This is a genomic window from Glaciecola sp. HA4-3, from assembly GCF_055693685.1.
In genome coordinates, this window is the sequence record NZ_CM146340.1 from 2,452,501 (window position 1) to 2,567,843 (window position 115,343).

At 39.8% G+C, this 115,343-nt stretch carries 101 protein-coding genes and 12 pseudogenes (2 of these 113 only partly in view); 54 read left to right on the forward strand and 59 right to left on the reverse strand.

The window, feature by feature from the left end; translation table 11 throughout:
• Positions 1-164 carry the 3' portion of an RNA recognition motif domain-containing protein gene (locus ACZ1G6_RS11700; RefSeq protein WP_472616453.1) on the forward strand. It extends 358 nt beyond the left edge of the window, so the window shows 164 of its 522 coding nt (coding positions 359-522); the start codon falls outside the window, past its left edge; it ends in the stop codon at positions 162-164.
• Positions 165-220: 56 nt separating this feature from the next.
• On the opposite strand, the gene ACZ1G6_RS11705 is transcribed toward ACZ1G6_RS11700, so the two are convergent.
• Positions 221-1,246 carry a DUF5610 domain-containing protein gene (locus tag ACZ1G6_RS11705; protein ID WP_472616454.1) on the reverse strand — a complete coding sequence of 342 codons (1,026 nt, stop codon included), beginning with the start codon at positions 1,244-1,246 and terminating at the stop codon, positions 221-223.
• A gap of 249 nt (positions 1,247-1,495) precedes the next feature.
• Between ACZ1G6_RS11705 and trmA the strand changes: the two genes are divergently transcribed.
• Complete coding sequence (trmA, locus tag ACZ1G6_RS11710) at positions 1,496-2,587, forward strand: tRNA (uridine(54)-C5)-methyltransferase TrmA (RefSeq protein WP_472616455.1); 1,092 nt, start codon at positions 1,496-1,498, stop codon at positions 2,585-2,587.
• 3 nt (positions 2,588-2,590) lie between these two features.
• On the opposite strand, the gene fabR is transcribed toward trmA, so the two are convergent.
• Positions 2,591-3,211: an HTH-type transcriptional repressor FabR gene (fabR, locus tag ACZ1G6_RS11715; protein WP_472616456.1), complete on the reverse strand. Its 621-nt coding sequence runs from the start codon at positions 3,209-3,211 to the stop codon at positions 2,591-2,593.
• A gap of 134 nt (positions 3,212-3,345) precedes the next feature.
• Here fabR and ACZ1G6_RS11720 point away from each other — a divergent pair, with 134 nt between their 5' ends.
• The 16 genes and pseudogenes from ACZ1G6_RS11720 to ACZ1G6_RS11795 all read left to right on the forward strand — a co-directional run bounded on the left by ACZ1G6_RS11720 (position 3,346) and on the right by ACZ1G6_RS11795 (position 20,694).
• A complete protein-coding gene (locus tag ACZ1G6_RS11720) occupies positions 3,346-4,485 on the forward strand; it encodes an acyl-CoA desaturase (protein ID WP_472616457.1) in 1,140 nt (379 codons plus the stop codon).
• Positions 4,486-4,577: 92 nt separating this feature from the next.
• Complete coding sequence (gene sthA, locus ACZ1G6_RS11725; protein ID WP_472618980.1) at positions 4,578-5,993, forward strand: Si-specific NAD(P)(+) transhydrogenase; 1,416 nt, start codon at positions 4,578-4,580, stop codon at positions 5,991-5,993.
• Between the two features lie 117 nt (positions 5,994-6,110).
• Positions 6,111-7,132, forward strand: a pseudogene (dusA, locus tag ACZ1G6_RS11730) (tRNA dihydrouridine(20/20a) synthase DusA).
• A gap of 211 nt (positions 7,133-7,343) precedes the next feature.
• Positions 7,344-7,655, forward strand: a complete 312-nt coding sequence (locus tag ACZ1G6_RS11735; RefSeq protein WP_472616458.1) for a hypothetical protein — start codon at positions 7,344-7,346, stop codon at positions 7,653-7,655.
• A 230-nt stretch (positions 7,656-7,885) separates the two neighbouring features.
• Positions 7,886-8,086, forward strand: a complete 201-nt coding sequence (locus tag ACZ1G6_RS11740; RefSeq protein WP_472616459.1) for a PspC domain-containing protein — start codon at positions 7,886-7,888, stop codon at positions 8,084-8,086.
• Between the two features lie 231 nt (positions 8,087-8,317).
• Positions 8,318-9,310, forward strand: coding sequence for a DUF2333 family protein (locus ACZ1G6_RS11745; RefSeq protein ID WP_472616460.1), 993 nt, complete (start codon positions 8,318-8,320; stop codon positions 9,308-9,310).
• Between the two features lie 2 nt (positions 9,311-9,312).
• Positions 9,313-10,080 carry a TIGR04219 family outer membrane beta-barrel protein gene (locus ACZ1G6_RS11750; protein WP_472616461.1) on the forward strand — a complete coding sequence of 256 codons (768 nt, stop codon included), beginning with the start codon at positions 9,313-9,315 and terminating at the stop codon, positions 10,078-10,080.
• Between the two features lie 102 nt (positions 10,081-10,182).
• Positions 10,183-11,986 (forward strand): annotated as a pseudogene (locus tag ACZ1G6_RS11755) (assimilatory sulfite reductase (NADPH) flavoprotein subunit).
• A pseudogene (cysI, locus tag ACZ1G6_RS11760) lies at positions 11,986-13,696 on the forward strand (assimilatory sulfite reductase (NADPH) hemoprotein subunit). The pseudogenes ACZ1G6_RS11755 and cysI overlap by 1 nt, the downstream one beginning before the upstream one ends.
• Positions 13,689-14,456 carry a phosphoadenylyl-sulfate reductase gene (locus ACZ1G6_RS11765; protein WP_472616462.1) on the forward strand — a complete coding sequence of 256 codons (768 nt, stop codon included), beginning with the start codon at positions 13,689-13,691 and terminating at the stop codon, positions 14,454-14,456. The pseudogene cysI and the gene ACZ1G6_RS11765 overlap by 8 nt, the downstream one beginning before the upstream one ends.
• Positions 14,457-14,597: 141 nt before the next feature.
• Positions 14,598-14,927: a pyridine nucleotide transhydrogenase gene (locus ACZ1G6_RS11770; protein WP_472616463.1), complete on the forward strand. Its 330-nt coding sequence runs from the start codon at positions 14,598-14,600 to the stop codon at positions 14,925-14,927.
• Positions 14,928-15,398: 471 nt separating this feature from the next.
• Complete coding sequence (locus tag ACZ1G6_RS11775) at positions 15,399-17,522, forward strand: sensor domain-containing diguanylate cyclase (protein ID WP_472616464.1); 2,124 nt, start codon at positions 15,399-15,401, stop codon at positions 17,520-17,522.
• Between the two features lie 96 nt (positions 17,523-17,618).
• A pseudogene (locus ACZ1G6_RS11780) lies at positions 17,619-18,529 on the forward strand (acyltransferase).
• Positions 18,530-18,532: 3 nt separating this feature from the next.
• Positions 18,533-19,438: an acyltransferase gene (locus ACZ1G6_RS11785; RefSeq protein ID WP_472616465.1), complete on the forward strand. Its 906-nt coding sequence runs from the start codon at positions 18,533-18,535 to the stop codon at positions 19,436-19,438.
• Positions 19,428-19,688, forward strand: a complete 261-nt coding sequence (locus tag ACZ1G6_RS11790; RefSeq protein ID WP_472616466.1) for a hypothetical protein — start codon at positions 19,428-19,430, stop codon at positions 19,686-19,688. Before ACZ1G6_RS11785 ends, ACZ1G6_RS11790 begins: the two co-directional genes overlap by 11 nt.
• A gap of 91 nt (positions 19,689-19,779) precedes the next feature.
• Positions 19,780-20,694, forward strand: coding sequence for a mechanosensitive ion channel family protein (locus ACZ1G6_RS11795; protein WP_472616467.1), 915 nt, complete (start codon positions 19,780-19,782; stop codon positions 20,692-20,694).
• A gap of 51 nt (positions 20,695-20,745) precedes the next feature.
• Here the strand turns inward: ACZ1G6_RS11795 and ACZ1G6_RS11800 are convergent, their stop codons facing one another.
• The gene (locus tag ACZ1G6_RS11800; protein ID WP_472616468.1) at positions 20,746-20,967 is read right to left on the reverse strand and encodes a hypothetical protein; all 222 of its coding nucleotides are present in this window, start codon (positions 20,965-20,967) and stop codon (positions 20,746-20,748) included.
• A gap of 157 nt (positions 20,968-21,124) precedes the next feature.
• Here ACZ1G6_RS11800 and ACZ1G6_RS11805 point away from each other — a divergent pair, with 157 nt between their 5' ends.
• Positions 21,125-22,078: a DUF2884 family protein gene (locus tag ACZ1G6_RS11805; protein ID WP_472616469.1), complete on the forward strand. Its 954-nt coding sequence runs from the start codon at positions 21,125-21,127 to the stop codon at positions 22,076-22,078.
• Positions 22,079-22,146: 68 nt separating this feature from the next.
• On the forward strand, positions 22,147-22,824 hold the full coding sequence (locus ACZ1G6_RS11810; protein WP_472616470.1) for a Rossmann-fold NAD(P)-binding domain-containing protein: 678 nt from the start codon (positions 22,147-22,149) through the stop codon (positions 22,822-22,824).
• Positions 22,825-23,048: 224 nt separating this feature from the next.
• Here ACZ1G6_RS11810 and ACZ1G6_RS11815 read toward each other — a convergent pair whose 3' ends face one another.
• From ACZ1G6_RS11815 to ACZ1G6_RS11825, 3 genes are all read right to left on the reverse strand, one after another.
• On the reverse strand, positions 23,049-24,470 hold the full coding sequence (locus ACZ1G6_RS11815; RefSeq protein WP_472616471.1) for a sodium-dependent transporter: 1,422 nt from the start codon (positions 24,468-24,470) through the stop codon (positions 23,049-23,051).
• Positions 24,471-24,738: 268 nt separating this feature from the next.
• Entirely contained in the window at positions 24,739-25,308 is a 570-nt protein-coding gene (locus tag ACZ1G6_RS11820; protein ID WP_472616472.1) for an SDR family NAD(P)-dependent oxidoreductase, read from the reverse strand.
• Positions 25,308-25,697 (reverse strand): thiol-disulfide oxidoreductase DCC family protein, encoded by a 390-nt coding sequence (locus ACZ1G6_RS11825; RefSeq protein WP_472616473.1) that lies wholly within the window; start codon positions 25,695-25,697, stop codon positions 25,308-25,310. The genes ACZ1G6_RS11820 and ACZ1G6_RS11825 overlap by 1 nt, the downstream gene beginning before the upstream one ends.
• A 158-nt stretch (positions 25,698-25,855) precedes the next feature.
• Here ACZ1G6_RS11825 and msrA point away from each other — a divergent pair, with 158 nt between their 5' ends.
• Positions 25,856-26,395 (forward strand): peptide-methionine (S)-S-oxide reductase MsrA, encoded by a 540-nt coding sequence (msrA, locus tag ACZ1G6_RS11830; protein ID WP_472616474.1) that lies wholly within the window; start codon positions 25,856-25,858, stop codon positions 26,393-26,395.
• Between the two features lie 3 nt (positions 26,396-26,398).
• Here the strand turns inward: msrA and ACZ1G6_RS11835 are convergent, their stop codons facing one another.
• Positions 26,399-27,547 (reverse strand): hypothetical protein, encoded by a 1,149-nt coding sequence (locus ACZ1G6_RS11835; RefSeq protein ID WP_472616475.1) that lies wholly within the window; start codon positions 27,545-27,547, stop codon positions 26,399-26,401.
• A gap of 215 nt (positions 27,548-27,762) precedes the next feature.
• Between ACZ1G6_RS11835 and ACZ1G6_RS11840 the strand changes: the two genes are divergently transcribed.
• The 3 genes from ACZ1G6_RS11840 to ACZ1G6_RS11850 all read left to right on the forward strand — a co-directional run bounded on the left by ACZ1G6_RS11840 (position 27,763) and on the right by ACZ1G6_RS11850 (position 30,805).
• Entirely contained in the window at positions 27,763-29,763 is a 2,001-nt protein-coding gene (locus ACZ1G6_RS11840; protein WP_472616476.1) for a metallophosphoesterase family protein, read from the forward strand.
• A complete protein-coding gene (fldB, locus tag ACZ1G6_RS11845) occupies positions 29,747-30,298 on the forward strand; it encodes a flavodoxin FldB (RefSeq protein ID WP_472616477.1) in 552 nt (183 codons plus the stop codon). The genes ACZ1G6_RS11840 and fldB overlap by 17 nt, the downstream gene beginning before the upstream one ends.
• 102 nt (positions 30,299-30,400) lie before the next feature.
• Positions 30,401-30,805, forward strand: a complete 405-nt coding sequence (locus ACZ1G6_RS11850; protein ID WP_472616478.1) for an ExbD/TolR family protein — start codon at positions 30,401-30,403, stop codon at positions 30,803-30,805.
• 72 nt (positions 30,806-30,877) lie between these two features.
• On the opposite strand, the gene ACZ1G6_RS11855 is transcribed toward ACZ1G6_RS11850, so the two are convergent.
• From ACZ1G6_RS11855 to ACZ1G6_RS11865, 3 genes are all read right to left on the reverse strand, one after another.
• On the reverse strand, positions 30,878-31,390 hold the full coding sequence (locus ACZ1G6_RS11855) for a YgjV family protein (RefSeq protein ID WP_472616479.1): 513 nt from the start codon (positions 31,388-31,390) through the stop codon (positions 30,878-30,880).
• Positions 31,391-31,495: 105 nt separating this feature from the next.
• A complete protein-coding gene (locus ACZ1G6_RS11860) occupies positions 31,496-31,861 on the reverse strand; it encodes a hypothetical protein (protein ID WP_472616480.1) in 366 nt (121 codons plus the stop codon).
• A 121-nt stretch (positions 31,862-31,982) separates the two neighbouring features.
• A complete protein-coding gene (locus ACZ1G6_RS11865; RefSeq protein ID WP_472616481.1) occupies positions 31,983-32,618 on the reverse strand; it encodes an NAD(P)H-binding protein in 636 nt (211 codons plus the stop codon).
• Positions 32,619-32,676: 58 nt separating this feature from the next.
• On the opposite strand from ACZ1G6_RS11865, the gene ACZ1G6_RS11870 reads away from it, so the two are divergent.
• The 3 genes and pseudogenes from ACZ1G6_RS11870 (at position 32,677) to ACZ1G6_RS11880 (ending at position 37,648) form a co-directional block, all read left to right on the forward strand.
• The gene (locus ACZ1G6_RS11870) at positions 32,677-34,884 is read left to right on the forward strand and encodes a S9 family peptidase (RefSeq protein WP_472616482.1); all 2,208 of its coding nucleotides are present in this window, start codon (positions 32,677-32,679) and stop codon (positions 34,882-34,884) included.
• 1 nt (position 34,885) lies between these two features.
• Positions 34,886-35,878, forward strand: coding sequence for a serine/threonine dehydratase (locus ACZ1G6_RS11875; RefSeq protein ID WP_472616483.1), 993 nt, complete (start codon positions 34,886-34,888; stop codon positions 35,876-35,878).
• Positions 35,879-35,916: 38 nt separating this feature from the next.
• Positions 35,917-37,648: pseudogene (locus tag ACZ1G6_RS11880) on the forward strand (amidohydrolase).
• Between the two features lie 39 nt (positions 37,649-37,687).
• On the opposite strand, the gene ACZ1G6_RS11885 reads toward ACZ1G6_RS11880, so the two are convergent.
• Together ACZ1G6_RS11885 and ACZ1G6_RS11890 are read right to left on the reverse strand one after the other, a co-directional pair.
• Entirely contained in the window at positions 37,688-37,930 is a 243-nt protein-coding gene (locus tag ACZ1G6_RS11885) for a DUF1653 domain-containing protein (RefSeq protein WP_472616484.1), read from the reverse strand.
• A gap of 1 nt (position 37,931) precedes the next feature.
• Entirely contained in the window at positions 37,932-39,506 is a 1,575-nt protein-coding gene (locus ACZ1G6_RS11890; protein ID WP_472616485.1) for a M17 family metallopeptidase, read from the reverse strand.
• Positions 39,507-39,652: 146 nt separating this feature from the next.
• Here ACZ1G6_RS11890 and ACZ1G6_RS11895 point away from each other — a divergent pair, with 146 nt between their 5' ends.
• From ACZ1G6_RS11895 to ACZ1G6_RS11905, 3 genes are all read left to right on the forward strand, one after another.
• Positions 39,653-39,934: a hypothetical protein gene (locus tag ACZ1G6_RS11895; protein ID WP_472616486.1), complete on the forward strand. Its 282-nt coding sequence runs from the start codon at positions 39,653-39,655 to the stop codon at positions 39,932-39,934.
• Positions 39,935-39,951: 17 nt separating this feature from the next.
• Positions 39,952-40,182 carry a hypothetical protein gene (locus ACZ1G6_RS11900; RefSeq protein ID WP_472616487.1) on the forward strand — a complete coding sequence of 77 codons (231 nt, stop codon included), beginning with the start codon at positions 39,952-39,954 and terminating at the stop codon, positions 40,180-40,182.
• Positions 40,183-40,337: 155 nt separating this feature from the next.
• Entirely contained in the window at positions 40,338-40,835 is a 498-nt protein-coding gene (locus tag ACZ1G6_RS11905; protein WP_472616488.1) for a DUF3718 domain-containing protein, read from the forward strand.
• Between the two features lie 60 nt (positions 40,836-40,895).
• Here ACZ1G6_RS11905 and dinB read toward each other — a convergent pair whose 3' ends face one another.
• Positions 40,896-41,729, reverse strand: a complete 834-nt coding sequence (gene dinB / locus ACZ1G6_RS11910) for a DNA polymerase IV (RefSeq protein ID WP_472616489.1) — start codon at positions 41,727-41,729, stop codon at positions 40,896-40,898.
• A 4-nt stretch (positions 41,730-41,733) separates the two neighbouring features.
• Positions 41,734-41,958, reverse strand: a complete 225-nt coding sequence (locus ACZ1G6_RS11915; protein ID WP_472616490.1) for a Y-family DNA polymerase — start codon at positions 41,956-41,958, stop codon at positions 41,734-41,736.
• A 128-nt stretch (positions 41,959-42,086) separates the two neighbouring features.
• Here ACZ1G6_RS11915 and ACZ1G6_RS11920 point away from each other — a divergent pair, with 128 nt between their 5' ends.
• A complete protein-coding gene (locus tag ACZ1G6_RS11920; protein WP_472616491.1) occupies positions 42,087-42,845 on the forward strand; it encodes a substrate-binding periplasmic protein in 759 nt (252 codons plus the stop codon).
• Positions 42,846-42,849: 4 nt separating this feature from the next.
• Here ACZ1G6_RS11920 and nqrM read toward each other — a convergent pair.
• From nqrM to ACZ1G6_RS12000, 16 genes and pseudogenes are all read right to left on the reverse strand, one after another.
• Positions 42,850-43,082: pseudogene (gene nqrM / locus ACZ1G6_RS11925) on the reverse strand ((Na+)-NQR maturation NqrM).
• Positions 43,083-43,105: 23 nt separating this feature from the next.
• Positions 43,106-44,128 carry an FAD:protein FMN transferase gene (locus tag ACZ1G6_RS11930; RefSeq protein ID WP_472616492.1) on the reverse strand — a complete coding sequence of 341 codons (1,023 nt, stop codon included), beginning with the start codon at positions 44,126-44,128 and terminating at the stop codon, positions 43,106-43,108.
• 75 nt (positions 44,129-44,203) lie between these two features.
• Positions 44,204-45,436 (reverse strand): NADH:ubiquinone reductase (Na(+)-transporting) subunit F, encoded by a 1,233-nt coding sequence (nqrF, locus tag ACZ1G6_RS11935; RefSeq protein ID WP_472616493.1) that lies wholly within the window; start codon positions 45,434-45,436, stop codon positions 44,204-44,206.
• Positions 45,437-45,454: 18 nt separating this feature from the next.
• A pseudogene (gene nqrE / locus ACZ1G6_RS11940) lies at positions 45,455-46,062 on the reverse strand (NADH:ubiquinone reductase (Na(+)-transporting) subunit E).
• Between the two features lie 5 nt (positions 46,063-46,067).
• Positions 46,068-46,700, reverse strand: coding sequence for an NADH:ubiquinone reductase (Na(+)-transporting) subunit D (locus ACZ1G6_RS11945; protein ID WP_472616494.1), 633 nt, complete (start codon positions 46,698-46,700; stop codon positions 46,068-46,070).
• A gap of 9 nt (positions 46,701-46,709) precedes the next feature.
• On the reverse strand, positions 46,710-47,474 hold the full coding sequence (locus ACZ1G6_RS11950; RefSeq protein ID WP_472616495.1) for a Na(+)-translocating NADH-quinone reductase subunit C: 765 nt from the start codon (positions 47,472-47,474) through the stop codon (positions 46,710-46,712).
• The gene (locus tag ACZ1G6_RS11955) at positions 47,464-48,723 is read right to left on the reverse strand and encodes an NADH:ubiquinone reductase (Na(+)-transporting) subunit B (RefSeq protein ID WP_472616496.1); all 1,260 of its coding nucleotides are present in this window, start codon (positions 48,721-48,723) and stop codon (positions 47,464-47,466) included. Before ACZ1G6_RS11955 ends, ACZ1G6_RS11950 begins: the two co-directional genes overlap by 11 nt.
• 3 nt (positions 48,724-48,726) lie before the next feature.
• A pseudogene (locus tag ACZ1G6_RS11960) lies at positions 48,727-50,068 on the reverse strand (Na(+)-translocating NADH-quinone reductase subunit A).
• A gap of 399 nt (positions 50,069-50,467) precedes the next feature.
• The gene (gene fabV, locus ACZ1G6_RS11965; RefSeq protein WP_472616497.1) at positions 50,468-51,646 is read right to left on the reverse strand and encodes an enoyl-ACP reductase FabV; all 1,179 of its coding nucleotides are present in this window, start codon (positions 51,644-51,646) and stop codon (positions 50,468-50,470) included.
• A gap of 75 nt (positions 51,647-51,721) precedes the next feature.
• A pseudogene (locus ACZ1G6_RS11970) lies at positions 51,722-52,820 on the reverse strand (TRAP transporter substrate-binding protein).
• A gap of 40 nt (positions 52,821-52,860) precedes the next feature.
• Positions 52,861-54,234: a TRAP transporter large permease gene (locus ACZ1G6_RS11975; protein ID WP_472616498.1), complete on the reverse strand. Its 1,374-nt coding sequence runs from the start codon at positions 54,232-54,234 to the stop codon at positions 52,861-52,863.
• Positions 54,234-54,749: a TRAP transporter small permease subunit gene (locus ACZ1G6_RS11980; RefSeq protein ID WP_472616499.1), complete on the reverse strand. Its 516-nt coding sequence runs from the start codon at positions 54,747-54,749 to the stop codon at positions 54,234-54,236. The genes ACZ1G6_RS11975 and ACZ1G6_RS11980 overlap by 1 nt, the downstream gene beginning before the upstream one ends.
• A gap of 119 nt (positions 54,750-54,868) precedes the next feature.
• On the reverse strand, positions 54,869-55,165 hold the full coding sequence (locus tag ACZ1G6_RS11985) for a SemiSWEET transporter (RefSeq protein WP_472616500.1): 297 nt from the start codon (positions 55,163-55,165) through the stop codon (positions 54,869-54,871).
• Between the two features lie 95 nt (positions 55,166-55,260).
• Complete coding sequence (locus ACZ1G6_RS11990) at positions 55,261-55,881, reverse strand: FKBP-type peptidyl-prolyl cis-trans isomerase (protein WP_472616501.1); 621 nt, start codon at positions 55,879-55,881, stop codon at positions 55,261-55,263.
• 99 nt (positions 55,882-55,980) lie between these two features.
• On the reverse strand, positions 55,981-56,952 hold the full coding sequence (locus ACZ1G6_RS11995; protein ID WP_472616502.1) for an FHA domain-containing protein: 972 nt from the start codon (positions 56,950-56,952) through the stop codon (positions 55,981-55,983).
• Positions 56,943-58,220 carry a S1 family peptidase gene (locus ACZ1G6_RS12000; RefSeq protein WP_472616503.1) on the reverse strand — a complete coding sequence of 426 codons (1,278 nt, stop codon included), beginning with the start codon at positions 58,218-58,220 and terminating at the stop codon, positions 56,943-56,945. Before ACZ1G6_RS12000 ends, ACZ1G6_RS11995 begins: the two co-directional genes overlap by 10 nt.
• 353 nt (positions 58,221-58,573) lie before the next feature.
• Between ACZ1G6_RS12000 and ppc the strand changes: the two genes are divergently transcribed.
• Together ppc and ACZ1G6_RS12010 are read left to right on the forward strand one after the other, a co-directional pair.
• Positions 58,574-61,192 carry a phosphoenolpyruvate carboxylase gene (gene ppc, locus ACZ1G6_RS12005; RefSeq protein WP_472616504.1) on the forward strand — a complete coding sequence of 873 codons (2,619 nt, stop codon included), beginning with the start codon at positions 58,574-58,576 and terminating at the stop codon, positions 61,190-61,192.
• Between the two features lie 95 nt (positions 61,193-61,287).
• Positions 61,288-61,722, forward strand: coding sequence for a TrmH family RNA methyltransferase (locus ACZ1G6_RS12010; protein WP_472616505.1), 435 nt, complete (start codon positions 61,288-61,290; stop codon positions 61,720-61,722).
• Between the two features lie 43 nt (positions 61,723-61,765).
• Here the strand turns inward: ACZ1G6_RS12010 and mdh are convergent, their stop codons facing one another.
• The gene (gene mdh / locus ACZ1G6_RS12015; protein ID WP_472616506.1) at positions 61,766-62,704 is read right to left on the reverse strand and encodes a malate dehydrogenase; all 939 of its coding nucleotides are present in this window, start codon (positions 62,702-62,704) and stop codon (positions 61,766-61,768) included.
• A gap of 199 nt (positions 62,705-62,903) precedes the next feature.
• Here mdh and argR point away from each other — a divergent pair, with 199 nt between their 5' ends.
• Positions 62,904-63,368 carry a transcriptional regulator ArgR gene (gene argR / locus ACZ1G6_RS12020; RefSeq protein ID WP_472616507.1) on the forward strand — a complete coding sequence of 155 codons (465 nt, stop codon included), beginning with the start codon at positions 62,904-62,906 and terminating at the stop codon, positions 63,366-63,368.
• Positions 63,369-63,370: 2 nt separating this feature from the next.
• Here argR and ACZ1G6_RS12025 read toward each other — a convergent pair whose 3' ends face one another.
• On the reverse strand, positions 63,371-63,895 hold the full coding sequence (locus ACZ1G6_RS12025) for an SAM-dependent methyltransferase (RefSeq protein WP_472616508.1): 525 nt from the start codon (positions 63,893-63,895) through the stop codon (positions 63,371-63,373).
• Complete coding sequence (locus tag ACZ1G6_RS12030) at positions 63,882-64,214, reverse strand: SAM-dependent methyltransferase (protein ID WP_472616509.1); 333 nt, start codon at positions 64,212-64,214, stop codon at positions 63,882-63,884. The genes ACZ1G6_RS12025 and ACZ1G6_RS12030 overlap by 14 nt, the downstream gene beginning before the upstream one ends.
• 127 nt (positions 64,215-64,341) lie before the next feature.
• Here ACZ1G6_RS12030 and ACZ1G6_RS12035 point away from each other — a divergent pair, with 127 nt between their 5' ends.
• The 4 genes from ACZ1G6_RS12035 to ACZ1G6_RS12050 are packed head-to-tail and all read left to right on the forward strand — an operon-like array spanning position 64,342 to position 67,834.
• Positions 64,342-66,252 carry a penicillin-binding protein activator gene (locus ACZ1G6_RS12035; RefSeq protein WP_472616510.1) on the forward strand — a complete coding sequence of 637 codons (1,911 nt, stop codon included), beginning with the start codon at positions 64,342-64,344 and terminating at the stop codon, positions 66,250-66,252.
• A gap of 23 nt (positions 66,253-66,275) precedes the next feature.
• On the forward strand, positions 66,276-66,641 hold the full coding sequence (locus ACZ1G6_RS12040; protein WP_472616511.1) for a YraN family protein: 366 nt from the start codon (positions 66,276-66,278) through the stop codon (positions 66,639-66,641).
• 24 nt (positions 66,642-66,665) lie between these two features.
• Positions 66,666-67,259 (forward strand): phosphoheptose isomerase, encoded by a 594-nt coding sequence (locus ACZ1G6_RS12045; RefSeq protein ID WP_472616512.1) that lies wholly within the window; start codon positions 66,666-66,668, stop codon positions 67,257-67,259.
• A gap of 2 nt (positions 67,260-67,261) precedes the next feature.
• On the forward strand, positions 67,262-67,834 hold the full coding sequence (locus ACZ1G6_RS12050) for a BON domain-containing protein (protein ID WP_472616513.1): 573 nt from the start codon (positions 67,262-67,264) through the stop codon (positions 67,832-67,834).
• On the opposite strand, the gene ACZ1G6_RS12055 is transcribed toward ACZ1G6_RS12050, so the two are convergent.
• The 7 genes from ACZ1G6_RS12055 to rplM form a co-directional block, all read right to left on the reverse strand.
• The gene (locus tag ACZ1G6_RS12055; protein ID WP_472618981.1) at positions 67,827-68,273 is read right to left on the reverse strand and encodes a ClpXP protease specificity-enhancing factor; all 447 of its coding nucleotides are present in this window, start codon (positions 68,271-68,273) and stop codon (positions 67,827-67,829) included. The genes ACZ1G6_RS12050 and ACZ1G6_RS12055 overlap by 8 nt on opposite strands.
• A 68-nt stretch (positions 68,274-68,341) precedes the next feature.
• Entirely contained in the window at positions 68,342-68,947 is a 606-nt protein-coding gene (gene sspA, locus ACZ1G6_RS12060; RefSeq protein WP_472616514.1) for a stringent starvation protein SspA, read from the reverse strand.
• Positions 68,948-69,063: 116 nt separating this feature from the next.
• A complete protein-coding gene (locus ACZ1G6_RS12065) occupies positions 69,064-69,795 on the reverse strand; it encodes a cytochrome c1 (protein WP_472616515.1) in 732 nt (243 codons plus the stop codon).
• A complete protein-coding gene (locus ACZ1G6_RS12070; protein WP_472616516.1) occupies positions 69,792-71,057 on the reverse strand; it encodes a cytochrome b in 1,266 nt (421 codons plus the stop codon). Before ACZ1G6_RS12070 ends, ACZ1G6_RS12065 begins: the two co-directional genes overlap by 4 nt.
• On the reverse strand, positions 71,057-71,683 hold the full coding sequence (petA, locus tag ACZ1G6_RS12075; protein ID WP_472616517.1) for a ubiquinol-cytochrome c reductase iron-sulfur subunit: 627 nt from the start codon (positions 71,681-71,683) through the stop codon (positions 71,057-71,059). Before petA ends, ACZ1G6_RS12070 begins: the two co-directional genes overlap by 1 nt.
• 325 nt (positions 71,684-72,008) lie before the next feature.
• Positions 72,009-72,401 carry a 30S ribosomal protein S9 gene (rpsI, locus tag ACZ1G6_RS12080; RefSeq protein ID WP_472616518.1) on the reverse strand — a complete coding sequence of 131 codons (393 nt, stop codon included), beginning with the start codon at positions 72,399-72,401 and terminating at the stop codon, positions 72,009-72,011.
• A 10-nt stretch (positions 72,402-72,411) separates the two neighbouring features.
• On the reverse strand, positions 72,412-72,840 hold the full coding sequence (gene rplM, locus ACZ1G6_RS12085) for a 50S ribosomal protein L13 (RefSeq protein ID WP_472616519.1): 429 nt from the start codon (positions 72,838-72,840) through the stop codon (positions 72,412-72,414).
• A gap of 287 nt (positions 72,841-73,127) precedes the next feature.
• Between rplM and ACZ1G6_RS12090 the strand changes: the two genes are divergently transcribed.
• Complete coding sequence (locus tag ACZ1G6_RS12090; RefSeq protein ID WP_472616520.1) at positions 73,128-74,390, forward strand: YjgN family protein; 1,263 nt, start codon at positions 73,128-73,130, stop codon at positions 74,388-74,390.
• 5 nt (positions 74,391-74,395) lie between these two features.
• The gene (locus ACZ1G6_RS12095; RefSeq protein WP_472616521.1) at positions 74,396-75,520 is read left to right on the forward strand and encodes a M48 family metallopeptidase; all 1,125 of its coding nucleotides are present in this window, start codon (positions 74,396-74,398) and stop codon (positions 75,518-75,520) included.
• Between the two features lie 29 nt (positions 75,521-75,549).
• Here the strand turns inward: ACZ1G6_RS12095 and ACZ1G6_RS12100 are convergent, their stop codons facing one another.
• The 7 genes and pseudogenes from ACZ1G6_RS12100 to pdxJ all read right to left on the reverse strand — a co-directional run bounded on the left by ACZ1G6_RS12100 (position 75,550) and on the right by pdxJ (position 83,581).
• Positions 75,550-76,023 carry a LabA-like NYN domain-containing protein gene (locus ACZ1G6_RS12100; protein ID WP_472618982.1) on the reverse strand — a complete coding sequence of 158 codons (474 nt, stop codon included), beginning with the start codon at positions 76,021-76,023 and terminating at the stop codon, positions 75,550-75,552.
• An 18-nt stretch (positions 76,024-76,041) separates the two neighbouring features.
• Positions 76,042-77,394, reverse strand: coding sequence for a DEAD/DEAH box helicase (locus ACZ1G6_RS12105; protein WP_472616522.1), 1,353 nt, complete (start codon positions 77,392-77,394; stop codon positions 76,042-76,044).
• Positions 77,395-77,468: 74 nt separating this feature from the next.
• Positions 77,469-78,836, reverse strand: a complete 1,368-nt coding sequence (locus tag ACZ1G6_RS12110; protein WP_472616523.1) for an MFS transporter — start codon at positions 78,834-78,836, stop codon at positions 77,469-77,471.
• 8 nt (positions 78,837-78,844) lie between these two features.
• A pseudogene (relA, locus tag ACZ1G6_RS12115) lies at positions 78,845-80,997 on the reverse strand (GTP diphosphokinase).
• Positions 80,998-81,012: 15 nt separating this feature from the next.
• A complete protein-coding gene (rlmD, locus tag ACZ1G6_RS12120) occupies positions 81,013-82,407 on the reverse strand; it encodes a 23S rRNA (uracil(1939)-C(5))-methyltransferase RlmD (protein WP_472616524.1) in 1,395 nt (464 codons plus the stop codon).
• A gap of 1 nt (position 82,408) precedes the next feature.
• Entirely contained in the window at positions 82,409-82,783 is a 375-nt protein-coding gene (gene acpS / locus ACZ1G6_RS12125; RefSeq protein ID WP_472616525.1) for a holo-ACP synthase, read from the reverse strand.
• 18 nt (positions 82,784-82,801) lie between these two features.
• Positions 82,802-83,581, reverse strand: coding sequence for a pyridoxine 5'-phosphate synthase (gene pdxJ / locus ACZ1G6_RS12130; protein ID WP_472616526.1), 780 nt, complete (start codon positions 83,579-83,581; stop codon positions 82,802-82,804).
• 3 nt (positions 83,582-83,584) lie between these two features.
• Between pdxJ and ACZ1G6_RS12135 the strand changes: the two genes are divergently transcribed.
• Complete coding sequence (locus ACZ1G6_RS12135) at positions 83,585-83,725, forward strand: hypothetical protein (RefSeq protein WP_472616527.1); 141 nt, start codon at positions 83,585-83,587, stop codon at positions 83,723-83,725.
• Here the strand turns inward: ACZ1G6_RS12135 and recO are convergent.
• The 5 genes from recO to pdsR are packed head-to-tail and all read right to left on the reverse strand — an operon-like array spanning position 83,708 to position 90,802.
• Entirely contained in the window at positions 83,708-84,457 is a 750-nt protein-coding gene (gene recO / locus ACZ1G6_RS12140) for a DNA repair protein RecO (RefSeq protein WP_472616528.1), read from the reverse strand. The two genes, ACZ1G6_RS12135 and recO, sit on opposite strands and share 18 nt — an antisense overlap.
• A gap of 50 nt (positions 84,458-84,507) precedes the next feature.
• Positions 84,508-86,244: a single-stranded-DNA-specific exonuclease RecJ gene (recJ, locus tag ACZ1G6_RS12145; RefSeq protein WP_472616529.1), complete on the reverse strand. Its 1,737-nt coding sequence runs from the start codon at positions 86,242-86,244 to the stop codon at positions 84,508-84,510.
• Positions 86,237-87,856: an FMN-binding glutamate synthase family protein gene (locus ACZ1G6_RS12150; protein WP_472616530.1), complete on the reverse strand. Its 1,620-nt coding sequence runs from the start codon at positions 87,854-87,856 to the stop codon at positions 86,237-86,239. The genes recJ and ACZ1G6_RS12150 overlap by 8 nt, the downstream gene beginning before the upstream one ends.
• Before the next feature lie 52 nt (positions 87,857-87,908).
• The gene (gene pdsS, locus ACZ1G6_RS12155; RefSeq protein WP_472616531.1) at positions 87,909-90,110 is read right to left on the reverse strand and encodes a proteobacterial dedicated sortase system histidine kinase; all 2,202 of its coding nucleotides are present in this window, start codon (positions 90,108-90,110) and stop codon (positions 87,909-87,911) included.
• Positions 90,107-90,802, reverse strand: coding sequence for a proteobacterial dedicated sortase system response regulator (gene pdsR / locus ACZ1G6_RS12160; protein ID WP_472616532.1), 696 nt, complete (start codon positions 90,800-90,802; stop codon positions 90,107-90,109). The genes pdsS and pdsR overlap by 4 nt, the downstream gene beginning before the upstream one ends.
• Positions 90,803-91,043: 241 nt before the next feature.
• Between pdsR and pdsO the strand changes: the two genes are divergently transcribed.
• The 4 genes from pdsO (at position 91,044) to ACZ1G6_RS12180 (ending at position 94,733) form a co-directional block, all read left to right on the forward strand.
• Positions 91,044-91,823, forward strand: coding sequence for a sortase-associated OmpA-like protein PdsO (pdsO, locus tag ACZ1G6_RS12165; protein WP_472616533.1), 780 nt, complete (start codon positions 91,044-91,046; stop codon positions 91,821-91,823).
• 65 nt (positions 91,824-91,888) lie between these two features.
• A complete protein-coding gene (locus ACZ1G6_RS12170) occupies positions 91,889-93,871 on the forward strand; it encodes a marine proteobacterial sortase target protein (RefSeq protein ID WP_472616534.1) in 1,983 nt (660 codons plus the stop codon).
• Between the two features lie 294 nt (positions 93,872-94,165).
• A complete protein-coding gene (locus tag ACZ1G6_RS12175; protein ID WP_472616535.1) occupies positions 94,166-94,477 on the forward strand; it encodes a sortase family protein in 312 nt (103 codons plus the stop codon).
• On the forward strand, positions 94,461-94,733 hold the full coding sequence (locus ACZ1G6_RS12180; RefSeq protein ID WP_472616536.1) for a class D sortase: 273 nt from the start codon (positions 94,461-94,463) through the stop codon (positions 94,731-94,733). The genes ACZ1G6_RS12175 and ACZ1G6_RS12180 overlap by 17 nt, the downstream gene beginning before the upstream one ends.
• A gap of 70 nt (positions 94,734-94,803) precedes the next feature.
• Here ACZ1G6_RS12180 and dsbC read toward each other — a convergent pair whose 3' ends face one another.
• Both dsbC and xerD read right to left on the reverse strand, forming a co-directional pair.
• On the reverse strand, positions 94,804-95,532 hold the full coding sequence (dsbC, locus tag ACZ1G6_RS12185) for a bifunctional protein-disulfide isomerase/oxidoreductase DsbC (RefSeq protein WP_472616537.1): 729 nt from the start codon (positions 95,530-95,532) through the stop codon (positions 94,804-94,806).
• A gap of 160 nt (positions 95,533-95,692) precedes the next feature.
• Entirely contained in the window at positions 95,693-96,601 is a 909-nt protein-coding gene (gene xerD / locus ACZ1G6_RS12190; protein ID WP_472616538.1) for a site-specific tyrosine recombinase XerD, read from the reverse strand.
• A 294-nt stretch (positions 96,602-96,895) separates the two neighbouring features.
• Here xerD and ACZ1G6_RS12195 point away from each other — a divergent pair, with 294 nt between their 5' ends.
• Positions 96,896-98,803, forward strand: coding sequence for a two-component regulator propeller domain-containing protein (locus ACZ1G6_RS12195; RefSeq protein WP_472616539.1), 1,908 nt, complete (start codon positions 96,896-96,898; stop codon positions 98,801-98,803).
• Positions 98,804-98,830: 27 nt separating this feature from the next.
• The gene (locus tag ACZ1G6_RS12200) at positions 98,831-99,778 is read left to right on the forward strand and encodes a diguanylate cyclase (RefSeq protein WP_472616540.1); all 948 of its coding nucleotides are present in this window, start codon (positions 98,831-98,833) and stop codon (positions 99,776-99,778) included.
• Here ACZ1G6_RS12200 and djlA read toward each other — a convergent pair.
• Positions 99,775-100,641, reverse strand: a complete 867-nt coding sequence (gene djlA, locus ACZ1G6_RS12205; RefSeq protein WP_472616541.1) for a co-chaperone DjlA — start codon at positions 100,639-100,641, stop codon at positions 99,775-99,777. The genes ACZ1G6_RS12200 and djlA overlap by 4 nt on opposite strands.
• Before the next feature lie 301 nt (positions 100,642-100,942).
• Between djlA and ACZ1G6_RS12210 the strand changes: the two genes are divergently transcribed.
• The 7 genes from ACZ1G6_RS12210 to ACZ1G6_RS12240 all read left to right on the forward strand — a co-directional run bounded on the left by ACZ1G6_RS12210 (position 100,943) and on the right by ACZ1G6_RS12240 (position 109,552).
• The gene (locus ACZ1G6_RS12210) at positions 100,943-103,111 is read left to right on the forward strand and encodes an LPS-assembly protein LptD (RefSeq protein WP_472616542.1); all 2,169 of its coding nucleotides are present in this window, start codon (positions 100,943-100,945) and stop codon (positions 103,109-103,111) included.
• Positions 103,112-103,129: 18 nt separating this feature from the next.
• Positions 103,130-104,425: a peptidylprolyl isomerase SurA gene (surA, locus tag ACZ1G6_RS12215; RefSeq protein WP_472616543.1), complete on the forward strand. Its 1,296-nt coding sequence runs from the start codon at positions 103,130-103,132 to the stop codon at positions 104,423-104,425.
• A gap of 108 nt (positions 104,426-104,533) precedes the next feature.
• Positions 104,534-105,451, forward strand: a complete 918-nt coding sequence (gene pdxA / locus ACZ1G6_RS12220; RefSeq protein ID WP_472618983.1) for a 4-hydroxythreonine-4-phosphate dehydrogenase PdxA — start codon at positions 104,534-104,536, stop codon at positions 105,449-105,451.
• 9 nt (positions 105,452-105,460) lie between these two features.
• On the forward strand, positions 105,461-106,282 hold the full coding sequence (rsmA, locus tag ACZ1G6_RS12225) for a 16S rRNA (adenine(1518)-N(6)/adenine(1519)-N(6))-dimethyltransferase RsmA (RefSeq protein ID WP_472616544.1): 822 nt from the start codon (positions 105,461-105,463) through the stop codon (positions 106,280-106,282).
• Positions 106,260-106,637, forward strand: coding sequence for a Co2+/Mg2+ efflux protein ApaG (gene apaG / locus ACZ1G6_RS12230; RefSeq protein ID WP_472616545.1), 378 nt, complete (start codon positions 106,260-106,262; stop codon positions 106,635-106,637). The genes rsmA and apaG overlap by 23 nt, the downstream gene beginning before the upstream one ends.
• A gap of 2 nt (positions 106,638-106,639) precedes the next feature.
• Complete coding sequence (locus tag ACZ1G6_RS12235) at positions 106,640-107,455, forward strand: symmetrical bis(5'-nucleosyl)-tetraphosphatase (RefSeq protein WP_472616546.1); 816 nt, start codon at positions 106,640-106,642, stop codon at positions 107,453-107,455.
• 72 nt (positions 107,456-107,527) lie between these two features.
• Positions 107,528-109,552, forward strand: coding sequence for a methyl-accepting chemotaxis protein (locus ACZ1G6_RS12240; protein WP_472616547.1), 2,025 nt, complete (start codon positions 107,528-107,530; stop codon positions 109,550-109,552).
• A gap of 61 nt (positions 109,553-109,613) precedes the next feature.
• Here the strand turns inward: ACZ1G6_RS12240 and lysC are convergent.
• From lysC to ACZ1G6_RS12260, 4 genes and pseudogenes are all read right to left on the reverse strand, one after another.
• Positions 109,614-110,965, reverse strand: a pseudogene (gene lysC / locus ACZ1G6_RS12245) (lysine-sensitive aspartokinase 3).
• Between the two features lie 36 nt (positions 110,966-111,001).
• A complete protein-coding gene (locus ACZ1G6_RS12250; protein ID WP_472616548.1) occupies positions 111,002-111,514 on the reverse strand; it encodes a DUF192 domain-containing protein in 513 nt (170 codons plus the stop codon).
• Positions 111,515-111,623: 109 nt separating this feature from the next.
• Positions 111,624-114,238: pseudogene (gene acnB / locus ACZ1G6_RS12255) on the reverse strand (bifunctional aconitate hydratase 2/2-methylisocitrate dehydratase).
• A gap of 216 nt (positions 114,239-114,454) precedes the next feature.
• Positions 114,455-115,343: the 3' portion of a PQQ-dependent sugar dehydrogenase gene (locus ACZ1G6_RS12260; RefSeq protein ID WP_472616549.1), read on the reverse strand. It continues 287 nt past the right edge of the window; only the last 889 of its 1,176 coding nucleotides appear in the window; the start codon falls outside the window, past its right edge; its stop codon occupies positions 114,455-114,457.

Sequence of the window (115,343 nt, forward strand, 5' to 3'; positions counted from 1 at the left end):
ATTCAGTACGCTTAGTAAAAGATAAAAAAACTGGTCGTCGTAAAGGCTTTGGATTTGTTGAAGTCGAATCAGGGACAGAAAATTTGTTTATTGAAAAACTAAATGATACTGAATTTATGGAAAGAAATATCATTGTAAGAACTGCTAACGATAAGCAGCACTAAGCGCACTTTTATCACAATATATAAAGATAAAGCCCTAATAGGGCTTTATCTTTATATTAGCCAAATTTTCGATTGAAGGAATGAAACTTATTTATAGCTTGTAGCAAGTCAGGCACTTGAACATCCTTCATTTGATTGACTAAGCCGTTTATAATTTTATTAAATTCTTGCTCATTACTAACAATGTTTTTACTTGTTTCTAAAATGTCTAAATATTTTGACACATAAGCGGCCACCGCTTCAGGCACATCACCTGTAACCTCAGATCCTACACTTGTGTTTTTATCTCCCATATTCTGTACTTCATGATACGTTTTGAGGTCGCTAGATAATGTTTGCGGATTCTCACGGACTGCGGCATCAACATAATCGGAATCCAAAATACCCTTCATATTCGCTTGCGCATATTTATCTTGTATCTTTCCTCGATAAAATTCGTTGGCAAGCGCATCAACACTATTTACAAGACTAGTCAGTTTGACACTCCCCGCTGTATCACCTTTTAATTCAAAGCTTATTCCAGACGAATTTGTTGTATATGTGCTGCCATTTCCGTTGTAAGAAAACGAAGCATTGGAAAAAGTGATTTGTTGAACACTTCCGTCGTTCATTACGATATCTTTTTGATTTTTACTTAGGCCAGAACTTACTGCTTCGTTAGTTGAGGACCTTGATTTAATATTACTTACATCAATGTTATCCAATCCTTCAAGGATAGAATCTTTTGTTTTATTAATTTTAGCAAAAAGTTGTTCTGGCGCGATCCCTACAAGATCTAACTTTGATTGATCTACTCCAACAATCACACCTTCTCTAGCTTCACTTTTAAAAAATTGTAATTGTTCAAGTGACGCCCCATTATTTGAAAAGTTTTGGAGTGCTTGGTCAACGAAACTTATCACATTTTGAGTAACCTTGTTGGTATCAAAACTAAGGACTTCGTTCACAGTGTCGGGTGCCAGCTCATCACGACGATTTAATACGACATCGTCGAGCATTTGGCTATTCGACGTCAATAAGTTATCCATAATCGAAGTGCTTACTACCTTTTCGGCGATCGCGGCTCTTTTGATTTCTGACACGCGCTCCCCTTCGCCAGAACGATCTATCTCGTTTTGCTTGGCACGTATTTGACTATCAAATTTTACAGTATCATACGCTGGTGACCTAGTTTCCCATAGGCGCACTCACCGTATTTGGCAATATATTCATAAAAGATACCTCACTATCCTCAACTTCCATATCGACCAACGCACCGAAAAACTTTAATTTCGTTTTAGTAATTGTTGGAATGTAGGTAGAATCGCAAAAAATAATTTTCGAGTTGGACAATGCAAAACTATTCACAACTATCTTATGATGAACAATTGAATCTAAAGAGAGATACACTGCAAGAGCTTCTATCAAAATATAGTAATTCAGACATCGATATTTTTAAGAGTCCTGAAAATCACTACCGAATGCGTGCCGAGTTTAGAGTTTGGCATGACGGTACAGATACTTTTCACATAATGTTTAACCAAGCCACCAAAGAAAAATATAGGGTCGATGAATTCCCTGCGGCTTCAAAGATAATTAATAAAGCGATGGCAGGGATCATTGAAATGATAAAAAATGATCAGACGCTAAGAACAAAGCTATTTCAAATCGATTACATATCATCAACCACAAATGAATTGGTGATAAGTATGCTGTATCACAAAAAGTTAGATGATAATTGGATGATATCGGCAGCAAGGTTAAAAGAGGCGCTGTCTGATTTAGGTAAAATCAACATCATTGGACGAGCAAAAAAACAAAAAGTGGTCCTTGGCGATGACTTTGTCACTGAGAAACTGGCTGTAAATGATTTACACTTTACATTCAAACAAATTGAAAATAGCTTCACGCAGCCAAACGCCATTGTTAATCAAAAAATGATTGAGTGGGTAATTGCGCATACTAAGGATGAAAATACAGATCTGCTTGAACTTTATTGTGGTGCTGGAAACTTTTCAATTCCACTAAGTGTTCATTTTAGAAAAGTATTAGCCACAGAGATATCGAAAACCTCTGTCAATGCAGCCCAAGACAATATTGCAAAAAACCTCAGAACTAATTTAGCCATTGCGCGGCTATCTAGCGAAGAATTTGTTGAAGCTTATTCAGGAGCACGAGAGTTTAATCGACTTCAAGGAATAGATTTATCGTCCTACTCATTTTCGACTGTGCTTGTCGACCCCCCCAGAGCGGGATTAGATAATAACACTATTGCACTAATCAAAAGTTTTGACACGATTGTTTATATTTCGTGTAACCCTGAAACCTTAGCACGTGATCTTAAGGACATATGCGGCTCACATCACATCGTAAAGTCTGCACTATTTGATCAATTCCCTTTTACTCATCATATTGAAACAGGTGTTATCTTAGTAAAAAAATAAGACTTATTGGTTGATAGAAATATCATGATTTTCTGCATATTTCAAAGTGCCTAATTGAATAAAACGGAGTTGTTTTTTTACTCGCTCGGCTATTTGGTTCACTTCCAGAGGGTCTGCATCTAGCGCCTCGGCTCCAGCACTAAATACCAATTTGACCATTGCTTCGCTTTGAAGGTTTGCCAAATCAGTTGGGAGTCCAATTTTCTCCTCAATATATTCAGTTAACTCTTCAGTAAAATGTTGAATCTCCCTCATTACCGCTGAACGAAAAGCCGCCGATGTGCCCGTATGCTCTCGAAGTAATAATCTAAATACATTGGCATTGGACAGGATAAATTCTAAAAACGTATCAACAGAGATCGTAATAACACTGCCTCCTGAAGAAATTCTTTGTCTTGCCTGCCTCATTAGTTGTCTTAGCGCCAAGCCTGATTCATCCACCAATGTAAGGCCTAATTCATTTAAATCTGAGAAATGTCGATAGAATGATGTAGGGGCAATATTTGCCTCGCGAGCAACTTCTCGCAAACTAATTGTAGTGAAACTTTTATTATCGTTTAATAGACAAAAAGCCGCTTCTATGATGCGTTGCCTCGTTTCTAATTTTTGTTGCTGACGATTCATGATAATTTTATGAATAAAAAGTATTACTGTAGGTTTACAACTTTACCATAATTTCTGCAATAAAATGTTGCACATTATTTGTCGTAAAGTTAAATTAGCGCACAGATGTACGCTGAAATTTTTGAGACAATATTTTGAACAAACCACCGCTTATCGCGTTAAACGTATCCGTTTTCACCATTACCAGTATAATTGCGTTAATTGGGACACCTCTTTGGATTTATTTTTTTGGTATCGATTGGACCGAAATTTTCGTCGCAATTGCCCTGTTTTTCATTACAGGCATGTCAATAACAGCAGGTTACCACCGGCTGTGGTCTCACAAGGCATATTCTGCACATCCTTTTGTAAAAGTGCTAATGGCTATATTTGGCGCAATGACAGTTCAAAATTCGATATTGCATTGGGCGAGCGATCATAGAGTCCATCACCGGCATGTTGATCAAAACGACGTAGACCCTTACTCTGCAAATAGAGGATTTTGGTTTTCTCATATTGGTTGGATGTTAAGGGAGTATCAAGCGCAGCGCTATGACGATTATTCAAATTGCAAAGACCTGCAAAAGGATTCAGTAGTGATGTGGCAACATAATCACTACTTGGCCATCGTCCTTATCGCAAACTTTGGTCTTGTTGGTCTATTAGGTTGGCTGAACGGCGATATTATTGGGATGATTTTGATTGCTGGCGTTACTCGTTTAGTTGCTGTGCATCATGTCACATTTTTTATAAATTCGCTTGCACATATATGGGGCTCTCGTCCTTACACAGATACCAATTCAGCCCGCGACAATGGCATAATTGCTCTATTTACGTTTGGCGAGGGATATCACAATTATCACCATATATTTGAAGCTGACTATCGAAATGGGATTAAGTGGTATCAATATGATCCTACAAAATGGCTAATAAAAAGTCTTTCTTGGCTCAAACTAACAAAAAATTTAAGAACGACACCTGATGAGCGAATTGAAAAAGCACGCTTACAAATGGAACTTAAATACGCACAAAACAAACTTATCGATTTACCAAATGCCGATGAAGTTATGGATAAAGTCCAAACTGAGTACGATATTTTAATGACAAAAATGTCGGAGTATTATAAAACTAAAAAAGCGTTAGTTGCGCTTAAGAGACAGTCAATTCAAGCAAGCTACGAGAAACTTGAGTTGGATTTTAAATACAAAGAATTAAAACATTCCTTAGCCTTACAAAAAGAAAAGTGGCAATCACTTTACTCTTACTATCTTGAGCCGATACAGGTAAAGGCATAATACTAAAAGGGTGCATAGAGCATCCTTTTTTTGCTTATTATATGCGTTAACAAAACATGGCTGAACAAAAAATCAACCCATCAGGAGAAATTATGCCTAACCGAACTAAATCAGGAAAATTTGATTACGATGCTATTATCATCGGAACTGGTCCAGCGGGCGAAGGCGTAGCGATGCAGCTAGCAAAGGCAGGAAAAAAGGTAGGGGTGGTGGAACGCTATACTTCCGTTGGCGGAGGATGTACTCATTGGGGAACGATTCCTTCAAAAGCACTAAGACATTCTGTTAGTCGATTAGTGGAATATAATAGCAACCCATTGTTTAACGAGACTAACTCTTCAAAAAGCCTGCGTTTTCCAGATATCATGAAACATGCTGCAGGTGTAGTTCGGAAACAAAGCCGACTCAGAGCATCATTTTATGACCGCAATGATGTTGACGTATTTATTGGCCAAGCTAGCTTTATAGACAAACACACATTGAATGTTCAAAAAAATGATGGCTCTATTGATGAAATAAGTGCAAAACAGATTGTACTTGCAGTAGGTTCTAGTCCCTATACACCCAAAGATATTGACTTCAATCACCCCCGCATTTTTAATAGCGACACTATTTTATCAATGGATTTTCAGCCTAAGAATATAATTGTTTATGGCGCCGGCGTTATCGGTAGTGAGTATGCTTCTATTTTTAGAGGACTAGGCACCAAAGTCGACCTAGTAAACATGCGTGACCGCTTATTATCGTTTTTGGATACGGAAATTTCTGATGCGCTTAGTTATCACCTTTGGAATAATGGTGTGCTAATTAGGCATAATGAAGAATATGAATCTGTCGAAGGCCATGATAGCCATGTGGTACTTAATCTAAAGTCAGGCAAACGAATGAAAGCAGACTGCTTGCTTTTTGCCAACGGGCGCACTGGTAATACCGAACATTTAAATACCAATAACACGGAGTTAACGCCAGATGGGCGAGGGCTATTAAAGGTCAATCAAAATTATCAGACTGATGTTGACAATATTTATGCGGTAGGCGATGTCGTAGGATATCCTAGTCTTGCTTCTGCAGCCTATAACCAAGGTAGGTTCGCAGCAGAGGCAATGTTAAAAGGTGAATGCCATAAAGCTTTAGTAGAAGATATTCCAACCGGTATTTATACGATTCCGGAAATAAGCTCAGTAGGAAAAACCGAACAAGAATTGACACAAGCCAAGATTCCATACGAGGTAGGCCGTGCTCAATTTAAGCACCTTGCACGCGCTCAAATCGCTGATACAAATGTCGGCAGTTTGAAACTTTTGTTTCATAGAGATACCAAACAATTATTGGGTATTCATTGTTTTGGGGAAAGAGCCTCTGAAATTGTCCATATTGGGCAAGCAATAATGCAACAAGAAGGCGAAGCTAACACCATTGAATATTTTGTAAATACCACCTTTAACTACCCAACAATGGCCGAGGCATACAGAGTTGCAGCCCTAAATGGCTTAAACAGGGTTTTTTAGATAATGCAGTATGTATTTATACATTTGAAGCAATCTGAAATCCCCTTTATACTTGCGACCCCTTAACGTCATCTCAACTTAAGCAAAGCTTTAGTGTAAACGAAATGTGTAATTAAAATGATAGATCACCGCTTCTCAGTCGCACCAATGCTTGATTGGACCGACCGTCATTGCCGCTTTTTTTGAGACAGCTGAGTCAAGAAGCCGTTCTATATACTGAAATGGTTACCACTGGTGCCATTATTTACGGCAAAGGCGACTATTTGGGGTTCAACGAACAAGAACATCCACTAGTCCTGCAACTTGGCGGCAGCATAGCGGGTGACATGGCCAAATGCGCCAATATTGCGCAAGAAAGGGGTTATGATGAAATTAACATTAACGTTGGCTGCCCGTCTGATCGGGTAAAAAATGGCAGCTTTGGAGCTTGCTTGATGGCAAGTCCTGAAATCGTTGCAGACTCCGTTCGTCAAATGAAACAAGAAGTTGATATCCCAGTGACAGTGAAGTGTCGAATTGGTATTGATGACATGGATGACGAACAAGGCCTAAGTGATTTTGTCTCATGTGTTAAAGATGCAGGTTGTGAACACTTTATTATTCATGCTAGAAAAGCATGGTTACAAGGCTTAAGCCCAAAACAAAATAGAGACATACCGCCTTTAAATTATGACCGTGTTTATGCATTAAAAGCAGCAAACCCTAAGCTACATATTTCAATTAACGGCGGTATTAATGATATCGAGCAATGTAAGCAACATCTTACTCAAGTAGATGGGGTCATGGTTGGTCGTGAAGTCTATTCAAATCCTAAGATACTCTGTTTAGTCGATAAAGAAATATATGGCCGCAATGATGTCGTGCCGTTTTCAGAAAGCCATTTAATAGACACGATGACTCACTATATTAGCCAAGAGGTATTGCAAGGTGCCCGAGTATGGCATATCGCAAGACATATGCTCGGCTTATTTCAAGGACAAGCTGGTGGAAAGATATGGCGACGTTATCTTAGCCAACACGGCGTTGCTAAAACAAACAATCTCGACCTTCTTAAAGAAGCATACGAGCAATTATTGATAGCAAGACAAAAAGCCGAAAATCATCAACTAAAAAATAGTGAATTTAACCAACAAATATAGTCAATTTAACCACGTGGCCTCATTGGCTTGTGACCTCCTCTTGATAAAAAACCAAAAAGACCTAGTAAATTATTGATTTAATTAATATTAAATTATTTAGAAATACTTGGCACGCGTTTCGCTAATACATAATTAAGTTCGCAATAATGCAACTGAGGTTTTAAAAGTCGTAAGCAAAACCTTAATTAATTTTATTTTTAGGAAACAAACCATGAAACTTTCAAACAAACTAGCTTCTTTAATCTTAGTATCTGCTTGCGCTTTTGCTTCAACTGCCAGCGCACATGAAGTATCACTTGAGTCTTATGTATCAAGCCTCATTAAACAAGGTGTTAATTCTGTTAAAAAAGAATTAGAGATTGATATCGAAAAAGCAATTATTACCGCAGGTAATATGACAGGCCTTGAATCAAGTGACACACCTAAAGGGTCTGTTAAAATCACTGATTTAGCATCAGCGAAAAGCAAAGTGATTAACGTAAACAGCACAACTGCGTCACCAAAAAATGAAGCAAAAAGCTAAGAAATTTGAATAAGAGCGCCAAATTGGCGCTCTAGCTAATTAAGAAGGAATTGACAATGTTAGCGCATATAAATCTTTTAGGTATATTGCTGTCACCTGTCGTTTTCTATGTGGGCGGCACATTAATGCTAATGCTATTAACCCATTTGAATTTGGTAAAACAAGATTGTTAAAGCCCCTCACTGTAAATAGATTTAAAGAGTGAGGACGAAATAGTAAAGAGGTAAGACATGAAAACAGTCATTAATACAAAACGATTTTTTAGAGACCCCCATAATGCAAAGGTATCAGGAGTTTGCGCTGGTGTTGCAAAGTACTTTGACGTGAATGCTTGGCTAGTTAGAGGAATCACTGTCATTAGTTTTTTATTTGTACCTTTTGCCATTGGGCTTGCTTATATACTTGCTGTTTTACTATTAAAGTATAAATAACTACCGATTACACATCGTTGACAAACCCTGACTAGCCCCGTTAGAGCACCTAACGCTTGCTAGTCTTTCTCGAATTTGAGTATGCACAGGCATCTCTACATCCCAAATAAAACACGCTATCGCCTATTTTTATTAAGTAATCTTGCAGTGAGTGGAGTATACTTTATCTTGCTAGCCCAAACATTACAGGCAATTACGACCTTTAAGGGCATGATCTAAATAAGGACTTTTATGAACGAATTCTTCAGTCTTAAAAAAATTAATTATTTACTTTTAGCGCTATTATGTCTCATTAGCGTTATTGGTTTTTGGTGGAGTTTTGAACCAAATTCATTTGACGTCAATGCGCACGCCAAAAACGAAGCTCAACAAAACAACCAAAACGTGGTGACAGGATACACTACTACAAATACACTGATTCATGTATTAGATCGAATGCTCAATAAATCAGGGGGTTATATTACCAATGATATGTTGCCACCCGGGATTTTAATGGATAACATTCCGCGTTGGGAATTTGGCGTGTTAGAAATGAGTCGTGATTTAGCTTTGGCTATGCGTAAGGATTTCAGTCGTTCACAATCTCAGTCTATTGATAATGAACCGCTAGCTACAGCACAGCCTAACTTAAACTTTGATAATAATCGTTGGATATTACCTTCAAGCGAGGGGCAATATAAAGGCGCAATTGAGGCGTTGATTATATACAGAGATAATCTGGGTGATCAAAGCGCTTTAAACAACCAGTTTTATGCCCGAGCTGATAACCTTAGAGAATATTTAAAGCAAGTCGAAAAACGCTTAGGGAGTTTGTCACAAAAACTAAGCGCAAGTGTAGGCACTGATTCCATCAACACAAATTTAGCAGGGGATCCTACGGCGACCTATTCATCGCCAGAATCTGAGATTATTACAACAAAAACAAGTTGGTTTAAGCTTGATGATGTTTTTTATGAGGCTAGAGGTTCTAGCTGGGCACTTATTCACTTTTTACAAGCAATCGAAACAGATTTTTCTGAGGTCTTACGTAAAAAAAATGCAACCGTTAGTTTACGGCAAATAATAAGGGAGCTTGAAGGAACTCAAGAAGTTGTTTTTAGCCCGGTTATTTTAAATGGTGATGGTTTTGGTTTATTAGCAAATCACTCTCTCGTCATGGCTAATTATATCTCTCGCGCTAACGCTGCTCTCATTGAACTAAATGAACTACTTAATCAAGGATAAATATGAAATTTAGAACTAACACTTTATCTCTTTTAGCCAGTGCGACGTTGCTTGCTGGTGTATCTGTACAAGCCCAAGCAGATACAATTTTAGGCGGCTATATAGGTGCGCAAGGTTGGAATATGGGGGTTGAAGGCGCATTTGCACAAGATGACAACCTAGCCAGTTTTACCTTTGAAGATCAAACAAATGCTTCTTTGTATGCGGCATTAGAACACCCTATTCCCTTGGTTCCTAATTTGCAACTTAGATACACAGACTATAGCACTCAAGGCAATGCAAGACTCGATGCAAACTTCACCTTCGGTGATGAAGTGTTTCTAATTGGGAGTGATATTGCCACTCAAGCCGATTTAACCGCTGTAGACTACACATTATATTACGAGATTTTAGATAATGACTTAGTATCACTGGATCTTGGTATAAGCGGGCGACAAATTGATGGTGATTTCGTCGTTACCGATGAATCAGGCAATTCGAGCGAACAGAGCTTTAGTGGGGTGATACCCATGGTTTATGGTCGTATTGCAGTTGGTCTACCCTTAACAGGCCTTGGTGTATATGCTCAAGGTGATGCACTAGCAATTGATGATGATAAATTTACAGACTATCAGATCGGATTAACATATAGTTTTGTTGAGACACTTGCGCTTGATATGACTATTCAAGCCGGCTACAGAAATACCCAACTTGAATTAGATGGTTTTGATAGTCTAAACACAGATATCGAATTTGATGGACCATTTTTGGGGCTTGAATTAGATTTCTAATTTATTTCAGCACTAAAGGGAATAAAAAATCAGTTTTAATTCTTTCAAGTTATCAATAAATGTCGCTATGCTTTACTTAATGTAAACGTATAGCGATGTTTTATGAATCAAAATAACACCTCTTCAGCACCATCTACCTTAGATAAGATGGAGCTATCTGCTTTAACAAAAGCGGTATCGGGTCTAAATCAAGAGCAATTGATATGGGCCAGTGGATACTTGGCTGGTTTATCTGCTGCTAGTGGCAGTGCAGTATCGCAAACTAATGAAACCATATTAAGCGCAACGCCCACGGTTACGGTTTTATATGGATCCCAAACGGGCAATGCAAAGCATGAAGCCAGTGCGTTTGGTGATAGCTTAAAAAACAAAGGCCTCAACAGTAAAGTAGTCAGTATGGCTGACTATAAACCAAGAAAGCTTAAAGACGAAACCCATTTAGTGGTTTTTGTCAGTACACATGGTGAAGGTGATGCACCAGATGACGCCATAGAATTGCACGAATATATTGCATCAAAAAAGGCAGCCAAACTACCTAACTTACGTTATGCTGTTGTTGGCCTTGGTGACACCAGCTACGAATTTTTCTGTCAAACAGGCAAAGACTTTGATAAACGCTTAAGTACACTTGGCGCAACAGCTTTAGTTGAGCGTCTTGATTGCGATGTAGATTATGAATCAGATATAAAAAACTGGACCGATGCTATACACGCTAAATTACTTGAGTCGCTAAAGCCAACGCAAACTACAACCATAAACACTGCAGAAGCGGCGAATACAACTCAATCAGTTCAATTCACAAAACAACACCCATATGGAGCAGAATTACTCACAAGCGTCAAAATCACAGGACGAGACTCAGTAAAAGACATTCGACACATTGAGATATCTTTAGAAGGCTCAGGCATTAACTACCAAGTAGGTGATTCACTAGGTGTTTATTTTAAAAACACTGATCTTGTGGTGAACAAAATAATATCGTTGACCAACAATGTTCCTGAGGAAAAAGTCACGATCAAAGACCAGAATATGACGCTTTTTCTTGCCCTTAAGGAAAAACTTGAACTTACCTTAAGCTACCCCGGATTTGTAAAATCATATGAAGCGGTTACACAAGATAAAGCATTAAAAACTTTGTTGGATGACAAATTAGCATTAAGACAGTATTTAGAAAGTGCACAAATAGTTGATATTATTCAATCCTATCCAAACGATATTAGTGCCCAAGCCTTAGTAGACTGTCTAAGACCCTTAACACCTAGATTATATTCTATTGCATCTAGCCAAGCCGAAGTAGAAGATGAAGTGCACCTAACTGTTGCTCATATTGAATACGATGCTTTTGGCTTTACTCATCAAGGTGGTGCGTCAGGCTACTTATCAACAGGCCTTGAAGAGGGCGAAGTGTTAAGTGTATTTGTTGAAAGCAATGACAATTTCAGATTACCTTCAAGCCCTGAGACGCCAATTATAATGGTTGGCCCAGAGCACAGGTATCGCGCCATTTAGAGCCTTCATGCAAGAACGTGATGCCAATGAAGCAAATGGTAAAAACTGGCTATTTTTTGGCAATCCTAATTTTACACAAGATTTTTTGTATCAAGTAGAGTGGCAGTCATATTTAAAATCGGGTCTTTTAACAAAGATAAGTCTAGCATTCTCAAGAGACCAAGCCGATAAGATTTATGTGCAAGATAAATTACTTGAAAATGGCAGTGAGGTATACGACTGGCTTGAGCAAGGAGCGCATTTCTACGTATGTGGCGATGCCATGAATATGGCTAAAGATGTCGAAAAAGCACTGCTTACTATCGTTCAGAAATTTGGGCAAAAAAGCGAGCAAGAAGCAAAACAATACCTAGTTGAGATGAGAAAATCTAAACGCTACCAGAAGGATGTTTACTAATGAGTAAAACGATTAAAATTGTCGAGGGTAAACTATCCGAAAATGAGCGGATAAAATCGCAAAGTCAACATTTGCGAGGCACAATTAGCACAGATTTGAAAGATGACGTTACTGGCGGATTTACCAGTGATAACTTTCAACTTATACGCTTTCATGGAATGTATCAGCAAGATGATCGTGATATCAGGGCTGAGCGCGCAAAGCAAAAACTTGAACCATTGCATAATGTCATGCTCAGAGCACGCTTGCCTTGATGGAATAATTACGCCTGAACAATGGCTACAAATCGACCGTTTCGCTACTGAGAAATCGATTTATGGTAGTATTAGATTAACTACAAGACAGACTTTTCAGTTTCACGGCGTTCTTAAGCCTAATATCAAATCAATGCATAAAGTCCTTCATTCGACAGGAATAGACTCTATTGCTACCGCTGGTGATGTAAATAGAAACGTTCTTTGTACCTCTAATCCAATCCAGTCTTCGCTTCATGTAGAAGCCTATGAATGGGCAAAAAAAATAAGCGAACACTTGCTGCCAAAAACAAATGCATATGCTGAAATTTGGCTTGATGGAGAAAAAGTAGACTCCACACAAGAAGATGAACCTATCTTAGGTAACAATTATCTTCCGCGAAAATTCAAAACCACGGTCGTGATTCCGCCGCAAAATGATGTAGATGTGCACGCCAACGATTTAAACTTCGTTGCGATTGCTGAGAATAATAAATTGATTGGTTTTAATGTGCTTGTCGGCGGCGGGTTAGCGATGACTCATGGCGACCAATCAACGTTTCCGCGCAAAGCGGATGATTTTGGTTTTATCACTCTTGATAAAGTACTTGATGTTGCCGCTGCTGTCGTCTCAACACAGCGAGATTGGGGCAATAGAGTAAACCGTAAAAATGCAAAAACAAAATATACTCTTGAGCGCGTTGGCGTAGAAGTTTTTAAAGCAGAAGTTGAGTCGCGTGCCAAGACCAAATTTGGCCCAAGCCGTCCATATGAGTTTACTTCTCGTGGAGACAGTTTTGGCTGGGTTGAAGGGATTGATGGAAAGCACCATCTAACGCTATTTATTGAAAATGGTCGAATATTGGATTTCCTTAGCAAAACCTTAAAAACAGGTTGTGCTGAAATCGCAAAAATACACCAAGGTGACTTCAGACTTACTGCCAATCAAAATCTAATTATTGCTGGCGTACCTAGCGCAGAAAAAGCAAAAATAGAGAACTTAGCTATTAAGCACGGCTTGTTAGAATCAGATACAAGTGCACAGCGCAAAGATTCCATGGCATGTGTTTCGTTACCCACATGCCCGCTCGCAATGGCTGAAGCAGAGAGATATTTACCTGATGCGGTCGACCAAATTGAAGCAATGCTAGATAAGCATGGGCTTGGAAATGAAAGTATCATATATCGAATAACGGGCTGCCCTAATGGGTGTGGTCGAGCCATGTTGGCCGAAGTAGGATTAGTTGGAAAAGGGCCAAACAAATATAACCTGCATTTGGGCGGTAATCGTGAAGGTACGCGTATTCCCAAGATGTATAAGGAAAATATACTCGATACTGAAATAATGGACATTTTAGATGATTTAATTGGTCAATGGGCTGGTCAGCGCGAAGACAATGAATCCTTTGGTGATTTTGTTATTCGAACCGGTGTAGTCGCTGAGGTTAAAAACTCAGCTGAGGATTTTTATGCCTAACATCACACAAGAAAACCAAGCTTTTTCTAATTCTTCTGTTTTAGAATTAAGTGTAGATGCAGAACACTTAGTACACATTAACGAAAAATTGGAAGCACTATCACCTGAAGAACGAGTCGAATGGTCATTAAAAAGACTCCCTGACAACCATATTGTGTCTTCAAGTTTTGGTGCGCAGTCTGCGGTTATGCTTCATTTACTTAGTGAGGTAGCACCAGTAATTCCTGTGGTGCTAACTGATACTGGATATCTATTTTCAGAAACTTATCAATTTATAGATGAGCTTACCGCACGCCTTGATTTAAATTTGCACGTGTTTTCAGCTCCCATTAATCCGGCATGGCAAGAAGCTAGATTTGGCAAGTTATGGGAAAAGGGTATTGATGGTATTACACAGTACAATCAGCTCAATAAAGTGGAACCTATGCGACGAGCCTTAAGAGAATTAAAAGCCAAAACATGGTTTGCAGGTTTACGTCGATCGCAATCAGATAGCCGTGGTGCCCTGAGTGTACTGCAAAAACAAGCTCAGCATTTTAAAGTACATCCAATTATTGATCTAAGTAATCAACAATTGCACCATTATTTGAATAAAAACAAGCTTCCCTATCACCCTCTTTGGGAGAAAGGCTATGTATCGATTGGTGATTGGCACACCACGTCAAAATTAGAAGCAGGAATGACCGAAGCAGACACTCGTTTTTTTGGATTAAAAAGAGAATGTGGCTTACATGAATTTGGCGACGGGGAAGGAATATGACATCAAAGCTTCAAACAATTGTCATATAACTGTAACATTCATCTGATTTTGGTTGATCTTTTTAGTATTGTTACCTATACTTTGAAAGTGAGAGGAAGCTAATGGAGTAGCTCGTAATCATCATTTTTGAAGGAAATAGGTATGTTTAGAAAAAATTTATTACTAATTGTTAGCCTTTTTACCCTTGGGTCAAGTTACGCCCTTGCTGACAATGACGAGACAAAAAACGCGTTTTCATGTTTAGATAAAGAAACCTTAGCAGTTAATAGCGCTTGCATGGCAAGCAATATTGAGATGAGCGATAAGTTTCAAGTAACACAGCAAGACATGTTTTTGCAAACATCACAAGCAAGTGACAGAGTACTGGCAACAGTAACACTTGACTCAAGAACAATGGACATCACTGTTTTAGCGCATAAAGACGCAGCTATTGCGAAAGTCGATACTGTAAAAGAAACCGTAAAGAAATAGTGATGTAATAAAAGGTAAGTAAAGTCCTTATAGGCCTCTATCATAGAGGCCTTTTTTTATGCGTTTATGCCTATTCAAAGTGAACCAATCTAACTAGTACTTTCATTTTTTTGTAATCTTAAAACCATGGATTACGCGCATTCTCTACATCTGTTTGTCAGTACTTTAAAAAAAACACAAAATCGATTAAGAAATAAAGAAATTCTTTACTTATTGAAATTTAAAGTATTCGCCAATTATAAAGGCTTCAAGAGGAATTAGGATACATAAGGTATGATAAATAATACCTTACAATATAAAGCAAACTTGTTACATATCAACTAAAATCATTTAAGCTGAAGATAAGCTGAAAAAAATATAAAAAATCGGTCATTTCACATCAAAGCATTTACTTACAAAAATAGAGTGAAGGTGACCGCAATATCTAGCTTTCTTTGTGTTACTACAAAAAAATAAAAACGAATATACAACATGAATTTTGGTCAAAACATCATTAATAATAAAAAGGTAAACGCGTTTTTCTCGTTTCCTACATTTATTTATGGGGCTAACTTTGGCATTTTCGGCGCACTTGCAAATACGCTATTCCCCATAGAGGTTTTTGGTAATTCCTTACTTTTTGCTGGTCAAATCTTTGTTTTCTTATGCTTGATGTCCAAAGGTCCTAATGCGGCAATCGTCACTCTTCTGTTTACTTCAATTAGTGCTGCCTATGTATCTGACGACCCTTATCTAGTCATGGTTTTTTGCGCCGAATTATTGTTTGTCCACATTTTTCTTCGCAAAGGTTATTTTCTATTTCAATCAGCTATGTCATTTTGGCTACTCTTGGGGATCCCCGTTCTTCTTTTGATTCATAGTGTTAGTAATAACATGAGTTTCGAGTCATTGTTTGTTACCGGTTTTAGCAGAGGTTTAAATAGTTTAATTTGTGTCTCTGCAAGTGCAATCATTATCTGGTTTATCCCCAAAACATATATATATCCCTTGTATATCACGCGCGCGCCAAAGCTGTCCGCTATGGTGTTTTCTTTAAGTATGTTATTACTCACTTTTCCTTCATTACTAGGCGCCCTATTCTTTATCAATCAAGCGGCTGAGCACAATGAGACCACCTTACAAAAGCAACTCACTAGTGTAGTAGGTTCTATTGAGCAAATCATGGCCTCAGAAATCAAAAGTCATAAGAATGCTCTTCAAACCGTTGCTAACCTCACCCTGCAGGTTGATAGTGAATATGTGGGAGCAATTATTGACTCTTCAACACAACACTACTCACTCTTCAAACACGTGTTTATGACCAATCATTTAGGTGAGATATCTGCATTTAGTCAAAATGAACAAGTTAATACTAAAATAGATGAATCACTTTTGGATGCATCCTTTCGATATCAAGGGGAATTATTTTTATCCAACATTGTAAAAGATGAGTTGACACAAGATGACAAGAGTATTTATCTGATTAAGCCACTTGTTTATGAAAATCGATTTGAGGGGCTTATTGTTGGTTGTATTGACTTAAACGCATACAAAAAACTGCTCACCAATAAAGTCACTAATGACGTTCAATTTATCGTAAGTGATGCAAATCAATTAGTTATTGCTAGTTCGAACTCCTTAGGAATCTCTACTGCCAGCAAGATTCGCTATCAACCGTATAATGACGCTTTAGTTAAAAATATGGATACCGTCACCATTAACGGCGATAATTTTGTCTATCAGAAACTCATGCTTGAAGGTGGTTGGTCTATTACTGTTCTTAAACCTTCATCTTTTATTACTTCGCCATTAGTAGAATATTTCTTTATTCTATTGCTAGTGACAAGTCTCACACTAGCTGGTTTTGCTTCTATCGCAGCAATGATGTCTCGCAAAATAACAAAACCGTTAGTGAATATTTTACAGCGTGAAAGCGATGACAAAACAAGTAATACGGTCGAAAATGAAGAGTCTGTCAGTCACGAAGTCATCGCCTTATCAAAGAAACTAGCAGACTCTAGCCGCATTATGTCGGATTTTGATCAACAACTATCAGTGCAAGTTAATTCCAAAACCGCTCAACTGAAAGAAATCAATAAAGAGCTATATAGTATTGCCCAGCGTGATTCGCTTACTCAAGTACTTAACAGATCGGGGTTTAATAAACAGGCACTCACGTCTTTTCGAAACTGCAAACGAAACCAAATAGTGATGTCATTTATCTTTATCGATATCGACCATTTTAAAAAAGTTAATGATTCTCATGGGCACCCATTTGGTGACCGGTGCATCAAAAAGGTGTCCGATATTATCCGTCTGCACTGTCAGCGTGACACAGATATTATTGGGCGTTATGGTGGTGAAGAATTTATATTGATGCTGGTGGGAGGAAAAACGCTTGAACATTATGAGCGAGTGCAATTAATTAAAGACGAAATTGAAAAAACCGTTGTAAAACACAATGAAATCGCTAGCTCCATGACGATTAGCGCAGGCATTTGTAGTGTTGAACAAAATTTCGACTCTTCATACGAAGAGTTACTAGAACTAGCTGACGCACAACTGTACTCTAGCAAGCGACACGGAAGAAATAAAATTAGCGTGACTTATAAATAAGTAACTCAAATCTGCATCCAATTACGTTTGTTGATCGTTTTTAGCGAAATTTTCTACTATAATCCCCCGATTATTTTGGCCAAAGGTGTGACCTTGATGAAAATGATCTTGCACAATATAAACGGCGCTATATCTGCCACATTATATTTTATCAATACCATTATTTGGTTTGTACCAATTATGATATTTTCGCTATTCAAATTAATTCCTATTAAAACGTGGCAAAGACTTATGTCTTTTATTGTTGACGGTTCAGCAAGCATGTGGATTACTTGTAATAAATATAATCAACACGTTTTTTCTCGAACACAATTTCATGTAAAACAAGCGGCGAAGCTGTCAACACAGGCATGGTATCTTGTTATTGCCAATCATCAGTCATGGGTTGATATATTGGTACTGCAACGTATATTTAACAGAGAAATACCTTTTTTAAAGTTTTTTCTTAAGAAAAATCTTATCTATGTACCGTTTTTGGGCTTAGCATGGTGGGGATTAGATTTTCCTTTTATGCAACGTTACAGCAAAGATTTTCTTAAAAAAATCCGCACTTGAAAGGTAAAGATCTAGAGACCACTAAAAAAGCATGTGAAAAGTTTGATACTAAGCCTGTTAGTATTATGAATTTTGTTGAAGGTACTCGATTTAATCCTGACAAATTACAATCCTCAATATCTAAAGAGCTAGGCCTAACAAAAACCCTAGCGCCAAAATCAGGTGGAGTTGCATTTGTATTAAACTCTATGGGCGAGAAGCTAACTCAGCTTATTGACGTTACCATTTATTATCCAAAAGGTATTCCCTCATATTGGGATTTCGTGAGTGGTAGAGTAAAGAATATTGTAGTAGAAGTTGAATCAGTCGAGATTAGTACCTTGTTTAACCAAGGCATATTTTGCGATGATTATTTCAATGATGATATGAAAAAAGCCAAATTCCAAGATTGGATAAATGAAAGGTGGCAACATAAAGACAAGCGTTTAAAAGAGCTTAAAAAGGAATATTAATAGATGAAAATAAGTACGTTAAGAGCACTCATCATTTTCCCAGTGCACTTATTTCTGCAATTAAGCAACCTTTCTATTTGGGGTGGGTTAATCATCGTTTTTGGCGTCGTTAGATTGCTTGTGCCGTTTAAAGCTGTAGATTCGCTTCTGCTTGATATTATGCATCGCTTGTACTGCTCGTTTGGTATTTTAAGTGTCGCATTGATCAAGATATTTAATCGTATTGAAGTTTGTTATGAAATAGATGTCCCCTTATCGAAACAGAAATGGTACCTGATTACTGCCAACCATGTGAGCTATTTAGATATCATTTTATTGATAGACTTTTGCGCTCCTCGCATTCCTCCTCCTAAGTTCTTCTTAAAGAAAGACTTAATTTGGTTACCTTTCGTGGGTTTGGCAGCGTGGGCTTTAGATATGCCTTTTATGCGACGCTATAGCCAAGCGTTCTTAGCAAAAAATCCACATTTAAAAGGTAAAGATATAGAAACTACCAGAAAGTCTTGTGAGCGTTATATTAGTCGGCCAACAACGGTTATTAACTTTATTGAAGGTACTCGCTTTACCAAACAAAAACATGAAGAAAAAAGGAGTCCGTTTGGCTTTCTTTTAAGGCCTAAGGCTGGCGGTATTGCATTTACGCTCTCAGCGATGGGTGAGCTTTTTAGTAACATACTTGATATTACCTTAGCTTACCCAGATTCAAAGCATCCCATGATGGATATGCTAAGCGGTCGAATGACACAAATAGTGATTGATGTGCGCACACTTGAAGTCAGCGAAGAAGTCATTGGTGACTATTTTGAGGATGAAAGTTTTAGAAATAGCTTCCAAGAATGGATAAATGAACTATGGTTAGCAAAGGATAAACGTATGGCCAAGTGGATGACGAAAACAGATGCTAAATAACACTAACCTTAATGAGCACTTTCTAGTTTCAGTGTTTGAGGCCGTTGGACTGTCACTCTCGCCTCCCTCATGGGAGTTTTCATTGGCATCGATTTTGTGTTTGTTGCTAGTTGCGATCGTGAGTCATGTGCTTACGCGTTTGCTATTTAAACTGAAAATTGCACGCATTGTTAGTTTCACAAAAAATCAGTGGGATGACCAACTACTTCGCCATGGCGTGTTTAGTCGCTTTGCGCATCTGGTGCCTTAGTTTAGTTATTTATTTTGGCAAATTTGTTTTTATTGATCACAGCGCAGAATATTTCCACTTAATTACATTAATCGCAAGCTTTTATCTAAGCGTGACTTTCTACCTCGTAGTATTGGCTGTGCTTAGTGCAACCGAATCTATCTATAACAACTCTCGATTGTCTCAAAAGGCGCCTATAACCGGGTTTATACAAGTTGCAAAATTGATATGTACACTTGCTCTTATCTTCCTGATTATTTCGCTTTTACTCGGAAAAAGTCCTGTCTACTTATTATCTGGCTTAACAGCCGTTGCTGCGGTATTACTTTTAATCTTCAGAGATACAATACTAGGATTTGTCGCTGGTATACAAATCGCTGCCAATAGAATGTTTAACACAGGTGACTGGATTGAAATGCCAAAATATGGCGTTGATGGAGATATCACTCAGATTGGCTTAACCGTTGTTAAAGTGCAAAACTGGGATAAAACAATTTCGACAATACCGACCTATTCGCTCACCACTGACGCCGTGAAAAATTGGCGAGGCATGCAAGACTCGGGTGGTCGGCGCATTAAGCGATCTATATATATTGATATGCGTTCAGTGGGTTTTGCTACGAGTACTCAATTAACCAATTGGCAAAAATTAGACCTCTTGAAAGGATATTTAGATAAGAAAAATGCAGAGCTTAACGATGATCTTGAACGATGCAATGCAAGCCAATCTGACCTTATTAATAGCCGTAAACTCACCAATATTGGTACTTTTCGTGCCTATACGCTTGCTTATCTAAAACAGCATTCTAAAATCAATCAGAATATGACATGCATGGTTAGGCAACTTAAGCCCAGTGAACACGGACTTCCTTTAGAGGTTTACTGTTTCTCAAGTCAAAAAGATTGGGTTGTTTATGAACAGATTCAATCCGACATTTTTGACCATCTGATTGCCATTATGCCTACTTTTGGACTAGTAGCCTACCAACGCGTGACCAATAATAATAAGCGTTTGCCTACACAATAAAAAAGCACCGTGTGATATCGGTGCTCTTTAAATTTTGAATTTGCTTTTGCCTTACATTGCGTATACTAGCAATCCACAGATTACCAAAGCTGAAATCCCCATAAAGCCGTATTCAACACGCTCTTTTATGGCCTCAGCGCCAGATTTAGTAGAAATAACCCCCATTATAATACACGAAAGACCAAGCACTAAGGTCAATATTGTTCCGCCAAAAAGCAGTGGAAAGATCAATGAGTGCAAAACAGATAATAATGTGTTGAGTAGTTCGTTCATAAACATAGCCTTAATTTTCAATGGCGGTATTATGCCCTAAACAGTTATTGAAGCCTATTCCACTAAAGTCTTTTTTTAGAAAATAGTGATCTTAGTCAATTTTACTAAATATTAGCATGAACACGAAAATTATAGTCGCAGCCTCACAAACTCAGAAATGAAAAACTATAAAGCATTGATTTATAATAATAAATTAAATGGCATCATGTTTGCTAATGGTTTAATAGACAATAAACCATCAAATATTGATTTACGTTTGCCGGCTTGGCAAGACAAACAAAAAGGACGATTACCTATGAAACATTTAATTCCTGCGTTATTTACACTTGGTGCTTGTTTTAGCAGTGTAGCACTAGCGGATAGCCACGAAGACCACACACTATCGTTGAATCCTCAAGAGTGTAATACTAATTTTAGTGGTGATTTAAGCTTTAAAGATAATTTGTTGATGATCACAACGACAAAAGGACAAGTTGTCGAGTTTACTCGAAATGGCGAGGTCTCAAGCAATGGTGTCAATCTTAAATTAAGTAGTCAAGAACAAGCATGGGCAAAAACTTACTTTGACGAAATTGAGGCTACCATTCCAATCGTAATAGATGTTACTGTTGAGAGCTTGAGAATTGTTGATGTCGCGTTAACAGAAGTATTTACCGCTTTGCTAGGTGAAGATTCTTCCACACCTGTGCTTATCAATGAAAAGATTGCTGGTATTACATCTGGAATACAAGACTATGTTTATCAAAACCCAGAGTCTATTACCTTTGATAATGGCTTCTTTGATTCAGAACTAGGTATCGACAGTGACTTAGATACTGCAATTGAAGAGATATCTGAAGAAATCATGACTGTTGCCATGTCAGAATTTTTCGCGACATTAGCAAAGTCGATGTTCAGTGGCGATGACACCATGTCTGATTTCGAAAAAAGAATGGAAACCCTTGAGACAGATATTGATGCTAAAATTACCGCTGTCGAAGGCGACTTAAATATTAAAGCGGGCGCTTTGTGTGATGCGGTTGCAGAATTGAACGACGCAGAAAACAATGTACAGTCTATTAAAGGATTAGAAGGCATTGACTTAGTCAGTTTTAAGCAACAAAAGGCATAAATAATGTAATCGTTAGAGCAAGTTTGCGCTAAACTTGCTCTAACTAAGATGTTATAGATAGATCAAGCGTGAAAAAAGTACATATCATAGGACTAGGGTGGCTAGGTGTTCCTCTTGCTTTGAGCATCGCTGATAAAAGTCATAGTGAATTAGAGTTTGCAAGCGGCACGGTGCGAAGTGATGACAAACAAAATGCACTGCTTAATGACTACCCTAGTATCTTCTTAGACAAAGTTTGTCAGTTCAATTTATATGATGAACAGCTTTCTAGTAGTGCGCTGTTTACTTCTTTAGATGTGAATAATGGACATGTTGTTGTCAATATTCCTCCAGGCCGTCGACAATTTGACCGAGCGCGATTTCAATTAAATATGTGCTTGTTGATGGATCAGTTAATCACCGCAGGATGCCAGCAGATAGTTTTTATAAGCACCACCTCGGTTTTTAATGCCAGTCAAGGGTGTATAACAAATAGCACCTTAAAAGCACCAATCACTGAATCAGGTCAAGCTCACGCGCACATAGAAGACTACTTGCTGTCGAAGTATCCAGATAAAACATGTGTATTAAGGCTCTCTGGCTTAGTAGGCCCTAGTGTATTGCAAACATCATTTGGTAACTTGCTATCTAACCAACAAGCTTATAGGCATCCAGTTTTTAGCCTGTCTCAAAAAGATGATATTTCTAATGGTAGGGATCCCGTTAATCTGATACACCAATCAGATGTAATACAGCTTATTTGCTAAGGCGATAAAACTAGGTCTTACAGCAGCAGCGTTTAATGTAAGTGCAATAGATCACCCCACTCGATACGCTTACTATACTTATTGTGCAAATCATTTAGGCATCCGCTCGCCAAACTTTTTACCAGATAAAAAAAAGCGCCAACTAAATAAAATAATTGACGCTTGTGAGACTTTTGATGTCTTAGGTACTACACCTATCTTTCCTTCTGTTTATGATATGCTGCCTAGCCTATAAGCGCATTTCCAAAGTACGTAAGTGCAATGGTATTGATGAAGATAATCACTAATACGATCGGTATAAAAGTGCCTAATGAAAAGTTAACATACTTCTCTAAGAAGCTTTTCTTAAATGCAGGCGCACCTTGGTCAAGCTCTTCGTTAAACGCTTGCTTTTTCCAACGATAACTGACAAATAAACAAATAAGTAAGCCATTCAGTGGCAAGATAGTGTCATAGAACACGTCGTAAACAACATCAAAGAAAGATTTATCTACTCCAGCATACGATACAAATTTAGTAAAAAATTCGAAGAAGCCGAATGAAAAAGCACTCATTAATGAAAATATGACCAATAAAACGCCGCATACAACAAGTGAAGCTTTGCGAGACATGCCCTTTTCACTCATTAGTGACGCAACTGGCACTTCAAAAATTGATACCAAAGAGGTAATTGCCGCAAAAAACACAAGTAAAAAGAAGATACTCGCAATAGCACTGGCACCAAAGTATCCCAAGCTATCTTGCAGCGCTAAAAAGATTTGTGGCAAGTAAGAAAATATCATTGAAATAGAGGAGTCATTTAATTCAGCAGGGTTTACTGAAGGGTTAAATGAAAATATTGCGGGCAATATCATTAAACCTGCCGTAAACGCAACCGCCGTATCAGTTAAGGCAACTAATTTTGCTGAGGAAGGCAAATCTGAACGTTTATCAATATAACTGCCATAGGTAATCATGATCCCCATGCCTAAAGACAATGAGAAAAATGCTTGTGAAAGTGCGCCACTTACAACGTTAGCATCAATTTTGTCAAAATCAGGGACTAAATAAAACGCTACACCAGCCATCGCATTATCACGCGTCAGCACAAAAATCACTAATAAAATGAGCATGCCAAACAAGGCTGGCATAAGAATTTTAGCCGCTTTCTCAATACCCTGTTTTACACCTCCTTGAAGAATAAGGTACACGATGGCTAATACACCGACCATATAGGCGAATAAACTATTGCTTGATATGAATGTGTTAAAGGTATCCGGCTGAGCTAACTGGTCTAAGTTACCGGTAACACTTCCGAATAAATAACCAAAGATCCAAACCGTAATCACCAAATAAAATACGGCAATCATAAATGGCGTAATAATGGATAACCAACCAGCCACCCGCCAGCCTCGATTGCCACCTGATAACTTAGTTAGCGCCCCTAGGGGATCTTTTTGACTTGCTCTGCCTACCGTCATCTCAGCAATCATGACCGGTAAACATATCGCAATAACAAAGATTGCGTACATAAATAAAAACGCACCACCACCATTTTGAGCGGCGCCCACTGGAAACCCTACCAAATTACCAATACCGACAGCAGAGCCTGCAGCAGCAAGAATAAAGCCTAATTTTGAGCCAAACTGCTCTCTAGAACCAGCCATATAATGTCCTTTTTCTTATTATTATTTTGCCTAAATGTTAACAGCAAGTAACCACAATGTCTTTACCTTTAGCAAGCAAAGCCTAGACAAAATGAAGAAACGCGGTGACTTAATATGAAATAGACTTTCCTTCCCAGTCAAAGTAATACGGTGATTGCTCAATATCAAAACCGTCAATATGCATTCGTAGTTGCGATACGGTGAATTCCGAACTAAACAATTTGCCATAGGTTTAACGTTGCTTTGAAACGGCTTAGACAATCCGGTATCAACTGTACTCAGGATGATAGCAAGCTAAAATCGTATTTGGGGCCCTGCGTTTGTATTCAATGCTAGCTGTTTTGACAATCATGTTAAGGGCTGCTTTAGATGCTCTGTAACCGTACCAACCACCCAGGCCGTTTTCGCTAATACTTCCAACTCTGGCACTAAAAAACACGATACTTGCTGACGTTTTATTGACCAACTTCACAAGATACTTTAGCCATAAGGCTGGCACACCTGTGTTCACTCTAAAATACTCTGCTAATTGTGCTGAGTTTATGTCCTCTAAACGTTTTTCAGGTTTAAGTGTTTTATCACCAGATGTATGCAGCACGCCTGTTGTTGCAATAACATAATCAAATACCACATTAAGCGTTTTCATTTGTTGAGCAAAACTAACAATTTCTTGCTCATTGGTCGAATCAAAGGTGTATTGTTTTTCATTTTCATAAGCGGGGTTAACGTGCTCTCTAGACACAGTATAAACCGCAGCATCACTTTCGCTGCAGTATTGCTTTACCAGTTCTTGACCTATTCCTCCACCGGCACCAATAATCAGTATATGTTTAGTCATTAATACTTTATCCTACAATTGGTATCACAAGGTTTTTTTCCCGTCAGCCAATATGAAATTCGGTAACGATTTTTAGCAAAAACAAGGTACGCCTTATCAGCAAAAAAACGAATAACAGGCCATCTTAAAGGGGCGTACAGCCAAGCTTTTCCGACCAAACTCCATGCTTTGTGCGTTGCATCTAGTCCTATCAACATAGTACCGTCATCAAGCATTCCGTGGATTCTGTCATTAAGTGCTTGCCACTCAAGATTTGGATAACGCTCTGTGAAGTCGTCAGCCATTATATCAACAAAAGCTAGTTGTCCATTGTCATTGCGCTTTTTTAGGTGATTCATTTCCTTTTCACATAAAGGACATGTGCCATCATAAAATATTGTAAAAGCCATTAATTACCCTCTGTTAAAGCGTAAGGTTTCAAAAACAAACTACATTGGTTTCATTTACGCAGTGTATGATAAGTTACGTTAAATAAACTAATATAGATGTATTGAATTACCTTTAAGTGCACATATAACTAAGGCATCAACGTAAAAGGAAATGAACAATGTCTCAAGAAACAATTACGCTAGGTGGTGGGTGCTTTTGGTGCTTGGAAAGCGCTATGAACTCCGTTGAAGGCGTTTTGAGTGCGCTAAGCGGTTATGCAAACGGTCATACCGATGAACCCAGCTATGAAGACGTGTGCACCGGACAAACTGGGTTTAACGAAGTCGTGCAAGTTACCTTTGATAGCGATGTTATAAGCCGTCGAGAAATTCTAGAAATATTTTTTGCGCTTCATGATCCAACGCAGCTCAATCGTCAGGGCAATGATACCGGTACGCAGTACAGAAGTGGTATCTATTTCACCAGTGATGCACAGCAGGAAGAGGCGCAAGCTATTATCAAAGAAATTGTTGATACACAAATTTGGCCAAATCCAGTAGTTACTGAAATCGAGCCATTAAATACGTATTATCAAGCAGAAGATTACCATCAAGATTATTTTAATAATAACCCTCAAAATGTGTATTGCAATATGGTCGTTGCGCCTAAACTAGCAAAATTCAAAAAGACCTTTTCAAACAGGTTACGACGAACCTAAAGCTTAGTTAAACCAGTGACTTGGCAATACCAACTTAAATAACATAGGGGAATATCGTTCGTATTTGGCAGTGTCTTGTGCGCAACTAGCATTATCTTTGTAGACTTGTTTCCATGGGTCATTAATAATGTAGAGCGTGTCATCATGCACTGCTAAACCCTCCATCGCAGTATTTGCGACTTGGTGATAGGGAGCACAACCTTTGCTTGTGTCAGAATTCACATAAAAATCTATATCAATGCTTTTTGTTGGTTTTTGCATTGCAAGGTCCGCAATCCATAATTGGTCGTCGTTTCTAGCAGCCATTATCAAATAGCCATCATCACCATCATTTGGATAATAAACATCCATACCATTGATTGGATGATTACCTTCTTCAAACGCAGGCATTTGAATTGGCAACACTTCTACTTTTACGAAATCATCGTATGTTTCAAAAAGCGATTTATCATAATTGAGCGTAAAAACACTTGCTTTGCCAGCAGCATTTTTTTCTAGGCCTAACAATATGCGGCCATCTTTTGTGATTGCCATCCCCTCAATACCATCATTAGGGAAATTACCTACATTATCTTGCTTATCAAACTGAATTGCTCTTACACCAGACAGTACTAATTGATTATCAATACTTTCAATTTTAACTAGTAATGTAGGGTGTTCAGTTGACCCTGTATCTGCAAATGCTAACGCGCATGATTTGCTCAGTTCACCCGAACGAGTCGCATCTTCTGTAACTAATAACCAAGCATTTTTTTGTTCAGGGTACGCCACAATCGCTTCATAATCAGGACGCTCACTTAAATACGACAAAAAACAGCTTTGTTGAAGGGCTTCACCAATTACGATAGGGCCTAAACGGTCTATTATTGCGCCATTATGGGGATCAATCCTATGGACTCTTTGAATTTGCGAAACATCAGCACTGCCATCAGAAATAGTATAGAGCACGCCATCAGCAAAATAGAGTCCCGAGGTTTGTGGATCTAGCATGGTGGAACCATCTGGTTCAAGTATCCACGCACCATGCAAACTTACTTGAGTATTATCAATCTGTTGTTTATAAACTGATTCAATTGTTGTGGTGTTGCAGGCAAGCAAGAAAAGTGGGCCAAATAAAACAAACCTCAACAGACTCTTTCTTAATATATTCATATGTAATTTGCTCTTACAATTTTATACTTGTAGTTAGTCTTAAATATGTGTGTAAATAGTGTAACACGTGCGCAATAGACACTAATAACGCAATAGTGCGACAATTTGTTCATATTAATTTAAACTAATAACAAATAAGAGTTTGGTATTTCGCATTAAGATCTTGGTTTTATACACGTTTAGTTCACTATATTATGATGTAGGAAGATAAAAAAATGCTGGATGAAAATAAACAACTTCCCCTGATTATAGCTGGGCCTATGCTTAGGCACGTGCATCAAGACGGAATGATTTTGTGGCTAGTGTCCAGCCAAGCACTAAGCTTTGATGTTTTACTGTCTAGTACAATAAGCGCAAGCAAAAACAATGAGTCTGCTTACAGTGATGACCCATCCTTACAAAAACTAGACGATAATGACATTGAGCATACCCGTTTAAATGTCGGTGAAGCCTGCTTTATTAATCTTATTCATATCGAACGCGAACGGCTACTTAAGCCTGAACAACGCTATTATTATGACCTGATTTGTCACTCAAGTGATGGTGAAGCAAAACGCCTTAGTCAACTTTGCCCTAAACTACTGTATGATGAATTAAACAGTTTTTCATTTTATTTTAGTCGACAGCTCAAACAAGTTATGCACGGCTCATGTCGTAAAGCCCACTTTAGTGGCGATGATGCTCTACCACAGCTTGATAAACTAATAAGTGAAGACTTTAAGAGTAAGTCAACTAAACAGCGCCATCTTGCGCCCGATTTGCTAATTCTCAGTGGCGATCAAGTCTATATTGATGATGTAGCAGGTCCAATGCTACATGCCATTCATCAAGTAATTGATATACTTGGTTTGTACCATGAAGAATTTGAGGGTGCTGAAATCACCTCATCTTCAGAACTATTTACCCATGACGATTCTTTTTATAAACGAGAACGTTTACTACCCGATAGTGATGAAAATGAGGATTTAGCTAAAAGCTTTTTTAGCGCAAAAAAGAAACCTATTTTTACGTCGGTTAATGCTCATAACCATCTAATTTCCTTAAACGAGATGTTGGGGCTCTATTTGTTATCTTGGTCATCTCGTCTATGGGATCATGTGTCGCTAGACAAAAATGATATCGATACGCAATATGCGCAGCAATATGCTAATGAAAAAAAATATATTGATAAATTTAAAGCTGGTCTACAAGCGGTAGAACGCTCATTTGCTCATGTTTCTACCTATATGATTTTTGATGATCATGATGTGACAGATGATTGGAACTTAACTCGCGAATGGGAAGAACACGTTTATGCTAACCCATTCTCAAAGCGGATTATCGGCAATGCGCTATATGCCTATTATTTATGTCAAGGACTGGGTAACCCTCAGTGTTCATGGAGCAAACTACTCAAGCAAGCTCAAGAAAGCGTAAACGCCTGTGATAAAAATAAACATGACGACATGATTGAAGCATTATTGAGTTTCACCCACTGGCATTACAAACTTGATACTCAACCACCTGTACAGGTATTAGATACACGTACACAAAGATGGCGCAGTGAATCAAATCCAAGAAAACCATCAGGCTTAATGGACTGGGAAGGCCTGTGTAATTTGCAGCAAGACGTTATGGGAAAAGATTCGGTAATATTAGTATCGGCAGCACCAATATATGGGGTAAAACTAATTGAAGCTATTCAAAAAGTGTTTACCATTTTTGGCGGAGCACTGGTGGTAGACGCTGAAAATTGGATGGCACATCGAGGGACTGCAAGCGTCATGCTCAATATCTTTAGACATGTTAAAACGCCTCCCCATTTCATCATTTTATCTGGCGATGTCCACTATTCATTTGTGTATGATGTAAGTCTTCGATTTCGACGTAACAGCCCTTCAATTCTTCAATTTACTTGCTCAGGGATACACAACGAATTTCCACGTAAATTAATCACGTGGTTTGAACGGCTCAATCGCTGGTTTTATTCTCATCGTTCACCTTTAAATTGGTTAACTAAAAGACGAAACATGTCGATTAAAGAGCGCAAAGTATCGGCTGATCATATTGACAATAAAAAAGAAATCTTAACTGGTACTGCCCTTGGGTTACTAAGCTTAGACGAAAATGGACATGAAAGTGAATGTGCATTGATCTTAGCTAACGGCCAACGAGTAATCTTTAAAAAGATTAAGCTTAAACATACACACTTGGAACCAAATGAACACAGCATCTAGCATCGCGATATTTTACGGCTCAACAACTTGCTACACTGAAATGGCCGCAGAAAAAATCCAAGAGCAATTACAAACGATACTCAGTACATCAGTGCCTATTTTCGATATTAAAAACGTGGCACTATCAAAAGCTTCTCAATTTGATGTTGTTATTTTTGGGATCTCCACTTGGGATTTTGGTGAGCTCCAAGAAGATTGGGAGTCTCATTGGGATGATATAGCAGATGTGGATTTATCAGGTAAAACTATCGCATTGTTTGGCTTAGGTGACCAAATGGGCTATGCAGATTGGTTCCAAGACGCTTTAGGAATGTTACATGACGAGCTTATTGTCAAAGATTGCGACATTACTGGTTATTGGCCTAATCAGGGCTACGAATTTATCGAATCTAAAGGCTTAACTGACGATCAAGAATACTTCGTCGGCTTATCACTAGATGATGAAAATCAATTTGAATTGAGTGATGAGCGCATACAAACTTGGTGCGCGCAGCTAAAAGAACAGTTCCAAGACGCCAATTTAAGCTTTAACTAGAGTAAGCGCACAAATTTGTTAATTAAATTTACAAGATCCCCCTATTTATTTTCAATCGTTTCGATATACTATAGGCAATGAAATAAAGAAAAGAGCTGTATTATGAAAAGAAAAAAGCACACAGCGGCGGATGAAGACGCGGCAATTGACATGACACCAATGCTAGACATTGTTTTTATCATGTTGATATTCTTCATTGTAACAACGACTTTCTCAAACGAAAAAGGTCTTGCAGCCAATCGTCCTAAAAACGAAAACAATACCCAAACAGAAAGTAAGTCGCTATCGATTCGCATAGACGCAACAGGCCAAATCTTAATGGGCGGTCGTATTGTTGATATCAGACGCGTAGTGGCGAACACACAGACCTATTTGGCTGAAAATGCAACAGACACTGCCGCAATCCAAGCGCATGAAGACACTGAGCATGGCATTGTTGTTGACGTAATGGATTCTGTAAAACAAGCCGGTATCGTCAACGTATCGGTGTTAGTTAAGAAAAACTAGCATATTTTCAACGGTAATTATGAACAAGCCAGCACTATCTGCTGGCTTTTTTGTATCTGTAAATCACCTACCCTAATTTGATTTTCTTTGCCTAAATTGTGTGTAAAAAATACTGCATAGATTCGTAACATTGAAAATCGTACCGAAAATACTACCCACCAGTACTGCATATATTAAACCAAACGTTTCAGCCAATATAAACCATTGCCTTATTTTAGCTGCGCTGCTTAACATAACCGAACCGACGGTAAATATTAGTGACGAGGTGTAGGCAAATAAAATAATCCATTGGCTATCCAAGAAGAACCACTCGTAAACAAAAAAAGCGATGTTAGCTGCCACAAATATCCACAAAACAAATGGTCCACGATATTTCATTGCGACAATATTACGCACACTGGCTAATGCACACCCAATCCCTGCTGCGTAAGCATCTAATAAAAAGAAGTGAGTACTAACACTCGCTAAAGCTATTGCAGAAATAAAGCGATAACGATTAATGTCATGCTGTCGATAAGCCAAAAAATTAAATATGACGGCGATTGCGCCAAAGACTTCAGCCAGAAGGGTAGGACTTTCAAACAATGCTCACTCCAAGGCCTGCGTAAACGCTGACAGTTCTATTAGCAAATAAAGGCGGAGTATTATGCGAGTTTTAAGTCAAATTGCTAGGCGTTTTTACTATTTATTTTACGAAATCTTTTGTCTAGCAAACCACTCATCATAATCCAAAGAAAAAGACTCGTCTGCGCAGTCTGCTGGGTAAGCATACAAACCAAATTTGTCGTCTTCTTGGTGAGTAAGTATCACCGCTAACTTCGGCATTTGTTTAAGTTCATGATGCATCGGATCCCAAATCGGCACATTGTATTTGCCTAGGGTCATGATCGGGACATTGATTCCATTAATCACTTTGTAATGGCTGGCAACAGGATCTGGGATTTGCGCATATATACAATGAAAAGGAATATTGACTTGTACCCCGTCCCACCAAAAACGCTCAACTCTAACTTTTTCAACAAGGTTCAACACACTATCTGGTAATACTATACTCATGTTATTTCCTTAAAAGGTTAAGTTTGTAAAAGGACAATGCCTGCGTTTACTATTACTATATATCCACCAATTTACCGTTTTTCTTTAGAGTAATTTTTAATTGCTTAGTTCAAACTTGTTCTTAAGCTTTGAATAACTGAAGTTTAATCATTTGAGCTGCGACCGATGCCGCATGCACCGGAATATATTTTTCCAAAGGTCCCTTCATAAAAATTGACAGCATTTGCAATATTTTTATGCCCCACTGTTCAGCGTGTCGAGTGTCGGGGCGATTTCCGATTAGCAATGGAGGCCTTACCGCAGCAGCATGATTTAATTGAGGCATTGTCATTATCGCGTTTTCAAGCTCTCCTTTAACTCGTAAGTAGAAGTTTTTACTTTTTGCATTCGCACCAATGGAAGAAATCCATACAAAACTTGTCGCTCTTTGGGCTCTTGCAAGCTGTGCAGCAACATGAACAAATTCAAAATCAACACGTCTAAATGCTGATTTACTCCCTGCTTTTTGCATAGTAGTCCCTAAGCAGCAATATACGTGGTCAACTGTGAAATATCCTTGATAGTCTTGCAGCTTATCAAAATCAATTACCAAGGCCTGTATTTTACCCAATGGGTCGTGATAATCCTGATGGCTCAAAGGTGCTCTAACAAGACAGGTAATAGTGGTGTAGCGTTCGTCTTGGCAAAGCTGATTAACAAGGGCCTTGCCGACTAAACCTGTTGCCCCTAGCACAGTTGCCGCATATTTTTTCGTCATTTCACTACTTGTTTGTGATAACCTAATGTGCACGTAACATATCAATAAATAATAACAAATGAATAGACCTTTCTTAGTTTTTTTATCACTACTTGTGTTCACTTTTAATTCCAATGCCAAAGAGAATTTGAGTATAGAACGAATTTATCAATCCCCTGCTTTATCTGGCAGTACTGTCAGAAACATAAAAGTCGCTCCGAATGGGGAACGAGTCACATTTTTGCGCGGTAAACAAAGCGATTATGAACGCTTTGATTTATGGGAATACAACATAAAAAGTGGAAAAACTCGGATGCTTTTTGATTCTGATGAGCTTCTTAGTTCAGATGAAACCTTATCAGATGAAGAAAAAGCGCGTCGCGAACGTATGCGTCTTTCCGGCAGTGGCATTGTCGAATATTCTTGGTCAAATGATGGCAGTGCCTTACTGTTTCCGCTTGGTGGTGATGTGTATTATCACAAAATTGGTAGCAAGGGCGCAATTCAATTGCTTGATACGCCAGAATTTGAAACAGATGTAAAATTCTCACCCAAAGCGAACTATATCTCTTACATACGCGAGCAAAACCTATACATAAAGCATATTGATTCAAAAAAAGAACAAGTCATTACTAGCGATGGTGGAGGAGATATCAAATTTGGCATGGCTGAATTTGTTGCACAAGAAGAAATGAGTCGCATGACAGGCTATTGGTGGTCACCTGATGAAAGTAAAATTGCTTTTACGAAAGTCGACGAGAGCAAGGTAGTGACTATTACACGTTCTGAAATTTATGCTGACCGAATTGCGACTATTGAGCAAAAGTATCCAAAAGCTGGAACCAACAATGTCACGGTCGAATTAGCTGTGATTGATTTGACACAAAATAGTACAACTTGGATTGATTTAGGCGACAACAAAGATATTTATCTAGCACGCGTAAAGTGGATGAATGCTAATGAAGTAAGCTATCAAGTGCAAAGTCGCAACCAAAAAAACCTAGATCTTCGGCTTTTTAATACGACAAGTAATTCGACTAGTACACTGCTAACTGAAACCAGTAAAACTTGGGTCAATCTGCATTTTGATCTGCATTTTATGCCAAATGATAATCAGTTTATTTGGGCATCTGAGCGAGATGGATTTAAACACTTTTATTTGTATCAAAGCAATGGCAAGCTAATCAAGCAGCTGACAACAGGAAACTGGGTCGTAGAAAATATAAAGGCTCTAACAGACAGTACCCTGTATTTTTCTGGCCGCAAAGATACCGTGCTAGAAAGTCACTTATACTCGCTCGATATGAAAACCGGTGGTATTAAAAGAATCACACAGTTGGGCTGGTTCAACAATGTCGTATTTAGCAAAGATGGTGGCATCTTTGTTAAAACACGTTCAAATACAAATACACCACCTCAAGTAAGTTTGCACAGCAAAGATGGCGAACGACTTACGTGGCTCAACGAAAACAAGGTTGATCAACAGCACCCTTTAGCGCCCTATATGAGCACTTGGATAGAGCCTGAGTTTGGTACGTTTACAACGCAAGACGATACTACCTTGCACTATCGATTATACAAGCCTACTAACATTGATACCCCACGTCCTTCTATTGTCTACTTGTATGGCGGTCCTATTGCACAAGTGGTAACAAATAGATGGGGCGGTAACCGCGGGCTGTTAATGCAACATTGGGTAAATAAGGGCTATGTGGTATTTAGCATAGATAACCGCGGTTCGAATTACCGTGGAAAAGCATTTGAAGATCCCATATATCATAAGATGGGTGATATTGAAGTCAAAGATCAAGTAGCCGGCGTGCAATACTTATCCAGTTTTGACTATATTGACAGCCAAAGAGTGGGCGTATATGGCCATAGCTATGGTGGGTATATGGCATTAATGACCATGTTTAAAGCTGGCGAACACTTTGCTGCAGGCGTCTCAGGAGCACCCGTAACTGATTGGCGATTGTATGATACTCATTATACGGAACGTTATATGGGTGACCCACGTGAGCTTTCACAGTTATACGACGCCGCTAGTGTCTTTCCATATGCAAAAGACTTAAAAGGAGATTTGTTAATTTATCATGGTATGGCCGATGACAATGTGCTCTTTACTCATAGCACCATGCTATATAAACACTTACAAGACTTAGCTATTCCTTTTGAAGTAATGGACTACCCAGGTAAGAAGCATGGTATTAGAGGTAAAAATACGGGGATTCATTTGTATCACACGGTCACTAATTTCTTTGATAAGCACTTGGTACCAGAGCAATAACATGATTGAATTTGAAGATATTGAGTCTGCTTATAAACGCATAGCCCATATAGTTCAAACAACGCCTATCGTCAGTAGCCAACGTTTGAATAATTGGCTAGGCCATGACATCTACTTTAAAGCAGAATGTTTACAAACCACTGGCGCCTTTAAACTAAGAGGCGCCAGCAATGTGATTGCAAAGCGAGCACAAGAGAATAATTTACCCAAACGCATCGTGGCTAACTCTTCTGGCAATCACGCACAAGCAGTTGCCTATATTGGACGCTACTATAATATCCCTGTCACCATTTACTGTGCTAGCAATATTTCCCCGATTAAAGCGGCTGCAACGCAATCTTACGGGGCAAAAGTAATCAAGTATGATAAACGCATAGATGCAGACGCAGCGGTGGCCAAAGCAGCATCCGAACAAGGTACATTATGGATTCCTCCCTATAACGATGTTGATATCATTGCTGGTCAAGGAACAGCTTGTTATGAGGCACTGCGCGAGCTTGATAATATCGATGCCATATTTGCTCCTTGTGGCGGAGGGGGATTGGTCTCTGGCAGCTATATTGTTAGCAAGTACTTACAACCTAAGGCGCAAGTTGTGGGTGTAGAACCGCTAGCTGCTAATGATGCTGCAAACTCATTGCGCGCAGGCAAAATAATGCCTTTGGATGGCCCGCCTACAACACTAGCAGACGGTGCTGCAACTCCATCAGTTGGTCCAATAACGTTCAAGTACTTACAAAAGCTTGATGCTTTCTATGAAGTTGACGAACCTGCTATTGCTTATTGGACTCAGTGGCTACACCATTTATTGAAATTACATATTGAGCCGACTTGCGCAATGACCATGCAAGGCGTAATTGACTGGTTAAATGAACATAAACCCAAAGAGCGTCAAAAACTATTGGTCATCATTTCTGGTGGTAACATCTCAAGTCAGAGTATGGCAAAAATATGGGAAACTGATTATTTGTGTCAACCTCCCTCATTAACCTAAACTTTGCACACTTACTATAATTAAAAAGGATAGACAACATGCACACTTATCTAAAAGCTTGTCTTGTATTTACACACGAAGTTCATCGTTTTTGCTCCAACCGTTCTATTATACTGGCGTTTGCTTGCCTAGCATTTTCTTATCTAGCAGCAACGAGCCCTACTATCGCTCAAGAAAATACCACAAAATTCGTTAACGCAAATGGCTATACGCTAAATGCGGAAGGCAAATTAGTACAGTTTTCAGAGTTTGTCGTAAAAGATGATAAGTTTGTTGCGGTTGGTAAAGCCGCAGGCACATATGAAGATGCTAAAACAATTGATTTATCAGGTAAAACTGTCATGCCGGGTATCATTGACGCTCATGGGCATATTCTTGGTCTAGGGGCAAACTTATTAGAAGTTGATCTTCGCGGCACAAAAAGTGAAGCTCAAGCCGTACAACGAGTATTAAGTTTCGTTAATACACAAAAGGTCGATGGCGACAATACATGGGTGATTGGTCGGGGATGGAATCAAGTACTTTGGCCGACGAAAGAATTTCCTAGCAAAGAGAGTCTCGACAAAGTATTACCTGATACTCCTGTTTGGTTATCTCGTGTAGATGGTCACGCTGGATGGGGAAATAGTAAAGCCTTAGCACTAGCAGGTATCGACGAAAATACAATTTCGCCTTCAGGCGGTGAAATATTAAAAGATGAAAATGGCCTACCCACTGGTGTGCTTATCGATAATGCAGAGTATCTTGTTTATGCTGTTATGCCAAAGTTAGAAGAAGCTCAAAAAGTCGCTCAATTAGAAGCTGCTGTTGGGCATTTATTGTCCTTAGGTATCACTAGTGCTCACGATGCTGGCATATCACAAGCGGTAAGAGACTTTTTTATCAAGCAAGCAGAAAGCGGGCAATTACCCATGCGAATTTACGCCATGATTGCTGCCACAGACCCCAATTTAGCACAAATGTTAAAGCAAGGTTTTTATGAAGATGAACAACAATTACTTAGTATTCGTAGTGTAAAAGCTTATGGTGATGGAGCCCTAGGTAGCCGAGGCGCAGCATTGCTTGCACCCTATAGTGATGACCCTGATAATTCAGGTTTACTCGTGACGCCTGAAGAGACATTACCTATGCTATTTAACAATGTCATTGGGGCAGGTTTCCAATTAAATTTTCATGCCATCGGTGATAGAGCCAATAGACTAGCTTTAGAGCAATTTGCAAAGTCGTTTACAATTTTCCCTGAGAATAAAGCACGCCATCGGATAGAGCACGCACAGGTTGTTGCCATGGAAGATATTCCTTTGTTTAAACAATATAATGTGATTCCATCAATGCAGCCTACTCATGCGACAAGCGATATGAATATGGCAGAAGATAGAATTGGTAAACAAAGATTAAAAGGGGCCTATGCATGGCAAACGTTTTTAGCCCAAGGTTCCAAAATAGCATTTGGTTCAGATTTTCCTGTGGAGCTTGCAAATCCGTTTCACGGTCTTCACGCCGCAGTAACCAGACAAAATGCGCTTCAAGAACCTGCTGAAGGTTGGATTCCTTGGCGAAAAGGTTTCTCGAGTTCAAGCCCTACAAGGCTTTACGATAGATGCTGCATATGCTGGTTTCCAAGAGGATATCATCGGGTCAATACAAAGCGGCAAAAAAGCTGACTTTATTATTATCGACCGTGATTACTTCCAAATACCAGAGGCTGAAATTAGAGATATTGAAGTCATCGAAACATACGTCAACGGCATAAGAGTATACCAACAGTAGCGCGTTGACTGATTACGTACAATCAGTGCGACAAGAATATTAAAGCTCGTTATTTACATAGGTGAAACGAGCTTTTTTTCCTTCTTCTGTATGAATAAGTTCAGTAAACATTTCATAAGGTCTTATCCAAAAGTCATTGTTTTGCTGTTGACTAACGCCCTTTGTCTCATACAAAGGGCGATAAATAACAAACCATGATTCGTCTTCAGAGTGCCTACATGTTCCTACCACTTGGTAATATGGCCCTTTGTAATGCTGATACTTGCCTGTTTTTATTTTCATCTTAAGTATTCAATATGAGACCGTTAAGTAGAGCTGCGATAGGGGCAGCTGTGGGTTTACCGTGTTGCCAATTGAGGTTTTCTACGCCTGAACCCGCGATATCGACATGTGTGTATCCAAGTGGCAATTCACTATTTATACCATGCTGGTCTAAGCCAGAGGCAACAACAAGAAATGCGGCAGGGAACTGATGTCCTCTAATGGTCGCCACTGAGGGCTTGTTATTGGATGATATGACATCATCGGCTTTAGTTTGCGGTTTAATAAAATCAAAATCCTCTTTACGCAATAAGGATTGCTCACACATATCTGACCATAGCTCTCCTGCTTCACATATTTTGTGAGCGATTTTAGCTTCCTTGGCTGGCCTATTTTCAATCAGTGCAGTGTAGGGGCCAAGTGATATTGCTGCGTGCCCTGTCAAGGTAGCCACTGAAAACAACTGAGCATTTTTGTCTAATTTAGCCTGTAGTCTTAGGTGAGATAATAGATCCGCTAAAATCATCCGTCCTTCTGCATCGGTGTTTCCTACTCTAACTCGCACACCTGCGTGGCTTGTGATGATCTCGTCTGGTACATACGCTTCAGCGCCAATACTGTTTCGCACTGCGCCAATTTGAGAAACGACTTTGATACCTTTGGGTTTAAGTATAGATAAAGTATACATAAGACCGGCAACCGCAGCTGCGCCGCCTTTATCACGACTCATGCCAGCCATACCACCATTTATTTTAAGATCAGCACCTCCCGTATCGTACACAATTCCTTTCCCAGCAAAGTAATACGTCTGCTCAATTGGGCCTTCTCCTTCATAGGATAAGGTTATTATGCGTGGCTGATGACGTTTGACCTCAACAGAAGCCCTAGCAACACTGTACAAAACCGGATAATCCTTTTCAATAACAGATAAATCATCAATTACATCACACGTAACACATGTGTTTTTAAACGCTTGCTCACAGTACTGAGCAAATTGGGGGGCGGTCATTCTTTCAGGTTGCGTGCCGCACAAATCTCGTGCTATTCGCTTGCCTCTTTCTGTTGCCATTAATAACTGACATTGTTTTGCACTAATATTAAATAGGCCTATTTCTTTAATGGTTTCTATTTCGCTGTCATCAAACACAGTATGATGCCCTTTAGCAAAATGCTCTCTAGCTTCAAGTGGTTGCCATTGCTGCTGTGCAAGGCCTAAATAAATTAGCTCAAGGGCATGACTAAACATTTCGGTAGATAAACTTGCTATCGGCTCAATGATAATAGCGGGTGAAGACACCTCTAAACCTTCTAAACAATGCAATAAGGATTTTCCTAGCTCAAAAAATACTGAGGCATCAGCATAATCTTTATTCAAATCGGGAAGAGGAACATGCATGTACTTACCGCAACTAAGAACATCTGTTTGAACGACACAAGGCTCTTTGCCTACCCTTGCATCAAAAGATTTAAGTTGTGCAAAACGTGCTTCAAAATCAGAAAATAACGAACAGCTTGGGTGCTGAGAAATAACCACGACTATGTCAGCTCGTTTCAAGTCTTCTATTTTATTAAATGACCATGCACTAATAGCATTCATTCAAATCTTCCTTTTAATATAGATTAACGGTATCTTGGGCTAAGTGTACTGTAAAAACAGAAACTTAACAGCTTTAGCAATAAAACTTGTACTTTTATGGTCTACTTCTACGCGGATAGCAAAAACACCAAAGAAACGAGAAATATGTGAGTAGTGATAACAAAAGTAAAGCTCAAAAACCTTTTTATAAAAGCTTAATCTTTATAGTCGAGTGGGGAATAATTGGACTAGTATTTTTTGCCATAATGTCGTGGCAAGAGCGACACTTATTGACCGATGATGGTAATACGATGGTTCCTTATACAAACTTCGTGAGTATCAATGGTCAAGTAAAGACTATCATGCCGTCAGAAAAGAAAACCGTCATGTATTTTTTGCGCCATGGTGCGCAGTTTGCAAATACAGCATCAATAATCTTAATATTTTAGATACGTCCAAATATCACGTGATAAGAATCGCGCTTGATTACCAATCAATACATGAGATTGAACAATTCATTGATGAAAACGAAGTTCAAGGGGATGTGTTTCTTGGCACACAAGAACATAAGGCTGCGTTTAACATTGGCGCTTATCCGACTTATTATGTACTAAATGAAGATTTAGCCGTTGTCGCAAATGACGTAGGATATAGCACAATGTTAGGTATCAAGTTACGTGCAGCTATCGCAAATTAAGCCTTAGAGCGATTATTTAAAGTCATTAAATAGTCGCCGCATGACAAATATATAAGTAAGTATGATTTTGTACACCTCAATTCACTTTCATTGTCTGAGAAATTCTCCATAATGCGCGCAACTTAATTACCCCCTAAAATTTATTGGAAAACAAAATGAAATTATTCACATTAGCAAGCGCATCTTTACTATCGTTAAGCGCATTAAACGTACAAGCGATGAATGTTCAATTCAACAAAACTAATGACAATGTTGAAACTCAAATTTGTTATGTTGCTGCTAACGGCGGCATGACTGAAGTTAGAAGCTTCACAAAGGAAAACGACATTAATTTCTCGCGCGTCAAAGAAACAGTGAAATGCAATGGTTTAAGCGTAAATCAATTTGCCAACAAATATTTTGAGTCATCAGTATCAACCCAAGAAGATATTACTGTTCAAATTGTTGCATTAAATGCTTTAGATGAATCTCTTGAATCTAAGTTTTGTGTAGCGGCTGTTGAAATGGGCGAAAGAGCAGCGCGAAAAGTATATAGACTTCAAAACGTTAATGTTAAATGTAATGGTCAAGACGTATCAGACTTTATAGACACATTTAAAGACACCAAAGTGGTAACGACTACCGATTTGTCTAAAACGATTGCTAGCCTATAACACTACGATATTAACAAACGTTTATAGAGGCACAATACCCAAGGTATTGTGCCATTGTCATTATTTCAAATCTAAGCTTAATTGCTCTTGAGTATTATCATCAGCAAATCCGATAAACGCGCCCAATAACCTAGCTTCTTTTCCTTCCCTTCTATCCCATGCTTGCGCAAGCAGATGACGTAAAGTTTCAATAGAAATAGTGGTAGTCTTGGCTTCTTTTGTCGTTTGTCGAAAGTCAGAAAATTTTAATTTGATACCGATTTTATTCATTTTCCTTACCGCTAAATGTTTCTGTGCCCGACTTTGTAAGGCAGGCAACAGAGTATCTTCTAAGTAATGTTCAAGATCTACTAAAGACCCATAGTTGGTAGAAAAGGTGCGCTCTACTGCGACCGATTTGCGTATCCTAGACACTTCAACTTGTCTAGTATCACGACCATTGCATTTATGCCAAAGTCCAATACCAAACTTACCAAATTGTTCAACAACCGTTGCTTGTTCTAAGTTGCGAATGTCCTTCCCCGTTAACCACCCAAGTCTTTCTAATTTTGCATAGGTTACTTTTCCTACGCCAGGTATTTTATTGAGAGGTAATTGATCAATAAACGCCATCACTTGATCAGGCTTAATTAAATATTGCCCATTTGGCTTATTGAGATCTGACGCTATTTTGGCTAGAAATTTTAGCGGTGCAATTCCAGCAGACGCTGTTAAACCAAGCTGTGTTTGAATCTGTTTACGAATATCTTGAGCAATCAGTGTGGCTGAACCAGAAAAATCGTGGCTATCTGTAACGTCCAAATACGCTTCATCAAGAGATAGGGGCTCTATTAAATCAGTATATTGATTCATGATATGGCGAATTTCACTACTGACATCTTGATATACTTGCATGCGACTAAGGCACTATTATCAATTGAGGGCAAAGGCGCTTCGCCATTGAGGTTGGCATAGCAGAACGAACGCCAAATTGGCGAGCAATATAGTTACACGTTGATAAGACTCCTCTTTGTGAGCTCTTCCCTCCCACCGCGACAGGCTTATTCAAAAGCGTTGGGTTGTCTCTAGTCTCAACCGATACATAGAAAGCATCCATATCGATGTGAATAAATTTTTTCATCATGATAATAATGTGTATATTTATACAGTATTATGGCGAATATAAAACCAAAACACTAGCAATCAAGAGCATTAAGTTGGCTTTTTTGTCAATTCAGCCTATGATTAGCTGAAGCTAAATAAGGTAAGTTGATGTTATATAAATTATTTATCTGCATTGTCACGTCTATTGCTATAGCAATCTTGAATCCTGCTTTAGCATCCAGCCAAGCAAGTGCGAAAGCAAGTACGCAAGACGATACTCAGTTTAACGAGGATGATGTTATCATCAATATCGGTTTAGTCATCTTTCCCCCTCGCACCGTAAGAAATAAACAAGGACAATGTTCAGGCTTAGCCGTGGATCGCATAAACGAGATATTTAAAGACTACCCTGCTACGCTCAACATTTATTGTGCATCCCCGGCAAGAATATACAGAAATTTTGCAAATGATAGAGTCGACCTTACCTTAAGCATTAAAGACCTTAGTGCCTTTCAGAATCGTGCAATATATTCACAAGAACCTTACCTTGAATTGGAAGCCATGCTATATACCCATAAAAATAGAACCAGTAAAACTATTGCGGCTATTAATGGTTATGCTTATAACGGTCAAAGAGCTGTGATGGAAAACAATGGCTACACATTTGTCGATGCCCCAAATACAAAAGAGGCATTTACGATATTTTTCAGAGGACAAACAAGCGCCTTTATAAGCTACAAAGGCCCCTATAATTACTATAAGGACCAGAATCATCTTAAGGACTATGTTGATGTGAATGATGACGATATAGTAGCGCAGAGCTTACTCAAGGTGCCTACTTATTTTGTTATAAATAAAAGGCGCCCATACGCAGAAAAACTAAAAGCCACAATTGACCAGTATAATTTGCAAATAACAACTGACTAATAACTTATAAAATCTGGTCTTTTTTCCACTCATCTAACTTAGCTTGACGTGCAGCTTCCTTTTCTAGTCTTGCTTTTTTTCGGTCACATGGCTCTGGACAATCACACGCTTTTTCAACGCCTAATGCTCCTAGTCCACCGCAGGAACCAGAAATACTTTTTTCTGAAAAATATAGCCCACTGCCATTGCTAAGCTCATTAATAAAAAGAAGCCAAAGGCTAAAATAAATGTACTCATGTTTTTCTCTTTTAGTTAGCTTGCTAATTAACTATTGTTACATTTTGTATGAATTGAGAACTTTTATATTCCACAAATTCACCATCTTCGTTAGTAATAAATAATGCTGACAACTGATTCTCTTCAGCTACCCTAATCCCTTCTTTTGCACCAAGCACTATAAGAGCAGTCGCTAGACCATCTGCAAGCATAGCGTTTTGTGCAACAACCGTAACTGATGCCAAATTATGTTCTATCGGCTGTGCAGTTTGAGGGTCTATTAAATGTGAATATCGACGTCCATCTAGCTCATAATAGTTCCGGTAATCACCGGATGAAGCCATTGCATTATCACCTATCGTAATTATACGTTGAACAGCTCTTTCATAGGTAATCGGTTTTTCTAGTGCTATTAACCAATCTTTTCCATTTCCTTTGTTGCCTTTTACACGCACCTCACCGCCAATTTCAATTAAGTAGCTATGCACACTATATGACTCTAACAGTTGAGCCAATCGATCTACAGCATAACCTTTGGCAATGGTAGATAAGTCGATATAGACTTTATCGTGTTCTTTAGTCAATACATTACCTTCAATGCGAAACTTATCTATTCCAATGTATTCTTGTATTTGGGTTAATTCATCTATTGTGGGAACTCTGTCAGGCTTAAGATTAGGCCCAAACCCCCAAAGATTAACCAACGGACCAACCGTGATGTCTAATTTACCTTCACTAAGTTCATAGATATCTAATGCTTGTTGAATCACCAATGCGGTTTCATTTGACAAGGTTATTGGCACACCCGCTTTTGCTTTATTTAAGCGGCTTAACTCGGAGTCAGCTATATAAGTCGACATCAATTGGTTAATCACAAGCAGAAGTTCGTCTACTTGAGTTTGCATACCAACGGTGTCAATCGCCTGTAAATTTTTTGTGTCAGTAATATACTTAACCGAATAGCTTGTTCCCATTGTCCTTCCGGTAAAAGACAACTCCGTTACCTTGCTTGTAGCGCAAGATATTAATATTGGAATAGTGAGTATAAATAATACAAAGTATTTCATGTTTATATGCATTTCATGCCATTAATTAATAATAAAAAAAGGGGCTTTACGCCCCTTTTAGAATTCGTTCAGCGTTTAACCACCAAAATCATCCAACATAATGTTTTCGTCTTCAACACCTAAATCTTTAAGCATGTTGATAACGGCCGCATTCATCATTGGTGGACCACACATGTAAAACTCGCAGTCTTCTGGTGCAGGGTGATCCTTCAAATAATTTTCTAACAGTACATTATGAATGAAACCAGTGTCTCCTTCCCAATTATCCTCGGGTTGGGGATCTGACAATGCTACATGCCAATTAAAGTTTTCGTTTTCATTTTGAAGCATGTCAAAATCTTCAACATAAAACATCTCTCTTAGAGAACGCGCGCCATACCAAAAGGTAATTTTACGCTGTGTTTTAATTCGGCGAAGTTGGTCAAAAATATGCGAACGCATAGGTGCCATACCAGCACCTCCACCTACAAATACCATTTCGGCATCAGTATCTTTTGCGAAAAATTCACCAAAAGGTCCAGAAATAGTAACTTTGTCACCCTGCTTTAATGACCAAATGAATGACGACATTTTACCAGCAGGCAAACTAAGATTATTTGGCGGCGGCGTAGCAATACGCACATTTAGCAAAATAATCCCTTCTTCTTCTGGGTAGTTAGCCATTGAGTATGCACGAATTGTTTCTTCGTCAACTTTAGACTCCACATCGAAAAAGCCAAAATGCTCCCAATCTTTGCGGTACTCATCAGGGATATCAAAATCGCTATATTTAACGTGATGCGCAGGCGCTTCAATTTGAATATATCCACCGGCTCTAAAAGGAACACTCTCGCCATCTGGTATCGCTAATTTTAATTCTTTGATAAAGGTCGCTTCATTATTATTGGAAACAACTTCACAATCCCATTTTTTGATACCAAAGACTTCTTCAGGTAACTCTATCTTCATGTCTTGTTTTATAGCAACTTGGCAAGACAAACGACATCCTTCTTTGGCTTCACGTTTAGTAATGTGATCAAGCTCTGTTGGCAAAATCTCACCGCCACCATCTTTTATGTCTACACGGCACTGCCCACAAGAGCCACCGCCACCACAAGCAGATGACACAAAAATACCTGAATCAGCTAAAGCACCAAGTAATTTCCCACCTGGCTGAGTGGTAATCGTGTTTTCAGGATCATCATTGATGATGATTTTAACGTCACCGCTAGGAACCAATTTTGACTTCGCAAACATAATTACGAAAACCAACACCAATACTATGGCGATGAACATGCCAACGCCCAAGTAAATATCTACATTTTCCATCTATGTACTCCTTGCGCCTTAAAGCGACACACCCGTAAAGGATTGAAAGCCAAGAGCCATAAGGCCTGCAATCATAAATACAGAACCTAAACCACGTATACCATCAGGCATATCAGCATATTTGAGCTTCTCGCGAACTGCTGCCAATAATACAATAGCTATTGCCCAGCCGATACCACTGCCAACGCCATACACAATACTTTCAGTAAAGTTATATTCACGTTGCACCGCAAATGCGACGCCACCAAAAATGGCGCAGTTAACCGTTATTAATGGTAAAAATATACCTAAGGCGTTATACAAGGCTGGAAAGAATTTATCCAAAGTCATTTCTAGAATTTGAACAAGTGCTGCAATAACACCAATAAAGGTCAAGAAATTCAGAAAGCTCAAGTCCGCGTCAGGAAAGCCTGCCCATTCAAGCGCACCATAGGTGCCAAAATGCTTGTATATATTAGCTGATTAACCGGTACTGATATTCCAAGTACAACAATTACAGCAACACCAAGACCCATTGAAGTCTTTACTTTCTTTGACACTGCTAAGAATGTGCACATTCCAAGAAACAGTGTTAGTGCCATGTTTTCTACAAATACAGCACGAATTAGTAATGATACGTAATCCATTTTTATTATTCCTTAGGTTCAACTTGTTCTGGGCGAATAGTACGAATGCCCCAAATCATTAAGCCGATTAAGATAAAAGAACTAAATGGTAAAATTAATAAACCATTACCTGTGTACCAACCACCATTTTGAACCAATGGTAAGATTTCAAAGCCTAAAATCGTACCAAAGCCAAACAGCTCTTTTACTGTTCCGATTACGATTAAAATAAAGCTATATCCTAAACCGTTACCAATACCGTCCAAGAAGCTCATTGTAGGAGGTGATTTCATTGCATATGCTTCTGCACGACCCATCACGATACAATTGGTTATAATTAAGCCAACAAATACAGAGAGTTGTTTTGAAATCTCATAAGAGTAAGCTTTCAGCACTTGGTCTACCACGATTACCAACGATGCAATAATCGTCATTTGAACAATGATTCGAACGCTGGATGGAATTTGATTTCGTATTAGTGAGATAAACAAATTCGAAAATGCACATACCGTCGTCAATGCCAAAGACATTACTAGTGCTGTTTCAAGCTTTGTTGTAATTGCCAACGCAGAGCATATACCAAGTACATGCAAAGCAATCGGGTTAGAGTCTATAATTGGCCCAAAGAGGGCTTTTTTCATTTCTTTAGTGTCAGCCATCGTTGTTCCTTAAGATTTCCAAGATTGGTTTTTTAGGTAAGTACCAAAGCCATTTTCGCCTGCCCAGTACACTAGCGTGTTTTCAACACCGTTACTGGTTAGCGTCGCACCAGAAAGCGCATCGACAGCGTATGGATTATCGTTACCGACATTTTTAGCGACCGCGATTGCAACTTCACCATCTTTGAATAACTGCTTACCGTCCCACTTATCCTGCCACGCAGGGTTTAAGATCTCAGCTCCTAGCCCTGGCGTTTCTTTATGTTGATAATAAATCAGTTCGCGAATGGTTTGACCGTCATTATCTAAGGCCAAAAAGCCGTACATCAAATCCCATAAACCACTGCCATGAACAGGCAAGATAATGCGATTAATCACACCATCTTCGTTTTTGATATGGTAGACATTTGCAACATTTGCTCTGCGAGAAAACCCTACCTTTTTATCTTCAACTTTGATCGACATATCAGGCACTTTTGCCGCCTTATACATATCAAAATCTTCAGAAGGCTTTTCTACATAACTGCCACTGTCTAAATCAATAAATTTTTCTTCAACGCGCAAGTCATACATTTCGGCGATTTGTTGCTTTGTTGTACCTGGTTCAAGCAAACCTGCGGCACTTAATATGTTAGTCTTTTTGTCCAATGCAGCATTTGTTTGCTGAAGTGAACGTAGGCCCACCGCAGATCCTGACACAACAATTGAACACACTAAGCAGACGGCAACAACAATACCGACCGTTTTTCCTAAAGTTTCTTTTTTAGCCGACACGAGCAAGCCTCCGTTTAATATTGCTTTGTGCAACAAAGTAATCAAACAATGGTGCCCATAAATTAGCAAACAATATTGCTAGCATGATTCCTTCGGGGAAAGCAGGGTTTAAAGCGCGAATAAATACCGTCATAAACCCAATAAAAATACCATATGCCCACTTACCTTGATTCGTAAATGATGCAGAAACAGGATCTGTCGCCATGAAAAACATACCAAATGCCATACCACCGATCACAAAGTGAAAATACCAAGGCATGTTGAGCATTTCATTTGACGACGTTCCGCCGCCAATTACGTTCAGTAAAAACCCAAATACTGCAGCACCTAACGCAACACCGGCAACTATGCGCCAACTTGCTATGCGAAGATAGACGATTAAAGCACCACCAATAAGTATCATCGCCGTCGATACTTCACCAGCGGACCCGGGTATGTTACCCATAAATGCTTGCCAGAATTTGTCGGCTGAATACACTAGCTCGTTTGCAGCCGGTGCAATACCCGCTGCGGTGTATTCCGCAGCGTCTTTAACACCGTTTGCCGCTTGTGTTAGCCAAGTAGCACCCGAGTAACCATCAGCTGCAACCCATACTCGGTCACCCGATATTTGAGCAGGATAAGCGAAATACAAGAATGCTCGACCTGTCAATGCTGGGTTAAGAAAGTTTCGACCTGTGCCACCAAATATTTCTTTGGCAATTACCACACCAAAAGTAATGCCTAAGGCAACTTGCCATAAAGGTATAGTGGCAGGTAGGGTCAATGAGAACAATACAGAGGTAACAAAGAAGCCTTCGTTTATTTCGTGTTTACGAATTGAAGCAAACAACACTTCCCAAAAGCCACCTACAACAAAGGTTGTTGCATATATTGGCAAAAAGAAACATGCTCCATAGAGCATCATACCCATCCACGTGGTATCAGCCCCCATAGTGCCGCCTAAAGCCGTAAATAAGGCTGCTTGCCATATATCAGGAAGCATTCCTGCACCAGAAACAATGGCCGCGTGAGCTTGAGCACCTATGTTATACATGCCATAAAACATAGCAGGGAATGTTGCCATCCAAACCATGATCATGATTCGCTTAAGATCAATACTATCTTTAACGTGAGTTGATGCTTTATTTACCTTACCCGGTGTGTAAAAAATAGTCGCAGCAGCTTCATAAAGTGCATAAAACTTTTCGTATTTTCCACCCGCTTCAAAGTCCGGTTCAATTTTTTCGATAAAACCTTTTAGTCCCATGACTTACCCCTCAGACTCAATAGTTGTTAATACTTCGCGTAACACTGGACCGTAATCATACTTTCCTGAGCATACATAAGTGCATAACGCTAAATCTTCTTCATCTAGCTCTAGCGCTCCAAGCGTTTGTGCACCGTCTGTGTCACCAGATAACAGGTCTCGCAATAATAATGTTGGAATAACATCAAGCGGCATGACGCGCTCGTAGTTACCGATTGGCACCATAGAGCGATCTGAACCATTAGTTGTCGATGTCATATCAAATAGTTTTTTGCCACTTAAGTGTCCTAAGTACGCTCTAGTGACGGAATGTTTGTCGCTACCAAGGCGCAATCCATCCCAAAAACCTTTTCTCTTTGTCTTCGGTTATGACCGAAACTTGGAGGTGAAAACGGCCTAGATATGAATGAGGGCCCGACGCTTTTGTTCCGTTTAGTACCGAACCAGATATAACCCGTACAGGTACGTCATCAAATTGCCCTTTAACCAGCTCATTCGTATTAGCACCAACTTGCGTTTTAACAACAATAGGTTTTGACGCAGCAGGACCAGCTATAGATACAACACGACTTACATCTAGGCTACCCGTGAGTATACTTTTACCGAGTGAAATCAGGTCCTGATAGTTGATATGCCACACTGATTTTGCAGGACCAACCGGGTCTAAATGATGAATGTGCGTTCCAACAAGTCCAGCTGGGTGTGGTCCAGAGAATTCGTGAACTTCTATTTTGTCGCCATTAGCTTCAATTGCGCTGCCCGCTGTTTTACACACAAATATCTTACCTTCAGTAAGACGTTCAAGCACTTTTAAGCCGTGTGCAAAGTCATCTTTTCTATCAGAAATAACAAGCTCAGGGTTCACCGCTAGAGGGTTAGTATCAGTCGCGGTCACAAAGATAGAATGTGGCGCAGCGTCAATGGCAGGCGCTTTGCTGAAAGGACGAGTTCTTAACGTTGTCCATAAACCAGATTCAACTAATACATCTACAATGGCTTGTCGGTCAGCCTTTGCCAGTTCATCTGCGTTAAATGAATCAAACGTGATTTCTTCATCACCTTTAATTCCGATCACAACAGATTGTAATACTCGCTTAGCTCCTCTGTTAATCTCAATGACTTCACCAGAAGCCGGGGCGGTAAACTTGACACCCGGGTTCTTTTTGTCTTCAAACAACAGTTGACCTTTTTTAACAACATCACCAACCTGAACATGCATGGTTGGGCGCATTCCTACATACTCTTCCCCTAAAATAGCTACCTTAGAAGGCGTTAGCGTGTCCGCTATCTCCTGCTGGGGCGCTCCTTTAATAGGAAGGTCTAAACCTTTTTTGATCTTTATCATATGCAAATTGCTACTCTCAAATAGTTACTAATTCAAATCAGCCTGAGTCAAGCCAGTTTAAATTAGTGCCTATTCCATTAGGTATTAAAAAAATACAAAGGTACTAGTGATAGTTCTTAGCAACGACGCTAAGCCTTTGTAATCTCATAAAGCTTTGCTTTTATTATTATTATTTGAGCAGTCAATGGTGTTCTGGGGAATGACAAATGTGACATAAATCATACCCCTACCATTTTGTGGCGCGATTTTAGCATTAACTCACTATAAAAGGCTATGGTAATTATACCAAAAGACTATTTATCTCATTAATACTGTTAAGCAGAAATGCCAGTGTTACATCAAATTAACGAATTTGAATTAACATCAGTTTTTTCCTGCTTTTATCTTAAGCTTAAGCTGTCAATCCCAAGACCTTAATGGGTTTTCATCGGCTTCATAGTCTACACCTTGAATCGAAAAACCAAATAAATTAAGAAAATCGGTATTATATCCACGATAGTCACTTAATTCATGAAAGTTATCTTGTGTGACTTGGTCCCACAAAGCTTTTATTTTAGCTTGTGTCGCGTCATTTGTTTCTTTTGCGTCCATGCGATATCGGTTCATATCGTCTAATGTGGGCGTATCAGAGTATATGCAGTCATTAAACAAACCAACAATTTGTTCAATGCATCCTTCATGTGTGCCCTCTTCTTTCATCACTTTATAAATAAGTGATATATATAACGGCATAACAGGTATTGCACTACTGGCTTGCGTCACTAATGCTTTTAAAGAAGATACATTTGCTTTTACATTACTTTGTGCCAAGGCGCTTTCAATTGCTTTAGCCGCTCTATCAAGATCTTCTTTTGCTCGCCCTATTGTAGCTTGTCCATAAATCGGCCAAGTTAATTCTTTACCTATATAAGTGTAAGCAGTCGTTTTGCAATTTTCACTTAACACTCCGGCTTCACCAAGTTGTATTAACCAGCGCTCCCAGTCTTCTCCGCCCATCACTTTTACAGTCTGAAAAATTTCGTCATCATTTGCAGGCTCAAGTGCAATCTCGTGTACTAAATCTTTATCCGTATCATAAGTTTTTGTTTTGTATGCTTGACCAACAGGCTTGAGGGTTGATTTAAATACTTCTTTGGTTACCGGATCAGTTCGGCGTGGAGACGCAAGGCTATAAATCACAAGGTCTACCTTACCTAAATCTTCTTTAATTTTAGCGATTGTTTGCGCTTTAATTTCATCAGAAAATGCGTCGCCATTAATCGTGTGCGCGTATAGTTGCGCTGACCTTGCTTGTTGATGAAAAGCCGCTGTATTGTACCAACCTGCGGTGCCTGTTTTGCGTTCACTTGGTTCTTTCTCAAAACAAATGCCTAAAGTATTTGCACCATAAGCGAACGCAGAAGTAATTCTAGAGGCTAACCCGTATCCTGTGGAACAACCAATAACAAGTACATTTTTGGGGCCAGAACTTAACGCTTGCGCTTTAACATACTCAATTTGTTTCTCAACGCTTTTGGCACATCCACTTGGATGTGCGTTGGTGCAAATAAAACCCCGTACTTTTGGTTTAATTACCATATTGCCTGCTCCTAAATTTCTTATTTCTCAGTATTTTTATTTATCTTGCGGGCAACCTCAGGTTACCCCTTTGTATTATCTATTGTTGTAATAAGCCTGCTCTGATAGCTCGTGATAAGCCTTAACACCTTCATAAAATTCGCTATAATGCTCATATATTCTAGCAAATTCAGGATCATCGTTTGCCATATTGCTTAATACTTTGGTAGTGGCAAGTTTTAAGGCTTCAATAACATCCTCAGGCAAAGGCTTAACTTGAATCCCATGCTGTTCAATCAATTGTTGCATGGCATTGTGATTCCGCGCAGTATATTCATCCAACATATCTTGATTAACAGCGCGTGCAGCAACCTCTACTATTTTTTGTAAATCACTTGGCAAACTCTTATACGCTTCTTCATTAACAATAAATTCTAAAGTAGTTACCTGGTTCATGCCAGCCACTGTGATAATAAAAATTCGCCGCTTTATGCAGACCAAACGCTAGGTCATTATACGGTCCTACCCATTCTGTTGCATCGATAGCGCCACTTTGCAAGGAAGTAAAAATCTCTCCCCCAGTAAGTGTCAGTGGTAAGCCTCCGACTTCTTTAAAAACCTCACCGCCTATACCGGGTATTCTCATTTTCAAACCTTGTAGGTCGTCGATAGAATTGATTTCTTTTTTAAACCAGCCAGCCATTTGCACACCTGAGCTTCCCCCAGCAAAAGGGATGACACCAAAAGGTTGATACAATTCTTGCCATAGCTCAATGCCTCCACCGTAGTGCAGCCATGCATTCATCTCAGTAGCATTCATGCCAAATGGAATGGCAGAAAATATAGGAGCAGCTGGCATTTTCCCCTTCCAATAGTACGCACCCGAATGTCCCATTTGCGCACTACCTTGAGAAACGGCATTAAATACCTCAAACCCTGGTACAAGTTCACCCGCACCGTATACTGTTACCTTTAACCTTCCACCCGACATTTCATTCACATATTCTGCAAACGTTTCGGGACCTTTACCTAAACCTGGGAAGTTTTTAGGCCAAGATGTAACCATTTTCCACTCATAACTTTGCTGAGCCGTCGGCTGTTCTGGTGTTACAGAAGCGTCAGAGTCTTTGTCATTACAAGCAAACAAAGTAAGTGAAATAAGTAACACAATGAGTGTTGAGAAAATCGTTTTCATATAGTTTCCTTTTGCTTGTTTGTGTTCAAGCGCCATGTAATTAACTTGGTGGATAAACAATATCAACTAACCAAGTAACAGTCTCAGGCCAAACAGCCATGATGCAAAGCAATACTATTTGCATTGCAATAAAAGGTAAGACACCTTTGTACATTTGTTCAGTTTTTAGCTCAGGTGGCGCGACACCGCGTAAGTAAAAAAGTGCAAAACCAAAAGGCGGAGTCAAAAAGGAGGTTTGTAAATTAACCGCAATCATGATCCCTAGCCACACTGGATCTATGCCCATGATAATCAATATTGGAGCAACAATTGGTACTACCACAAAGGTTATTTCAATAAAATCCAAAATAAACCCTAATAGAAATATCAAAACCATGACGATGAATGTTGCGGTAAATACACCTCCGGGTAAGCTAGTAAAGATATCCTTTAATAAAACCTCCCCACCCAGGCCTCTAAATACTAGCGAAAATATTGACGCTCCAATAAGAATTAAAAACACCATCGAAGTCACTTTGGTCGTTTCGTAAACGATATAGCTGACATTATCTCTATTTAATTGTTTTTTAATACCTGCTAAAAATAATGCGCCCATGGCTCCTACTCCTGCAGCTTCAGTAGGTGTTGCATAGCCAAATAATATTGAACCCAACACAATACCCATCAGAACAAGTGGTGGTAGCAAGGCAAGCAACAAGGCTTGCAAATTTGCATGCTCATTTTCTTGACCATGCGCAGGGACTTGATGAGCACTAAAGCGACTGACCGCCCATAGGTATAATAAGTAAAATCCTACTAGTATTAGACCGGGAATCAAGGCACCAACAAACAAATCACCAACAGAGACACTATCAGGAGAAAAAATTCCCATCGACAACTGTGCTTTTTGGTAAGCGCTGGATAAGACATCACCTAGTAATACCAATGCAATTGATGGCGGAATGATTTGTCCAAGTGTGCCAGTAGCACAAATGGTCCCTGTTGCCAAAGAAGGACTGTATCCTCGTTTGAGCATCACTGGCAAAGACAATAGCCCCATTGTCACAACAGTCGCACCAACGATACCTGTGCTAGCTGCAAGTAGCATCCCTACTAAGACTACAGATACACCTAAACCTGTTTTATAACGTCCCAATAAAGAAGACATCGCCACAAGCAAGTCTTCTGCTATTTTTGATTTTTCTAATATAACTCCCATCAGAACAAACAAAGGGACAGCAATAAGTGTTGAGTTACTGATTATACCGAACAGTCTATTGGGCGTTGATAATAAATAACTGGCATCAAACACGCCAAACACAATACTCACAGCAGCAAACAATAAGCTGACACCTGCTAAGGTCAAGGCAACTGGATATCCCAATAAAAGTGTTAGACACACTAGTGCAAATAGAACAAGCGCTAAAAATTCCATTAGACTTGCCTGCGCTTTTCATTGAGTAAATAAACGGTATGTTTAATTACTTGTGATAGAGCTTGTAAAACAAAGCTTATTGAAAATATTAATAAAAGGCTTTTTAACAGGTAAACAAAAGGCAGGCCTCCTAGCTCTCTGGATGTTTCAAACAAAGACCAAGATTCAAGAACATAAGCGCTGCAGCTATAAGTAATGAACAAGCTCAGTGGTAACAAGAAAAAGATGGTCCCGAGCAAATCGACAATCTGTTGATGCTTTGGTGAAAAATTGCGATAAAAAACGTCAACTCTTACATGCGCATTTTCTTGATAGGTAAACGCGCTGCCCAACAAAAAAACAGCGGCATGAAGATACATGACAGACTCCTGCATTGCTATCCAGCCTAGATTAAAGCCATAACGCAAGATAACAATCGTCAGAGTAATGATTGCCATCAATAAGGTGCCATAAGCAATGAATTTACCCATTTTTGCATTAAAAGCATCTATCTTGTGACTTATCCAGATAAGCATTTATTCACCTTGTTGTTATATTTTGAGGCTTAAATGTCTTGCAATATCAATCTATCAACTGCAATTGTAGTGAGTTGTCGAACTGCTTTCAATCTTTTATGTGCCAAGCCAATGAAGGGTTAAGTGCTAGTTTTTTCGTATTCGTCTTGTTTTATATTCTTTACTTTGACCACTAAAATAATGGAGGAAAAAAGCAAGGTGAAAATATTAGCGACGATAATCGGATAAATATTTAATGCAATACCATATAGCAACCAGAGCGCGACGCCTAGCACAAAACTAATATACATACCCAAAGATAAGGAGCGAGTGTCTTGAGTTCGAATGACCTTGATAGCCTGTGGTAAAAACGATGCAGTGGTTAACAGCGCAGCGGCGTACCCCATTGTCTCGAACGATAAAAGCTCATAATTCATATTTCTTACCTTTAATTATTTGCACATAAATATCTATAAACAAAAAAGCCAACTCACGACAAGTTGGCTTTCATATTTTTTTAACTCAGCACTATTTATGCAATGATATCAAGAAGTTCTACGTCAAATACCAATGTTGCATAAGGTCCTATCGCTGCGCCTGCACCTTGTTCGCCGTAAGCTAAGTCATGAGGAATATGCAACTTCCATTTGTCACCTACAGACATTAACTGTAAAGCTTCGGTCCATCCTTTGATTACACCATTAACGGGAAACTCAGCTGGTTGTCCGCGATCATAGCTACTATCAAAAACCGCACCATCGGTTAGCATGCCGTGGTAATGAACTCGCACAGTCGAATCTGCTGACGGCTTATCTCCTGCACCTTGATTGACGATTTCATACTGTAAACCCGAGTCAGTGACATTGATTTCATCTCTTTTAGCATTATTGTCTAAATAATCCTGTCCCGCTTTCATTACGCCTTCAAACTGCTCTTGCTTAGCAGCTTGCATGCGATTGTGGATTTCATTAAATGCGACTCTTAAATCATCATTACTGACTTCAGAAGCTTGCTTAGAAAACCCATGAGACAAACCTGCCATCACAATCTCAACGTCTAACCCTTCAAATGGATTAGATGCTAATTGCTCACCCATTTGATAACCAATACCATAACTTGCTTGCTCTTCAACGCTTGTATATGTCTTTGACACATTCACTCCAATATATTTGCGATAATTTTCGCGAAAGATTCTAGCACAATTGAAACCAAAAATCGTATTTGCGACAAAACATACACCTAGACACCAATATCATTCATCATCCGAGGTTTTATCTTGAATCTCACGCTGTGTTTTTACAAATAAACTCTGGCTGTTTTCAACAAACATCTGAGAATCTTGCGCTCCACCTACTAAAAACTTAGGTGATACAATTGATGCGTCGACACTAGGCGGTGAAATAATCAATTCTGTATCAAAAAATGCAGGCAAGTATGTCACGCTGGCAATAGCAAAAGTGGTAGTGAGTACTAAGGTATTTCGGCGAAGCCGACTTTGCTGAAAGGCGACATATAGTAATAGCCAAAATACACCTATACCAATTGTCCATGATACTAGCGTTAAAATAAACGAAGCTGTAGCGACTACATCAAAATTAAATACTAAGAAAACGCTGAGGTAAGAAAGAACAGTCACAATAACAGTGCCAATAAGTAGAACATTAAAATGACTAATAATCCGTGCTTCTTTTTTGTTCAGAATCGACAATAATCCCAAAAATAAAGGAATAACACTAAACACCAAGACAACACTAATGGCACTTAGCATCAGTTCACTGGTTTGAATTTTTGAGAAACTGCCTAAGATGCTCTCCAATAAAGTAATACCAACCAATAAAACCATTAGACAGGCAAAAATCTTCTTATTCCCTAAAAACTCTATCTTTTCTTCCAAGGGATCTAACTTCAAAGTGGCCTTCTCAAGTGTATCGGCAAGTACTATTTTGATACGAGAGCGGCCAAGCGTGACAATGTCATCTTGATTCACCAACGCTTGTTGACAGCTTTTTTTATTGATCTTTACCCCGTTTACAGACCCCTTGTCAGTCAGCAAGATTTTTCCTTCTTCGGTTATCTTGGCATGTAAATGCTCATGACAAACATAAGGGTCATTAATATGCACATCGTTGCTGAATGAGCGACCAACAGACGCTTCTTTTTTATCCACGTACTGTTGACTTAAAACTTGGTTATTTCTAGAAATTGTTTGAAACACTATTGCCATGAGATTGAATCCAAAAATAATTGGGTAAACTGTTTGATTGACTCTTCACTGATGCCCGAGAGTCTAAACTGAGAAACCAAGCTACCCGTTTCCTTATCAAGTGTCGCAGATACGAAAACCGCGTCAAACAGGCCTTCATAGTCAGCATAAGCTTTTATACATAAAACAGATTTACTAGTAACTTGCTTGGCATTTTTGGTAAGATCTTGCTGGCATTGGTACTCCGAAAAGTGTTTTTTTAGTCCTCCAGAATACATATATGCAAAGGCTACTTGAGTATCAATTAAATTGTAAAATCTAATCGTATTGAGTAAATCGCTCTCAAACCATTCAAAACTAAAAGAAACGTCTCCAGTCTGCACGCTATTACTCACATACACATTTTGCTCTAGCTGACAGTTCTTTCTAACAACGAGGTATTGCGCTTCTTTATCGTCCGCATTTGACCCTCCCCAACAATTTATAAAATCGGCAATAGTATCCGGAACTGATGCATCGCCTAGGGAAGTTTGAGGCCAAGGCTGATTGATCAAACTAGAGACCAAGTCTACCTGATTTTCATATAGTTGCCGTTTAATCATGGTGTCATACTCAGATGTTGCCATGACTTCGTGATTTTCTAACAAGGTTTGGAGTTTACTCAGCGGAACAAGAAATCCGAGTTGATTCCCTGCAGATGCCACATTTACGCCTACTATTTCACCCGACTCATTTACAACTGGTCCTCCGCTCATGCCTGAGTTCACCGAGCCGGTGAAGTGAATTCGCTCATAAAAAGTATTTTGTTGCAAACCATTGTAAGTACCCGGAACAACAATCATGCCTAGATCATGCGGATTACCTAATGAATAAATTGAAGAACCTTGAACCGGTAATGATTGAGCAAGTGAGAAATAGCGGCCGGCTTTTTCATCCTTTTCTATGTTAATTAACGCTAAATCATTTATCACATCAAAATTGATCAAATAGGCGGCTGTGCTTTTACCATAAATGTCTTCAGCTTCAATTCGGTATTGGCTAGGAGACTCTATATAATCAGATACAACATGATAATTTGTAACGGCCAAACCATCTGCATTAATAATGAAACCTGAACCAATCGTTGACTTTTGGCCTGACTCAATATCCATTATTTTGACTTGATAGAGCATATCTTTATAGTCTGTGTATAAGTCTTGCGCGGAATCTTCAGCAAAGACGCTTTGTATGCCAAGCAAATAAAAAATACAAACAAATGAGGAAACGCTGAGTAAATTATTACACTTCAAAAAAACAACCTTGCATCCTGTCGGAATGAATAGTTTATGCACACAAGTAGATTATTATTCATCAGCCAGTCGCATGTAGTAGATAGAATTTGATACTGCCTAAATAAGTGGCTAAATGCAACAAAGCTCAGATAATATATACTTAGACACTGTATACAAACGCTAGTATCAATGCAGACATTGAATATCTTATATAACATTACCCCTGTATTTATGAATGTTTTTGCATTATGTTACTAGGACTTTAGTCGTAAGAATGACCATCAGGCAATTATCAACAATTACCAATACCAACCTAAGCATGGTCAGCTTTAAGCCCCGCAAACTGCTGCACAAATAAGGAAGTAATCAACATGAACGACATACTGGTAGATCAGTTAAAAGAGACTGTTAAATATTTAGGTGCAACCTTGGGCGAAACAATTAAAGATGAATTGGGCCAGCAATGGCTTGATCGCATTGAAAAAGTTCGTCATGACGGCAGACACTCTTCAAAAGGTGACGAGAAAAGCACCGAAGAACTTGCTAGCACCTTGGCTGCGTTAGACAACAAATCATTGCTCACTATCGCAAGAGCCTTTGCACAATTTCTTAATTTAGCCAACATTGCAGAGCAGGAGTTTAACATCGCCGCCAGCAAAGAAACATCGCTGGCTTCACAATTAAATAAGCTTGGCTCAACCTTACCCAAACACACAAACAAAGAAAAAGTACTCGATGCAATAAACAAGCTCAATATTGATCTAGTGCTCACTGCTCATCCAACAGAAGTCACTCGTCGAACTAACATACATAAGCATCGACAACTTGCTGATGAGCTGCAGCGTTTACATAACAATCGATTAAGCGATGTTGAAACACGTAAAAGTAAGCAAAGAATCGCCGATTTAATTAGCCAAGCCTGGCATACCGAAGAAATCCGCTCAGTAAGACCAACGCCTGTCGATGAAGCTAGGTGGGGCTTTTCTGTTATTGAAAACTCTCTATGGGAAGCGGTGCCCGATTTTCTTAACGACTTAGAAGACTATTTATTATTCACCTATGACGAAGCTTTGCCCATAGATGCAAAACCTGTCCAATTTAGTTCTTGGATGGGGGGCGATAGGGATGGCAATCCTTTTGTTACGGCAAAAGTGAGTCAAGAAGTCTTATACCGAGCGCGACGCAGAGCGGCAAAATTATTTTTACAGGACCTCAATAAGTTGTATGTCGAACTCTCTATGAATGATTGTAATGATGCATTGAGAAATATTGTAGGCGATGCGCGAGAACCTTATCGGGCGCGATTGGCTCCGTTGATCAAAAAGTTAGAAATAACGCGTGAAGGCAGAGCACCAACTGAGCAATGGCTCGCTTCAAATGATGAGTTACAAGCGCCGTTAATGGACTGCTACCAATCTTTGCTTGATTGTGGCATGCAAGTAACTGCTAAAGGTGCCCTATTAGATAGCCTTAGACGTTCTTATTGCTTTGGCATGCACCTACTCAAATTGGACATACGCCAAGATTCTCAAAGGCATGCGGATGTCTTTAGCGAACTTACGCGTTATCTCGGAATGGGAGATTATGGGCAGTGGGAAGAACAAGACAAGCAGGCGTTTTTATTGCGCGAGTTAAGTTCTAAACGCCCACTTATACCCAAAAATTGGACGCCATCAGATGAAGTCCAGGAAGTACTAGACACCTGTCATGTTATTGCAAGTAACGATAAAGCGGGCTTTGGCATTTACATTATTTCAATGGCCAGCGAGCCTTCAGATGTGTTAGCGGTACAACTGTTATTAAAAGAAGCTGGCGTTACATGGCCAATGCCAGTTGCTCCTTTGTTTGAAACGTTGGATGACCTAAACAATTCACCAGATGTGATGACAAAACTCTTAAGTATTGATTGGTATAGAGGGTATGTAGATGGTCAACAGTATGTGATGATTGGCTATTCAGACTCAGCCAAAGATGCAGGCTCTCTTGCTGCTGGCTGGGCGCAATATAGCGCGCAAGAGTCCTTAGTTAAGATAGCTGAAGAAAATAGTATAAAGCTGACTTTGTTCCATGGACGAGGTGGCACGATAGGCCGAGGCGGTTTACCTGCTAAAGCTGCAATTCATTCGCAACCCCCAGGATCACTTGATGGTGGCTTTCGAGTAACTGAACAGGGCGAAACAATACGGTACAAGTTTGGCATGCCTCAACTTGCCAAACGCAGTCTATCTTTATATTCAAGTGCTGTATTGGAAGCGGTACTTTTGCCGCCACCAGAGCCCAAAACGCATTGGCGTGAGCTAATTGCTAAAATGGCAGACAAAGGTCGAGATAATTATCGATATGTTGTGCGTACTGATCCAGATTTTGTACCTTACTTTCGTGTAGCAACGCCTGAACAAGAACTCGGAAAGTTGCCCTTGGGAAGTCGGCCTGCAAAACGAAATCCCAAAGGAGGTATCGAGAGTCTTAGGGCGATCCCTTGGATTTTTGCTTGGGCGCAAACACGATTGGTACTGCCTAGTTGGCTAGGCGTAATGAAAGCAATCCAAGAGGTAAATACCGGAGCTAATCAAGATGTTGTTCAAGAGATGATTGAACAATGGCCATTTTTTGCTTCTCGTTTGTCAATGCTCGATATGGTATTTCAAAAAGCGGATCCTCGAGTAAGTGAAGCGTATGACAAACGATTGGTGCCCGAAGAACTTAGCCATTTTGGCAAAGCCTTACGAGATGAGCTTTCGTACTCTATGGAGACTTTATTAGCCATTACTGACCATGAGCATATGATGGAAGACGATTCAAACGCCCGTAATTCTATGCAGATAAGAGCAGGTTACCTGCAACCTTTACACTATTTACAAATAGAGTTACTCGATAGAATTCGCAAAGCACAAAATAGTGCATTTGCAGATGAAGACAAAGATGTCCTTGAACGAGCGATGATGGTAGCGATTACCGGTATCGCTGTTGGTATGCGAAACACCGGGTAAAGCAATGTCACAACTTGATTCAAAAACACAAGAAAACGGCGCTGCTATTGTTGCTCTAATTAACCCTAAATCAGCTAGTAACCTTAGCGGTTGTCATGAGAGCAACTGCTTGTTTTGATGTGAACGCGGTATATTACACGGGGTCTCGTATTGAGCATGCTAAAAAATTTAACGAAGATACGCAAAATATGCGTTCAAAAATTCCAAATCATGGCATTAACGATATATTTGATAAACTACCCAGCGACTACAAAAGTGTTGCGGTTGAATTAGTTGAAGGGGCCACAGATTTGCCCTCTTTTGAACACCCTCAAAATGCATATTATATATTCGGTCCAGAAGATGGGAGTATTGCACAAGAGACTATCGATAGATGCGACAAAGTGGTGTATATCCCTGCGCGCTCGAGCCTAAATTTAGCCGTTACAGCAAATGTCGTACTTTATGACAGGCTAAGTAAACGAGGTTTTAGCAGTGGCGATGCTCTTATTCGCGCTAGTAGAGATAAAAACAACAATACTAAGATATAAAAAAACCGGAGCATGCTCCGGTTCTTAATACCAAAATAATGTATTATTGATTGACGAAATCAACACCAAGTTGAATGTCGCCACGAAGACCTTCTAACATATCTTCTTTCGCTTTTTGCTCAAAAGCGCTTAACTCGCCATAAGAGAGTATCTCTTGTACACCATTTTTACCTAAGCGCACTGGGTGAGCAAAAAATGCTGCATCTTCAGAACCATCGACTTGAACATAGGTGTATTCGACCACATCTTTGCCCTGCATGGCATCCACTAATGATAAACAAAAACGTGCAGCCGCCTGCCCCATTGATAGGGTTGCAGAGCCGCCACCGGCTTTAGCTTCAACTACTTCTGTTCCAGCATTTTGTATACGAGGCGTAAGTGCTGCTATTTCTTCATCACTAAAGCTGACACCTTTTACTTGTGACAACAGTGGTAAAATAGTGGTACCAGAGTGACCACCTATAACAGGTACATGAACATCAGCCGTGCTCATTCCTTTTAACTGTGCGATAAACGTCTCTGAGCGAATGACATCAAGTGTTGTCACACCAAACAGTTTGTTTTTATCATAAACACCCTTCGCTTTGAGTGTTTCAGCCGCAATGGCAACCGTTGTATTGACTGGGTTTGTAATGATACCGATGCATGCTTTAGGACAATTGTCTGCACATGCTTCAATTAGGTTTTTAACGATGCCAGCATTGATATTAAATAAATCTGAGCGATCCATACCAGGTTTGCGAGGCACACCTGCAGGAATAAGGACAATATCACAGCCTGTTAATGCGTCAGCTAAATCGTCTGCACCAAAACCAGCTACTTCCACATCAGTTGGTATATGGCTAAGGTCTACCGCCACACCCGGTACAACCGGCGCTACATCATAAAGTGACAGCTCAGAGCCAGCGGGTAATTGTGTTTTAAGTAATAGTGATAAGGCTTGACCAATACCACCTGCAGCACCTAATACAGCTACTTTCATCGGATTCTCTCCTGTTAACAAGATTGATAAATTGAGCGCGAAGATTATCCGAAAACGCGACAGATCTCAATCACCCAATAGTCTGAAGCTAGAATTAGTGACTTTTTAAACATATTGCTAACAATTTACTGACAAACATTGCCATTAGACGATGATTAGAAGACAATTAAGATAGAGCATAAACTAAAAGTGACCGCAAATGACTGCACAAAAACAAGACGTTCTAATCAAAGCTTTTAAAGAGATACTAAAGACCGAAAGTTATGGGTCACAAGGAGAAATTGTTACTGCTTTAAAAGACAGAGGCTTCGATAATATCAGTCAATCAAAAGTCTCAAGAATGTTAAGTAAATTCGGCGCAGTACGAACACGAGATGCACGAGGCGATATGGTTTACTGTTTACCTCCAGAGTTAGGTATGCCAACAGCCAAAAGTCCCTTAAAACAGCTTGTATTAGATATTGTACACAACAATGTCATGGTTATCATACGCACCAGTCCGGGGGCTGCACAAATGATTGCGCGCTTGCTTGACTCTCTTAGCCACACTGATGGCGTAATGGGCACAATAGCGGGTGATGATACTATTTTTATTGCTCCGGCAGAAATAGACAAAATAGACGAGCTACGTCAACGTGTACAAGACCTCTTTGATAACGTTTAAGCTTATTCTAAGCCATCTGTTTTTTGGGCAAGTGTCCACTGATACAGTTGCCGCTTATTTAATTGGTAGTGTTGTGCAACTATAGCAGAGGCTGTTTTTGGTGGCAGTGCCTGATTCAAGCTTGTTAATAGCGATAGTGCTTCTCTCGGCAGGGCCTCATTAACCTTAGGTGCGCAGTAAATCATTAATACAAACTCCCCTTTTTCTCTGCCTTGCTCCTGTTCCATCCAGTCAACAATGTCACGCGCATTACCTTGGATATAAGTTTCAAAATGTTTTGTTAACTCTTTAGCCAGTACAATTTGATGGGGCTCAGGCAAGTGAGTTTCACACAACAATAAAGTATCTTTGATTCGTCGAGGGGCTTCATAAATAATGACCGTCATGCCGGCAGTACTTGCTTGTTTTAATGCATCAACCTTTGCTTTAAGTTTGGTCGGCAGAAACCCTTGAAACGCAAATTTGTCAGTCGGCAGACCTGAGGCACTTAGCGCTGTTGTCAGTGCGCATGGACTAAGGCAATGCAATCACTTGAATACCTTCATTTCTGCAAGTGCTGACAAGCTTATAACCAGGATCACTTATCAAAGGTGTACCTGCATCTGAAATAAGCGCAATGTTTTGACCTTGCTTTAGTTTGTCGATAAGCAAATGCGTTCTTTGCTCTTCGTTATGGTCATGCAAACTTATCGTTTTCACTTTAAGTCCAATTGCTTGAAACAAATGTGACGAATGCCGTGTATCTTCACATGCCACCAAATCGACAGACGATAGTGTATCTATAGCGCGCTGACTAATATCAGAAAGATTGCCAATGGGTGTGGGTACAATGAATAACTGGCTCATTCTATACTCGGTTGAAAGGGTCATTACGTGTAGTGTACACAAACTTAAGTACAGATTGCATGAAATGAACTAGATATTTTTGACCAGCCAAGTAGACTACGAGTATTGGGAAAAAAGGATAGTAAACGTGAAGGCACTCCAGTTACTTATTACACTTGTCGCGGTACACACTTTAATAGCTTGTGGCAGCACACAGCAAACAATAACACCTGCGATAAAGAGTGTTCCTGAGCAATCGACTGAGATTGAGATACCTAACGAGACTCGTCTTGAGCAAATTCAACGCTCTTTTGAATTAAGCCAAAATATACAGGCAAGAAATACAGCTTTGCTAATGCTCGCCAATCAGTATGCTGATAGTCAGGATTGCAAAAAAAGCGATATCATTATTGCCCATATGCAAAGTTCTATTAGCGATGAGCAAAATCGTTCTGTCGCCAATACGCTAAAAGCATATTGTTTATTGCAAGTAATCCAAAATAGCGAATTGCCAACTGAGCAACTTTCTTTGGTGTTCACAAAAGAAATGGATTTGTTAGAAAAATGGCTAGATAATACTAGTCAAATCCCCGCAAGCCTTAATGAAAAGAAAAGAGAGTCAAACGCTGTTTTATATGCGCTACAAAAAGACTACTCGACAGCACTTCGCGTATTAATGACTAACAATGACGTACCAAGCCTTTTGTTAGAGCCCAACACAGCCAATGTTATTTGGACATGGTTTTCATTAAGCGAGCAAAAACAACGAGAGCAACTTTTATCGGTCTTCCCTGCCCTTAACGGACATGCAACAATCTTACAAATAGTGGAAGACCCTAGTATTAATGACAATATTGGAAAGGCTTCGATCAATAATTGGTTATCGCAAAATGCCGATGCGTATCTGTCGCAACTACTGCCTCAGCAGCTTGATTTATTTTTATCTTATGACAAACAAGAAATCTCAAGAATAGCGATACTATTGCCACTGAGCGGCCGCCTTGCTACTCAAGGTAATGCAATAAAACAGGGAGTACTTGCTCGCTATCTCTTAGAACATACAAATGTAAATATTGAAAATGGTAATGAGCAAATTTCTATTACGTTTCTTGATACTGGTTCGTTGCCTACAATCTCTGAGCAAATTAACAGTGAGTCTTTGTCTTCTTATTCTGCAATCATAGGGCCTTTATTAAAGTCGCATATCGAACAAATCGAACCATTAATTTTGCCTGGACAGCAAATAGTGTATTTGAATCAAGCAAATGATGACGATGGCGAGCGCCTTGAGGGGCGAACTTTTTATTCGTTATCTCCTGAACAAGAAGTTCAAAAATTAGTCGGTCTGATGAGACAACAAAATATTGAACGCCCCATTTTAATAGAAGATGGCTCTAATATGTCAGATAGAATGGTCGCGGAGTTTGAAAGAGCATGGAAACTATCATCTCCCATCCAATACACATCCACTAATGATTTGGTGAAAATAAGATATTCTGATAACAAGGGGATGCGAACAGGCGTGACAGCCGCACTAGATGTCTTGCAAAGCCAAAGACGCATTTCTCAGCTTGAAAACCTCAGTAACGAAAGAGTCTATAGCGTCACTCGCAATCGGCGTGACATCGATGCATTTGTGGTATTTGCCCGACCAGATGATGTTGAACTCATCAATCCAATTATAGAGTCGAGCATTAGTCTATTTAGTGGAGAATCGATTCCTGTTTATGCCAGCTCTTATAGTTATGACCACAAGCAAAGTAAGAACAGTCAGCGTGATTTACGTAATATGGTATTCGTTGACATGCCTTGGATGCTGCCAGAAGGCCGAAGCCAAGCGCTTGCCCAAGAAATAGATGTGCTATTTAATGAACCCTCAAGCGGGTTTCTTAGATTGTTTGCATTTGGTTATGATGCTTTTAGTTTAACTGAAAATCTTACGCAACTTAGCATCTTTCCTCACATGACAATTACCGGACTTAGCGGGAGTTTATCGATAGACGATGACGATACCTTACAAAGAGGCCTATCCTCAATTAGTATTTCATCTAGCAATTGAGCATCGCGTTGTAGGGAACACATGTGAATGATGCACACACTAAACGACTTAATGCCAGAAAAGATGGACAAGCGTCAGAAGCAAAGGCGAAAGACTATTTAATCGCAGAGGGTCTTAGGTTTGTTGAGCAAAACTACCGTGCAAAAGTCGGTGAGCTTGATCTTATTTTTATCGATCAAACGCAATGGGTGTTTGTTGAAGTTAAATACCGTACGATAAGTGAATTTGGTTACGCAGCAGATTATTTTACCGCGCAAAAAAGAAATAAAATGATCAAAACTATCATGTGCTATTTTCAACAACATAACTTAAACTTGCATAACGCAAATATGAGATTAGACCTAATAGCGATTGATGGTAAAAAGCTGACTTGGTTAAAGAACGTATAAAAATAAAAAAGGTACTACTACTCAATGCTCGACACGATAAAAAAGCATTTTACTGAAAGTATTCAGACTAAAATAGCGGCATCAGAAGCCTTGCCTGAATCGATTGAAAAGGCAGCACAGATGATGGTGAAAGCGCTTATCTCGGGCAATAAGATACTATCTTGTGGAAATGGAGGCTCAGCGGGTGATGCCCAACACTTTTCTTCAGAACTACTCAACCGATATGAGCGAAATAGACCATCTTTACCCGCAATCGCACTCACCAGCGATACCTTTACTATTACGTCAATCGCAAATGACTTTTCCTTTGACGATGTATTTGCCAAGCAAGTAAAAGCACTGGGGCAACCCGGCGACATCCTTTTGGCTATCTCAACAAGTGGAAATTCAGCAAATGTGATAAAAGCAATGCAAGCCGCATTAACAAGAGATATGACTATTGTGGCCTTATCAGGTAAAGATGGCGGCGAAATGGTTGGTTTTATTGGTGAAAATGATGTTGAAATTCGCGTACCTTCATCACGTACAGCTAGGATACAAGAAGTACATCTGTTGGTGATTCATACGCTTTGTGAGACGATCGATAATACTCTTTTTCCTGTAAACTCTGGAGAGTAAACATGAAACTTATCAAAATACTTATAGTTTTATATTGTGTACACATCATGACTGGTTGTGTTTCAGTTGTGGCAGTAGGCGCTGCCGGAACGGCGGCAACTTCAAACAGTGATAGACGAACATTGGGTACGCAAATTGATGATAAAACAACCTCAGCACGGGTCAGTACTGCCATTAATTCTATTGCTAGTATTGATGACAATGCAGACATCAATGTCAATGTATATAACGGCCAAGTCTTATTAACCGGCCAAGCAAATCTACAAACCCTTATAGATGAAATTGCATTGGTCACTGCTAACGTAAAGAATGTCGCCAAAGTGCATAATCAGATACGTTTGGGTGAGCCCATCCCTGCAAGTTCATCTATCAACGATGTTTGGTTAAGCACCAAAATTAGAACTCTCATGACCACCGATGAAAGTGTACCGATATTAAAGCTTGATTTGATTGTTGAAGACAGTGAAGTATTTATCATGGGCCGACTGACTAGACAAGAAGCTGCAGCGGCGGTTGAGCTTGCACGAAATGTCGATGGCGTAACCAAAGTTGTCAGAGTGATGGAGCTTATTTAATTACGCGTAAACCAGGTTTTTTGTTTTTTGCTTTGCTTTTCGCGTTATCCGTATCTTCTTTTGAATTAGGAACAGATTCTAAGGTAGGTTTAGTATCTGGCTTTTCTGTTAAGGCCTCAAGCTCGGCTGGCTCAGGTAACGTAAACACGGTGCCCGCGCCGTTTTCTTTTGCATATATTGCGCTAACCGCGTGACAAGGAAATGAAACAAGCATTGGTTGCCCGCCAAATCTAGCTTGAAATTGTACTGAATTGTTATCAATTATGAAGTTTACGCATGCGCTTGGGGAAACATTCAACACAATTTGATCATTCTTGATAAATTGTGTTGGTACATTAACTTCTTTAAAAACAGTTTCCACTACCAGATAAGGCGTTAAATCGTTGTCAACAATCCAGTCAAAAAATGCACGTAACAGATACGGTTGATTTGGAGTCATATCTTGCATTTTTTAAGTGTTCCTTGGCAAAAAACACAGCCCTATAGGGGGTTGTGAATCTCACGTTCTTAGTCAGTCAAAGACGCTTTGAATGAACCTCGTTCAAAAATTCTGCGCATATAAGCAACGACTTCACGACTACCTTGGCCTGTTAATTCTATCTCTAAGGCAGGTAATCTCCATAGCAATGGCGCTAAGTAGCAATCAACAAGGCTGAACTCTTCACTCATAAAATAGTCAGTTTCAGCGAATATCGGAGCTAGACTTAACAATGCTTCTTTTAACTCCGTTCTAGCTTCTTCAGCACCGGCTTCATTACGAAATACTCTCGATGCAAGCGAATACCAGTCCTGCTCAATTCGATGCATCATTAGACGGCTTTGGCCACGGGATACAGGATAAACTGGCATTAATGGTGGATGAGGGAACCTTTCATCCAAATATTCCATTATGATATGAGATTTATATAGAACTAACTCTCGATCAACTAGAGTAGGAACAGTGCCATAGGGGTTCATCTCGAGTAACTCTTCATTTAATTGGGTAGGGTCGGTAAAAATGATATCTACGCCTACTCCTTTCTCAGCAAGTACGATACGTACTTGGTGTGAGTAAATGTCTTTGTTGTCTGAAAACAGAGTCATGATAGAACGTTTATTTGTGGCTACTGCCATTGAGGCCTCCGTACTCTTTGCTAAAGTAGTAGCAAAGAAAAATAGAATATTTAGACATAAAAATGGGTACTATCTTTTGATAGTACCCATCAAAAATGACGCAAAAGTATATACTATTACTTGATATCTCGCCAGTATTCTTTCTTCAGCAAATACGCGAAAATGAAGAATACAACGATGAATATCAAAACGCCTAGACCAATAGCTTCAGATTGAAGACGTGTTGGTTCACCGGTATATTCTAGAAAGTTAACTAAGTCACGAATAGCTGCATCGTATTCTTCAGGCGCCAACTTACCATTGCCATCGTTGGTCAAACCGTTTGGACGCTCTATCATCTCACCATCAACCATCACAGTCTCTGTCGAAAGACGAGGAGTACCTTGCAAGCTTTCTAGAACGTGAGGCATACCTACGTTTGGAAACACAAGATTATTAACACCAAATGTCTTTCCTTCCTCAACGTAGAATGTACGCAAGAAAGTATAAATCCATTCAGGGCCTCTTACTCGTGCAACCAACGTTAAGTCCGGTGGTGGCGCGCCAAACCAAGTTGCTGAATTTTCCGCAGGCATTGGCGTGGTAATATAATCAGATACTTTTTCACCAGTAAACTGTAAATACTTCTGGCCTAACTCTTCGGGGATATCTAAATCGTTAAATGTACGCTGATATCGCTGGTATTGCATTTGGTGACAACCAATACAGTAGTTCATAAATGTCTGTGCGCCGCGTTGCAAGGACTCTTTGTCACGCAAATCGATATTAGGATCATCTAGTGGTACTGACGAACCCGCTGCAAATGCAAAGCTAGGCACAAACAATAACATCGCTAACCATTTTTTCATCGTGGGATCCTCTCTGGTACAGGTTTGGTTCGTTCATTTTTCGAATATAAGAACAACAGTACAAAGAATCCGAAATACATAATAGTGGCAACTTGTGACGCGACAATCTTCCAAGGTTCTTGCGGAGTCCCACCAAGATAACCCAAGAAAATAAATACAATTGCAAAAATGATCAAGTTTGCAGTATGTAAGCCGCTTCTGTAACGCCATGAACGCACATTACTGCGATCAAACCACGGTAGTGCGAACAGCACAGCGATAGCACTAAACATGAGTAATACACCCATTAGCTTGTCAGGTACAGCTTTCAATATTGCATAGAAAGGTGTGAAGTACCAAACAGGGAAAATATGTTCAGGCGTTTTTAGCGGGTTTGCAATTTCGAAGTTTGGATGCTCAAGGAACTTGCCGCCCATCTCAGGCGCAAAAAACATGATATAACAAAATCCAAATAAAAATATACTAAATGCCACTAGGTCTTTTAGAACAATATGAGGGAAAAACGGTACTACATCATCAACAATATCGTACTTGTCAGTATAATATTCGTGAATTTTATACTTAGTCTTTTCATCGTCAGACAAACTACCTTTAGGACGTTTGATATTGACTCCATCAGGGTTATTTGACCCAACTTCATGCAAAGCAATAATGTGCAAAAAGACTAAAATAACGATAACAAGTGGCAGCGCAATTACATGCAATGCAAAGAATCTATTTAGCGTTGCCCCCGATATAACATAGTCGCCTTGAATCCATTCAACCAGATCAGGCCCAATGATAGGAATTGCACTGAAAAGCGATACAATTACCTGTGCGCCCCAATAGGACATTTGTCCCCAAGGCAATACATATCCTAAAAATGCTTCAGCCATCAATGAAAGGTAGATTAACATACCAAACACCCATAAAAGCTCACGAGGTTTTTGGTAAGAGCCATATATCATGCCTCTGAACATATGCAAATAAACCACTACAAAGAATGCAGAAGCGCCAGTACTATGCATATATCTTAAGAGCCAACCATAATCGACTTCTCGCATTATATACTCAACAGACGCAAAAGCGCGCTCTGCAGATGGCTCATAATTCATGGTTAACCAAATACCAGTAACAATTTGATTGACCAGTACAATTGTGGCTAAAAATCCAAAAACATACCAAAAGTTCATGTTCCGAGGAGCAGGATACTGAATAGCATGCATATTAGCGACGCGCATCATTGGAATGCGTTGTTCAATCCATCCTAATAAAGCTTGCATTACGCTACTCCTTCATCTGAACCGATAAGAATAGTGTTATCGTCTAAAAATTGATAAGGCGGCACTACTAAATTCAAACCTGCAGGAACGGCTTTAAACACTCGACCCGACAAATCAAACTTTGAACCGTGACATGGACAGAAAAAGCCTTCTGAAATGCCTTCAGCATATTGTTCAAACGCGCCATCTGTTAAGTGCTGCGGAGAACAACCCAAATGCGTACAAATTCCCACTAACACTAGATACTCTTCTTTTACAGAACGGTGTGGATTTTGCGCATAGACCGGCTGTTGCTCTGATTCAGAGGCCGGATCTTTAAGCTGGTCATCATGCTTTCCAAGATCAGCTAGCGTTTCTGGAGAACGCCTAACCACCCATACGGGTTTGCTACGCCATAATACTCTGATCAACTGGCCTACTTGCAGGCCGCTTATGTCAACTTCAACATCTGCACCAGCCGCTTTGGCTTTGGCACTAGGTTGCCAAGATGCAATAAATGGTACAGCTGCGCCAGCAACACCTACTGCGCCTACGACAGACGTCGCGACAGTAAGAAATTTCCGTCTGTTATTATCAGACGGGTTCTGTTGCGCTGATTCATTGGCATCTACTGATACTTCGCTCATCAACTATTCTCCGAGGTTTGGGAAAGGCTTTTCAACCCAAGGTTGTTTTATATAAGCTTATCGTCTTGCCATTTAAAAACATAAATAACGGCATTACACATAAGATTACAAAATTTTACCGCGTATGGTAAAAGAAAACACTTAGTAAACACAAGGTTTTACTTTAAAAAAGCGGTGTTTATATTCGTTTTAAGTCAACTATTTTGCACACAAGAGAATGCAAAACCTATTCGACCATGGTCGTTGCACCTTTCTAAACAAAAAAAACCCAGCAATATGCTGGGTTTTTGAGCAATTCTTAGTGCGACAATATCGCCAAAACAGATTAACGTTTTGAGAACTGAGGACGCTTACGTGCTTTATGCAAACCAACTTTCTTACGTTCAACACGGCGTGCATCACGTGTAACAAAGCCTGCTTTGCGAAGCGCTGGGCGAAGTGTTTCATCATATTCCATCAACGCACGTGTAATGCCGTGACGAATTGCGCCAGCTTGACCAGAAATACCACCACCAGAGACGGTTACGTATAAGTCAAACTTTTCAAGCATTTCTACTAGTTCTAATGGTTGCTTAACAATCATTCGAGCGGTTTCGCGACCAAAAAATACGTCTAATGGACGTTTATTAACGGTAATGTTACCACTACCTGGACGAAGGAATACGCGAGCTGTTGAGCTTTTGCGACGACCTGTACCGTAATATTGAGTATCTGCCATGATGCGCTCCCTATATATCCAAAACTTGTGGCTGTTGTGCTTGATGCGTATGCTCTGGACCGATAAATACTTTCATTTTACGGAACATAGCGCGACCTAAAGGTCCCTTTGGCAACATGCCTTTTACTGCTCTTTCAATAACCATTTCTGGTCTTTTTTCAAGAAGCTGTTCAAAAGTAGCTTGCTTCAAACCGCCTGGGTAGCCAGTATGATTATAATAAATCTTACCTTTGGCTTTGTTACCCGTAACAGTAATCTTTTCAGCATTGACTACAACAATGTAATCACCAGTATCAACGTGAGGTGTATACTCTGGTTTATGCTTACCACGCAATCTAGTTGCGATCTCAGTCGCTAAGCGACCTAACGTTTTGTCAGTGGCGTCTACCACGTACCAGTCGCGTTCTACGCTTTCTGGCTTTGCAACAAAAGTTTTCATTTAAATTCACCCGAAAAATATTAAAAAAGTTATCGTTATCAATGTCTTGACCCCTTCGAGTCTATTGATCTTCCACCTTCCCAAAGGTGGGCGTAACTGGGCAGGTCGCGAATTATACAGATTTAGCAGGAAAAGCGAAGCCTTTATTGTAATTATTTTATCCAAATACCTAAGATGCTTGGTTTTTAACACTTTCACTATGGACCAAAATAATATAGCATTTTGTGAATTAAGGTCATGCATGTTTTTATGCGTCGTAGTCCAGTAAATCTAACAAGGAATGTTGAATGTCTAATCAAGCCAATCAAGACGAACCAAATTACGCTACTTATTCTCTACGAGAATTACAAGAGGCACTAAATACAGTTGACCGTGAGCTTTATCCTGAGCGCGTGGATACACTTCAAGGGCTGATTGCCAAACGTTCAATGGAGTACCAAGAACACTTCGGTGATGACAATCACATGAACACTCACGAATACAAAGTAACATCAAAAGAGCGCGTCAAATTCCATGGCGATGGTACTGAGTATTTTGGTATCTGGATAGTCAATCTAGCACTTACCGTATTAACGCTGGGTATTTATTCAGCATGGGCAACCGTTAGAACTAATCGCTATTTCTATTCAAACACTGAAATTGCAGGTCACCGCTTAAACTATTTAGCACAACCGCTTCAAATTTTAAAAGGTCGTGCCATTGCGGTAGGCTTGTTTATTCTTTATTCGCTGACCTCGAGTTTTAGCCCCCAAGCTGGCCTTGTTGTCATTCTCATAATTATGTTGTTGACGCCTTTTATCATTTGTTTGGGTATGAGATTTCGTATGAGAATGATGGAGTATCGCAACGTGCGTTTTGACTTTAAAACTAATTATGGTCGCGCCTTTGTTGTATTTGCGATATACCCAATACTCGGATTATTGAGTTTTTACCTCGCCATGCCATGGGTCGTAAAACAAATTGATGAGTTCTTGTATGAAAATATGAGATACGGTAACAAAGCGTTCAAGCCGCGATTGAAAACGGGTGAGTACTATGTTGCGTCGATTATTGCTAGCTGCATTGGATTTGGCGCAGCAATTGTTTTATTCATTGTTATCGCAATTATCGGTGGTATTGCTGGTGCGTTTGGAGAGACCTTTGCAACAGATGCTAGTGAGGCCGCTGCAGCTGGGCTAGCTGGTATAGTCGGGATTGTTATGTTTGCTGGATATATCTTTGTCGCGGCAATTTCTTACTCATTCTACCGAGCGCATATTCGTAATCATGTTTTCAATAACACCGTAGTAGAAGACGTTGCTATTTTGCACTCAGATTTAAAAGTAATCAGCTTTGCAACACTTACGATTACCAATTATTTATTACTTATTTTTAGTTTAGGCATGGCGATGCCATGGGTAAAAGTGCGCACAGCTCGATTACTAAGTGACTCCACACAAATAGCCGTATTAGATACTATGGATTCTGTTATTGACCAACAAATAGCAAACGATAATGCCACTGCTGATGAAGTCATTGGTGCATTTGATATAGATGTTTCAATAGGATAATCGAGATGATTGTCGTAGACGCAAATCTATTTAAAGACAACAGTGCTCAGGTAGAAAGTATAAAACTAAAACTCTACCCTAGTGGTATATTAAGTTTTCAAGACGCTACTGGAACCTCGTTTCAAAGCAACAGAGATGAACTAGATGTTTCTCAGAAGTTGGGCTCCATCCCACGGGAAATAGTGTTGCCTAATGGCTATAAGCTGGTCATAGACACTGATTCATTAAGTGATGAATGGTTAGCAAATAAACAAGACAGTGTAAGCAAACTCGAAAAATCACCTAAAGCGGTAATAGCAAGTTTGGTAATAGTACCTTTAACCTTGTTTTTTATTTTCACGGTGGCCATTCCTAAGGCTGCCGTGTGGTTTGCCCCCTTGGTGCCCGACCCTATCGTATCACTTGCTTCATCTCATAGTATGAGCGCGCTAGAAAAGCTTGCCCTTGAGCCCTCTAAAGTAGATGAAAAAGTCACCGAGCAATTATCACGAAACTGGTTTGCTCTAATAAAACAAATGGATCTTGAACATCAAAACTACCGAATTGAATTTCGTTATTCTGAAGAGTTTGGTCCTAATGCATTTGCTTTACCCGATGGCACCATAGTATTTACGGATCAGTTATTAGAATTAGTCGAATTTGATGAAGATATATTAACCGCAATTTTTATTCACGAACTCGGACATGTCGAACATCACCATTCAATGCGCTTGATTTCACAGACACTGGCGACATCCTTGGCGATTGACTTTATTTTTGGCGATGTAGGTGGCCTATTAGAATTTTTCGCAGGTGTATCGAATACCATTGCGACTAATCAATTTTCTCAAGAACTAGAATGGGAAGCAGACAATTTTGCGCTATCGCAATTAGATATTGCGGGCAAAGACCCCATTGCATTTGCAAAAGGAATGAAAAAATTTAGTGAAATAGCGCCTAGTAGCTCAACTGAACTTGAAAAAATGCTAAGTTCCCACCCGCTGACTGAAGCGCGAATAGAGAATGCTTTGCGCTATGCTGGCATGTCACTTGAAGAATTCGAAAGCACCTTTGAGCCTAAAGAAGCGGCGAGTAACAAGCAAGATCAAGCACAAGTCCAGCCTGAACCAGAGGCTGAACCTTTACAGTAAATAACAGTGTTTTAATGTATCGCGTTGAGTCACAAAAGAAATGTTGAGTCGATTGGTGAGTATATATCGCAACTTTTTATCAGTGATAATGCTGTTAATGCTTCAACACTGACCACTTGAGTGGTGATTGTATGATGCCGTTTTAGGCTTTGTAATAGTAAATCAAAGTCGCCATCGCCACTTAACAACACCATATGGTCCACGTGTGGGGCCACTTCCATCATATCAACAGCGATACCTACATCCCAATCACCTTTGGCAGACCCATCAGCTCTTTGAATGTAAGGCTTTAACTTAACCTCAAAACCAATGCTTCGCAATGCGTTTTGAAACTTCCGTTGCCCTTCATTGTTGCTATCTATTGCATAGGCAAACGCACTATTAAGCTCATATTTGTGGACAATATTCTGATACAGTTCTCGATAATTAAATTGTTTGCCATATGCTTGCTTACAGGTGTAATAGATGTTCTGAACATCAACAAAAACAGCGACTTTTTCTATTTGGGCTTGCAAAGCTTGTTACCTATTTGGTTTATCATTGTTTCGCGTATTATTTTGTGCATTTTGCTGACGCGCACGGCGTTGCGCAGGTCCAGATTCGCCTTGTGTTTTTGACTTTCCTTGTTTTTGATTATTTTGTTGCCCGTTTGAATTATTGTGTAAGCGTGGTTTTTTCGGCTTTTTAGGCTTTTTCGGCTTAAGAGGCTTTATCGGTGCATTTTGACCTGGTAAGGCTTGAGTAGGCTCAAAACCTGGAATAATTTCTTGTGGAATACGCAAGTTAATTAATGACTGTATACCAGCAAGCTGTTTAGTTTCATCAGCACACACTAGCGATACCGCCAAACCCGATTTTCCAGCTCTACCGGTTCGACCAATTCGGTGCACATAGTCTTCTGGAACGTGTGGCAAGTCAAAATTTACTACATGTGGTAACTCAGCAATATCAATTCCTCTAGCCGCAATATCGGTTGCCACCAATACTTGAACTTTATTTTGTTTAAAGTCGGCCAATGCCCTAGTACGAACATTTTGACTTTTATTTCCATGAATTACAGCTGCTGTGATACCTTTTTTATTTAAATTAGTACACAGTCTATTAGCACCATGCTTTGTCCGTGAAAAAACTAATACCTGAAACCAGTTATAAGTCTTTATTAAGTGGATTAAAAGCTTTGTCTTACTGCTTTTATCAACTGGATAAATACACTGTTCTATTCGCTCAACAGTTGTGTTGGGTGGTGCAACGGACACTTCAACCGGTTCGTTGAGTAAGCCTCTAGCTAACCCCCTTATATCATCTGAGAATGTTGCCGAGAACAATAAGTTCTGGCGTGCTTTTGGTAGTAACGCTAATATTCGTTTGATGTCTTTGATAAAGCCCATATCCAACATGCGATCAGCTTCATCTAACACTAATATTTCAATTTGATTAAACTTAATTGCATTTTGTTGATACAAATCTAACAACCTTCCTAGCGTTGCGATGAGCACATCTGTTCCACGTCTTAACTTCATCATTTGAGGGTTAATTTTAACACCACCATATACCAGGTTATGGTTCAGGTTTAATTCACCGCTATATGTATTGATATTATCGGCAACTTGGGCGGCCAGCTCCCTAGTAGGCGTAAGCACTAGTGCTCTAGTATGATTGCTACGCGCTTGATGTGGTCTTTTATGTAAAAGTTGCAATAATGGTAATGCAAAGGCAGCTGTCTTGCCCGTTCCAGTTTGTGCTGCAGCCATGACATCTTTACCCTCTAAAACCGGGCCTATTGCCTTTTCTTGAATTGGTGAGGGCTTATCGTAGCCTTGCTTATTTAGGGCTTTGAGTAACGGAGGAATTAATCCAAGTGAAGCGAATGTCATGAATGCTGCTTATTAAAATGTAAAGAAAAACCGCGCTTATTAGAACATTGATCAAGGCCAACTGACTAGCCTTATTATTGCTTTCCTCGCAATGCGGATAAGATGCAGGCTAAAATAACAAATACAAGAGACATATTAAGTGCTAAGGATACCGTTTGCATCAATGCTGGGTTTTGCGATGGGGTAAAATTAGCTGCACCAATATAATATTGCATCATTAAATTGACCAGACTCATCCCTAGTAAGTTACCGATTGTTCTAGAAAGATTCATTGATGCCGACGCAACGCCTAATTCTTGCTCTTGAACTGCCCCCATAATCGCATTGTTGTTTGGCGTTGAGAATAAGCCGAACCCTATTCCCATTATAGCTAAGGATGCACCCACATAGCCGGCAGTTGACGCAATCCCAATTTGATTGAGCATGACAAACCCTAGCGCTACAATTGAACAACCTGCGGTCGCGACAAGCCGAGGCTCAAACTTATCAGATAACTTACCGGCAATTGGTGCCATAATTGCCATACAAAGTGCCTGTAAAAGCAAAATTTTGCCCGACTCTGCTGGACTCAGTTCTTTTATATATTGTAAATATAAACTCAACAAAAATACGATCGCAAAATTACTGGCATACATTAAAAATGAAGTCGACAATGACAAACTAAAAACCCGACTTTCAATGAACATTTGCACTCTAATCAAAGGTCGTGAACTTTTACTTTGATGATAAATAAACAAACCAAGGCACAGCAACGAAAGCAATATTAGCAAAGTACCTAACAAGCTAGGTAAAGCACTGATGCCATAAACAAGGCTAACCGTGAATCCAATAAACAAAAATGTACCCACCCAATCAAAACGGGACTTTTCTTCGTTTTTCCATTCCCCTTTGAGCTTCCATTTGATGAATATTAATAACGCGGCGACAAAGGGAATTTGAAAATAAAACACCGAGCGCCAGCCAAGAAGCTCAGTCAACCATCCTCCCACTGCTGGCGCGATGGTCAAACCAATATAGACACACGATGCGACAATACCAAGCGCTGCACCTCTTTTATTGGCAGGTGCAACTGAGCTAATGATGGCCACCCCAGTACCAAAAATCATGGCACCAGCAGCACCTTGAATAAAGCGCCAAAGCAATACTCCATCAATCGTTTGAGCAATTGAACACATAAATGCAGCAACAGCGTTAAGTGCCAAACCAAACACATAAACTCTTTTTCTGCCATAGTTGTCAGCCAGCTTGCCAAAAGGGAGCATCAAGGCAACGTTACTAAGTATGTATAAGGTCGGTAACCACGCAACTTTGATAGCATTTGCATTAAGATCAAGCGCCATTGCTGGAATAGCGACATTAACCGCAGTCATCCCCATTGGCGCAATTAGATAACCTGCGCAAACAGCAATCAATGCAACAGTGGTAGTCGATGTTTTAGACAATTAGCAACCTAAGCCCTAACAATGTCAGTTACATCGGTAATTTGACGAAGTTTCTGTGATGTTCTTGCAAGATTATCAGCATCTTTTACTTCTACTGTAATTTTTATCATCGCAGTGCCTTGTTGTTTATTACTAAGGGAATTAACCCCTAACAAACTGACTTTTTCATTTGATAGCACTGTCGTTATATCACGCAAAATGCCTGTTCTGTCATGGCAATAAATATCAAGCTCAGTTTGAAAGCTCGCTTTTTCCTGATCTGCCCAAGCAACCTCAATTTCGCGTTCTGGATGTTGCGACAATAAATGTTGTAGCTGTATGCAATTTTCCTTGTGGACGCTGACCCCTTTTCCTTGCGTAATATAGCCCAAAATTTTTTCTCCAGCGACGGGTTGGCAACATTTCGCTATTTGGCTCATCAAATTACCTACACCCTCTGCTATGATGGGGTCTTTGTGCTTACTAGTGCGCGCTTTTCTGGGGCGAATGGGCAACTCTTGTTGCACCTCTTTGGGCGGCGCAACACTTTGGATTAAATAATTAATCACCCCCATTACTCTGATATCTCCAGAGCCTATCGCAGCATAAAAATCTTCCAGTGTATTGACGTTATATTTATTTACAGCCTCTGATGCTAGCTTTGGTGATAAGTCTACCTTAGCTAATTCACGCTCTAGTAGCTCTTTGCCTGCTTCAATGTTTTTTGTTTTATCTTGCTTCTTAAAGTAGGAGTGAATAGTGGAACGCGCTCTGCTTGAATGCACATACCCTAAGCCTATAGGTGCATCCAGTCGCGACTTGGTGACGGGTGTTTACCCGTTAGAATTTCAATTTGATCACCACTTTGTAGCTTATAGGTGAACGGCACAATGCGTCTATTTACTTTTGCTCCTGTGCAGCGATGGCCAACATTACTATGCACATAATAAGCAAAATCTAATGGCGTTGATCCCATTGGCAAGTCAATGACATCGCCTTTAGGTGTTAACACATACACTCGGTCATCAAAGACTTGGCTTCGAAACTCCTCTACTAAGTTGCCTGATTCCGCCATTTCTTCTTGCCACTGCAGAATTTTTCTTAACCAATTGACTCTTTCATCCGCACTTGCAGAACTGCCTGTATTACCCTCTTTATAACGCCAATGGGCGGCTACTCCAAGCTCTGCATCTTGATGCATTTCATGAGTGCGGATTTGAATTTCAATCGACTTGCCTTGTGGACCAAGCACTACGGTGTGAATACTTTGATAGCCATTAGATTTAGGGGTTGCGATATAATCATCAAATTCGCTTGGAATATGTTTGTAACTAGCATGCACCGTGCCTAATGCTGCATAACAATCCTGTAAACGATCTGCCACAATCCGTAACGCGCGAATGTCGAACAGTTGCGTAAAGCTTAAATGTTTTTTATGCATTTTTTTATAAATGCTAAAGATGTGCTTTGGCCGACCAATAACTTGTGCGTTTATTTGTTCTTTATTGAGTAAACCCTGCAAATGACTCACAAAATCATCAATATATTGCTCTCGATCACTTCGTTTCTCTTTTAACATACTTGCAATACGTTTATAAGTGACAGGATGCAAATATCGAAACGAAAGGTCTTCTAATTCCCATTTTAATTGCCCAATACCTAAACGATTAGCTAAAGGAGCATAGATCGTCGCGCACTCTTTGGCCACTAGCACTCTTTGTTCTTCATCTTGGTCTTTAATTTGATGCAAGGTACAGATGCGTTCTGCCATTTTGATTACAATCGCTCTGACATCTTCAACCATCGTTAGCATCATGTTACGTAGCTTTTCTACTTGAATATTGTCATTTGGACTATGCTTTGACTGCAATGAATTAATAGCTTGCATCTTACGTACACTTTCGACCAATTCGGTAATGCTTTCGCCAAAATTCTCGATAAGCTGTGGACGATCTAACTGGTGAATTTCGCAATAAGGATAGACTAAAGCCGTCTGCAAAGTTTCGTCATCCATGTGCAACTGTTGAAGAATCTCTACCATTTCTTGACCAATAAGCAGCACCTCTGGGACATGGGAAACCGTCCTTAATTTGTCTTTGGTTTCGTCACTTAAATTAAGATCGTTTAACCAAGTCTCAAACTCAGGTCGTTGCTCACGATGAACACTTCTTATTGAAACCATAACAGTCCTTTTGGCTTAGCGTGGCACGAATAAAGCCATCAGTTCTAAGTGTTTTGTATAAGGGAACATGTCTAACGGGGACATTTTATCAATTTTATACCTATTTTGTAATGCTTTTGCATCTCGAATAAAGCTATTTGGATTACATGACACATACAAAATTTTATTTACATTCGTGTTAGCCAAGGCCTCGCATAGAATCGCTGCGCCATCTCTAGAGGGGTCAAGCAATACAAGACTTTCTTTATCAAGCATCCCACAGTATTCACTTACCGACTGTTGATTGTTTAAATCCACGCAAACAAACTTAGCGTTGCTAATATTATTGTCGTTTGCATTTTGATTAGCCAAATCAACCATAGTCTTGACTCCCTCTACCCCAACAACTTGGGCGACCTTTTGGGCAAAACACAAGCCAAAGTTTCCTGAACCACAGTAGAAATCGAATAATGTTTGTCGCGAACTTGGCGTCAACCAAACAATTGCTTGCTCAATCATTTGCTTGTTTACACTTTTGTTCACTTGTAAAAAGCTACTTGGGTGTACCTGTGTATCAACCATATGATGATCTTGTATTGCTAAAAAATGGTCCTTTTTTGCCATTGCACTAGTCGATGCATCCTTTTGAATCAAGGCAAGCTCTAACGATAAACTGTGAAGAAGTTGCGTAAGACTGTTAATAAACTGTTGTGAAAGTGCTTTTACAATATATAAGGCGACTTGAGTGTGCACTTTACCTTGTGTGATAACGATATGGCCCACTTTACCCATCTCTGTGCAAAGTTCTTTATCTGTTCGCAAGGCATTTAATAAATAAGGAAGCGTTTTGCTAATAGTTGGAACCGCGATAGGACAGCTATCAATATTGATCACATCTTGACTTTGTGCGGACCGGAAACCTATCTTAATGTTATCGAGGTTTCTTGCATCAATGGCAAGTTTTATGCGTCTTCGATACGAAATGGCATCTTGATTTATGGCCATATTTGACGATTCAATTGCTCGATACCAAACATCTTGTTGCTCAGATGTATCATCACTACCAAGTTGACGCTTTATAAGGGTTTTCAGCGCGTTAACTTTATACATCAACCCTTTTTTCGCCGACATATATTGTAATGAGCACCCTCCACACTGGTCAAAAACCTCACAAAAAGGTGTCTGCCTATCTACACTTGCTTGTAATACCGTCTTTACTTTTCCGTAGGCTACTCGCTTTGTGCTTTTATTAATGGTAATCGAGCACCGTTCCCCTTTTATGGCTCCTTCAACTAAAGTGATAGGTTTGGTCGACAAAACAATACCGACTCCAAAGTGATCTTGGTCGTCAATCAGGACATCGATAGTTTTGTGTTTAGAACGGTTTTTAGCCGATGATTTACTATTAGGCGCTTTGAAGAACTGTGCCACCTTAAGACTCTATAAGCGCAAATGCGCTTGTATAGTGCCGTTCGTCAGATACACTAATGTGACAAGCTCGTAGACCATTTTGCTCAAAAAGTGTAGATAAAAATCCACTTACGCTAACAAGTGGCTTACCCTTATCATCATGGTATATTTCCATCATTTGCCAACTAACGCCATGCCCGATACCTGTCCCAAATGCTTTAACGATAGCTTCTTTAGTGGCAAAACGCTTGGCAAGAAACCGTGCAGGCGTTTTACTGTCGGTAAACGCTTTATATTCATTTTCTGTTAATATTCGACGCGCAAGTTTATCGCCTGATAACAGGGCTTCTTCCATACGTTTTATTTCAACGATGTCAGTACCAATTCCAAATATCACGTGACCTTGTACCCCAAGTTAAACGTTTTGTTTAAATAGTGCGGCAAGTTGTAATTCCTGTCTGGCTTCAAGCCTCGATTCTTGCATCAAAATACGCATATCTCTTACCGCTTTGTCTAGCCCATCAAATGCCGCGCGAGCAATAATCGCATGCCCAATATTAAGCTCTATTAGTTGCGGAATTGCCGCAATGGGTTTGACATTATGATAATGTAACCCATGCCCTGCATTGACTTTCAAACCAAGCCTATCTGCATATTCAATCCCATCAATTAGTTTTGCTAATTCAGCTTTAGCTTCCATTTCATTGCGTGCCTGCGCATACTGGCCGGTGTGTATTTCAATAAATGGCGCATTAGCTTCAAGCGCCGCCTCAATCTGTGTTTGATCAGCATCAATAAATAATGACGTTAACGTGCCTTGTTCAGTCAAACGATGACACGCCTGTTTGATCTTAGAAAGATTTCCAGCAACGTCCAGCCCACCTTCTGTTGTTAATTCTTCTCTTTTTTCAGGCACTAAGCAACAAAATTCCGGCTTTACCTTTTCGGCGATCGCCAGCATCTCTTCGGTGACTGCCATTTCAAGATTCATGCGAGTGTTTATAGTTTGCTTGAGCGTATAGACATCCTCGTCTTTAATGTGCCTGCGGTCTTCTCTTAGATGAATAGTAATACCATCAGCACCCGCTCTTTCAGCAATATCAGCAGCATGAACCGGGTTTGGATAGTCCGTGCCTCGAGCGTTACGTAATGTAGCGATATGATCAATGTTTACGCCCAACAAAATAGGATGCATGTTATGGTCTCCGATAAAGCGCCAGCAAAAACGCTAGAGTGTGATTTTGGTAGTAAGGATATCAGTGATAAGAAAAATAGCCAAAAGCAGATCGCTTTTACATCAAATAAAACGTGGATGCTGATCTTAGGTCGGCAAGAATAATTCACGGCTTTTAATTGGCTTGTGCCCAATTATGTCTAGTAGCAATTGTCGGCATAATAGCTTTGCCAGCTGTCTAGCGTCTTTATCGTCACTGGTGTAGTACTGGCCCTTTTGAATTTTGATTATTTGCAAACCTTCAATAGCGCCCTTTACTGCTTGATGACAATTAAAAAATCCGATTTGTGGGTCAAATTGATAATGCAGCAAGGCATTTATTGCTTCACCCGTTTGCGCATCAACACTAAAATCAGGTAAATAACCTAAGCAAGACAATAGCGCAAATTCAAAATCCCGTAAAATAGGTTCAAGCCGCGCCATCGTATTTTGTTCATTACTTTTACTGACAGCGGCAAGTTTGAGTAAGGTTTTTTCATAATGTTCAAAGAGAGCCTCGATTGCTTGAGCATCTGGCAGCGCACGGCACAGTATTTCATTTATATAAAAGCTACAATATAAAGGATATTGTTTTAGGTCTTGACTCAATGAAAGGCTTCCTGGAACAGCTTCTACTTTTCCTAGGTTTTTAAGACTGGATTTCCCTGTCAATTCGAACTCTAGCTTTTGTAAACCCTGCAAAAGACTCTTTCGGTCCGACTTGCTATTACCTCTGGCTCCTTTGGCAACAACGCTTATTTTGCCTTGTTCTAAAGTAAAAAAATCAATTAATGAGCTGGTTTCACGGTAAGCTCTTTTGTGCAACACATACCCTGTCAAGCTTTGCCTAAGACTCATATCCTTTCCCGTTTTAACACCTGCTTGATTCTTTTATCACAATCTCTTAATCACAGGGCGTCAATTTCCACAACAATCAATTGGACGCTAGTATTTCCTCTAAACTCATTTATATCCAACTTGTAAGCGATGTGAACTTGCTCTGCTTGCATGTTGGGCCACTTTTGCAAATCAATATTAAACGCAATACCATCGATATACCTCTGTTGTTGCATATCGCCAAAGCCCAATGTGAGCTTTAAGTGGTTTTTCCCCACTATTTTTTGATTAATCAGCGTAAACACCCCATCGAAAATCGGCTCTTCAAACTTTTGCCCCCAAGGAAACGCATATTTTAATTCTAAGGCTTGTTCTAGCGTAATTTCATCATGTTTAAGCTCACCATCTGAAAGCACTATCGCATGTTTTGGTAGCTTGGCTGTATGTTTATCAATTTCTTGGATAAATAACTGCGTAAATTCGTCAATACACTGCTTCTGTATGCTTAAACCTGCTGCCATTGCATGCCCGCCAAATTTAAGTATCAATCCTAGTTTCAACGCATCAACACGAGCAAGCACATCTCTGATATGAACGGAGTCTATGGAACGAGCTGACCCTTTGACATGATGTTCGTTGTCACTTGCAAATACAATACAAGGGCGATGATATTGCTCTTTTAATCGGCCAGCAACTATGCCAATCACACCTTGATGAAAATCTTCTTTGTAAACGACTAATGCGCAAGGTAAGTCTTCATTATTAATTGATAGGGTATCTAATACATTTTGAGCATCTTGCTTCATGCTTTGCTCAATTTCTCGCCTGGACTGATTTAAACCATCTAGTTGCGCAGCCAAGGTATGCGCTTGTTGTATATTGCCGCACAGCAAACATTCGATACCATGTGACATATCATCGAGTCGCCCTGCCGCATTTAAGCGTGGTCCAATAACAAATCCCAAATCAGATGTACTGCACTTTTTGTAATCTTTATTAGCAACTGACATTAATGCTAAAACGCCGGGACGAGTTTTACCCGCCCGAATCCTCTGTATCCCTTGATGTACTAAAATACGGTTGTTTTTATCAAGTGGTACCACATCAGCAAGAGTACCTATGGCGACAATGTCTAAAAATTCGGCCATATTGGGCGGTAGTCTGCTGATTTGCTCAAAATATCCGCTGTTTACTAATTCGTTTTTTAAAGCCGATAAGACGTAAAATGCCACCCCTACACCAGCTAAGTTTTTTGAAGGAAACCGACATTTGACATGATTTGGGTTAACAATCGCATCTGCCTCAGGCAACGAATCCGCCGGCAAATGATGGTCAGTAACAACTACTTTTAAACCTTGTTGTTTTGCGTATTTTACCCCATCAATACTGGATATTCCGTTATCAACAGTCACCAGAATATCTGCAGATTGTTCTACCGCAAGGTCAACAACAGGTGGCGTTAGCCCATAGCCATAATCAAAGCGATTGGGCACAATGTAACTAACGTGCTTATGCCCCATTGCTTGCAGCGCAAGCATACATAAGGCGGTACTTGTCGCACCATCTGCATCAAAATCACCCACAATGACAATGTGCTGTTTCTTTCGAACTGCTTGTGCCAATAAATGAGCCGCGATATCAATACCAAAAAGACTGTTATAATGCGCTAGAGCTTTACTTTGTAGAATTAAGTCATCGCTTGAGTCAATTGCTCGATTACGCAACACACGCGTTAACACCTCAGATATAGGTAGACCAAATTCTCCATTGTAAATGCTCTTTCTGCGGACAATTCTGTTACTAAGCAATCGCAAGTGCCTCTTGTTGTTCACAACTCAAAGGTTTAAAGCTAGTTTCATCAGCTTCAGCATAATCAATTGCGTAATGCTCAGGTACGTTCCCATCGGCCATGCATCCGGGTTTCAACATGGGAAAAATTTGATCATAACGTGAGACTGTTTGTTGGTTTATCCGTCTAAAAATATGGGTACGATTAAGCTCACTACTAGCCGCTATACCGGCGGATGACATTATATCAACTGCAGCATGTACCGTCTTTTTCTGAAAACGGTAAACGCGTTCAGACTTATCTGTTACAACTAGTCCTTTGTGTAACTTAGGATCTTGAGTTGCAACACCGGTTGGGCAGTGATTGGTGTTACAACTTAAGCTTTGGATACAGCCCAAAGATAACATCATTCCTCTTGCGCTATTGCATAAATCTGCACCTAAGGCTAAGTTTTTAACTAAATGAAAGCCTGATAATATTTTACCTGAAGCTATGAGCTTAACCTCTTTGCGTAATCCAAACCCCGTGAGGATGTCATCGACAAATGCAAGCGCTTCTCTTAAGGGCGAACCGATAGAATTAGAGTATTCTAATGGTGCGGCTCCAGTACCGCCTTCACCACCATCAACAGTAATAAAATCAGGACTTACATCCAATGCAACCATCGCTTTGCAAATCGCGATAAATTCACTTCTGCGGCCTATTGCTAATTTAAACCCAATCGGTTTACCACCGCTTAGATCACGAAGCTCTTTTACAAATTCAATTAGCGCTAAAGGCGTATCAAAAGCCTTGTGAAAAGGCGGTGAATCCACTTCGGTTCCTGCTTCGACGCCGCGTATTTTAGCAATCTCTGGTGTGTTTTTTGAGGCAGGCAAGATACCACCATGCCCAGGTTTAGCTCCTTGAGACAATTTAATTTCGATCATTTTGACGCAACTTCGCTTGGCATTTTCACTAAATTGTTGAGGATCAAAACCACCTTCATCATTTCGACAACCAAAATAACCTGTGCCTATTTGCCAAACCAGATCGCCTCCTTCTAAATGATAAGGGCTGATTCCGCCTTCTCCTGTATTATGATAGAAACCACCTTTTTTAGCCCCTTTATTGAGCGCTTGAAGCGCTGGCTTGCTCAAGGACCCGAAACTCATAGCCGATATATTGAGAATGGCAGCATTGTATGGTTGTAAACAGTCTTTAGAGCCAATCCTTACGCTTGGTGAGCAATCGACATCCTTGACATTTAATGCACCGATACTGTGCCCAATCCATTCATAGCCAGTTCGGTAAGTATCCACTTGTGTACCAAAGGGAACCGTCTCGCGACTATTCTTTGCCCGTTGATAAACAATTGTTCGAAACATACGTGATATTGGCCTTCCGTCAGTTTCAGACTCAATAAAATATTGCTGAACAAAAGGCCTAACCGCTTCCATTAGCCAGCGCAAACGACCAATAACGGGGTAATTTCTCATCAGTGCATGCTTAGCTTGAATAGAATCATAAACAGCTAAAACCAATAGCAGCGCGACAATAATAAATAAGATACTAAAATACGGGTGAACTAGGGTAAGTGCACCTATCATAATGGTCAGTGCGAAAAGAATTACAACCGTTTTGTTAAACATTAGATTACCTTGTTTATTATTACTGCTTATATCTTAGCTGATATTCTGAACTCTATGGAGTAAATTCAAATACCACAATAACACCGCTGTGATCTGGTAAGTTACTAATGCTCAATTTACCCTTATGATACTGAGCGATTATGTTGGCAACATATAAACCAAGCCCCAAGTGTGATTGCTCATCAGTGGTAGATTTTCGAACTGAAATCATCGAGTTTAGTAAATGATTTTCCATGTTCTTAGGCAGCACAGGACCGGTATTACTTATGCTTAAGGCAAGCAAATCATGCTTGTTGAATAGCCTTATTTTAATGGGTGTGTTGCTTTGTTTAAACTCCATCGCATTTGTCACCACTTTATCGAGCATTTGAGCAAACATTTCAGGCGAGCCAACGATACTTGCTTGCTCATGACGAATATCTACATCTAACTCTGCTTCAGGATACGTCATTTGATAGCCTTGTATACATCCACGTAACAAAGAGACTAAATCGAAGGTCTCTGCTTCGTTATTATTGATGGCCTGCTCTAGACGAGTGGCCTCACTCATATTATTTAATATACTACTTAGTCGTTTAATACCCGTTTTCGCTCGTTCTATATAAGCTTGCCTATCTGCTTCGTTATCACTCATCTCTAAATTGTCTAAAGAAGAATTAACCACAGCCACTGGAGTGCGCAATTCATGAGACAATCTTGACGCCATGTTTTCTAAGTACTGATTATATTGAGATAACTTGCTCATTACTTGACTAAAAGTTCGGGATAAGTCACCTATCTCATCAGACGTTTTACTAGCTTCCAAACTTCCGACTATTTTACCGTTTGCATCAATTGCAGACTCTGTTTTATCACGAAGAACACGAATTCGATTTGATATTCGAGACGCAAACAAAAATATCGATAAGCTCGCAATAATGATAATCGTTAAAATAAAATGGAACTGTGTTTCTAACGCTTGATTTCGTAAGCTACGAATACCGTTGGTGGTTTGCTCCACAACCACCGCTCCCATTACCACACCGTCAATATAAATGGGGTGCGCGGCGGACAAAATGACCGCTTTATTATCAGAAGAAAGTCGCCACAAAGTACTTGGTTTACCTTCAAGGGCAGTGCTAATATCTTTTCCTTGCAGTGCAAATGCATTGGCTAAATCGTCAATAAACTCGGCCGGCGGTTTAGTCAGCACTTTATAATACAAAGGCAATAACACGCCCTCTTCCACTGAGCTCCAGACAGAGGCTAGGAATGATTGTGTATTTGAATGTTCGTTGTCGTTTTCATAAATACTATTTAGTGGTCTACTAAGGCTTTGCTTAACGCCACCGGATTGTTGAATATTACCCGAGCGCGCCAATACCCTCATATGATTGTCGACCACCCAAACTCGTGCACTTGAGTATTTGAGCCCTTGTAGAATATTTTCTATCTCGGGTGAAGGCACCAAAACAGTACCCAACGAATCTGATTGTGATGGATTAGCGGTGCCCATTAAGTATTTAAGACGTCGGGTTTGCGAATCATCAATATCACCAATTGCAAATGCGATTTTGCTCGATAACATAGAAAGGGGAAAACGTAACTCAACATTATAACCTTGCTCACTTAGCTCCCATTGACCTTGAATTCGCGTCTCGACGCCAAGAGGCGTGATGACTTCACTATCGCTTTGTATGGCAAATGCATTGACCCATCCGGGTGCAAAGGGTGAAATGATAAAGCGTTCAAACTCTCCTAGTGCATTGATCAAGGCTATCTGAATATAGTCGTTTCTATCTACTCTGAGTGAGTTTTGAGGGCGAAATAAAACCTTGTCATCTTTTACTTCAAACGTCGCATATAAATATTTATCAAACTGACCAACCATATGTCTAAATGTTAAACTGTTTTCATCATATACTTGAGATTGCTCAACTAGATTAGCGGGGCCGTAGTCTAGCATTTTATCTTCATAGTCTTGCCAGTCGCTCAATTCACCATCAAGTTTAATTGGGTACGCTATTCGATGGGCATACAAATCTGTTTGAGGGGTGATGTCTGATAAAAAGGCTGATTGATTATCAAATAATGCAGGGCGCTCATGTAAGGCGGTCGCCACTGCTCTTGCAGTGCCGACCAAGGTTTGTTCTTGCCCAATACGCAAATATGTCTCTAACTCCCATACATATTGATAACTCAAATAAGGGATGACTAACAAAAAAGAGGAAAAAAACAGCAGTTTTGCACGTAAACCAAACCTAAACCGATTCATTGAACATGCTTCCATCGATAACCCATTCCATAAACGGTTTCCACACAGTCAAATTGCTCGTCAATCTGCAAAAACTTTTTACGAATACGCTTTATATGGGATGTAATTGTCGTATCGTCGACAACCATTTTTGACTCATCCATAAGTTGTTGACGACTTTTAACATGTCCTGCAAACTTTGCAATGGCATGCAACATCCAAAATTCAGTGACCGTCAAGTCTACGGCTTGCTTTTGCCAGCTAACCTTCATCCGCTTAGTATCCATTACTAGTTCACCAATCGATACCAAATCACTTTTCTTTTGGGGTTGATTAATAAGTTCGGTGCGCCTAAACAATGCAGAGATACGCGCCAACAGATGCGGTAATGAAATGTCTTTAGTTAAATAGTCATCTGCTCCCATTCTTAGTCCACAAATGGTATCAAAGTCATTGTCTCGTGCGGTAAAAAATATAATAGGCAAGCTATTTGACTGGGCACGTAATTGTTGGCAAAGCGTAAAGCCGCCGTCAATGTCGTCACCTAATCCGATATCAATAATTGCAATATCAGGCAATTGATAAGCAAATGCTTCTTGGGCACTTTGGCGGTCAGCATAAGCATTGACTCGATACCCTTGACGTTGCAAAGCAGCAACGTAGTTTTCGCGAAGCGCTTGTTCATCTTCTATTAAGGCAACTGTTTTTTGCATGCGCGTTATAGCCTCCAAAAATTAATATACACAGACTAAATCGTGTTAGTAGTCCGTAGTATCAAACAATTCTAAACAGATAAAAAGCGTTGAGAGGCAATTTCCATTTTTTCGCCACAATTGATCGCGAAATTGCCATATTTGCTCCTCTAATTCGCCCTTTTCTTTTTTCATACTTGTTGTCGACATTAAGAGCAAGTACACAAACTTGTTCACAACATTAAACACTTTGGAGAACATCATGAAAAAATTAATCGTCGCAACAAGTATCGTTATCGCTTTGGGTCTGCAGGGGTTTTCAGCAGAGGCTAAAGCATACTCTCAACATCAAAACCATAAAGAGGAACAAGCTGCTTTAGAATCAAAATATGTGAAAACTGAAACCATTGGGCTGGGTTCGGGCGCGGTAATCGGCACCGCTCTTGGTGGTCCGGTAGGAGGGGTAATTGGCGCTTTTTTTGGGGTGTTTGTCGCAAATGATATTAATAGCGATGACAAGCTCGAACGAGCACAACAAGACTTACTAGTATCTCAAATACAAATTGATCAACAAGAAGCTGATTTACTGGCTTTGCATAAGGACATTCAAACATTAGAGCAAGCACAAATGGTGCAGCTTGTTGCCTTTGAAGATAAAAGCAAAGACAGTTGGCTGGCCGATTTGACGCACTTTGAATCTAACATTCAGTTTAAAACGGCATCTTTTGATATTGAAAATACTTATAAATCACAGTTAAGCAGCTTGGCTTCTTTGTTGGTTAGCTACCCTCAACTTAGCTTGGAATTAACAGGGTATGCGGATGAGCGTGGTGATTTTGACTACAACAAGGAGTTATCAAAATTAAGAGCGCAAGCGGTTCAATCTTACATGGCATCTCAGAATGTAGATGTGTCACAGCTGAAAATTGTTGCGCAAGGTGAGTCTCCTGTTGCAAATGCAAAAAGTGAAGACTTATTTTTTGAAAGACGAGTTCATATCAATTTAATCAAACCAAGCAAGCAAATGACCGCAGCAAACTAAATCATCAAGAAAAAGAGCTTTGTGTGACAAAGCTCTTACCTTTATTACTTATTAGGAACATTGTTATGACTAAACTTCAACGATTTCTAGTTGTTATTGCCGCACTTGCTGTTGTTAGTATCGTATATTCACAAGCGTATGCACCTGACAATATTCAACAGACTTCAACTCAACATATCACTGTTGATGCCTCTGGTCTTACGCTTGATTCGACTACAACTCACATTCAAACATCAAAGCAGCAAAGTCCATCTGAACAAATAGCTACTATCACCAATATCTACCACACCCAAAGTGGCAGTTTTTATTTTGAAAAACCAGATACGCAAGCTTCAGTGCAAACCTATTCCAGTGCCAGTATGGTGAGTACTGATGCCGATATTAACATCACAGGCCCTATTGCTAGAACGCGTTTAACACAAGTGTTTGAAAACACAAGTGACCAAATGCAATCAGGTGTTTATGTGTTTCCTTTACCAGAAAATGCGGCTGTTGATACTCTGATCATGCAAGTGGGTGACAGGCGCATAGAAGGTGAAATAAAAAAGAAAAAACAAGCACAAAAGATGTTCACACAAGCCAAACTAGCAGGTAAAAAGGCATCATTGATTGAACAAGTTCGCCCCAACATGTTTACTAATCGGATTGCGAACATTCCAGCGCGCAGCACCATAGCCATTACGCTAGAATATCAGCAGCTTGTTTATCAGCAAGACGACACCTTTAGTTTACGCTTACCCTTAAGTATTACCCCTAGATATGTGCCTGCAGATAGCGTAAACAATTCACTTTCAGCAACGGCCAACGGGCAAGACAAAATAATACAAACAAATAACATAAACCATGTTGATTTATCCGCTTTCTTGGAAGCTAACACCACCATTAATGTGAGTTTAAATACTGGTTTACCTTTGTCAAAAATCAGTAGTGAACATCATCCTATTAATACCGACAACCCCTTTGATACTCAATATAATATTCAACTAGCAACTGATTCCCCACGAAATAAAGACTTTGTATTAAATTGGAAAATGACACCTGCATATCAAGTCCAGGCCTCACACTTTAGCTTTGTTAATGATGGCTACGAATATGGTTTGATATCACTTATTCCATCACAGCAAAGCCAAGTCAAACAAGCCAGACATTTAGTGTTTGTATTAGATGTATCAGGTTCAATGGTAGGGGATGCACTTGAGCAAGCCAAAGAAGCCATTTCCTTAGGTATTAACTCTTTAAACAAAAACGACTTTTTTAATATTGTAAGTTTTAGCTCTGATAGCCACACTTTGTGGACAACTAGTAAGCAAGCCAATGAGGACGCAAAGCAAGCAGCATTAAACTATGTTTATACTTTAGAAGCACAGGGAGGTACTGAGATTGCAGGCGCTTTACAAGCCGCTTTTACAATCCCCACGAAACCAAGCAATCATCAGCTAAACTCTGATGTAAAACAGAACGAGAGTTATCTAAATCAAATTATATTCATAACCGATGGGAGTATCGCTAACGAAGCACAAGTGATGCAGCTAATTCATAATAATTTAAGTGAATATCGTTTGTTCACTGTTGGAATAGGCAATGCGCCAAATGGTTATTTTATGACCCAAGCGGCCCTAGAAGGAAAAGGTTCATTCACCTATATAGGGGATATTGAACATGTAGAAGAGAAAATGTCTACCTTACTCAACAAAATCAAATATCCTTCGCTAACCGATATCAAACTAAATATTAAGGATGCTAAACAAGCATATGAATTCGAAATTTACCCTAAAATAGTACCTGATTTGTACCAAGGCGATCCGCTCACAATAAGTTATAAACGACGCGCCAATGAAGTTTCTTCAGACAGTTTTCCATTTTCAATACAAGGTAGCATGGTTGAACAAACTGCTAATGGAAACATTGTGCCTCGTACGTGGAATGCTACCATCCCAAGCATTCAATCCAAGCGCTATAAAAGTTTGAAAAAATATTGGGGCGCCTCAAAAATTAAACATTTAGGTCGACAATTAAATTTATTAGATAGAATCAAATACAGATTATGAATCTACCAAGCAAACCTTAGAGGAAATATCGACGCAAACAGCACTTGAGCACAATTTGGTTAGTCAGTTCACCAGCTTAATTGCCATAGATAGAAGCGAACAAATTGCAAATAACACATTGGATAAGATGAGTTTAGCCCATAACACCGCTCTTCAATCCTTGCCTAGCACATCGACGTCTAGCCTCTTGAATCTTTTACTAGGTAGTATTTTATTCTTCATTACGTTTTTATTATGGCGCGGTCATTATTACATGAATAATAGTTCGCATTTTCTACCAAAAGGTAGAAAAAAATGAAGAATGCTAAATTACTGTATTATTCTATCACTTTTGGGGTTTTGACTTTAGCATGCATATTCACCGGAAAAGGACTATACATTCAATCCAAAGCGATAGTCGCTCAGCTTTTGATTGCAAATGCATATGATCAACAAGACAATCCTTCTGAACAAAATAAACCTTGGCCATGGGCTGACACCTACCCTTTAGCAAAGATGAGGATTGCACAACAAACTGATTATATTTTGGCAGGCGCAAGTGACCGAAATCTTGCATTTGGTCCAGCTTTAATGAGTCATTCTGCGTTATTTGAACAATACAGGTAATAGTGTTATCGTTGGCCATAGGGATACACATTTTTCACACCTTGAAGACGTGAAAGTGGGGCAAACTATTTACCTAGAGTCTAATGGACACGAAACCACATATGAAGTTAGTGACATTTTGATTGTCGATAAATCACAAACTTTTGTCGCGCAACCAACGCTTGAAAAGGTTTTAACATTGATTACTTGCTACCCATTTAACGATGTATCACCAAATCCATCTCTTCGATACGTTGTGCGGGCGGTCAAAGTATAACCATAGTAAGTACTCATACACAAAAAAGCCCCTACTTTAAGGGGCTCTTTATAATGTAGATATATGATGACTAGCTAGATTCTTCTAAGGCTTTTATCATGTCGTTAGCAGGTAAGTACCCCTTAACAAAAGTGCCATCAGGAAAAATAATATTTGGAGTACCATTGACACCAATTTGTTGCCCAAAACGATATTGCTCAGCAACTTCGTTTTCACAACTTGCACTAGGAACTGGTTTGCCTGCTTTTGCATCGGTAATTGCTTGATGAGGGTCCTCAGAGCACCAAATTGATACTGCATCTCGATATACTGAACTACCTAATCCTGCTCTTGGCCACGCAAAATAACGAACAGAAATACCCAAATCATTTAATAGCGCCATTTCATTATGGAGCTTTCGGCAATAGCCACAAGTGGCATCTGTGAAGACATTTATAACGTATTTTTCGTCTTTAGCTCCAAAGAAAATAGCTGAATCTTGAAATTTTTCTACGCCATCTAAACGCACTTGCTTTAAAGCAACTTCAGTCTCATCTACGATACCATTAGCCACATTGTACACGCGCGCCTGCAAGAAATAGTTACCGTCTTCACTTACATAAAACAAACCTCGGTCTGTATAGATTTGATATAGACCTGGTACTGGCGATTCTTCCAACTTGCTAATATTTAAATCAAGCTTTGCGCCTAGCTGTTGCACAAAAGCGTCGCTTTTGACTTGCGCATGGCTAATTGTTACTGCCAATACAGATAAAACCAACCCAGTCATAAGCTTTGTGTATAGAGATCTTAAATTCATTAATTACTTTCCAATATTAAAATGAGACTTAACCAGTCATATGACCGTCGATGCTTGTAAATAATTTCATTTTTTTACAAATACATCTTAATACGTTAATTGTAGAGCTTATTACGTATATATCGAGCGAAAAGAGTAAAACACGAGTGAATAAATGTGTCTAGCCTCTTGGATGATGATTTTTTACCAAGGATTGCAATCTTTGCGTAGCAACATGCGTGTAAATTTGCGTTGTCGATAAATCCGAATGTCCTAATAACATTTGAACAACCCTAAGGTCGGCGCCATGATTTAGTAAGTGAGTCGCAAAAGCATGTCGAAGCGTATGCGGGGACAAAGGAATATTAATGCCAGCATGCTTTGCATATAACTTGATACGATGCCAAAAAGTTTGCCTTGTCATCAGCGTGCCCCTTTTACTCGGAAATACAGTGTTACTAGGTGCTTTTAATAGTTCAGGTCGCGCCTCTTTCAAGTAGATTTGCAATGTCTCTAATGCATCTTCACCCATGGGCACTAAGCGTTCTTTATCTCCTTTCCCCGTAACTCTTATCACTCCTTGCAAAAGGCCCACTTGATGCATTTGTAGGTTGACCAGTTCGCTCACCCTTATTCCCGTAGCGTAAAGAAGCTCCAACATAGCTCGGTCTCGGATGTGAATGGCATCAATATGGTTGGGCGCCGCTAACAATGCGTCTACTTGCTTTTCACTTAAGGTACTAGGCAAATACTGTGGTAACTTAGGGTTATTAATATTCGCTATGGGGTTTGTGTCACATAAATTATTAGCGATTAAATAAACATAAAATGAACGTGCAGAACTTAGCAAGCGAGCAGTTGAACGTTGGCTCAAGTGCTGTTCTAATCGCCAAGCTAGGTAAGCCTGGATATGTGATTCGGACAAATCTGACAAGTCAATATCTTCAAAGTATTTTTGACAGAATATACCCAGTTTTTGCAAGTCAGAACGATAGGAATTGACTGTGTTTTCACTCAAGCCTTTCTCAATCCACAACATATTTAAAAAATTATCGATATGATTTTGGTTTGAGACTGATAAGGTTTTCATATTGTTTTTATTACCACGGTCACACTTTATACCTCAGTATGTTTATTGATACGTCTAGATCAAAGACCTAGTCGATGTATACAGATAACATAGACTTATGACTGGTTTTTACTGAAATTTTAGGTTTTCAGTGGTTTACAGACTACACTTGATAAATAATACCAAAGCGTGTAATCAAGATATACCGCCAGTGTGTTGTAATTATCTATAATGGGCAATGTGAATAACTATAATAAAGTAAGCGCAACTTTTTCTATCACGCTTTATTTGCAGAAAATCATTCTGTACGTTTTTTTGTGCCTTGTTTCCCTCACTGGTTTTGCCAATCAATATAACGGACCATTTTATAACGTAGATGATGGACTACCTCAAACGACGGTTGCCGCATTTGCGCAAGACATAGACGGATTTGTATGGATTGCTACACAGCAAGGTATTGCACGATTTGATGGCTATGAGTTTCTAGTCTACAAATACGACGAGGATCCAAGCTTGGGTTTACCCGCCTCGTATGCCAATAGTTTGACTTCTGATCCTAAAACAGGCGATATCTGGATAGGCACAATTAATGGCGTCACTAAGTATGACTACCAAAGTAAAACCTTTGAGCCTATCGAAGTTGTCGATATTGAAACTAAGACGAATAAATTCATCAAAAATATTAATGTTGATGAGCAAGGAAATATTTGGCTTGGAACGGAGTTTGGTCTTTATGTAAAGACGCTAGGTAGCGACAAATTTCAGGAAATTCAAACCAACTTAGCGCCTTTTTCTGTTAATCAAATTGCTTCTAGTTCAGACACCATTTATATCGCAACAAATAAAGGTTTGTTGCGATATGACTTATCTAATGAAGCTTTTGAAGCGCCATTAATGAACGGTCAAGAAATTACTGCCTTAGCAATTGATAGTGACTCAGTGATTTGGGTAGGCACAAAAGCAAAAGGTATTGTAAAGTTAAGCTTAGATGATTATAAACCAATGACCCATTTATCAGTTGCCGAGGGTTTGAAAAACGTTCACGTTATTGCCTTAGCTCTTGATGACAAAAATGACCTATGGATTGGCAGCCACAGTGGCTTAGAAAAATTTAATAGCCTTGAAGGAACGCTAAGTGCGGTGACAAGTGATGAAGAGGCGATAAATGTCTTGGCGATTAGTAATATTGAAGGCAATATCTTTTTTGGTTCTTTGAATCGAGGGTTCTCAATTATCAATAACAAAGAACCATCATTTGGAAAAATTGAACTGCCTGAGACTCAACCTACATATGGCATTTCAAGTGATCGTGATGGCAACATGTGGATTTCTGGACAATTAGGTATATATCAGTATTCACCCGAAACAAAGAATGTAAAAGGCCCTTTTCAGAAAAAAAGCGAGCGAAGTAACGAGCGTATCGTTGTTAATACTACCGATATTTTGGTATCAGGTTTGACCCAAGATGTTTGGGTCGGAACAAGATCTGGTTTGTATAAATTAAACAAGAATACTAAATTGTTAATCCCTGTCCTGCTAGATGGCAGTCTAATTTATTCGTTAGAAGAGGATGAAAAAGGATTTATTTGGGTAGGGACGGCAAATGATGGTACTTATCGAGTAAATCCTCAAACTGAGCAAATCACAGAAAAATGGGAAGTACCGCTCGCGTTGAGTATTTTTTACGAATCAGAGCAAAGCATCTGGGTAGCAAGTACTGGTGGCTTATATCAACTTAACTCTCAAGACCGAACATTTGAAATTTTTAAAAATGAGCCTGACAATAAAAATAGCCTTGCCTTTGATGTGGTCACCTGGATTTCTAAAATGAACGCCGACCAATATTTTGTTGGCACACAAAGCAAAGGCCTTCAAAGTATGAAGTTTGTTGATGGCAAACCCGTTTTTGAGCATTTATTCCAGAATACTCCTTTAGCATCAACGTCAATCGGTGCTGTCGTTCAAGATAATGATAATGTCTATTGGATAACAACAACCGAAGGGATTGTGCGAGTAAGTCCTGACCTTGCAAGTACGATATTTTATGGTGAGAAAGATGGTGCTGATGAGTCAGGATATTATGTTGGTGCTAGAGCCACCGATCAATTTGGTAATATCTATTTTTCTGGTGCAAACGGCACATCTGTGTTTAATCCCGATGATGTTATGCCTGACGCAAAAATGCCGCGTTTAAAAATGACCCAAATTAGACGTCTTAGCTAGGAGCAACAGCAACTAGAGAATATTAACATGGCTGATATTACAAATTCTCAACTCATATTACCGCCTGATGTCATCGCCATTGAGTTTGACTTTGCCGCACTAAACTTTAGCAATCCACAAAGCATCGATTACGCATACAAACTAGAGGGATTTCATAGTACTTGGCAATACACTGATGCGAAAAATAGAAAAATAACCTTTACTAATTTAGCTGCGGGTGATTATACGCTAAGAATAAGCTCTACTAATGAATATAAAATATGGAATCCAGAAGCTATATCTTTAAACCTTTTGGTTAAGCCACCTTGGTGGCGCAGCCCAGTTGGCATCGTTGCGTGGGTATGCTTATTTTGTCTGGCTGTATATGCACTCTTTAGATGGCGAACGTATTCGTTGTTTATGCAATCAAAACGATTAGCTTATATGGTAGATGAAAAGACACGAGACTTAGCGCAAGCAAATGAAAAATTACTTTATCTGTCAAATTCTGACACCTTGACCAAAACACTAAACAGAAGAGGCTTCAAGGAACATGCTACCAATGCTTTTTCACGCTTCAAACGTCATAAAGAGAACTTCTCATTAGTAATTATTGACGTTGATTTTTTTAAGAAAGTAAACGATGAACATGGCCATGATATTGGTGACCAAGTGTTAATTGATATTGCAGATATCTTTCAAAATAACATCCGAGCGCACGACATCATTGCAAGGTGGGGCGGAGAAGAGTTTATTGTGTTGCTGCCGGCCACAAATATACAAGAGGCGTATAATGTGGCTCAAAAACTAAGAAATAGAGTACAAGAAAACGACTTTGGCATCATATCTAAATCCACTAACCAGCCTCATTTATTAACTATCTCAGCGGGCGTAACTGATATCAAATTGGCACAAGACCTTGATACTTGTATTTCGCAAGCAGACAAAAACTTATATCAAGCTAAAAAACAAGGTCGTAATAGGGTCTGTTATTAACGTGTTCCTCTAGCTTCTTTTATCATTTGATAAGCTGCTTGGATATCCTGTGTTTTAGATTTAGCCATTTCTAGCGCTTCTTCAGGCAGACCTTTTGCCGATAATTTATCAGGGTGATGCAAAGACATTTGTTTTTTGTAAGCTCGTTTGACTTGTTTATCATCAGCTTGTTTATCGACCCCTAAAATATTGTAAGCATCGTTCAGTGATTCATAAGCGCCATATTTAAAAGGTCCACCCTGATGATGTGTATTGTCCTTTTTTTGGTAGGAAGATTGATGGGTATTTTTGCCTCTGAATCGCTGACTCGCCTCGTGCATACTGATTAAAAAGTGTAAATCTTTGGTAGAAAACCCAAGTGATTTGGCTACACGTTGCAACACTGAGACTTCTTGGGGAGCGAGCGAGCCGTCTGCATAAGCTGCTGAAATCAATATTTCTAAAAACACTCGCATAATATCGACACGTTGATGGCAATAACTTGAGAACTCCTTGAGCATGGTTTCTAAAGGGAAGTCTTTTTCTTTACCTTCCCTAAATGCTTGCTGCGCTTCGGTTCTCATTTGTCCTTTTAAGCCCATTTGGTCCATCAACTGAGTAGCTACTGCGATTTCCGATGAGGTAATTTTTCCATCAGCCTTACAAACATGACCTAAGCTTGAAAATACTGCATGAAAAAATATTGCTTGTTGTGTCATATCAGAGTGACTAGAGAAAAACCGTGCAAAACCACCTTTGTTTGCAAAGTCGCGACCATAGGCAGCATCAAACATGTGACCCACCAATAAGCCAATAAATAGACCTGGTATTTTCATAACCGCTAAACCGATTACTGCACCAATAATTTTTCCAAAAATGGGCATTTGTGCCACTTCCTCCGCATAGCCGTTCTTTTTTGAGCTTTATTTACATGTTTTTCTTGGTAAATGGTATTATAACCATTAAAATTACAAGGTTGTTAAGCATTCTCATAATTTAAGTGGCAAATTAAGCTCAGCACACTGTATTTTCATCCGTAATTGAACCATATTATTAGCGTCGGTATCATAAAAATTAATGCAAGTTCTCTCTTTTAAAGTTGTTGGTGCGTCGCAGACAAAGTGGTCAATTACCGAGCGCTCACGACTCTTTCCGTTTTTTTTCGTCAGTGTATGTTTTTGCACTATGGCAAATTCACAAGCGTTTGCTCAAGAACAATGTCCGACCAATGCGTTTGAATTTATTCCTCCTATTGTTGAAGAAGGCCAAGTAATAGTAACCTCAGAATCGGCGCTTGTGGTAAAAGATCAAGTTGCAGCATTTGAGGGCAGTGTATCGATCAAAAGTCCCTCTTCTATCATTACCGCTGATAGTGCAAATATATCGTCAAGTTCAAACGACTTAAACGCTACAGGTGATGTCAGGTATACCGATGAACTACTGCAGGTTGATAGCGAATCTATTGTTCTAGATGGCGAACTTAAGCTTTTACAAATGCAAGAAAGTGAGTACAAATTAAGTGGTGTCAATGGACGAGGTGGCGCTGACCTTATCGCTATTTCTGGTGAACAAGGTGTATCTTTAGAAAATGTTACATTTACCACTTGCCCAGAAGGCGGTGAAGATTGGCAAATAAAAGCATCTGAAATTACAATCGAAAAAGATCTGCCTTTTGGCCAGGCTTACAACACTCGCTTTTACGTGGCCGGCGTACCGGTTTTTTACTTACCCTATTTTGCTTTTCCCATTACTACCGAACGCCAGTCTGGGCTTTTGTTTCCACAAATAGGTAGTAGTTCAAATACTGGCGTTGAGTATGAGCAACCCTACTATTGGAATATCGCGCCGAATGTAGATGCAACCTTATCAGCTCGCTTGATGTCCTTAAGAGGAGTTCAGTTAAAATCTGAACTTCGATACTTAAGCAAACACCACCAAGGCGAATTGCAAATTGAATATCTTCCTGAAGACAGAGACCGTGCTGATAAAGCAAAACGCTACTTTTACCGTTTTTTACACCGCGGAAAACTCGCAGATAATTGGTCTATTGCAGCTGATATTAGTGACCTTAGCGATAACAACTATATAATCGACCTAGGTTCAGACTATTATAATCAAGCAGACACTCATTTATATCGACAACTTGGGGTGAATTACGCATCAGAAGAAATTGATTTCTCGATGTTTGTGAGAGATTTTGCGACAATCGGTGATGTTGCTGATAATTATAGAGCTCTGCCTGAAGCAAAACTAACCTACAATACTGACTTAAGCGATTTAGTTGATTTCGGTATCCATTCTGAAGTTGCCTTTTTTGACAACGACAATGTCAATGCTCCTAACGCTTTTCGTTTCCATATAGAACCATCCGTTAGCATTCCTTACCAGCAAGCGTGGGGAGAGTTACTTGCGCAAGCCAGTGTTATGCACACTTACTATCAACAAGATTTAAAAGACGGCATACAAGGATTAAATGAAGATGTTTCGCGAACACTTGGGCAACTTCGTTTGTATGGGTCGTTAATATTTGAACGAGACCAACGCGTGTTTGGAGATGACTTCACACTTACACTTGAACCTAAATCACAATATCTGTACACCAGTTATGAAGACCAAAGTGATATCGGTTTATATGACACCACTCCTATTTTGACCAATTTTAGCAATTTATTTAGAGGCCAAGAGTTTACAGGGCTAGATCGTATTAATGACAACAATCAATTTACTTTAGGTGCAACATCTCGTTTAATTGACAAAAACAATAATGAAGTATTTGTTGCTAGCGTGGGACAAATTATATATGTCGACGACGCAAGACTCATTGACAGCGTTCGAGAAGGTAATCGCTCGTCAATCGCCGCAGAAATTGACTGGCAAGTGAACCAAAACTGGCTTTTGCACTCTGATATACAAGTTGGTAATCAATCAAGCAAGGTTGAAAGAAGTAGTTTTTCAACAGAGTATAGACTCAGTGAGAATAAACGCTTACAACTAAACCACCGATACATTAGAGCACTGTCAAATGAGAGGATTGATCAGGTTGGCGTATCTGCAAGCTGGCCCATTAACAAAGACTGGCATTGGGTAGGTCGCTATTACCGAGACTTAAATCGCTCAAGGAGCATCGAGAGCTTCGCTGGTGTGGAATATGAAAGTTGTTGCTGGGCGATACGTGTTACCGCACGAAGAGAGCTTGCAGCCAGATTTAACGATAATGGTATACGCAATTTAAATGAATTTGAAAGCGGAATTGCTGTACAATTTGTATTTAAAGGAATGGGTAATAGTCGAAGCAAGTCTGATATGCTAAGCCAAGGATTATTTGGCTATCGTCAGCCCTTTGTATTGAACTAACCTTACGATAGAGAAGTTATGAAAAAAATAGTAGTCCCCTTAATAATGATAATCAGTATGTTGTCTAGCGCTAGCATTGCGCAAACACGACAACTGCTGGATAAAGTGGCCGTGATCGTAGACCAAGGCGTTATTTTAGAGAGTGAAATCGCTGAGTTAGTTCAGGGCGTTAAAGCAAATGCGTTGACAAGCGGTCAAACACTCCCTTCTGACGCAGCTCTGCGAAGACAAGCAATTGAAAGGCTAATTCTAGAAAACCTGCAATCGCAAATGGCAGAACGGATGGGGATACAAATTAGTGATCCACAGCTTGATCAAACAATAGAAAATATCGCCGCTCAACAAGGCATTACCATGCCTGTCTTTCGCCAAGAATTAGCACGACAGGGCTTAGCTTATGAGGTTTATCGTGAAGAGATCCGTAGTGAGCTGATTAGTGGTGAAGTTAGACGCGCGAATGTAAGACGTCGTGTTTATATTACCCAACAAGAAATTGATACATTATTGACGTTAATCAATGAGCAAGGAGCGGAGCAAGCTGAATATAGACTCGGACACATACTGATTGATGTTCCTAGTGATGCTACCGAAGAGGATATTACCGATTCAAGAGTAAGAGCAGAACGAGTGATTGAATTGCTAACTAACGGGTCTGATTTTACACGTATTGCCATAGCGGCATCATCTGGCGCAAAAGCCTTAGAAGGTGGAGATATGGGCTGGATGAATGTGAATTCGATGCCAACTTTATTTGCTGAAGCCGTCCAAGGTAAAAAGAAAGATGAAATAATTGGACCAATTAGAAGTGGTGCTGGATTTCATATTTTAAAAATTGCGGATACGCGCGGTGTAGAAATTGTAGAAATTGAAGAAGTAAATGCAAGACACATCTTGGTGACGCCTTCTGTTATCTTAAGTGATAACAAAGCTAAAGAAATGCTGAGTCAGTTTCGACAAGACATCATTGCAGGCAATGCAGATTTTGAAGAGCTTGCAAAGGAGTATTCTGAAGACCCAGGCTCTGCACTTCGAGGAGGCGAGCTAGGGTGGAATGATCCAAGTATTTATGTGCCTGAATTTAGAGATGCCTTGGCACTGCTAGAAAAAGATGAGTTTAGCCAGCCTATTCGTTCACAACATGGTTGGCACTTAATCCAACTGATAGATAGACGAACAGATGACGCTACAGAAAAACGTAAGGAAGATCGTGCTTATCAGCTTATTTTCAATCGTAAATTCCAAGAAGAAACCGACAATTGGCTACGCGAAATGCGCGACCAAGCATATATTGAAGTGCTTGATGAAAACGTTTAACGGCAACTCTTTAGCACTTAGGATCCGCTCTTTATATGAGTAATGAATTGATAAAGCTTGCCGTCACGCCTTGGCGAACCTGCAGGGATAGGACCAGATCTTATGATCATGTTATCCCAACGCCCTTGGGACGCTCAATTGGTCTTGTTTGCTGATATCGATATGCTTAATCAAAGAGCGATAGACTTGGGGATTGAAGTTGACATTATTCCGTATTCCCAAACTAAACCTCAGCCTCATATCGCAGGGCAACTCGTTGTACAACACGTTCCTTGCGCATCAAAAGTAAACGTCGGTACACTTAATAGTGACAATGGTCACTATGTTGTTGATACCTTAAGGCTTGCTTGTGAAGCCAATATAAAAGGGGATTTTGACGCTGTCGTGACAGGCCCAGTTCATAAAGGCATTATCAATAAAGCCGGTATCTCTTTTTCTGGCCACACAGAGTATTTTGCACAACAATCAAATACTGCAGATGTAGTAATGATGTTGGCAACTGATGGACTACGAGTATGCTTAGCTACTACTCACATACCACTTGCTTATGTCAGCAAAGCCATTACGCCCCAACGTATAGAAAAAGTGCTTGGCATTATGCACAATGACTTACAGCAAAAATTTGGTATCGAACAACCAAGTATTTACGTATGCGGACTCAATCCTCATGCGGGAGAAGACGGACATTTAGGAAACGAAGAAATTCAGACTATCACGCCTACTCTCAATCACTTAAGAGCACAAGGCATGGATTTAGTCGGCCCTTTGCCTGCAGACACAATATTTCAACCTAAATACTTAGACCAAGCCGACGCCGTGCTAGCGATGTATCACGACCAAGGTTTGCCTGTTCTAAAGTTTAAGGGCTTTGGTAACTCCGTCAATATTACACTGGGCTTGCCTTTTGTTCGTACATCTGTTGATCATGGCACTGCAATTGATTTGGCTGGCACTGGACAAGCAGATACAGGCAGTATGCAACGTGCGCTAAGTGAAGCAATTAAACTTGCTAAACGAAAAAAGTGATCAACAAAGATGACAAATAAACATCTAGGACATACGGCGAGAAAACGCTTTGGGCAAAATTTCCTGCATGACGACTACATCATTGACAAAATTGTCAGTACCATTAATCCCTTAAAAGGCCAAAATCTAATTGAAATTGGACCAGGTTTAGGGGCATTGACAGAGCCAGTCGCCGAGCTTGTCGAAAAGCTAACTGTGGTTGAACTTGATAGAGATCTTGCAAAAAGGCTTCGTTCTCACCCTTTTATCCAAGATAAGCTTGATGTGATCGAAAGTGATGCGCTTAAATATGATTTTTCCAGCTTGGCTGATAGGGGCAAGCTTCGTGTATTTGGCAATCTTCCTTATAATATTTCAACACCACTGATGTTTCATTTGTTTAAGTATTGTAACGAGATTCAAGACATGCACTTTATGCTCCAACATGAAGTTGTAAAACGCTTATGTGCAAAAAGTGGCGATAAACTGTATGGCAGACTATCGGTAATGGCTCAGTATTACTGCAGCGCTATACCGGTTGTCATGGTGCCGCCATCATCGTTTAAACCAGCCCCTAAAGTTGACTCAGCAGTGGTTCGTTTAGTACCTCACCTAAATCCTCCGGTAACGCTTAAGAATATTGACAGCTTGCAGCTTATTGTCACCGCAGCGTTTAATCAACGAAGAAAAACCATCCGAAATAGTTTAAAAAACTTGTTGGATGAATCACAAATCATTACATTAGACATACGTCCAGACATAAGAGCCGAGCAACTCACTTTAGATGAGTTTGCAAGACTTGCTAATAAAGTATTTGATTTATCACAACATGCATCAACACGTAACGATTAAAGTCGATTCTTCATATATAGGTAAACAAAATAAGCCCAATCAGACCGATGTGTTCGTATTTAGCTATACTGTCCACATTCGCAATGATAATCCAGAAAGCATAAAGCTATTAAACCGCTATTGGCTCATTACCGATGGAAATGGTGAGAAAGTAGAGGTTTCTGGGGAAGGCGTGATTGGAGAGCAGCCTATCATCGGATATGACAAAACATATCAATACACAAGTGCCTCAATGATTAAAACACAAGTTGGGACCATGCAAGGCTATTATGAGTTTTATTGCGCTGAAAATGACACAACATTTAAAGCAAATATACCCGTCTTTAACCTATCTGTGCCCAATAGCTTGCACTAATCATGAGTAATTTTGTCGTAGGGGATATTCAAGGTTGTTATCAAGGCTTGAAAAAGCTGCTGAAAAAAGCAAGTTTTGACCCTGACAAAGACAAATTATGGGCGGTCGGCGATTTAGTTGCAAGAGGCCCCGATAGTCTAAAAACAATGGCATTTTTGTATGAACTTGGCGATAGCTTTGACACTGTCTTAGGCAATCATGATCTGCATTTAATTGCGATTGCACACAAGGTAGTAAAACCTAAAGCACAAGATAAACTAGAAGCCTTGTTAAAACACAAACATATAGACCGTTATATTGAGTTTCTAATGACAAAGCCATTGGCTTTATCGCCTGCTAAAGACACCTTACTTTCTCACGCAGGGTTATATCCGAAATGGTCAATAAAAAAAGCGCTTAAGTTGTCAAAAGAGGTACAAGATAAATTACAAAGCAAATCAGCTGAGACCTTCTTAAAAAACATGTATGGAAATCAGCCCAATGTTTGGGACAAAGCACTTGATGAAACCCAACGACTGCGCTTTATCATTAATACGTTTACGCGTATGCGGTTTATTAATCAACAGTATGCCTTAGATTTTACAGGTAAATCTCATCCTAAAAATGCTTGTGGTTCTGTCTTACCTTGGTTTGCCTACACAAATCCAAAACTCAAGTCGAGCCATCGAATTGTGTTTGGGCATTGGGCATCCCTGTTAGGAGATACAAGCCTTAATCATTGCGGAGCACAAATATTCCCTTTGGACACGGGGTTTGTATGGGGTAATACCATGAGCTTGTTAAATCTAGAGACCAACAAAATAATCCAATATCCGTAATAAAGTTCTGCTCTTGCATGACGATAACCTAAGTTAGAAATCTTATACAATTGCTTTAACTTTGGAGTCATCATGAAATTAACAGTGGCAAAACGTGTCTATGGCGGATTCTTAGCCGTCACAGTTTTACTGTTCGTAATAGGCGTGTCATCGCTTGTTAGTTTAAATAAGATTGGTAGTAAATCAGAACAATTAAGTACCATAGCATTGCCAACTGTTGCTGGCAGCTCAGACCTAAAAGCATCTTTTATTAACATGGGTCGTCTTACTTTCGAAGGTTTTATTTCACAAAATGAATCCGAAGTTGTTGCTAAACAGGAAGCTTATGCCGATGCAAAAGCTTTATTTGACGTGACGCTAAACGAACTACAAACGGTCACGCAAGCCGATCCCATGCTAAAGAGTTCGGTTGATTCAATTAAGCTTTCCTATGATGAATACAACCTTAGTGCGCAGGGTATGTTTGAATCACACATACGTGCAATTGAATTATACAGCAGCTATTCAGACATGGTGAGCGATCTAGAAGAGAATATTGACGATGCGTCATCGCTATTACTCGACTTTACCGACCTAGATGAAATTTCGGAGTCTGATGCCTTACAAGATGCTGCAGACTTAGCAGAATCCCTAGAGTCTGGCTTGTTGCAGTTGCTAAGTACTACTACAGAATATACCGCAACAGAAACTATGCAACGGGCAGATCTGCGCAGCAAAGAAGTGAATGTAATTTTACAACAATCTAAAGAGCGTCTTGCCAATGTGATGAATGCAGCAAATGGTGAGGATTCTTCCGGCACTCTCGATGAAGTGGCTGATTTAGTAACACAAGTCGAACGAATGATCATTAACCCGCAAGGTTTATTGGCCACTAAAATCGATCAGCTAAAATCAGTCGAGATGGCAGCAGAATTGCTGTTATCGTCTGACCAAAAAATTACTGACGCAATTGCTCAACTTAATGAGCTAAATGATATGGCTGATACATCGGCCCTTAGTGTAAAAGAAAGTGTTGACGGTCAAATAACGTCAAGTACCGTTATTGTAATCTCACTCATTATATTATCGGTGGTGGTGAGTGTTGGCGTAGCTTATATCAGCGTAAATGCAATGCAAAAACCACTAGCTAAAGTTAATCAATTATTACAAATAGCCTCATCTGGTGACTTAACACACCGCATGGACGATTCATCACAGGACGAATTTGGTGAGTTAGCACGAAATTGTAACGGTTTGATTGATAACCTCAAAGAGCTTATCTATGTCATTAATCAGCGCGCTGATCAACTGGCGGCAGCAAGTGGTGAAACATCAGCTGTTACCTTGCAAACAACGGCGTCAATTGAAGATCAAAAATCTCAAATCTCGCAAGTGGCAGCAGCTACTACCGAGATGCATACTACCTCGGAACTAGTCACAACTAATGCTGATGATACCTTAAAGCAAATTAAGCATGCTGATGTTGAAGCGGAAAAAGTAAAAGCAATATCTGCCCGCAACAAATCAACAATACAAGTACTTGCTAATGACGTTGAACAAGCAGCAGAAGTTATTAATAAATTACATCAAGACAGCGCAAGTATTGGTGGGATATTAGATGTTATTCGTGGTGTCGCTGACCAGACGAATCTACTAGCGCTTAATGCAGCTATTGAAGCTGCAAGAGCAGGTGAGCAAGGTCGCGGATTTGCTGTTGTTGCTGACGAAGTTAGAACCTTAGCAAGCCGAACTCAAAAATCTACATCTGAAATTAACTCCATGATTGAAGTGCTACAAGCTGGTGCTGAAAAAGCAGTATCGGTCATGAATCAAGGTAAAGAGCAAACGGTAGCATGCGTTGAAGAAACAGAAAAAGCCGGTGAAGCTCTTGAACTCATCACTGATGCGGTGCATAAAGCACACGAAGTAAGTACTCGCATTGAACATGCTGCCAGAGAGCAAAATGCGGTTTCTTCTGAAATAAGTGAACGTCTTGAAAGTATTGTTGGGATTGCCGAACAAACATCTGTTGGGGCCAAACAAACATCTGACTCAAGTGCTGAGGTCGCTAAACTGGCCGAAGAGCTACAAGAATCAATTGGGCGATTTAAAGTCTAAGCATGATAATCTAAAAAAAGGGCGCTTTCAAAGCGCCCTTTTTTAATTAAATCGCGTGTGCTTACTCAAAAAGAGCGGCGTGTAATGACATTACCGCTTCGTCACTATCTTGTTTGCTAATCACCACAGATAAGTTATGTACGTTTGCGCCGAAACATATCATTCGTAGATTGAGATCACTGATAGCAGAGAATATCTTAGACGAGACACCAGCCTCACTGTGCATGTTGTTTCCTACTACGGTCACCACATCAAGATCGCGCTCAACACTCACTTCACATATATTACTTAACTCTACAAAAGTTTCGTTATTCATTTTCTCAGATATTGAGTTTGGTGGATTATCCAGCGTAAATGAAACCGCAATTTCTGACGTAGTGATCAAATCAACACTCAACTCGTGCTTTGCAATAATGTGAAATACTCTCTCAAGGAAGCCTTGTGCATACATCATTTTAGGCGTTTTTACCGTCACTAAAACTTGCTCTCGCCTTCTAGTAACTGCTCTAAATGCTGGCTCGTGCTCACAGTCTCTTCGAATCCATGTCCCCCCTTTGTCGGCTTCTTTACTTGAGCCAACAAAGACTTGAATATTTTGTCGAAGCGCAGGCTCCATTGTCGCTGGATGTAATACCTTAGCGCCGAAAGTTGCCATTTCAGCAGCTTCTTCGAAACTAAGCTCTGGCAGAGGACGCGCCTTATCAGTAATTCTAGGATCTGTTGTGTATACGCCAATTACATCGGTCCAAATTTCACATGTTTGCGCTTCAATAGCCTCAGCTAAAAGGGCAGCAGTAAAGTCCGACCCACCTCGACCCAGTGTGGTTGTTCTGCCTTGCTCATCTGCTCCCACAAATCCCTGTGTAACCACTACATGTTCCTTAATTTCTGGGATTAGCAATTGTGCGCAAAGGGATTTGATAGCGTTTAAATCAGGAGAAGCATGTGTAAATTTATCATCGGTTCTTAAGACTTTGCGGGCATCGAAATTAATCGCTCTTAGGCCATTTTCACGTAAAATTGCGGCACATAATAAAGATGACATGCGTTCACCCATTGACAGTAACGCATCTTTGATATCATCAGAGTAATTAATCTCTTCGTGCCTATAGCGTAGGCCTCAAGTTCCTCTAATAGTGTAAATAGTTTGTCTTCTACTTCACTTGGTTTTTTTAATTGATTAAGTATCGCAAATTCAGTTTTACGAATATTCTCAATAACATCGCTAATTTGCTCACTGGTTAGCGCAGTGTTAGCAAGCAAAACAAGATTATTTGTAACACCCGCGGCTGCGCTTACCACGACAACCTTTGTACTTGGGTTGTTAACTACAATTTGGGCGCAATTATTAATGGTTTCATAATTGGCCACACTAGTGCCGCCAAATTTGGCAACGTTTAGTGAGACGTGCATAGTGTTTCCTTTAAATGATAAAAGTAATATCCAGTGTTAATTGCTATGAACCTTAAGCGTATCGCCGATTTTTACATTATTAGTTGCAAACCAACCCTGATTCATTTCTAGTGCAAATAAGATGGGCTCTGGCGAATATACAGATGTTAAATCATGAGGTGTAAGCGCCTGAATATCCACTATTTCTCCATCGTCTTTAATATATGCTAAATCAAGGGGGATATAGGTATTTTTCATCCAAATACTTGCCACTTTTACTGAATCAAAGCGAAAAAGCATGCCGCAGTCATCACACATTTGGCGTCGGTACATAAGCCCTAATTGTCTTTTAGCAGGCGTATCTGCATATGCAACACGAAGGGTTTTTCCGTTTAGCTCAATGGTAATTTTACCATCGTCAGAAACAATAGCAGATTCACTTTGTGTAAATTCGCTTTGGGCGTTATCAACAGCCTCTTCTTGTGCTAACACAAATGAAATCGAACATAGCAATGCAAGGACTAAGGTCCCCCCTTTGACAACGCGCTTATATGCTTTTGTTGGACTCATAATACTTTTCCTTTGTGAGGGTAAATTAGCAGTATCTTACTTTAAATAGCGTTATAAATAAAAAAGCCGGGAAACGATTAAGTTGCCCGGCTTTTGGTATCAGTGAATATTAGGCAACATTCAGTGTTGGAATGATCTTCGCTTTAGCTTCTTCCTCAGCTTTCTTAAACTCGTCCATTCGGTCAAAGTTAAGGTAACGGAAGACTTCATCGCGCATAGAATCAATCTTGTCTGCATATTCCATGTACTCTTCTTTGTTTGGAATTTTACCTAAAATAGCACCAACAGCCGCGATTTCAGCAGAACACAAGTACACATCAGCTCCATCACCTAAACGGTTAGGGAAGTTACGAGTAGAGGTAGACAATACCGTGGAAGCAGCTAATACTCTCGCTTGGTTCCCCATGCACAAAGAGCAACCTGGCATTTCAGTGCGAACACCTGCTCTACCGTAGATATTGTAATACCCTTCTTCCATTAATTGAGCTTTGTCCATCTTAGTAGGAGGAGATACCCATAAACGTGTTGGTAATGTTCCGCCGTATTGCTCTAACAGTTTACCGGCAGCTCTAAAGTGGCCAATATTGGTCATACATGAACCAATAAAGACTTCATCTATCTTATCACCTGCTACGTCAGATAGTGTCTTTGCATCGTCTGGGTCATTTGGACAGCATAAAATAGGCTCATCAATATCGTCTAAATCGATTTCAATGACTTCAGCATATTCTGCATCTTTGTCCGCTTCCATTAATGTCGGGTTGTCTAACCATTCTTGCATCTTTATAGCCCTGCGCTCTAGTGTGCGCGGGTCACCGTAACCTTCGTTGATCATCCAACGCAGCATCGTAATGTTAGAACGAAGATATTCAGCAATCGAGTCCTCAGACAATTTAATGGTACAGCCAGCAGCTGAACGTTCTGCAGAAGCATCTGACAATTCAAATGCTTGCTCAACTGTTAAATCTTCCAATCCTTCAATTTCTAAAATCCGACCAGAAAATGCATTAATCTTGCCTTTTTTAGCAACTGTTAATAAGCCTTCTTTAATGCCGTACAAAGGAATTGCATGAACAAGGTCACGAAGTGTGATACCAGACTTCATCTTTCCTTTGAAACGAACCAACACTGACTCAGGCATATCAAGTGGCATTACACCAGTAGCAGCTGCAAAAGCAACTAGACCTGAGCCTGCGGGGAATGAAATACCCATAGGGAATCGAGTATGTGAATCACCACCAGTACCAACAGTATCAGGCAATAACATGCGGTTTAGCCAAGAGTGGATAATGCCATCACCTGGGCGCAATGAAACGCCACCACGGTTCATAATGAAATCAGGTAAGGTGTGCTGCGTATCAATATCGACTGGCTTAGGATAAGCCGCAGTGTGACAAAAAGACTGCATTGTTAAATCTGCAGAAAAACCTAAACATGCTAGATCTTTGAGTTCATCTCGTGTCATTGGTCCGGTTGTATCTTGTGAACCCACTGTTGTCATTTTTGGCTCACAATAGGTACCAGGGCGAATGCCATCTACACCACACGCTTTACCCACCATTTTTTGTGCAAGTGTGAAGCCTGCATCTGTTGAAGCAGGCACTTCTGGAACTCTAAATACATCGCTAGTACCAAGACCTAACGATTCGCGTGCTTTTTGCGTTAATCCGCGGCCAATAATTAAATTGATGCGTCCACCCGCTCTTACTTCATCTAGCAATACTTTAGATTTATAGCTGTATGTTGCTAGTTCTTCGCCAGTGTCTGCATTTTTAATAACGCCATCTAATGGATAGATGTCTATCACATCACCCATGTTCATTTTCTCTACGTCAGCTTCAAATACTAGCGCGCCGGCATCTTCCATTGTATTAAAGAAAATAGGGGCAACTTTGGAACCAATACAAATACCACCGCCTTTTTTATTTGGTACGCCTCTGGTAAATCTTCACCAAAGAACCATAAAACAGAGTTGGTTGCTGATTTACGTGAGGACCCGGTCCCCACAACATCACCCACAAATGCAACAGGGTGACCTTGCGCTTTTATTTCATCAACTTTTGCCAATGGGCCTGTCTCACCATGTTTTTCAGGCTCAAGACCATCGCGCGTCATTTTGTACATTGCGCGCGCATGCAGCGGAATATCTGGACGTGACCATGCATCGGGCGCTGGTGATAAATCATCAGTGTTAGTTTCGCCAGTCACTTTAAAAACTGATGCGGTAATTTTACTTGGTAAATCATCGCGCGATGTAAACCATTCAGCGTCCGCCCAAGAATGCATAATTTCAGTCGCAAACTTATTGCCCGCCTTGTGCTTTTCTTCAACATCATGAAATGCATCAAACATCAATAAAGTATGCTTGAGTTCTTCGGCAGCAAGTTCGGCCAAATCATCATTATCAAGTAATTCGACCAAGGTAGTGATGTTATAACCGCCATGCATGTTTCCTAACAACTGCACTGCTGCTTCAGCACTTATCAAAGAACAAGTTTCTTCGCCTTTTGCAATTGCACTCAAAAAGCCCGCTTTTACATACGCCGCTTCATCGACGCCTGGCGGAACTCTTTCGGCCAATAGTTCAACTAGAAATTCTTCTTCACCCGCTGGTGGATTCTTCAAGAGCTCAATCAGTCCTGCGACTTGTTCTGGATTAAGCGGTTTTGGTGGAATGCTTTGCGCAGCGCGCTCTTCTACATGCTTACGATAATCTTCTAACACCTTATTGGTCCTCTTATGTGTGCTTGAGAGCATTGAATCACAGTGCTTATTACCGTGAGCTCACAAGGATTGAGAAATTTAGGGCACAAAGTATAACATTTGTGCACCGAAATTGAACGCAAAGTAGAAAAATCTGGGCTATAACCAGTATTCACCACCTAAATTAAAATCAATTTGTCTATTTTTTGTACCTATATAATTAGCAAGGTCGATATATTATGACTTGTAACCAGTTGAGTTTAAAACCTCTAAAACCTTGCCGGGCATACCATCGGTCAAAATAAATAACCTACCATCATTAGATTGGTTTATGTCTCGCATTCTATAACCACTGCTAGGAAAATGTATAGTTTCATTCTGTAGCATACGACTATTATCTATGCCCTTATTGCTTGTAGATATGCTAAGGCTATAAAGCTGTTGGTATTTTAAAGATGGCAGCAGTAGCCTATTTGTAAACTCTGGCAAGGCCTCAGATGCGTAATACAACATGGAAGAAGGTGCAATTGAGGGTGTCCAATTATATAAGGGTTGGAGCATTCCATCATACTGAGTAAATGGCGTAATTTGACTGCCTATATAATCTTTACCCAAAGTAATTACAGGCCAGCCATAATTTTGCCCGGCATATATTTGATTTATTTCATCGCCACCATCAGGGCCATGCTCATTTGACCACAAACTACCGTCGGGTAATATTATTAATCCTTGGGGGTTGCGGTGACCAATACTGTAGATAAGCTCTGCGCCTGCTTTTGTGGTGAACGGATTATCCGGATATGCTTGACCAGTATCAGTCATACGTAATATCTTGCCCATGTCATTTGTTAATAGTTGGGCTTTTTCTCGATAATCAAAGCCATCACCGGTCGTCACAAAAAGAGTATCTTCAGCGTCAAACACCATACGTGCGCCATAATGTACCGGCGTTGAGCGTTTTGCTTTTTGTTCAAAAACAACTTCTTTCGTTTTTACAGTAGAATCATCTAATAAAATACGGATAATTTTTAATCCATTTTGCTCATCTGTGCCAAACGAATAACTTAAATATATCCACCCATTATTATGATAATTAGGATGAAAAGCGATATCAGCAAGCCCACCC

Excerpts from the sequence above, each read along its gene's own strand:
- ACZ1G6_RS11985 (WP_472616500.1), bottom strand. The coding sequence starts at position 55,165 with ATGAATTATGAGCTTTTATCGTTCGAGACAATGGGGTACGCCGCTGCG.
- ACZ1G6_RS12135 (WP_472616527.1), top strand. The coding sequence starts at position 83,585 with ATGGTCTCCGATAAAGCGCCAGCAAAAACGCTAGAGTGTGATTTTGGT.
- ACZ1G6_RS12170 (WP_472616534.1), top strand. The coding sequence starts at position 91,889 with ATGACTAAACTTCAACGATTTCTAGTTGTTATTGCCGCACTTGCTGTT.
- ACZ1G6_RS11955 (WP_472616496.1), bottom strand. The coding sequence starts at position 48,723 with ATGGGACTAAAAGGTTTTATCGAAAAAATTGAACCGGACTTTGAAGCG.
- ACZ1G6_RS12045 (WP_472616512.1), top strand. The coding sequence starts at position 66,666 with ATGCTCGACACGATAAAAAAGCATTTTACTGAAAGTATTCAGACTAAA.
- ACZ1G6_RS11840 (WP_472616476.1), top strand. The coding sequence starts at position 27,763 with ATGCTGGATGAAAATAAACAACTTCCCCTGATTATAGCTGGGCCTATG.
- pdsS (WP_472616531.1), bottom strand. The coding sequence starts at position 90,110 with ATGAATCGGTTTAGGTTTGGTTTACGTGCAAAACTGCTGTTTTTTTCC.
- ACZ1G6_RS11770 (WP_472616463.1), top strand. The coding sequence starts at position 14,598 with ATGTTTAGAAAAAATTTATTACTAATTGTTAGCCTTTTTACCCTTGGG.
- ACZ1G6_RS11905 (WP_472616488.1), top strand. The coding sequence starts at position 40,338 with ATGAAATTATTCACATTAGCAAGCGCATCTTTACTATCGTTAAGCGCA.
- sthA (WP_472618980.1), top strand. The coding sequence starts at position 4,578 with ATGCCTAACCGAACTAAATCAGGAAAATTTGATTACGATGCTATTATC.
- ACZ1G6_RS11930 (WP_472616492.1), bottom strand. The coding sequence starts at position 44,128 with ATGAAATACTTTGTATTATTTATACTCACTATTCCAATATTAATATCT.
- ACZ1G6_RS12240 (WP_472616547.1), top strand. The coding sequence starts at position 107,528 with ATGAAATTAACAGTGGCAAAACGTGTCTATGGCGGATTCTTAGCCGTC.
- msrA (WP_472616474.1), top strand. The coding sequence starts at position 25,856 with ATGTCTCAAGAAACAATTACGCTAGGTGGTGGGTGCTTTTGGTGCTTG.
- ACZ1G6_RS11815 (WP_472616471.1), bottom strand. The coding sequence starts at position 24,470 with ATGGCTGGTTCTAGAGAGCAGTTTGGCTCAAAATTAGGCTTTATTCTT.
- pdxJ (WP_472616526.1), bottom strand. The coding sequence starts at position 83,581 with ATGCATCCTATTTTGTTGGGCGTAAACATTGATCATATCGCTACATTA.
- ACZ1G6_RS12030 (WP_472616509.1), bottom strand. The coding sequence starts at position 64,214 with ATGAGCCAGTTATTCATTGTACCCACACCCATTGGCAATCTTTCTGAT.
- rpsI (WP_472616518.1), bottom strand. The coding sequence starts at position 72,401 with ATGGCAGATACTCAATATTACGGTACAGGTCGTCGCAAAAGCTCAACA.
- ACZ1G6_RS12235 (WP_472616546.1), top strand. The coding sequence starts at position 106,640 with ATGAGTAATTTTGTCGTAGGGGATATTCAAGGTTGTTATCAAGGCTTG.
- ACZ1G6_RS12200 (WP_472616540.1), top strand. The coding sequence starts at position 98,831 with ATGGCTGATATTACAAATTCTCAACTCATATTACCGCCTGATGTCATC.
- dinB (WP_472616489.1), bottom strand. The coding sequence starts at position 41,729 with ATGCAAGTATATCAAGATGTCAGTAGTGAAATTCGCCATATCATGAAT.
- rsmA (WP_472616544.1), top strand. The coding sequence starts at position 105,461 with ATGACAAATAAACATCTAGGACATACGGCGAGAAAACGCTTTGGGCAA.
- ACZ1G6_RS11890 (WP_472616485.1), bottom strand. The coding sequence starts at position 39,506 with ATGAATGCTATTAGTGCATGGTCATTTAATAAAATAGAAGACTTGAAA.
- pdsR (WP_472616532.1), bottom strand. The coding sequence starts at position 90,802 with ATGCAAAAAACAGTTGCCTTAATAGAAGATGAACAAGCGCTTCGCGAA.
- ACZ1G6_RS11945 (WP_472616494.1), bottom strand. The coding sequence starts at position 46,700 with ATGGCTGACACTAAAGAAATGAAAAAAGCCCTCTTTGGGCCAATTATA.
- sspA (WP_472616514.1), bottom strand. The coding sequence starts at position 68,947 with ATGGCAGTAGCCACAAATAAACGTTCTATCATGACTCTGTTTTCAGAC.
- ACZ1G6_RS11775 (WP_472616464.1), top strand. The coding sequence starts at position 15,399 with ATGAATTTTGGTCAAAACATCATTAATAATAAAAAGGTAAACGCGTTT.
- argR (WP_472616507.1), top strand. The coding sequence starts at position 62,904 with ATGACTGCACAAAAACAAGACGTTCTAATCAAAGCTTTTAAAGAGATA.
- ACZ1G6_RS12050 (WP_472616513.1), top strand. The coding sequence starts at position 67,262 with ATGAAACTTATCAAAATACTTATAGTTTTATATTGTGTACACATCATG.
- ACZ1G6_RS12105 (WP_472616522.1), bottom strand. The coding sequence starts at position 77,394 with ATGACATTCGCTTCACTTGGATTAATTCCTCCGTTACTCAAAGCCCTA.
- ACZ1G6_RS11765 (WP_472616462.1), top strand. The coding sequence starts at position 13,689 with ATGCCTAACATCACACAAGAAAACCAAGCTTTTTCTAATTCTTCTGTT.
- ACZ1G6_RS11870 (WP_472616482.1), top strand. The coding sequence starts at position 32,677 with ATGAATAGACCTTTCTTAGTTTTTTTATCACTACTTGTGTTCACTTTT.
- ACZ1G6_RS11745 (WP_472616460.1), top strand. The coding sequence starts at position 8,318 with ATGAACGAATTCTTCAGTCTTAAAAAAATTAATTATTTACTTTTAGCG.
- ACZ1G6_RS11920 (WP_472616491.1), top strand. The coding sequence starts at position 42,087 with ATGTTATATAAATTATTTATCTGCATTGTCACGTCTATTGCTATAGCA.
- apaG (WP_472616545.1), top strand. The coding sequence starts at position 106,260 with ATGCATCAACACGTAACGATTAAAGTCGATTCTTCATATATAGGTAAA.
- xerD (WP_472616538.1), bottom strand. The coding sequence starts at position 96,601 with ATGAAAACCTTATCAGTCTCAAACCAAAATCATATCGATAATTTTTTA.
- ACZ1G6_RS11980 (WP_472616499.1), bottom strand. The coding sequence starts at position 54,749 with ATGCTTATCTGGATAAGTCACAAGATAGATGCTTTTAATGCAAAAATG.
- djlA (WP_472616541.1), bottom strand. The coding sequence starts at position 100,641 with ATGCCCATTTTTGGAAAAATTATTGGTGCAGTAATCGGTTTAGCGGTT.
- ACZ1G6_RS11790 (WP_472616466.1), top strand. The coding sequence starts at position 19,428 with ATGCTAAATAACACTAACCTTAATGAGCACTTTCTAGTTTCAGTGTTT.
- nqrF (WP_472616493.1), bottom strand. The coding sequence starts at position 45,436 with ATGGAAAATGTAGATATTTACTTGGGCGTTGGCATGTTCATCGCCATA.
- ACZ1G6_RS12010 (WP_472616505.1), top strand. The coding sequence starts at position 61,288 with ATGAGAGCAACTGCTTGTTTTGATGTGAACGCGGTATATTACACGGGG.
- ACZ1G6_RS11740 (WP_472616459.1), top strand. The coding sequence starts at position 7,886 with ATGAAAACAGTCATTAATACAAAACGATTTTTTAGAGACCCCCATAAT.
- ACZ1G6_RS11735 (WP_472616458.1), top strand. The coding sequence starts at position 7,344 with ATGAAACTTTCAAACAAACTAGCTTCTTTAATCTTAGTATCTGCTTGC.
- surA (WP_472616543.1), top strand. The coding sequence starts at position 103,130 with ATGAAAAAAATAGTAGTCCCCTTAATAATGATAATCAGTATGTTGTCT.
- ACZ1G6_RS11820 (WP_472616472.1), bottom strand. The coding sequence starts at position 25,308 with ATGACTAAACATATACTGATTATTGGTGCCGGTGGAGGAATAGGTCAA.
- ACZ1G6_RS11995 (WP_472616502.1), bottom strand. The coding sequence starts at position 56,952 with ATGGCAATAGTGTTTCAAACAATTTCTAGAAATAACCAAGTTTTAAGT.
- ACZ1G6_RS11865 (WP_472616481.1), bottom strand. The coding sequence starts at position 32,618 with ATGACGAAAAAATATGCGGCAACTGTGCTAGGGGCAACAGGTTTAGTC.
- ACZ1G6_RS11850 (WP_472616478.1), top strand. The coding sequence starts at position 30,401 with ATGAAAAGAAAAAAGCACACAGCGGCGGATGAAGACGCGGCAATTGAC.
- petA (WP_472616517.1), bottom strand. The coding sequence starts at position 71,683 with ATGAGCGAAGTATCAGTAGATGCCAATGAATCAGCGCAACAGAACCCG.
- fabR (WP_472616456.1), bottom strand. The coding sequence starts at position 3,211 with ATGAATCGTCAGCAACAAAAATTAGAAACGAGGCAACGCATCATAGAA.
- dsbC (WP_472616537.1), bottom strand. The coding sequence starts at position 95,532 with ATGAATTTAAGATCTCTATACACAAAGCTTATGACTGGGTTGGTTTTA.
- ACZ1G6_RS11750 (WP_472616461.1), top strand. The coding sequence starts at position 9,313 with ATGAAATTTAGAACTAACACTTTATCTCTTTTAGCCAGTGCGACGTTG.
- recO (WP_472616528.1), bottom strand. The coding sequence starts at position 84,457 with ATGAGTCTTAGGCAAAGCTTGACAGGGTATGTGTTGCACAAAAGAGCT.
- mdh (WP_472616506.1), bottom strand. The coding sequence starts at position 62,704 with ATGAAAGTAGCTGTATTAGGTGCTGCAGGTGGTATTGGTCAAGCCTTA.
- ACZ1G6_RS12065 (WP_472616515.1), bottom strand. The coding sequence starts at position 69,795 with ATGAAAAAATGGTTAGCGATGTTATTGTTTGTGCCTAGCTTTGCATTT.
- ACZ1G6_RS11885 (WP_472616484.1), bottom strand. The coding sequence starts at position 37,930 with ATGAAAATAAAAACAGGCAAGTATCAGCATTACAAAGGGCCATATTAC.
- ACZ1G6_RS12150 (WP_472616530.1), bottom strand. The coding sequence starts at position 87,856 with ATGTTTAACAAAACGGTTGTAATTCTTTTCGCACTGACCATTATGATA.
- ACZ1G6_RS12250 (WP_472616548.1), bottom strand. The coding sequence starts at position 111,514 with ATGAGTCCAACAAAAGCATATAAGCGCGTTGTCAAAGGGGGGACCTTA.
- ACZ1G6_RS12090 (WP_472616520.1), top strand. The coding sequence starts at position 73,128 with ATGTCTAATCAAGCCAATCAAGACGAACCAAATTACGCTACTTATTCT.
- ACZ1G6_RS12175 (WP_472616535.1), top strand. The coding sequence starts at position 94,166 with ATGAAGAATGCTAAATTACTGTATTATTCTATCACTTTTGGGGTTTTG.
- ACZ1G6_RS11835 (WP_472616475.1), bottom strand. The coding sequence starts at position 27,547 with ATGAATATATTAAGAAAGAGTCTGTTGAGGTTTGTTTTATTTGGCCCA.
- ACZ1G6_RS11785 (WP_472616465.1), top strand. The coding sequence starts at position 18,533 with ATGAAAATAAGTACGTTAAGAGCACTCATCATTTTCCCAGTGCACTTA.
- ACZ1G6_RS11825 (WP_472616473.1), bottom strand. The coding sequence starts at position 25,697 with ATGGCTTTTACAATATTTTATGATGGCACATGTCCTTTATGTGAAAAG.
- ACZ1G6_RS11975 (WP_472616498.1), bottom strand. The coding sequence starts at position 54,234 with ATGGAATTTTTAGCGCTTGTTCTATTTGCACTAGTGTGTCTAACACTT.
- fldB (WP_472616477.1), top strand. The coding sequence starts at position 29,747 with ATGAACACAGCATCTAGCATCGCGATATTTTACGGCTCAACAACTTGC.
- ACZ1G6_RS11805 (WP_472616469.1), top strand. The coding sequence starts at position 21,125 with ATGAAAAACTATAAAGCATTGATTTATAATAATAAATTAAATGGCATC.
- ACZ1G6_RS12095 (WP_472616521.1), top strand. The coding sequence starts at position 74,396 with ATGATTGTCGTAGACGCAAATCTATTTAAAGACAACAGTGCTCAGGTA.
- ppc (WP_472616504.1), top strand. The coding sequence starts at position 58,574 with ATGAACGACATACTGGTAGATCAGTTAAAAGAGACTGTTAAATATTTA.
- ACZ1G6_RS11915 (WP_472616490.1), bottom strand. The coding sequence starts at position 41,958 with ATGATGAAAAAATTTATTCACATCGATATGGATGCTTTCTATGTATCG.
- ACZ1G6_RS12070 (WP_472616516.1), bottom strand. The coding sequence starts at position 71,057 with ATGCAAGCTTTATTAGGATGGATTGAACAACGCATTCCAATGATGCGC.
- rplM (WP_472616519.1), bottom strand. The coding sequence starts at position 72,840 with ATGAAAACTTTTGTTGCAAAGCCAGAAAGCGTAGAACGCGACTGGTAC.
- ACZ1G6_RS11800 (WP_472616468.1), bottom strand. The coding sequence starts at position 20,967 with ATGAACGAACTACTCAACACATTATTATCTGTTTTGCACTCATTGATC.
- ACZ1G6_RS11860 (WP_472616480.1), bottom strand. The coding sequence starts at position 31,861 with ATGAGTATAGTATTACCAGATAGTGTGTTGAACCTTGTTGAAAAAGTT.
- ACZ1G6_RS12055 (WP_472618981.1), bottom strand. The coding sequence starts at position 68,273 with ATGACTCCAAATCAACCGTATCTGTTACGTGCATTTTTTGACTGGATT.
- ACZ1G6_RS12210 (WP_472616542.1), top strand. The coding sequence starts at position 100,943 with ATGGCAAATTCACAAGCGTTTGCTCAAGAACAATGTCCGACCAATGCG.
- ACZ1G6_RS11875 (WP_472616483.1), top strand. The coding sequence starts at position 34,886 with ATGATTGAATTTGAAGATATTGAGTCTGCTTATAAACGCATAGCCCAT.
- pdsO (WP_472616533.1), top strand. The coding sequence starts at position 91,044 with ATGAAAAAATTAATCGTCGCAACAAGTATCGTTATCGCTTTGGGTCTG.
- pdxA (WP_472618983.1), top strand. The coding sequence starts at position 104,534 with ATGTTATCCCAACGCCCTTGGGACGCTCAATTGGTCTTGTTTGCTGAT.
- trmA (WP_472616455.1), top strand. The coding sequence starts at position 1,496 with ATGCAAAACTATTCACAACTATCTTATGATGAACAATTGAATCTAAAG.
- fabV (WP_472616497.1), bottom strand. The coding sequence starts at position 51,646 with ATGGTAATTAAACCAAAAGTACGGGGTTTTATTTGCACCAACGCACAT.